The organism is uncultured Massilia sp., from assembly GCF_913773735.1.
Lineage (GTDB): Bacteria > Pseudomonadota > Gammaproteobacteria > Burkholderiales > Burkholderiaceae_D > Telluria.
The window spans coordinates 1-112,547 of the sequence record NZ_CAJYEB010000041.1; the positions used below are offsets into that span (position 1 = coordinate 1).

A 112,547-nucleotide genomic window follows, 5' to 3' on the forward strand; every position below is an offset into this window, starting at 1 on the left:
ACGCGTTCAGGCACCGCAAAACAACCGCGGCATCAGCCCCGTTTCACGACACCCGCATTCAGCGCGATCACGATCCCCGACACCGACAGCACGCCCAGCGCCACCGCGATATTGCTGTGCGCCGCGATCGAGCCGATGAGCGGCGGCGCCAGCAGCAGCCCCGCGTAGCCGAGCGTGGCCACCGCCGCCAGCCCGCCGCCGGCCGACATGCCGGGCACGCGCGCGGCCGCCGAGAAGATCACCGGCACCACGTTCGCCGCGCTCAGGCCGACCAGCGCGAAGCCCAGCGCCGACAGCAGGAAGTGCGTGCTCGCCACCGCCAGCGCCAGCCCGGCGCACATGCCGATGCCGCCGGCCGCCATCATGCGCGCCGCGCCGAAGCGCAGCACCAGGCGGTCGCCGGCGAAGCGGCAGGCCGCCATCGTGACCGAGAACGCCGAATAGCCGAGGGCCGCCGATGCCGGATCGGCGCCGGTGCGCTCGGTCAGCAGCAGCGCGCTCCAGTCGACCAGCGCGCCCTCGATGGCGAAGCACAGCAGCGCCAGCAGGCCGAGGAACAGCGCCGGGCCGCGCGGCACGGCGAAGTGGCTGCCGTGCGCGGACGGCGCCGCCGCCAGGATGTGGCGCGCGCACAGCGCCACCGCCAGCGCGACCAGCACGCCGGCCGCCAGCGCGCCGCGGCCGTCGCCGAAGCCGGCGCCGATCACGATGCCGCCGAGGACCGCGCCGAGCAGCCCGCCCAGGCTGTAGAAGCCGTGGAACGACGACATGGTCGGGATGCCGCGCGCGCTCTCGACCTCGCTGGCATTGGTGTTCATCGACACGTCCAGCAGGCCGTTGCTGGCGCCGAAGGCGAAGGCGGCCACGAACAGCGGGACCACGTCGCCCACGTTCATCAGCAGCGCGCTGGTGACGGCGAACATCCAGCCGCTGGCCAGCACCACGGCGCGCGTGCCCCAGCGCCCCGACAGCCAGCCGGACAGCGGCATCGCGGCGATCGCGCCGCCGGCGATCGTCAGCAGCAGGAAGCCGAGCGTGCCGGTGGCGATGCCGGCGCGCGCCTGCACCAGCGGCACGTGGGCGGCCCACAGGCCGATGCCGGCGCCGTTGAGCAGGAACACCAGCGAGATCGCCCAGCGCGCCGCTTCCACGCGTGCCGGCGCCGGCGCCAGCGCGCCCGGTTCGTGCAGCGCCGTCATGCCCTGCCTCCTTCCGCCAGCACGATGTCGGGCGCGCGCTCGGCGCGGCGCAGGCGCGCCAGCACGTCGGGCGCGGCGTCGGCTTCCAGCACCAGTTGGTCGACCTCGGCCAGCGGCGCGATCAGGAACGGCGCCGGCGCCTCCAGGCGCTCGTTCAGCACGGCCACCACGCGCCGGCTGGCCGCGGCCAGCATCGCGCCCTTGACCTCGGCCTCCTCGGCATCGCTGGCGCCCAGGCCACGGTCGGCCTCGACGCTGCAGGCGCCGACCACGGCCAGGTTGACGCGCAGCTTGCGGATCTCCGCCGCCGTGTGCGCGCCCAGCACCGCGCCGGCATGGCCGGAATACGTCCCGCCCAGCAGCATCACGCGCGTGGCGCGCAGGTGGCCCAGCTCGAGCGCGATGCGCGGGCTGTTGGTGATGACGGCGGCGGCCTGCCCGTCCTCGAGCAGGCGCACGAAGGCGAGGTTGGTGGTGCCGGCGTCGACCAGCACGGTGTCGCCCGGCCGCACGCTGCGCGCCAGCGCCCGCGCCAGCAGGCCCTTGCGGGCGGCGTCGGCATCGGCGCGCTGGCCGAAGCTGGGCTCGGCGCGCGTGCGCCGCATGGCGCCGCCATGGACGCGGCGCAGCAGGCCGGCCGCGTCCAGGTCGCGCAGGTCGCGGCGGATGGTGTCTTCCGACGTCTGGAAACGCTGCGCCAGCTCGGCGGCCAGCACCTTTCCCTGCCGGTCGACCGTCTCCACGATCAATTGCCGGCGCTCTTCGGCGAGTTGCATATGGTGTCCTCCTTGAACCTGCACTCTACCGGTTTACGCACGAACATGCAAATTCACGCAAAAACCGGCAATCCTCGGCAGGCCAGCGGGCAGCGTGGCATCGGCCGTTCGTGGCCGCGCAGCCGCGCTTCGTGGCCGCGATTCCGTCATTGGTGCCGGCGCCGCCGCAGGACCGGTTTTCTGCTGCATACTCGCCGGATGGAAGCCAACGACGACCACGACGCCATCCCGACCCACCGCATGTGGCGCATCTATGCCTGCGGCTGGGCCGCCTACCTGCTGCTGCTGGCCCTGGCCCTGCAGTTCGACGGCCTGCGCAAGGGGCACGTGGATTGGCGCTCGATCGCCCAGATGTTCGCCGTCAGCGGCCCGAACGCGCTGTTCCTCGCCCTGCTGTGGCCGCTGGGCGGCTGGCTCGAGCGGCGCGGCCTGTCGGGGGCCCGCATCTTCCTCGTCCACGGCGCCGGCGCGCTGGCCTATGCGGTGCTGTCCTACCTGGTCATGTGGCTGCTGTTCGGCTTCATCAAGCCGCTCGACTGGTACGTCTGGCCGATCCTGTACGCGATGATGACCTATGGCGTGATCGCCGCCCTGTTCCACATGGTGCGCAACAACGCCGCCCGCAAGCGCCAGGCCGCGGCCATGCAGCAGGCGCAGGCCCTGCTGGTGGCGGCCGAGCTGGACGCCCTGCGCAGCAAGCTCAATCCGCACTTCCTGTTCAATACCCTGCATTCGATCATCGCCCTGACGCGGCGCGACCCGGCGGCGGCCGAGACGGCCCTGTTCCAGTTCTCGGACATGCTGCGCTACGTGCTCGACACCGAAAAGACCGGCAACGACCGCGTGCTGCTGGACGACGAGCTGGGCTTCGTGCGCGACTACCTGGAGCTGGAAAGCCTGCGCCTGGGCGCGCGCCTGCGCGTCGACTGGGAGCTCGACGATGCGGCCGGCGGCCTGACCCTGCCCGCGCTGTCGCTGCAGCCGCTGGTCGAGAACAGCATCAAGCACGCGTTCAATCCGCACAGCCGTCCCGGGCGCCTGCTGATCCGCTCGCGCGTCGACGGCGGCGCCAACGCGCTGACGCTGACCGTGGGCGACGACGGCCCCGGCGCCGACCCGGCCGCCGTGCACGCCTCGCGCGGCCTGGGCATCCGCACCGTCGACCGCCGCCTACGGCTCGCCTACGGTCCGCGCGGCGGCCTGGCGATCGCGACGGCGCCGGGCGCCGGCTTCACCGTCACCATGTCGATCCCCCTGCAACCCGCATGAAGGAACCATCCGCATGACTGTCCGCACCGTGTTCATCGCCGAGGACGAGCCGCTGGCGCGCGACGTGCTGCGCGACGCCGTGTATGCGCATCCCGGCCTGCGCCTGGCCGGCGAGGCCGCCGACGGCGCCAGTGCGCTGGCCCGGATCGAATGCATCCGCCCGCAGATCGTCTTCATGGACATCCAGATGCCCGAGATGACGGGCCTGGAAGTGCTGCGCCGCCTGAGCTTCACGCCGGCCATCGTGTTCACCACGGCCTACGACCAGTACGCCGTCACGGCCTTCGAGCTGAACGCCGTCGACTACCTGCTCAAACCCTTTACCCGCGCGCGCTTCGACGCCGCGGTGGCGCGCCTGCTGGAGGCCCCCGCCCCGTCGCGCGAGGCGCTGGGCGCCGCCCTGGATGCGGCCGCGCACCCGGCGCCGGGACGCATCGAGCGCATCCTGGTGCGCGACCGCGGCCAGATCTTCCCGCTGGCCACGCGCGAGATCGCCTACCTGAAGGCCGACGCCAAGTACACGGCGATCACCGCGCGCGGCCAGACCTTCCTGGTCCGGATCGGGATTTCCGAACTGGAGGCGCAGCTGGACCCGGCGCGCTTCATGCGCATCCACCGCTCGGCGCTGGTCAACCTGGATTTCGTCGAGGCGATGAAGGCGGACGACCAGTCGCAACTGGTGATCCGGATGCGCGACGGCGCCGTATTGACGGCCAGCCGGGAAGCATCGAAGGTGCTGCGGGACATGGCGATCTGACGCATCCGGGGGCTCCGGGCGCACCATCGTCGCCCATCGCCGCCCCCGTTTGTGGCATCCCGGCCACCCCGCGCCGACCATCCCGCCATCCCCGCATAAAATCGATCCGCCGGCCGATATCTGCCGCTATAATCCGGAATTTTTCCAGTCCGAAATTCCATCTTCGCCGCCGGGGGCACGCACGCAATGAACACTATCCTGATCTGGTCCGTCGCACTCTACCTGCTCGGCACGCTCGGCCTGGGCGTCTGGGCCGGCTCCCGGATCAAGAACACCGCCGACTTCGCCGTCGCGGGACGCAGCCTGCCGCTGGTCATGGTCATCACGACCACCTTCGCCACCTGGTTCGGCGCCGAGACCGTGATGGGCATCCCGGCCAAGTTCGTGCAGGGCGGACTGGGCGCGCTGGTCGAGGACCCGTTCGGCGCCGGCACCTGCCTGATCCTGGTCGGCCTGTTCTTCGCCGCCCGCCTGTACAAGCTGAACCTGCTCACCATCGGCGACTACTACCGCGCGCGCTACGGCAAGGGCATCGAAGTGTTCTGCTCGGCGGCGATCATCCTGTCCTACCTGGGCTGGGTCGCGGCGCAGATCACCGCGCTGGGCCTGGTGTTCTCGGTGCTGACCGGCGGCGCGATGTCGGAGACGGCCGGCATGATCGTCGGCACGCTCGCCGTGCTGATCTACGTGGTCGTGGGCGGCTTCCTGGCGGTGGCGATCACCGACTTCATCCAGATGATCGTGCTGGTGGTGGGCCTGTCGGTCATCGCCGTGTTCTCGGCCAAGCTGGCCGGCGGCACCGGCGTCGTGATCGACATGGCGCACCGCGCCGACCTCTGGAAATTCCTGCCGGAAGCGAAGTTCACCGACGTCGCCTTCTTCGTCGGCTCGGCCGTGACCATGATGCTGGGTTCGATCCCGCAGCAGGACGTGTACCAGCGCGTGATGTCGGCCAACAGCGCCCCGACCGCGCGCGCCGGCGCCGTGATCGGCGGCGCCAGCTACATCCTGTTCGCCTTCGTGCCGATGTTCATCGTCGCCTGCGCCGTCATCGTGATGGGCAACGATGCGATGGAAATGGCCAAGAACGACTACCAGCGCGTGCTGCCGACCTTCGTGATGACGCAGATGCCGCTGGTCATGCAGATCCTGTTCTTCGGCGCCCTGCTGTCGGCGATCAAGAGCACCTCGTCGGCCACGCTGCTGGCCCCGGCCACCAGCTTCGTCGAGAACATCCTCAAGAACCTGCGCCCGGAAATGAAGGACCGCCAGCAGCTGCTGGCGATGCGCATCACCATCGTGCTGTTCGCCGCCATGGTGCTGGCCTACGCGATCGCGATGCGCGGCACCTCGATCTACGACATGGTGTCCTCGGCCTACCAGGTCACGCTGGTCGGCGCCTTCGTGCCACTGGTGATGGGCCTGTACTGGCAGCGCGCCACCACCCAGGGCGCGATCCTGTCGATCGGCGCCGGCATCGCCACCTGGGTCCTGTTCTTCCCGCAGATTTCCACGCTCGGCGAGGCGTTCCCGGGCCAGCTGGCGGGATTGATCGCGGCGTTCGCCGGCATGATCGCGGGGTCGCTGGCGCCGCAGGTGCTGAAGAACCGCCACGAGGCGCACAAGACGGCGCTCAGCGTGTAAGCGCCGGGCGCGGCCTGGCTGGTGCGCACGGGGTGCGCACCCTACGTGGGGGTCAGCGCCCGGTGTCGATTCTCGAGGGCTCCGACCCCGGTGCTTGCCGGTGCCCGTAGGGTGGGCACGACAATTACACGTGCAGCAGCAGGTGCTCGCGCTCCCACGGACTGATGACCTGCATGAACTCCTGGTGCTCGAGTTCCTTCACCGCCGAGTACACGTCGATGAAGCGCTCGCCCAGGATGTCGCGCAGGCGGTCCTCGCCGCGCAGCAGGCCCAGGGCTTCGGGCAGGCCCTGCGGGAGCTGCACGCTCATCTTGTAGGCATTGCCTTCCACCATCGGCGTCGGCTCGATCTGTTCCGTCATGCCCAGGTAGCCGCAGGCCAGCGTGACGGCCAGCGCCAGGTAGGGGTTGGCGTCGGCGCCGATCACGCGGTTCTCCACGCGGCGGTCCTGCGAGCCCGACACCGGCACGCGGATGCCGACCGTGCGGTTGTCCACGCCCCACTGCAGGTTGATCGGCGCGGCCGTGTGGCGCACGATGCGGCGGTAGGAATTCACGTAGGGCGCGACGATCGCCATCGCCGACGGCATGTATTTCTGCAGGCCGCCGATGTACCAGCGGAACAGCTCGGACGGCGAACCGTCCTCGTTGCTGAAGATGTTCAGGCCGGTCGCGGCGTCGACCACGCTCTGGTGCACGTGCATGGCGCTGCCCGGCTCGCCGGCCATCGGCTTGGCCATGAAGGTGGCGTACATGTCGTGCTTGAGGGCCGCCTCGCGCAGCGTGCGCTTGAAGTAGAACACCTTGTCGGCCAGGCCCAGCGGCTCGCCGTGCTGGAAGTTGATTTCCATCTGGCCGGCGCCGATCTCATGGATCAGCGTGTCGACGTCCAGGCCCATCATGTCGCAGTAGTCGTAGATGTCCTCGAACAGCGGGTCGAACTCGTTGACGGCGTCGATGCTGTAGACCTGGCGGCTGGTCTCGGAACGGCCGCTGCGGCCGATCGGCGCGGCCAGCGGCAGGTCGGGGTCGATGTTCTTGGCGGTCAGGTAGAACTCGAGTTCGGGCGCCACCAGCGGATTCCAGCCCTTCTGCGTGTACAGCTTGAGCACGCGGCGCAGCACGCTGCGCGGGGCGAAGTCGACCAGGCGGCCGTCGGCGAAATAACAGTCGTGGATCACCTGCGCGGTCGGGTCGACGGCCCACGGCACCATCGTGATCGTGCCCGGGTCGGCCTTCAGGATCATGTCGCGGTCGGTGGTCGAGATCGCGCGGTCGAAGGCGTCGTCGGCTTCCGGCGAATTGCCGGTGACGGTCATGCCCAGCACGATTTCCGGCAGGCGCATGCCGCGCTCTTCGGTGAATTTCACGCGCGGCAGGATCTTGCCGCGCGCCACGCCGGTCAGGTCGGGCACCAGGCATTCGATTTCGGTGACTCGCTTGCCGTTGAGCCACTCGTCCATGTCGTTGTAGGAAAAATTGTCGCGGATAGCCATGTTCTTTTCTCTGTTCGTGAATAGGGGCGGGCATGCGCAGGCGCATGCGCCGCGGGAGTGACGATGGAACAGGGAAGCTAGGGAACCGGGCAGACCGCCCATTTTTCGGTGGCGGTCATGCGCTGTCCCGTTTTCTTTCCTGCTTGGCGGCCTGGTAGGCGCGGCAGGCATTGCCGAACGCACCGAACATCTTCATCGAGTGCGGGTTGTGCACGATGCGCCATTCCGGATGCCATTGCACGGCCAGCGTGAAGCCGGGCGCCTGCCCCACGGTGAAGGCTTCCACCAGTCCATCCTCGGCCGTCGCTTCGACCACCAGGCCGGCCGCCAGTTCGTTGACGCCCTGGCCGTGCAGCGAGTTCACGGGAATCTCGTGCGCGCCCAGGATGCCGTGCAGCGTGCCGCCCTCGACCAGCTTGACCTTGTGCGCGTCGCCGTACTGCTCGTCCATGCCCAGCTCGGGGTTCTCGCGGTGGTCGAACTTGCCCGGCACCGCCTGCACCGCCTGGTGCAGGCTGCCGCCCAGCGCCACGTTCATCTCCTGGAAGCCGCGGCAGATCGCGATGATCGGGATGCCCCGCTCCACCGCCGCGCGGATCAGCGGCAGCGTGGTCTGGTCGCGCGCCGGGTCCTGCGGCAGCGACGGGTCGAGCACGTCTTCCGAGTAATAGCTCGGATGCACGTTCGACGCCGAACCGGTCAGCATGATGCCGTCGCACAGGTCGAGCATCGTCTCGAGGTCGAGCGATGCGCCCAGCGAGGGCAGGATCATCGGCGCGCAGTCGGCGCCGAGCACGATGGCGTCGACATACTTGTGCTGGGCCGCGTGGTACGGATGTTCGCCGAAGTCGCGGGTGCAAGCGGGGACGATAACGATCGGGCGCATGGTCTCTACCTTTGTACAGTGGAACGCACGCGGATCCTCGCGAACCGCCCGGGTCCGCATGCGAGTGGCCGTTGTCCCGGCGGGCGAACGCGTCGCCAACGATGCTTTTCTTCCGGGAATCTGCTGGTAAAAGATTTCTTTTCTCAGAAACCAGTAGCAAAATCATAACGCCAACGCGAAAACGATGCCAACACAAACGGACGGCGCCTTGCCGCCGCCGTTCGGGCATACTAGGCTGGCACCGTTGCGCTGCACAGCAAAAAGACGTTTACACATCAAGATTCGTTTACACACCTGCCGCCGGAGCCGCCATGTACCTCGGACGCAAGCTGCTGTTCCTCTTCCTCGTGCCGGCCGCCGTGGTGGCCGCCGCCGCCGCGCTCGCCGCCCTGCACCAGCCGTCCGTGCCGCTGGCGGGATGGATCGCCGGCGGGGCCTTCTGCTACGCGACCTACGGCGTACTCGACTGGCTGGGCGACCTGCTGTTCCAGCGCGTGGCCCCGGTGCGCCCGCCGGCCGGCCGGCAACGCGCCGGCGCGCGGCGCTGGGCCCGCGGCGCCCTGTGGGGCGGGCTGGCCGCCATCGCGCTCGGCGGCGTGGCGGGCGTGGCATGGCTGGCGGGCCTGGGCACGGTCACGCTGCTGTTCGGCCTGGAAACCTGGTTCGTCGACCTGCGCTCCTGCGCGCCGGTCCGCGACTGCGCATGAGCGCACCCGCCGGGTAATCGTCCGGCCCCCCGCCGGCGCTTCGTGCTATCGTGGGCCGCCACCCGCCCGTGACGAGGAGCCCATGCCGACACTCGACGATCCCTCCCTGCTGCGCCAGCAAGCCTATGTCGACGGCGCCTGGTGCGATGCCCTCGACGGCCGCACCATCGCCGTGACCGATCCCGCCACCGGCGCGACGCTGGGCACCGTGCCGCGCATGGGCGCGCAGGAAACGCGGCGGGCGATCGCGGCGGCCCATGCCGCCTGGCCCGGCTGGCGCGCCCGTACCGCGCGCGAGCGCGCGCTGGTGCTGCGCAAGTGGAACGACCTGATGCTGGAGCACGCCGACGACCTGGCCACCATCATGACCCTCGAGCAAGGCAAGCCGCTGGCGGAATCGAAGGGGGAGATCGCCTATGCCGCCGCGTTCTTCGAATGGTTCGGCGAGCAGGCCAAGCGCATCGAGGGCGACGTGCTGGAAGCGCCGGCGCGCGGCCAGCGCATCGTCGTCACGAAGGAGCCGATCGGCGTGTGCGCCGCCATCACGCCATGGAATTTCCCGGCCGCGATGATCGCCCGCAAGGTCGCCCCGGCCCTGGCCGCCGGCTGCCCCATCGTGCTGAAACCGGCCGGCCTGACGCCGTTTTCCGCGCTGGCGCTCGCCGTGCTGGCCGAGCGCGCCGGCGTGCCGAACGGCGTGTTTTCCGTCGTCACGGGAGAATCCGGCGCGATCGGCGGCGAACTGTGCGCGAATCCGATCGTGCGCAAGCTCAGCTTCACCGGCTCGACCGCCGTCGGACGCCAGCTGATGGCGCAGTGCGCGCCCACGCTCAAGAAGCTGTCGCTGGAACTGGGCGGCAACGCGCCGTTCATCGTGTTCGACGATGCGGACCTCGACGCGGCCGTCGAGGGCGCCATCGCCTCGAAATACCGCAACATGGGCCAGACCTGCGTGTGCGCCAACCGCATCTACGTGCAGGACGGCGTCCATGACGCGTTCGCGCGCAAACTGGTCGACGCCGTGGGCCGACTGAAGGTCGGCAACGGCATGGAGGACGGCGTCGTGCAGGGCCCCTTGATCGACGAACAGGCCGTGCAAAAGGTCGAGCAGCACATCACCGACGCGCTGTCCAAGGGCGCGCGCGTCCTGCTGGGCGGCAAGCGCCACGCGCTCGGCGGCACCTTCTTCGAGCCCACCGTGCTGGCCGACGTCACGCCGGCGATGCGCATCGCGGACGAAGAGACCTTCGGGCCGGTGGCGCCGCTGTTCCGCTTTGCCACCGAGGACGAGGCCGTCGCCCTGGCGAACGCTTCCGAATTCGGGCTGGCCGCTTACTTCTACGCGCGCGACGTCGGACGCGTCTGGCGCGTGGCCGAGCGCATCGAATCGGGCATGGTCGGCGTGAATACCGGCCTCGTCTCCAACGAGGTCGGGCCGTTCGGCGGCGTCAAGCAGTCGGGCATGGGCCGCGAAGGCTCCAAGTACGGCATGGACGACTACCTCGTCATCAAGTACGTCTGCCTGGGCGGTATGTGACGTGCGGTGCCGGCCGTGTACAGCTGTTCAGTTACTTCGAAAACAACTAATTGTTCCGCGTCAACGTTAACATGTTGTAAGTTTTCCACATGGCAATCCTGTGATTGTTCTGTAGGACCCTTCCTACTAGAATTTATTCACGACTTGGCCGCCCCCACCCGGTAACCCAGCCCCGTTACCGGTCCCTTCCCGATCCTCCTGGACGGGTCCAGCCAGTGCTTCGACAACACTAACAACCCGGCCATCCGTGCATACCGGATGCGTATTCCCTATTCCCGGGCAGACGATGGAATGCGCCGCAGCCGGATGCGAGTACGTACTTACTTATCACGACATCACGTCAGGGAACGAACATGAAGTTAACAAACATGAAGATCGGTCAGCGCCTCGCCCTGGGTTTCGGCCTGCTCCTGGTACTGCTCATCCTGGTGTCGGTGACCGCCGTCCAGAGCATGAATTCGCTCAATGCGTTGACCGACAAGGTCGTCAACAACGACAACGTCCAGCTCGAAGCGATGAACGCCATGCGTGACGCCCAGCGCCGCATCGCCATCGGCGTGCGCGACATCATCCTGACCGAGGACGAAGCCGGCATGGCCGAGCTGGCCAAGACCGTCGATATCGCCTGGAGCGACTACATGGCCGCGCGCGACAAGCTGGACAAGCTGGTGTCCGATCCGGAGCGCCGCGAACTGCTGGCCCGGATCACCGAGGCGCGCACCAGGGCGACGCCGCTGATCGCCAAGGCGCAGGAACTGGGCCGCGCCAACCAGCTCGAGGCCAGCGTCGCCTACCTGAAATCGGCGGTCGTGCCCGCCGTCAGGGCGTGGCAGCAGACGATCACCGCGATGATCGTCGCCCAGGCCGAGCGCAACCGGGTCGAGCAGGCGCGCGGCCAGGCCGATTTCGAACGGACGCGCCTCGTGCTGGTAGGCGTGACCGTGCTGGCGCTGCTGGTGGCCGTGGCCGTCGGCTGGTTCATCACCCGTTCGATCGTCCTGCCGATGCGCCGCGCCGTGGCCGTGGCCCGGACCGTCGCCGCCGGCGACCTGAGCAGCCACATCGAGGTCGATTCCACCGACGAGACCGGCGAACTGCTGGGCGCCCTGAAGGAGATGAACGCCGCGCTGCAGCACATCGTCGGCCAGGTGCGCAGCGGCACCGAGACGCTGGTCACGGCGTCCGGCGAGATCGCCAGCGGCAACCTCGACCTGTCGAGCCGCACCGAGCAGCAGGCCAGCGCCCTCGAGGAGACGGCGTCGTCGATGGAGGAACTGACGGCGACCGTCAAGCAGAACGCGGAAAACGCGCGCCAGGCCAACCAGCTGGCGCGTTCGGCGTCCGACGTGGCCACGCGCGGCGGGGTGGTCGTCGCCGACGTGGTGTCGACGATGGGCGCGATCCATGCCTCGGCCAGCAAGATCGTCGACATCATCGGCGTCATCGACGGGATCGCCTTCCAGACGAATATCCTGGCGCTGAACGCGGCGGTCGAGGCCGCCCGCGCCGGCGAACAGGGCCGCGGCTTCGCCGTAGTCGCCTCCGAAGTGCGCAACCTGGCCCAGCGCTCGGCCGCGGCGGCCAAGGAAATCAAGGCGCTGATCGGGGATTCGGTGGACAAGGTCGACGCGGGCAGCAAGCTGGTGCAGCAGGCCGGCGCGACGATGGAAGACATCGTCGGCAGCGTGCGCCGCGTGACCGACATCATGGCCGACATCAGCGCGGCCAGCCACGAGCAGGAAGCCGGTATCGAGCAGATCAACACGGCGATCGGCGAGATGGATGCCGTGACCCAGCAGAATGCGGCGCTGGTCGAGGAAGCGGCGGCGGCCGCGCAGGCGATGCAGGAGCAGTCGGACCAGCTGGAGCAGCTGGTCAGCACGTTCAAGCTGGCGGGCGCCGCGGCGGCACGGCCGGCGGTGCGGCGTGCGGCACAGGCGCGTCTAGCCGCGGCGTGATGGCCGATGGTGCGCACGGGGTGCGCACCCTACGCAGGGGTCGGCGCCCGGTGTTGATGTTCGAGGGCTCTGACCCCGGAGTTTGCCGGAGCCGTTTCCGTTATTCGCCGTCCTTGTACTCGTGATACTTGCGCGCGTCGCCGCGCACCTTGTCGGCCGGGTACTTGGCCCGGTTGAGCACCATCTTTTCCTCCACCGCCGCCAGCAGGTCGACGTCCAGCTTGTCGGCCAGGCGCACCAGGTAGACCAGCACGTCGGCCATCTCGTGGCGCACCGCGCGCAGCTTCGCCTCGCCGAGCTCGTCGGCGCCGCCGTGGCGCAGCCACTGGAAGTGTTCCAGCAGCTCGGCCGCCTCCACCGTCAGGGCGGAGGCGAGGTTCTTCGGCGTGTGGAACTGGTCCCAGTCGCGTTCGTCGACGAAGGCGCGCACGATGGCGCGCAGCCGGTCCAGTTCGCCGCCTGGCGCCATCATTCGCGCTCGCCGCCGTCGAGGTAGCGCTGCAGGATCGTGTCCAGCTTCGGCTGGATCTCGTCGTAGGCGCTGACGGTGATGCCGAGGTCGCGCAGCAGGCCGTCGTGCACGCCGTAGACCCAGCTGTGGATGGTCAGGTCCTGGCCGCGCTCCCAAGCGTCGCGCACGACGGTGGTCTGGGCGATGTTGATGACCTGCTCGGCCACGTTCAGTTCCACCAGGCGGTTGGCGGCGGCGGCGCCGGCCACGTTGCCCAGGTACTTGCCGTGCTTGTCGCGCACGTCGCGCACGTGGCCGAGCCAGTTGTCGGCCAGGCCCACGCGGGTATTGTTCAGCGCCGCGCCCACGCCCGAGCAGCCGTAGTGGCCGCACAGGATGATGTGCTTGACCTTCAGCACGTCGACGGCGAACTGCACCACGGTCAGCGCGTTCAGGTCCGAATGCGAGACGACGTTGGCGATGTTACGGTGCACGAACAGTTCGCCCGGCGCCATGCCCAGCAGTTCGTTGGCCGGCACGCGGCTGTCCGAGCAGCCGATCCACAGGTATTCCGGGGCTTGTTGCGAAGCCAGGTCCTTGAAGAAGCCGGGGTCTTGCTCGACCATCGCGGCGGCCCATTGGCGGTTGCGTTCGAACAGGTCGGCGGCGGTCAGGCCGGTGGGGGTTTTTGCCATGTGAGTTCCTATCGTTGGATGCGATCGACGCGCCGTCGATCCGACATTGCCAGACTGGCCACGCGCCAGTCAAAAAAAACCGCCGAAGGCAGTTGCCGTTCAGCGGTTTCGCGGACTTCTTACTCGAAGAAGTCCTTTACTTTATCCATCCAGCCCTTGCTCTGCGGGCTGTGCTTGGAGCCGCCCTCGACCGTGAGACGGTCGAATTCGCGCAGCAGGTCCTTCTGCTTGTCGGTCAGCTTGACCGGGGTTTCCACCAGCACGTGGCAGAACAGGTCGCCGGCATAGCCCGAGCGCACGCCCTTGATGCCCTTGCCCTTGAGGCGGAAGGTCTTGCCGGTCTGGGTGCCTTCGGGGATGGTGAAGGACACCTTGCCGCCCAGCGTCGGCACCTCGATCTCGCCGCCCAGCGCCGCCTTGGAAAACGAGATCGGCATCTCGCAGTGCAGGTCGTCGCCTTCGCGCTGGAACACCTGGTGCGGCTTGATGTGGATCTCGACGTACAGGTCGCCCGGCGGCCCGCCGTTGGTGCCCGGCTCGCCGTTGCCGGACGAGCGGATGCGCATGCCGTTGTCGATGCCGGCCGGGATCTTCACTTCCAGCGTCTTGTTGCGCTTGATGCGTCCGGCGCCGCCGCAGGCCGCGCACGGTTCCGGGATGATCTTGCCGCTGCCATGGCACTTCGGGCAGGTCTGCTGGATCGAGAAGAAGCCCTGCTGCATGCGCACCTGGCCGTGGCCGTGGCAGGTCGTGCAGGTGACCGGGGAGGTGCCCGGCTTGGCGCCGCTGCCGTGGCAGGTGTCGCACTTGTCCCAGCTGGGCACGCGGATCGTGGTGTCGAAGCCGTTCGCGGCCTGCTCCAGCGTGATCTCCAGGTTGTAGCGCAGGTCGGCGCCGCGGTAGACCTGCGGACCGCCGCCACCGCCGCGGCGTCCGCCGCCGAAGATGTCGCCGAAGATGTCGCCGAACGCATCGCCGAAGCCGCCGGCGCCGAAGCCGCCGCCCATGCCGCTGTTCGGATCGACGCCGGCATGACCGTAACGGTCGTAGGCCTCGCGCTTCTCCGGATTGGTCAGCATCTCGTAGGCTTCCTTGACCTCCTTGAACTTCTCTTCCGCTTCCTTGTTGTCGGGATTGCGGTCAGGATGGTATTTCATCGCCAGCTTGCGATAGGCCTTCTTGATGTCTTCTTCCGAAGCACCTTTCGCGACCCCGAGGATCTCGTAAAAATCACGCTTTGCCATTTGTCGGCACCTTGCTGTCTATCGAAAACGTCGAATCACCTGCTACGCGTTGCGCTGCCGCGCGCGACGGTGCTTCGAGTCCTCTTTTACTGAACGAACTGTCGGGTTCCCAGGACCCCGTGCGGTCGACGCTTGCCGGGAACGCGCAGCACAAAACGTATGAGTATACCGTGGGCAACCCAGGCTTGCGCGGCAACGCCGGAAAATACAACGCGCCGAGGGAAAAGGAGAACCGGGGGTTGATGGTCCTGCAAAAAAACCGAGCCGGCCACCAGGACGGTCGCATCGGCTCGGTTCCGTCACGGGACCGTCGCCGGTCCCGTCATGCCATTACTTGGCGTCCTTGACTTCCTTGAAGTCGGCGTCCACCACGTCGTCTTCCTGCTTGGCCGATTCGGCGCCCGGCTGGGCACCGCCCGCCGCGCCGGCCGCACCGGCGGCACCCTGCTGGGCCTGCATGTCGGCGTACATCTTCTCGCCCAGCTTCTGGGCGGCGGTCGACAGGGCAGCCACCTTGGCGTCGATCTCGGCCTTGTCGCCCGACTTGATCGAACCTTCGAGGTCGGCGATCGCGGCTTCGATCTTTTCCTTCTCGCCCGCGTCCAGCTTGTCGCCGTACTCGGTCAGGGACTTCTTGGTCGAGTGGACCAGCGCGTCGGCCTGGTTGCGCGACTCGGCCAGTTCCTTGACCTTCTTGTCCTCTTCCGCGTTCAGCTCGGCGTCCTTCACCATCTTCTGGATCTCGTCTTCCGACAGGCCCGAGTTCGCCTTGATGGTGATCTTGTTTTCCTTGCCGGTGGCCTTGTCCTTGGCGCCGACGTGCAGGATGCCGTTGGCGTCGATGTCGAAGGTCACTTCGATCTGCGGGGTGCCGCGCGGTGCCGGAGGGATGCCTTCCAGGTTGAACTCGCCCAGGCCCTTGTTACCGGCGGCGATCTCGCGCTCGCCCTGGTAGACCTTGATGGTCACGGCCGGCTGGTTGTCGTCGGCGGTCGAGAACACCTGCGAGAACTTGGTCGGGATCGTGGTGTTCTTCTGGATCATCTTGGTCATCACGCCGCCCAGGGTCTCGATGCCCAGCGACAGCGGGGTCACGTCCAGCAGCAGCAGGTCCTTGCGCTCGCCCGACAGCACGGAGCCCTGGATGGCGGCGCCGACGGCGACGGCTTCGTCCGGGTTGACGTCCTTGCGCGGATCCTTGCCGAAGAACTCCTTGACCTTTTCCTGCACCTTCGGCATGCGGGTCATGCCGCCGACCAGGATGATGTCGTCGATGTCCGAGACCTTGACGCCGGCGTCCTTGATGGCGATGCGGCACGGCTCGATGGTCTTGGTGATCAGTTCCTCGACCAGCGCTTCCAGCTTGGCGCGGGTGATCTTCAGGTTCAGGTGGACCGGCGCGCCGTTCGCCATGGCGATGTACGGCTCGTTGATCTCGGTCTGCTGCGACGACGACAGTTCGATCTTCGCGCGCTCGGCCGAGGCCTTGATGCGCTGCAGGGCGATCGGATCCTTCGACAGGTCCAGGCCGTTGATCTTCTTGAATTCGTCGATGATGTAGTCGATCACGCGCTGGTCGAAGTCTTCGCCGCCCAGGAAGGTATCGCCGTTGGTCGACAGCACTTCGAACTGCTTCTCGCCGTCGACGTCGGCGATCTCGATGATCGACACGTCAAAGGTGCCGCCGCCGAGGTCGTACACGGCGATCTTGCGGTCACCCTTGTCGGTCTTGTCCAGGCCGAATGCCAGCGCGGCCGCGGTCGGCTCGTTGATGATGCGCTTGACGTCCAGGCCCGCGATGCGGCCGGCGTCCTTGGTCGCCTGGCGCTGCGAGTCGTTGAAGTAGGCCGGCACGGTGATGACGGCTTCGGTCACTTCTTCGCCGAGGTAGTCTTCGGCGGTCTTCTTCATCTTGCGCAGCACTTCGGCCGAGATCTGCGGCGGCGCCAGCTTCTTGTCGCGCACGCCGACCCAGGCGTCGCCATTGTCGGCCTTGGTGATCTGGTACGGCATCAGGGAGATGTCCTTCTGGACTTCCTTCTCGTCGAACTTGCGGCCGATCAGGCGCTTGACGGCGAACAGCGTGTTCTTCGGGTTGGTGACGGCCTGGCGCTTGGCCGGCGCGCCGACGAGGATCTCGCCGTCTTCCTGGTAAGCGATGATCGAAGGCGTGGTACGCGCGCCTTCGGCGTTTTCGATGACCTTGGGTTGGCCGTTTTCCATGATGGCCACGCAGCTGTTGGTGGTGCCCAGGTCGATACCGATGATTTTGCCCATAATATATTTTCCTTGTTAGTACTTCAGTGTTCGAGATGTGCCGAATATTGGGAAATACCGCTTGCTTTCAAGAGCTTGAAGAAGCCTCAACGCAACATTATTTCGGTGCCGCGGCGGTCACGATGGCCGGGCGCAGCAGGCGGTCGGCGATCATGTAGCCCTTCTGCAGCACGGCGACGACGGTATTGGCTTCCTGCTCGGACGGCACGACGGCCACGGCCTGGTGCTTGTTCGGGTCCAGCTTCTCGCCGGCCGCCGGCATCACTTCGACCAGGCGGTTCTTCTCGAACGCGGCGGTGAGCTGCTTCAGCGTCATCTCGACACCTTCCTTGATCGACTCGACCGTGGGGGCTTCCACTTTCAGGGCCATCTCCAGGCTGTCGCGCACCGGGACCATCGCCTCGGCGAAGCTTTCGATCGCGAATTTATGGGCCTTGGCGACGTCTTCCTGGGCGCGGCGGCGGACATTGTCGGCCTCGGCCTTGGCGCGCATGAAGGCATCGTGGGTCTCGGCCAGCTTGGCTTCGGTCGCACTCAGCTGTTCTTCGAGGCCGGATTGCGCCGGCGCGGCCGTCTGCTGCTCGGCCGCCGGTGCGGCGTCCAGCTCGGGTTGCTTGGCAACATCTTGGTTGTCTTGGTCTTGCATCGAAAAAACTCCTGGAATCAAGGACTTGGCTGATGGATGGGACGGATGCTTTCGTCGTACAGCCCCCCATATGAGGCGATCTCCTACACTTTCAAGGGGAATTGCAACGTCAACATGTGCCGGATAGTCATCTTTTGTTACAACATTTACCAACCGGCAGTCCCTGTCATCAATTACGCATGTCACTATGTTTCCCATAAGACATGTCATATGGGGGAACAGTCATGAAACTGCATCTGATCAGCGGCGCCGTGGTGCTGTACACCCTGTTGACGCTGGCGGCAATCTGCTTCGCCAGGCTGTCGGCGCCACAAAACGTGCCATTTTAACAGCTGAGATGAAAACGACCCGGGCTTGCCGGGTCGGCGGCCGCAGGGCCGGACAGAATGCGCTTCGCGCAGGGAGGACAAGGATGCCCACCCTGGCGAATCGATGTTCAAGACCGGGGGCCGGCGTCCCTTGAACGAGGACACCGACAACCCGGGTCGGGGCCCTTCGAAAGGCAACACCGGCAACCCGGGTCAGGACCCTTCGAAAGGCAACACCGACAACCCGGGTCAGAGCCCTTCGAAAGGCAACACCGGCAACCCGGGTCAGAGCCCTTCCAAAGGCAACACCGGGCTCTGACCCTGGGCTCCCAGCGTCAGCGCATGCTCTCGCCCCACCTGCGCGTCGCGCTTGCGCGCCGCCAGCTGCGCCGGACTGAGCATGGTCGGCCAGCCGATCAGGTGCTGTTCGGCGATCTCGGCCAGGCCGACGATCCAGTCCTGGCCATCGTTCAGGCACGGAATGTAGTGGTATTCCTGGCCGCCGTTCGCTTCGAAATCGTGGCGCACTTCCATGTTGATTTCTTCCAGCGTCTCCAGGCAGTCGCTGGTGAAGCCCGGGCACATCACGTCGAGCCGGCGCACGCCGTCGCGCGCCAGCTGCTGCACGGTCGGCGCCGTGTAGGGCTGCAGCCATTCCGCCTTGCCGAAGCGCGACTGGAAGGTGACCAGGTACTGGTCCGGCCCCAGGCCCAGGCGCGCGGCCAGCAGGCGCGCCGTCTTGTGGCATTCGCAGTGGTAGGGGTCGCCCAGCTGGAGCGTGCGCTTGGGCACGCCGTGAAAGCTCATCAGGAGCTTGTCGCCGCGGCCGTGCGCGTCCCAGTACGCCTCCACCGACTTCGCCAGCGCCTCGATATAGCCGTCGTGGTCGTGGTAGTTGCGCACCAGGCGCAGTTCCGGGACGTTGCGCACCTGCTTGTAGTGGTCGAAGACGGCGTCCCACACCGACGCCGTGGTCGTGCCCGAATACTGCGGGTAGGCGGGCAGCACGACGATGCGCTCGACGCCGCGCGCCTTCAATTCGTCCAGCACGTCCGGCAGCGCCGGCGCGCCGTAGCGCATCGCCATGACGACCTCGACGTCCTGGTGGCCGCGTTCGGCCAGCGTCCGGCCCAGCATGGCGGCCTGGCGCGCCGTGTAGATCTTCAGCGGCGAGCCCTCGCGCATCCAGATCGACTGGTATTTTTTCGCCGATTCGCCCGAGCGGAACGGCAGGATCGCCAGGTGCAGGATCAGCGCCCAGACGGCGCGCGGGATCTCGACGACGCGCGGGTCGGACAGGAACTGCTTCAGGTAGCGCCGCACCGCGCCGCGGGTGGGGGCGTCGGGCGTGCCGAGGTTGACGAGGACGATGGCGCTGCGGGCGACGGTGCCGTGCTGGTGGGGTGGTTCCGGGCGAAAGGGCATGGGAGCGTAGGGACGTGGAGGTGGCCCCATTATAAGTGGGGCCTATTCTATTGCCGAGTTGATATGATCGATCGGTGCGACGGGGACACGAAAACCGGCGTCAGGACGCCAGCAACTCGCGCGCATGCTTGCGCGTGGTCTCGGTGATCTCGATGCCGCCCAGCATGCGCGCCACTTCCTCGACGCGCGCCTTGTTGTCCAGCACGTCGATGCGCGAGACGGTCTTGCCGGCGGCCGTCGTGCCCTTGGCCACCTGGAAATGCTGGTTGGCCTGGCTCGCCACCTGCGGCAGGTGGGTCACGCACAGCACCTGCCGGTCCTGGCCCAGGCGCCGCAGCAGGCGCCCGACGACCTCGGCCACGCCGCCGCCGATGCCGGTGTCGACCTCGTCGAAGATCAGCGTCGGCACCGTGGTCGCGTGCGCCGTGATGACGGCGATCGCCAGCGAGATGCGCGCCAGCTCGCCGCCCGACGCCACCTTGGCCAGCGGCCGCGCGGCCACGCCGGCATGGCCCGCCACCATGAACTCGACCTGTTCCAGGCCGTAGCTGGCCGGCTCGCACGGGTTCAGCGCGACCTCGAAGCGGCCGCCGCTCATCGACAGTTCCTGCATCGCTTCCGACACCTGCGCCGACAGGCGCTGCGCCGCCGCCGCGCGGGTCGCCGACAGCTTGCGCGCCGCGTCCAGGTAGACGCCCTTCGCCTTCTCTTCCTGGCGCTTCAGGCCCTCGACGTCGGAGGCGTCGGCCAGCTGCTGCAGCTTGGCCTTGAGCGCGGCGTGCTCGTCCGGCAGTTCCTCGGGCGTGACGCGGAACTTGCGCGCCGTGCCGTGGATGGCGTCCAGGCGCGCATCGACCTGGGCCAGGCGCTCCGGGTCCAGCTCGATCCTGTCGACGTAGGTGTTGAGGGCGTACACCGCTTCCTGCAGCTGGATGCGGGCCGGCTCCATGCAGTCGAGCACGGCCTGCAGGCCGGCGTCGACGTCGGCCAGCTTGGCCAGCTTCTGGTTCAGCGAGGACAGTTGCGACAGGATCGGCTGCTCCGCCTCCGACAGCGCGTTCAGCGCTTCCTGCGCGCCTTCGATCAGGCTGGCGGCATGCGACAGGCGGCTGTGCTCGTTGCTGATCTCGGCCCATTCGCCCGGCTTGGCGGCGAGCTTGTCGAGCTCGCCCACCTGCCATTCGAGGCGTTCGCGCTCGAGCAGCACGTTTTTCGCGTTGGTCTCGTATTCCTCGCGCTGGCGCGCCAGCGCCTTCCAGCTCTTGTAGGTGGCGGCGACCGCGCGCACCTGCTCGGCGGCGCCGGGATCGCGCACGGCGACCTGGTTGTCGAGCAGCGCGCGCTGGGCGTCGCCCTTGAGCAGCGACTGGTGCGCGTGCTGGCCGTGGATGTCGACCAGCAGCTCGCCCAGCTCGCGCAGCTGGCCGGCGGTGGCGGCGCTGCCGTTGATGTAGGCCTTGGAACGGCCGGCGTTGTCGATCACGCGGCGCAGCAGCGCCCCGCCGTCGTCGAGCGCGAACGCGTTCTGTTCCAGCCAGGCGCGCGCGGCCGGCGTCGGGGCGAAGTCGGCGCTGATGTCGGTCCGGGATGCGCCTTCGCGCACCATGCTGGCGTCGCCGCGTCCGCCCAGGGCGAGCTGGAGCGCATCGATCAGGATCGACTTGCCGGCGCCGGTCTCGCCGGTGAAGACCGTGAAGCCGTTCGAGAACTCGAGCTCGATCGTGTCGACGATGACGAAGTCGCGGATGGTCAGTGTGCGCAGCATGAAGAAACACATCTCCTGTTGGTGCTTTGAACCGATATGGTTGGTGGCGTCGGGCTACCTGGCTTTGGTGTCGCCGGACGGGTTTTCGTTCCAGTGCAGCTTTTCGCGCAGCGTGTGGTAGTAGCTCCACCCTTCCGGATGCAGGAAGGTGATGGTGTCGGGCGAGCGCGAGATGACGATCTCGTCGCCGTGCTGCAGGCTGGCGAAGGTCTGCATGTCGAAGTTCACGCTGATGTCGCGGCCGTTGACGATCTCGACCACGATCTCGCTGCGGTCCGGCACGACGATCGGCCGGTTCGACAACGCGTGCGGCGCGATCGGCACCAGCACGATGCCGGCCAGCGTGGGATGCAGCAGCGGGCCGCCGGCCGACAGCGCGTACGCCGTGGAGCCGGTGGGCGTGGACACGATCAGGCCGTCCGAGCGCTGGTTGTACATGAACTGGCCGTCCACCGACACCTTGAGTTCGGCCATGCCGGCCCCGGTGCCGCGCGAGACGACCACATCGTTGACCGCGACCGAGCAGTGCATCTCGACGCCGCCGCGCATCACCCGCGCCTCCAGCAGCGTGCGCTCCTCGGCGCGCGCCTTGCCGTTCAGGATCTCGCCCAGCGCCGGCAGCATGCGGTCGATCGGGATGTCGGTCATGAAGCCCAGGCGGCCCTGGTTGATGCCGATGAGGGAGACCTGGTAGCGCGCCAGCTGGCGCGCCACGCCGAGCATGGTGCCGTCGCCGCCCACCACGATGGCGGTGGCGCAGTGCTCGCCGATTTCGGCCATCGTCATCGCGTCGATGCCGGCCACCTGCACGTGGACCGCGGTTTCCTGCTCGAACACGACGCGGTAGCCGGCCGCATGCAGGAAGTCGACGATGGCCTTGACCGGCTCGTCGATGCCGGCCGTATTGTGACGCACGACCAGCGCGATGGTTTGTTGCGGTTGGGACGTGACGGACATGGCTCTCGGCGGCAGGGATCAAGGAGACAGAAGATTAACCGATTCGTCCGGCTTCTGCACTATCGCAACTCGGCAAATACTGTACAAACGCACAGTATAGTTGGGCGCATGCGCTTCCTGCAAGCGCGTCGCGCTCCTGCGGCTTGCGACGCGGCGGCCAGCCTCAATGCTGCACGATCATGTACAGCACGCTCACGATCGCGATACCCATGATCACCATGTACGACGTCATCAATACGGACCAGCGCAGGAAGGTCGCGAAGCGCCCGCCGCCATACACGCGGCGCATCGCCATCGGCAGGTACAGCAGCATCCACAGGAACAGCAGCTTGCCCACGGCCGGGGCGAGTCCGCGCGTCAGCACCATCAGGCCCAGCACCAGGAAGGCGAAGGCGTTCGTGTGCAGCGCGAACAGCAGGTGTTCGCCATAGCGCCGCCCCGAGCCGAGGTACAGCAGCTTGAGCAGCAGGGCGAACAGCGGCATCAGCGCGAACACGGCGTAGGGCGCGTAGCCGAAGAACGCCGTCTTGATGTGCTTGCCGTTGTCGCCCGAAAAATTGTCGATCAGGCCGTCCTCGATGCTTTTCAGGCCCTCGAACTTCGCCAGTTCCTCCTTGTTCTTCTGCGCTTCCAGCTCGGCCTGCAACTCGGCGCGCTCGCGCTTGCGCTCCGCGATTTCCTCGTCGCCGACCTGCACGACCGGCATCCCGCCGACCTTCACGCCGGCGATCTCGTGGGTCTCCCCCATGAACTTGAAGATGGCGAAGAAGATCAGGCTGAAGGTCAGGTAGACGCGCAGCGGCTGCACGTAGCGCACGCGCCGGCCCGCCAGGTATTCGAGCGTCAGGCGGCCCGGGCGGAACAGCAGCAGGCCGAGGGTCTTCCACAGCTTGCCTTCGAGCGCCACGTAGTGGCCGATGAACTCGTGCAGGAACTCGTGGATGCTGGGCGGATGCAGCACGGTCTCCTGCCCGCACTGGTGGCAGAAATTGCCGGAGACGGCGGCGGCGCAATTCGGGCAGTCGCTGGCGGCGTGGTGGTCGAGCGCTTCAGTGTTCACGGCAGTTCCGGGCAATCGTCGGGAAAACACCATGGTAATCATTCCATTGCAAAAAAGCATCATCCAATTGCGCGACCGGCTTCTCCGCGAAGTATTAGGATTTCAACAATATCCAGTCATCGGAGGCTGCCATGCCGCAGGAAGAAAAAGACCGGTTCGTGAACACGGACCGCAAGATCGAAGAACAGAGCTACAAGCGCTCGCCGCACGAGCGCGACGAATCGCCGGACGGCCAGGACCAGCGCCCGCGCGGCGTCATGAAGCAGGCCGCCGAAGACCTCGAGCAGGGCCTCGTCGACACCGAGGCGCGCGGCACGCCGGGCATCAGCCAGGCCGTCAACCCGACACCGAAGGACGGCGCCCAGGCCAACCCGCAACCGGACCGCAACCGCGACATGCGCGACCACGACTCGACCATCCCCGACGGAGGAAAGAACCGATGACCCCACGCGCCACCCTGCTGCCGCTGGCGGCCGCCCTGCTGGGCGCCCTCAGCCTGTCCGCTTCCGCCCAGCAGTATCCGGTCGGCTGGGGGCCGAACCCCGCGCTGCCGGCGCCGCAGAAGTCGCTGATCCCGACCCTCAACGTGGCCGAGGCCAAGCCATGGCCGCAGGGCACGCGCCCGGTGCCGGCGCAAGGCCTGGCGGCCACGCCGTATGGAAGCGGCCTGGACCACCCGCGCTGGCTGTACGTGCTGCCCAACGGCGACGTGCTGGTCGCCGAGAGCAACAAGCCGAAGGACGGGCCGAAGGAAGGCGGCATCCGCGCCAAGGTGCAGGGCATGGCGCAGAAGAAGGCCGGCGCCGGCGTGGAATCGCCCAACCGCATCGTGCTGTTGCGCGGCCTGAAGCAGGACGGCACGGCCGAGAGCAAGACCGTGTTCATGCAGAACCTGAATTCGCCGTTCGGCATGACGCTGGTCGGCAACGACCTGTACATCGCGAATGCCGACGCGCTGTGGAAGTTCCCGTACAAGACCGGCGAGACCAGCATCGCGGCCAAGGGCAGCAAGGTGCTCGACCTGCCGGCCGGCCTGAACCACCACTGGACCAAGAACGTGATCGCGTCGCCGGACGGCAAGAAGCTGTACATCACGGTCGGCTCGAACAGCAACGTGGCCGAGAACGGCATGCCGGCCGAGGAAGGCCGCGCCGCGATCTGGGAATACGACATCGCCAGCAACAAGGCGCGCGTGTTCGCCAGCGGCCTGCGCAACCCGAACGGCCTGGCCTTCCAGCCGCAGAGCAAGCTGCTGTGGACCGCCGTCAACGAGCGCGACGAGATCGGCAACGACCTCGTGCCCGACTACATCACCAGCGTCAAGGACGGCGGCTTCTACGGCTGGCCGTACAGCTACTACGGCCAGCACGTCGACGACCGCGTCAAGCCGCAGCGTCCGGACCTGGTCGCCAAGGCGCTCGTGCCCGACTACGCCGTGGGCGCGCACACGGCCTCGCTGGGCCTGGCCTTTTACGACGGCAACCTGATGCCGCAGTACAAGAACGGCGCCCTGATCGGCCAGCACGGCTCGTGGAACCGCAAGCCGCATTCCGGCTACAAGCTCGTGTTCGTCCCCTTCGCCGACGGCAAGCCGAGCGGCCCGCCCCAGGACGTGCTGGGCGGCTTCCTGAGCAAGGATGAACAGGCCTACGGCCGTCCGGTCGGCGTCGCGGTGGCGAAGGATGGCGCCATCCTGCTGGCGGACGACGTCGGCAACATCGTCTGGCGCATCGCGCCAGCCGGCAAATAACTCACCAAGGAGGATGTCATGACGATCAAGCGCAAGGGCAATGCCGTCTGGAGCGGCGGCCTCAAGGATGGCAAGGGCGCCGTCTCCACGCAGAGCGGCGTGCTGCAGGACACCCAGTACGGCTTCAACACCCGTTTCGAAGACGGTCCGGGCACCAACCCCGAAGAACTGCTGGCGGCGGCGCATGCCGGCTGCTTCACGATGGCCCTGTCGGGCCAGCTGGGCCAGGCCGGCATGACCGCGCAGAAGCTGGAAACCAGCGCCACCGTCTCGCTCGACAAGGTCGAAGGCGGCTTCGCCATCACGGCCGTGCACCTGGAACTGGTCGCCACCATTCCGGGCGCCAGCGAGGAAGCGTTCCAGGAAGCGGCGCGCAAGGCCAAGGAAGGGTGCCCGGTGTCGAAGCTGTTCAATGCGCAGATCACGCTGGACGCGAAGCTGCAGGCGTAACGCCGACGTTCATGGTGCGCACGGGGTGCGCACCGCCCCCGCATTCGCGCCGGCACCTGCAAAAATCCGGACGAGCGCATAGAATCGCGGTTTTCCCCACACACGAACAAGGACAACCATGCGCCTCCTGCACACCATGCTCCGCGTCGGCGACCTGCAGCGCTCCATCGACTTCTACACCAAGGTACTGGGCATGAAGCTGCTGCGCACCAGCGAGAATCCCGAGTACAAGTACAGCCTGGCCTTCGTCGGCTACGGCAACAACCCGGACCACGCCGAGATCGAGCTGACCTACAACTGGGGCGTCGACAAGTACGAGATGGGCACCGCCTACGGCCACATCGCCCTGTCGGCCGAAGACATCTATCAGACCTGCGACCAGGTGCGCGCCGCCGGCGGCAACATCACCCGCGAACCGGGTCCGGTCCTGGGCGGCAGCACCGTGATCGCCTTCATCACCGACCCGGACGGCTACAAGGTCGAGCTGATCCAGCGCGCCGACCATGCCGGCGGCGGCGGACTGGCCAGCTGAGCGGTTCCCGGCAGGGTTCGCACGGCCCTGCTACAATCTTCCGGTCCGTGGTGTAACACGGACACTCAGATACGTCTTCGGGGCGGGGTGGAATTCCCCACCGGCGGTATGGCCATCACGGCCGAGCCCGCGAGCGCTTGCAATGCAAGGTCAGCAGACCTGGTGAGATGCCAGGGCCGACGGTATAGTCCGGATGAAAGAAGATGTGCGTCATCACGCGTCCGCGTGCCGCCACGGCATGCGCGGACGCGCCGCTGCGCTTTGCCCTGATGCGTTTTTCGCTAGCTATCGACCATTGCGAGGAGCGTCTCAATGACCACCACCACCACCATCACCAGCAGCACCAGCTTCGTCCTGCAAAGCGACGACCTGGCGGGCCGCATCGCCGCGGCCCTCGCGGCCACGCGCGCCGGCATCCCCGTCATCCTGCTCGACGACTTCGACCGCGAGAACGAGGCCGACCTGATCGTCTCCGCCGAAAAACTGACGAACGAAACCATGGCCCTGATGATCCGCGAATGCAGCGGCATCGTCTGCCTGTGCCTGTCGGCCGACAAGGTGCGCGCGCTGGACCTGCCGCCGATGGCCGCCGAGAACGGCAGCCGCTACGGCACCCCGTTCACCGTCTCGATCGAGGCGCGCGAGGGCGTCACCACCGGCGTCTCGGCCGCCGACCGCGTGACCACGATCCGCGCCGCCATCGCCGCCGACGCGAAGCCGGCCGACCTGGTGCGCCCGGGCCACGTGTTCCCGCTGCGCGCCAACCCGGCCGGCGTGCTGGGCCGCGCCGGCCACACCGAGGGGTCCGTCGACCTGTCGATCATGGCGGGCCTGCAGCCGGCCGCCGTGCTGTGCGAGCTGATGAACGAGGACGGCACCATGATGCGCGGCGAGGCGATCGAGCGGTTCGCCCGCGAGCGCGGCTTCCCGATCCTGACCATTGCGGAGATGATCGCGTGGCGCAAGCTGGCCGAGCAGAAGGCGGCTTGAAAACAGGATTCATCGTCTTCGCAAGAACGTCAGTCCCGCGCCATAAAAACGTCAGTCCTGCGCCATAAAAACGTCATCCCCGCCTTCGCGGGGATGACGATTTTTAAGTTAACGATTTATTTCGTTACCGCTGCCGTGTTCGCTCACGGCTGCTGCAACAATGCATTCACCGGCTGCAGGTCTTCCTCGCGCAGCGAGCCCGCGGCCGCCTTCAGGCGCAGGCCGGCCAGGATCGTGTTGTAGCGCGCCTTGGCCAGGTCGGTGCGGGTCTGGTACAGCTGGCGCTGGGCGTTCAGCACGTCGATGTTGATGCGCACGCCGACCTGGTAACCCAGCTTGTTCGATTCCAGCGCCGAGTTGCTCGACACTTCCGCCGCTTCCAGCGCCTTCACCTGCGCCATGCCGGTGTTCACGCCCAGGAAGGACTGGCGCGCCGTCAGCGCCGCGTTGCGACGGTTCGCTTCCAAGTCGTTGCGCGCCTTGTCTTCCAGCGCGATCGATTCGCGCACGCGGCTGGTCACGGCGAAGCCCTGGAAGATCGGGATGCTGTACTGGACGCCGACCGAGTTGCCGGTCTGGCGGCCCGAGAAATAGGTCTGGCCGTCGGTGCGCGAGTGGCGCGAGGCGGCGACCAGGTCCAGCGTGGGGTAGTGGCCGGCGCGGTTCTTCGAGATGTCGCGCTTGGCCGACTCCAGCTGCAACTGGGCCACGCTGACCGCGTAGTTCTGGTTCTCGGCCGCCGACACCCACTGGTCGACGTTGGCCGGCTGCGGCGCCGTCAGGGCCACGCCGGTGCGCAGCGTGGCCAGGGCCGCCGGCGCGGTGCCGATGATGGCCTGCAGCGCCGTCTTCTTGTTTTCCAGGTCGTTCACCGCCGCCAGCTCCTGCGACACCACCAGGTCGTAGGCGGCCTGGGCTTCGTGGGTATCGGTGATGGTCTGGGTGCCGACCTCGAAGTTGCGCTTGGCCGAGGCCAGCTGCTCGGTCGTCGCGACCTTCTGGGCGCGCGTCGATTCCAGCGTGTCTTGGGCGGCCAGCACGTCGAAATAGGCTTGTGCCACGCGCACGATCAGGTCCTGCTGGGCCTGGGCGAACTGGGCTTCCGAGATCGCCTGCTGCAGCTTGCTCTGCTGGTAGGTTTCCCAGCGGTCCCAGCGGAACAGCGGCTGCTGCAGCGAGATCGTGTAGCTCTTGGTGGTGGCGCTGCCTTCGTTGCCCTGCACGGTCGAGAACGGATCGTTCGGATCGATGATCTGGCCCTCGTTCCAGGAGGCCTGGTCGTTCTTGACGCGCGTGACCTCGCCGGTGACGCCGACGGTCGGCAGCAACCCCGCACGCCCCTGGGTGATGCGTTCGCGGCCCGCCGCGGCGGAGGCGCGGGCGCTGGCATAGGTGGCGTCGTTCGCCAATGCCTGCTGGTACACCTGGAGCAAATCGGCCGCCTGCGCGTGGAGCGAAAAAGCGCTGGCCAACAGCACGGCGATGAGGGGTTTCTGCATTACTTTCTCCGTCGGAGTTCTAGTTGAGGACACAGGCCGCCGTCAATACTTCGGCATCGAGGGATCGACCTGCACGGCCCAGGCGTGTATCCCGCCTGTCAGGTTGGTGATGTTGCTGAATCCGTTACGTTCGAGGAAAGCCGCGACCTGCATGCTGCGCGCGCCGTGGTGGCACACGCAGACGATCTCGCGCTCGTCATCCAGCTCGCTTACGCGGATCGGAATCAGGTGCATCGGAATCTGGGTGGAGCCGGCGATGTTGCAGGTCTCGAATTCCCAGTTTTCCCGGACGTCGAGCAGCAACGGCTTCGGGCGCGACGGGTCGGCCAGCCGGGCGGCCAACTCGGGGGCGGTGATGTGCTGCATCGTGGTCGTCTCCGCTCAGAACTGGAAGTGCGACGGCACCACGGCGCCGCTCAGGTAAGGCACATTGGTCTCGAACACCTTGACGGTATTCCAGCTGTTCTCGCCGGTGCGGGTGACGATGCACGATTCCATCACCGGCGGCTGGCCGACGATGGCGGCGATGCGGCCGCCCACCTTGACCTGCTTCAGGATGGCGTCCGGCAGCACTTCCAGCGCGCCCGAGACCACGATCACGTCGTACTGCGCGTCGCCCCAGCCCTGGGCGCCATTGCCCTGCTCGACGGTGACGTTGCTCACGCCGGCCTTCGCCAGGTTCTGCCGCGCCTGCGCGGCGGTTTCCGGATTGAGTTCCACGGTCACGACGCGGGCGGCGCGGTGCGCCAGCAGGGCGGCCATGTAGCCCGAGCCGGTGCCGATTTCCAGCACGGTCTCGTGCTTCTTCAGCGCCAGCTCTTCCATGATGCGTGCCTCGATCTTCGGCGCGAACATCGCCGCGCCGCCCGGCAGCGGGATCTCGACGTCGGCGAAGGCCAGGTTCTGGTACGCGGCCGGCACGAACTGTTCGCGCTTGACCACGTGCAGCAGGTCGAGGATGTCCAGGTCCAGCACGTTCCAGGGGCGGATCTGCTGTTCGATCATGTTGAAGCGGGCTTGTTCGATATTCATTTCAAGACTCGGTGGAAAAAGAAGTAATCCGATATTTTATCGTTGAACGGCTTCAGCAAACATATCTTAGCGACACGATTGCCTGGGCCAGCGGAAATTGCGACAGTCTGCAGTTTGGAGGGGATGAACCCCGGAAAACGGCGTGCCGGTCGCAGGAGCAGGAATCACGCGGCGCCCGGCGGGGCGGCGGCGGCGGTGGCGGCGGCGGTGGCGACGGGCGGCAGCAGGCCGTGCAATGCCATGTCGAGGAAGGTGTCGAGGAAGGCCATCGGGTCGAGCTCGGCGCGCGGGCAGGGGCCGACCGAGTGCTTCCAGGTGATCAGCGCCAGCATGGGGGCCACCAGCACCTGGGTCGTCATGGTGACGTCGATCGGACGGAAGTCGCCGCGCGCGATGCCGCGCTCGAGCATCGCCGACATCGTCCTGGTGCCGCGGTTGATGACCTCTTCCTGGTAGAAGCAGGCCAGTTCGGGGAAATTGTCGGCTTCGGCCATGACCAGCTTGATGATGCCGGACACCTTGGTCGCGCCCAGCCGGTTCCACCAGGCGTGGATCAGCTGGCGCAGCAGGTCGGCGCTGTGGCCGTCGAACCCGGCGACCGAGGCTTCGGCATCGCCGATGACGGGAACGATGCTGCCGCGCACGACCGCCTTGAACAGCTCTTCCTTGTTTTCGTAATAAAGATACAAGGTGCCCTTGGAGACGCCGGCGCGGCGCGCGACGTCTTCCAGGCGTGTGGCGGCGTAGCCACGTTCGACGAACAAGTCGATGGCCGCATCCAGCAACTCCTGGGGCCGCGCATCCTTGCGGCGCTCCCAGCGCGGCTTGGTGTCAAAAGAGCATGGCATGCTTCTGTCCATCAACTAAAGCTGAGTCGAAAATATAGACTTGGCGACAAGGGCCGTCAAGGAAGGGCCTGTCACGCATTGTATCCGGGGGTAGTATACTGGCGCGCCTGCCCATTCCTGTGTTGACGTCCGCACCGTTCCCGTGACTCCCTCTTCCGAACCCACCCGTTGCCGGCCCGGCTGCGGCGCCTGCTGCATCGCCCCGTCGATTTCGTCGCCGATTCCCGGCATGCCGAATGGCAAGCCGGCCGGCGTGCGCTGCATCCAGCTCGACGAGCACAACGGCTGCCGCATCTTCGGCGACCCGGCCCGCCCGCGCGTCTGCGGCAGCCTGCCGCCCTCGCGCGAAATGTGCGGCGACACGCGCGGCCATGCGATGGTCTACCTGGCCGACCTGGAGCGCTTGACCGCCTGACAATGTCCTTCAATTGTGTCGTTCGAGCCCTTGCCTCCGGCAAAAACGCCATCAATTGTAATGCGCCAGCTCGACGGCAAAACGCTTCCTCGTGGTAAGCTTGCGGCCCGCGCCGTGCCCTTCCGCAGCGACTTCCCACAACCTTAACAAGATCAATACATGGACATCATCCTCGCCATCAAGGCGATCATCATGGGCCTCGTCGAGGGCTTTACCGAATTCCTGCCGATCTCGTCCACGGGTCACCTGATCCTGGCCGGCAGCCTGCTCGACTTCACCACCGACAAGGCCAAGGTGTTCGACATCGCGATCCAGGCCGGCGCCATCCTGGCCGTCATGTGGGAATACCGGGCGCGCATCGGCGTCGTGCTCAAGGGCATGTTCTCGGAACCGCGCCAGCAGAAATTCGTCGTCAACCTGATCGTCGCCTTCCTGCCGGCGGCCGTGCTCGGCTTCCTGTTCAGCAAGGCGATCAAGGAACACCTGTTCACCCCGGTGCCGGTGGCGACCGCCTTCATCGTCGGCGCGCTGGTGATCCTGTGGGCCGAGCGCCGCCACCGCACGCTGCCGGGCTCGCACCGCATCGAGACCGTCGACGACATGACGCTGCTGGACGCCTTCAAGGTCGGCTGCGCCCAGTGCTTCGCGCTGATCCCGGGCACCAGTCGCTCCGGATCGACCATCATCGGCGGCATGCTGTTCGGCCTGTCGCGCAAGGCGGCCACCGAATTCTCCTTCTTCCTGGCGATCCCCACGCTGCTGGCGGCGACCGTGTATTCCGTCATCAAGGAACGCCACCTGCTGTCGCTGTCCGACCTGCCGCTGTTCGGCCTGGGCGGCCTGGCCGCCTTCGTGTCCGCCTTCCTGTGCGTGCGCTGGCTGCTGCGCTACATCAGCACGCACGACTTCACGATCTTCGCCTGGTACCGTATCGTGTTCGGGGTGATCGTGCTGGTCACCGCCCACTTCGGCCTGGTTGCCTGGGTGGATTAAATCAAGGAATCCAACGACATCATGACGAGCGACATCCCGCAACGCGCGCTGCAGGTATTGGAGACGGTGTTCGGCTATCCCGCGTTCCGCGGGCAGCAGGCCGACATCGTCGAGCACGTGGCGTCCGGCGGCGATGCGCTGGTGCTGATGCCCACCGGCGGCGGCAAGTCGCTGTGCTACCAGATTCCCGCGCTGCTGCGCGACGGCGTCGGCGTGGTGGTGTCCCCGCTCATCGCGCTGATGCAGGACCAGGTCGACGCGCTGGCCGAGGTCGGCGTGCGCGCCGCCTTCCTGAATTCCACGCAGAGCTTCGACGAGACGCTGCGCATCGAGCGCATGGTGCGCACCGGCGAGCTCGACCTCGTCTACGTCGCGCCCGAACGCCTGATGACGCCGCGCTGCCTCGAACTGTTCGAGTCGGCGCACATCTCGCTGTTCGCCATCGACGAGGCGCACTGCGTCTCGCAATGGGGCCACGACTTCCGGCCCGAATACATCCGCCTGTCGATCCTGCACGAGCGCTTCCCGCACGTGCCGCGCATCGCGCTGACGGCCACCGCCGACCAGCTCACGCGCGCCGAGATCGCCCAGCGCCTGCAACTGGAAGACGCGCGCCAGTTCGTGTCCTCGTTCGACCGGCCGAACATCCGCTATTCCATCGTCGAAAAGACCAACGGCCGCAAGCAGTTGCTCGACTTCGTCACCACCGAGCACCCGGGCGACTCCGGCATCGTCTACTGCCTGTCGCGCAAGAAGGTCGAGGAAACGGCCGAATTCCTCAACGAGCACGGCATCCGCGCCCTGGCCTACCACGCCGGCATGGACCACCAGTTGCGCGCGTCGAACCAGTCGCGCTTCCTGCGCGAGGACAACATCGTGATGGTCGCGACCATCGCCTTCGGCATGGGCATCGACAAGCCGGACGTGCGCTTCGTCTGCCACCTCGACCTGCCGAAGTCCCTCGAAGGCTACTACCAGGAGACCGGCCGCGCCGGCCGCGACGGCCTGCCCTCGAACGCCTGGATGGCCTACGGCCTGCAGGACGTGGTGCTGCAGCGCCGGATGATCGACGAGTCCGAGGCAGACGAGAACTTCAAGCGCGTGCTGTCGTCCAAGCTCGACGCCATGCTGGGCCTGTGCGAAACGCTCAGCTGCCGGCGCATGCGCATGCTCGAATACTTCGGCGAGCGCTCCGGTCCCTGCGGCAACTGCGACACCTGCCTGATCCCGCCCACCTCCTTCGACGCCACGGTGCCGGTGCAGAAGCTGCTGTCCGCGATCTACCGCGTCGACCAGCGCTTCGCCGCCGGCCACGTGATCGACGTGCTGCGCGGCGTGTCATCCGAACGCGTCAACCAGTGGCACCACGACAAGCTCACCGTGTTCGGCGTGGGCGCGGAACGCAGCGAGCAGGAATGGCGCGCCATCGTGCGCCAGACCATCGCGCTGGGCCTGCTCACGGTCGACCACGACGCCTTCAGCTCGCTCAAGCTGACCGAGGCGGCGCGCCCGGTGCTCAAGGGCGAGCAGGCGGTGCAGCTGCGCCAGTACCAGAAGCCGGTCAAGCCCAAGCGCACGTCCACGCCGCGCGGCGGCTACGAGGAAATGGAACTGTCCAAGTCCGAACAGGCCATCTTCGAAAAACTGCGCTGGTGGCGCGTCGAGACGGCGCGCACGCACGGCGTGCCGGCCTACGTCGTGTTCCAGGACGCCACGCTGCGCGAGATCGCCAAGGTCAAGCCGACCTCGCTCGACCAGTTGCGCGGCGTGTCGGGCGTGGGCGAGAAGAAGCTCACGTCCTACGGCGACGACATCGTCGGCATCATCAGCGAGATGGTGTAGACGTCCCTGGCGGAGCCATGGTGCGCACGGGGTGCGCACCCTACGCTTCGCCGTCCATCCCCACGCCAGCCGCAGGGTGCGCACCCCGTGCGCACCGAACCGCCCGCGACACCTCAATCGCGGAACAGGTGCGCGAAGCTCCGGCTCACGGTCAGCTTCTCGTCGCAGCCGCGCAGCAGCACCTGCATCCGCTCCGCATCGAGCCGCTCCGCCGCCGCGATCGCCGTCGCGTTGACCACCGTGCCGCGGTGGATCTGCCAGAACCTGTCGCGGTCCAACCCGCTCAGCAGGTCCTTCAGCGGCGTGCGCACCAGCGCCTCGTAGTCGCGCAGCACGACGCGCGTGTACTTGGTGTCGGACTGGAAGAACAGCACCTCGTCGACGTCGATCACGCGGATCTGCCGGCCGACGCTGGCGCGCAGCCAGCGTACCTTGTCCTGGCGCGCCTGCGGCAGCGCCGCCTTCAGGTGGCGCAGCAGGTCGCCCAGGTCGGCCGGGTGCGCGCCGAGCTTGGCGCGGATGCGTTCCACCGCGCGCTGCAGGCGCTCCGGCTGCACCGGCTTGAGCAGGTAGTCGACGGCGCCGGCGTCGAAGGCGTCGACCGCGTACTGGTCGTAGGCCGTCACGAACACCACGTGCGCCAGCTCGCCGATGCGCTCGGCCACCTCCAGGCCGGACAGCCCGGGCATGCGCACGTCGAGGAAGGCCACCTGCGGCTCGTGCTCCAGGAAGCCGTCCCAGGCATCGTTGCCGTTTTCCGCCACCAGCACCACGCGCGCCTCGGGCCAGGCGGCGTCCAGCAGCTCGAGCAGGCGCTCGCGCATCAGCGGTTCGTCTTCGGCGATCAGGACGGTGGTCATGGCTGCGCTTCGGACCGCGCTGCGGACCACACTTCGGGCTGCGCCGCCGGCCAGGGAATGGCGACGTCCGCCACCAGCCCGGGATCGGCGTCGCGCAGCGCCAGCGACGCGGCCTCGCCATAGGCCAGGCGCAGGCGGTGGCGCACGTTGTCCAGGCCCAGGCCGGCGCCGGGCACCGCGCTCATGCCGACGCCGCTATCCTGCACGCGCAGGCGCAGCACGCCCTCCCCGTCCGCCACCGACGCCGCCACGACGATCTCGCCGCCGCGCAGCGCCGGCTCGATGCCGTGCTTGATCGCGTTCTCGGCCAGGGTCAGCAGGATCATGCTGGGGACGCGCACGTCGGCCAGGGCGCGCGGCAGGTCGATGCGAACGCGCAGCCGCTCGCCCAGGCGCGCCTGCATCACCTTCAGGTAGGACGCGACCAGGCCGAATTCCGCCTCCAGCGTCACCTGGTCGCAGCGCATGTCGCCCAGGCTGGCGCGCAGGAAGGCGATCAGGTCGGCGGTCAGCGCGGCGGCGCGCGGCGCGCCGTGCTGGGCCAGCTGCTGGACGGCGCCCAGCGTGTTGAACAGGAAGTGCGGCTCGATCTGGGCGCGCAGCAGGCGCAGCTGCGACTCGGACAGCTCGCGCGCCAGCCGCTCGCGCTCGGCCTCCTGCTGCAACTGCGCCGCCAGCGCCTCGTACTGGCGGTTGCGCAGCAGGGCCACGACCAGCATCGGCAGCGTGCCCAGCAGGCCGGCGCCGAGGCCGATGCCGGCGATGAAGGGGACCTCGTCCAGCAGCGTCGCCACCGGCCTGCCCTTGGCGACATGCAGGACGACGGACGCGAGCAGCGCGCCGCCCAGGGCGCCCACCATGGTCTTGCCCAGCAGCCCCCATTTCATGCGGGCGATCAGGCGGTAGTTGAACCAGACGCCGCAGATGCCCAGCGCCATGCCGAAGCCGATCAGGTTGGCGACCCCGATCGCCGGGAACCAGGGGATGCGCGGCACCGCCAGGTGCAACAGGGCGCCGCACAGGCAGAACAGGACGAACAGCCTGGCGAGGAAGCGCCAGGTCGGCGCGCCGCGGTAGGCCAGCGTGAAATCGCGCAGCTGGCGCCGCTCGATCGGCGACAGCGCGGCCAGCTTCACGCCCATGTAGCGGCGGTAGCCGGCCGGCAGCGTGGCGGCCAGCTCCGGCCGCTCCAGCACGGCAATCATCTCGTCTTCCCACCCCCAGTACCAGTCCGCAATCCTGCGCCACATGATGGCCTCCCGTGATCGTTAATATATAGCAACGATTACAGTGTAGGGAGGCCGCGGGTGGTGGCAAAGCCGGAAGCGACGAGCGACGAAGGCGGCGGGACGAACGACGAGACGGCGTCCGGCGGGGTTATTTTTTCCGGAAGACCAGGTCCCACACCCCGTGGCCCAGCTTCAGTCCGCGGTTCTCGAACTTGGTCAGCGGCCGGTAGGCCGGCTTCTCGGCATAGCCTTCGGCGGTGTTCTGCAGCAGCGGCTCGTTGCCCAGCACCTCGAGCATCTGGACCGCGTAGTCTTCCCAGTCGGTGGCGCAGTGGATGTAGCCGCCCGGCTGCAGCTTGGCGCACAGCAGCTTGACGAAGTCCGGCTGGATCAGGCGGCGCTTGTTGTGGCGCGCCTTGTGCCACGGGTCCGGGAAGAACACGTGCACGCCGGCCAGCGAACCGTCGGCGATCATGTTGTTGAGCACCTCGACGGCGTCGTGCTGGATCGCGCGCAGGTTGGTGATGCCTTCCTCGCCGACCAGCTTGAGCAGGCTGCCCACGCCCGGGGTGTGCACCTCGACGCCGATGAAGTCGGTGTCCGGCATCTCCTTGGCGATGTGGACGGTGGAGCCGCCCATGCCGAAGCCGATTTCCAGCACCAGCGGCGCGACGCGGCCGAACGGGGCGTGGAAGTCGAACGGCTCCTTGCGGTACTCGATCAGGAACTGCGGGCCGAAGGCTTCCAGCGCGCGCGCCTGTCCGGTCGACAGGCGTCCGGCGCGCGTGACGAAACTGCGGATGCGGCGTTCGGTCGGGTCGTAGAGCATCGGACGGCCTTGCTCGTTGGTGGGCGTATCTGCGGACATGGGAAGAAGAATGAGGGGAAAAAACGGCCGTCATTATAACCCGGCGCTACCCCGCGCCGATCTTCGCCATAATGTCGTTCCCGTCCAGGAGATGCCAGATGCAGCAAAAACACCATCCGATCGCCACCGAAGACAACGTCGCCCGCTACCAGCTCGCCTCCTTCCATTTCGGCGCGCCCGGCCAGGGCAGGAAGGCGTATATCCAGGCATCGCTGCATGCCGACGAGGTGCCGGCCATGCTGGTCGCGCACGTGCTGCGGCGCGAACTGGAGCGCCTGGACGCCGCCGGCAAGGTGAAGGGCGAGGTGATCCTGGTGCCGGCGGCGAACCCGATCGGCCTGTCGCAGGTGCTGCACGGCGCCCCGTTCGGCCGCTTCGACCTGGCCAGCGGCATCAACTTCAACCGCTCCTACAAGCACGTGGCGGACGACCTCAAGGTCTCCCTGGCGGGCCTGCTGGGCCCCGACCCGGCGGCCAACGCGGCGCTGGTGCGCGCGCACGCGCGCCGTTCGGTGGCGGCGTGGCTGCCGAAGAACGCGACCGAGGAACTGAAAAAGACCCTGCTCGGCATGGCGATCGACGCCGACGTCATGCTCGACCTGCATTGCGACAACGAGGCCGTGCTGCACCTGTACACCGGCACCCCGCTGGCCGACGACGTGCAGCCGCTGTCGGCGCTGCTGCAGGCGCACGCGGTGCTGCTGGCGACGGCATCGGGCGGCGAGCCGTTCGACGAAGCCTGCAGTCGCGTGTGGTGGGAACTGGCCGCGCACTTCGGCCCGGCCACGCCCATCCCGATGGGCTGCATCGGCGTGACGGTGGAACTGCGCGGCGAGAACGACGTGCGCCACGACCTGGCCGAGCAGGACGCGCACGGCCTGCTGCAATACCTGGGCCGCCTGGGCATCGTCGACGTGGACCTGGCGCCGCTGCCGGCGCCGCGCTGCGCGCCGACCCCGCTGGAAGGCGTGGAACCGCTGCACGCCCCGCAGTCGGGCGTGCTGGTGTTCTCGAAGCACTTGGGCGACCGGGTCGAGGCGGGCGACGTCGTCGCCGAGATCATCAACCCGGTCAGCGGCAGGACGGCCGAGGTGCGGGCCGCGCAGGCGGGCATCCTGTTTGCGAGCACGGCGCACCGGCACCTGCTGAAGGGAATGCACGTCTGCAAGATCGCGGGAAAGGCGGCGTACCGGACCGGGAACCTGCTGACGGCTTGAGGCGCCCGTAAGTCTCCCCGGCGCAGGCCGGGGCCCGATTTCCGGGCGCTGCCGTGATGCGTGCAATTGGATCCCGGCCTGCGCCGGGACGACGTTGGCCGAGGGCGCGGTCGTGCCTACGCCGCCAGCGCCGCATCCAGCAGATATCGCCTGGCCAGCATCGGCGCGATCGCTTCCGCCGCCATCGGCCGCGCGATCAGGTAGCCCTGCACCTCGTTGCAGTGCAGGGCGCGCAGGATCGCCAGCTGCTCGCGCGTCTCGACGCCCTCGGCCACCACTTCCATGCCCAGCGCGTGGGCCATCGAGACGATCGCCTGGAAGAACACCTTGCCCTCCTTCGAACGCCCCAGCTCCGCGGTGAACGAACGGTCGACCTTGAGCACGTCCATCTTCATGCGCTGCAGCTGCGACAGCGAGGAATAGCCGGTGCCGAAATCGTCCACGTGCAGCTTGATGCCCAGCGCGCGGATCGCCGCCAGCTCGGCCAGGATCTCGTCCTGGTCGCCCAGCATCGCCGACTCCGTGATCTCGACCTCGAGCAGGTGCGCCGCCACGTCGTGGCGCGCCAGCGCCTGCGCCAGCTCGCGCTGCACGCCGCCGCGCAGGAACTGCTTGGGCGAGACGTTGATCGAGACCGGCACCGGGTCCATGCCCGCAGCGCGCCAGGCCGCCAGCTGGGCGCAGGCCATGTCGATGACGATGGCGCCGATCGGCACGATCAGGCCGCTCGATTCGGCCAGCGGAATGAATTCGTCGGGGCGCACCATGCCCTGGGTCGGATGCTCCCAGCGCAGCAGCGCCTCCATGCTGAGCAGGCGGCCGCTGCGGGTGTCGACGCGCGGCTGGTAGTGCAGCAGGAACTGGCGGTGCTCGATCGCCTCCAGCAGGCGCTGGCGCATCTGGGCGCGCGTGCGCAGGGTGCTGGACTGGGCCGGGTCGAAGAAGCGGTACTGGCCCTTGCCCTCGTTCTTGCCGGCGTACATGGCGATGTCGCTGTGGCGGATCAGCGTGGCGGCGTCCAGGCCGTCGCGCGGGAAGACCGAGATGCCGACCGAGGCGCCGATCATGTGCTGCTCGTCGGCGATGGCGAACGGCCTGGCGAAGGCGCCGACGATGCGTGCGGCCACCGCCGCCACCTGCTGGTCGCTGTCGAAGGGGCTGAGCAGCACGATGAATTCGTCGCCGCCGAAGCGCGCCACGCGGTCGCCCGGGCGCAGCTGCGCCAGCAGACGCGCGGCCGCGTCCTTCAGCAACTGGTCGCCGACGGCATGGCCGTGCGAATCGTTGACCTGCTTGAATTCGTCCAGGTCGACGAACAGCAGCGCCGCGCCGTGGCCGCTGGCCTGGGCGTGCGACAGCGCCTGCGGCACGAAATGCAGGAACCAGTGGCGGTTCGGCAGGCCGGTCAGGCTGTCCTCGTTGGCCAGGCGCGCCAGCTGGGCTTCGTGTTCCTTGCGCTCGCTGATGTCTTGCAGCGTGACGGCCAGGCCGCCGCCCACGCGCACCAGGCGCCGGTGGCCCCAGCGGATGTTCAGGCGGTTATCGTCGGGCATGCGCCGGTCTTCCTGGTGGAAGCCGACCGCCATCGCATGGCGGTAGTCGGCCACCAGCGCCTCGCCGCCGACGCCGACGTCCAGTTGCGACACCAGGCTGCCGACCAGGCTGGCGCGCGTGGTGCCGTAGAAGAAGGCGCCGCGCTCGTTGCAGTCGACGATGCGGAAGTCGGCCACCCGGCCCTTGCGGTCGCGCACCGGGGCGACCATGTAGAAGCCGTCGTTGCCGCTCTCGGTGGCGGTGCGGTAGGCGCGCTGCACCTCGGCCCGTTCGCGCGCCCGGCCGGCCGCGCGCAGCGACACCATGCTGGCCGCCGCCGCCAGCGCGAGCAGCACCAGGCTGGCGACGACGGTCTGGTTGCGGCTGTCGACCCAGTAGACGCCGGCGCCGGCCAGCGCGGCGTCGTGCGACAGCGCGACCACGGCCACCAGCGGATAGGCGCTGGAACGGCGCCAGCCCAGCACGCGCGCGCGCCCGTCGGCGAAGCCGCCCGAGCCGGCGCCGGCGGCGACGAGCTGCACGCCGCGCGCCACCGGCCAGCGCTCGGCATTGGCCGGCAGCAGCGCGCCGGCGCCGCCCATGCGCAGCGCGCCGCTGGCGTCCTGCTCGACGCGCAGGCCGGCGCCTGTTCCGCCGCCACCGCCGGCCGCCCCGACCAGCGCCAGCAGGCTGCCCGGCCCCAGCGTCGGCGAGCTGACGAAGGACGTGAAATAGGCGGCGTCCACGGCCATCAGCAGCACGCCGTCGAATTCGTCGTCGGCCGTGTCGAGGCGGCGCGTGAACAGGATCGTGCCGCGTGCCTCGTCCAGCTCGCGCGGCGCGGTGCCGATGCGCAGCGCGGTCGAGATATTGTCGCGGTGGTCGGCGAAGAACGGGGCGGCGGCCAGGCTCAGGCCGCGCTCCGGGATGCGGCTGGACGAACGGATCGCGCCGTCGCGCCCGATCACGCTGACGTTGACGAAGGCGGCGTCGGTGAACATGCCGTCGCGCCGCATGTCCTCGATCAGCGCCGGATTGCGCGAATGTTCCCAGCTGTGCTTGAGCTGCATGGTGATCTGGTCCATCTGCGCGACCGAGCGGGTGACGTACTGCTCGTAGGCTTCGGCATACGCGTCGGCTTCCTTGAACGCCTGCTCGCCGGCACGCCGGCGTTCGCCGTCGGCGCGCAGCACGGCGGCGGCCCACAGGGCGATGCAGGCGAGCAGCGCCAGCGCGGGCCACAGCAGCGCCAGGTAGCGGTGGGTGCGCGGGGCGGCGGGCGCGCTGGTCTTGGTCATGCGGATCTCGTCGGCGGGAAGCGGGGGGCGCGACGAGTGTAGGGAATGCGCGTTACCGGATCATGACAGGGCGCGCCCAAGCAGCAGGCGCAGGCCCGCGGCTGGCCCGTGGCCCGCTCGCGCGGACACGCTCAGCGCCGCGCTTGCGCCTGCGCCAGCACCGCATTGACCTCGTTCAGGTCCGCCGGCTTCACCAGGTAGTGGTCGAACCCGGCCTGCTTCGCTTCCTCGCGGTCCTGGTGCTGGCCGTAGCCGGTCAGCGCCACCAGCATGGCGCGCGCGGTCTCGGGCCGGGCGCGCAGGCGCCGCGCCAGTTCGTAGCCGTCGATGTCGGGCAGGCCGATGTCCAGCAGCAGCACGTCCGGGCATTCGCCAAGCGCCCGCTCCAGGGCGCCGCGGCCATCGTACTCGACGCTGACGGCATGGCCCTGGACCTCGAGCAGCGCCGCCAGCATCTGGGCGGCGTCGACGTTGTCGTCCACCACCATCACGCGCAGGGCGGCGTCGGCATCCCGGTCCGCGTCGGCGCCCGCGGCCCGGCCGTCCGCGCCCGGCTGCGCAGGGCGTTCCGGCGGCGGCGCCACGCGCGGCAGGCACAGCGAGAAGGCGCTGCCCTGCCCCATGCCGTCGCTCTCGGCGCGCACGCTGCCGCCATGCAGCGCGACCAGGCTCTTGACCAGCGCCAGCCCGATCCCCAGGCCGCCCTGCGAACGGTCGGGCGTGCGTTCGGCCTGGGTGAACAGGTCGAAGATGTAGGGCAGGACCTCGGGTGCGATGCCCACGCCGTTGTCGCGCACCGTCACGTGCACGCGTTCCGCCTCGACCGTCACGGCGAGCACGATGCTGCCGCCCGGCGCCGTGTACTTGACGGCGTTGTTGAGGATGTTGGACACCACCTGCACCAGCCGGATGCGGTCGCCGTTCACGTGGGCCGGCTGGCCCGACAGCTGCAACGTGAGCGCGTGGCGGCGCGCGTCGGCCAGCGGGCGCACCTGCTCGACGGCGGCGGAGACGATCGCGTTGACGTCCAGTTCCTCCTTCTCGAGCGCCACCAGGCCGCGGGTGACGCGCGAGACGTCCAGCAGGTCGTTCACCAGCGCCGTCATGTGCTCGGCCTGGCGCGCGATGATCTCGCTGGCGCTGGCCACGCTGGCGGCATCGCCGCGGCGCAGCTTGAGCAGTTGCGCCGCCGTGACGATCGGCGCCAGCGGGTTGCGCAGCTCGTGCGCCAGCATGGCCAGGAACTGGTCCTTCTGCAGGTTGGCCGCGCGCAGCTCGTCCTCGACCAGCTTGCGGCCGGTGACGTCGCTGCCCTCCATGAAGATGCCGGTGACGTTGCCGGCGGCGTCGCGGATCGGCTGGTAGACGAAGTCGATGTAGCGCTCTTCCGGCGGCCCCTCGGGCTCGCGCTGCAGGCGCACCGGCAGCGCCGTGCCGACGAACGGCTCGCCGCTGCGGTACACGCGGTCGAGCAGTTCGAGGAAACCCTGGCCGACCACTTCCGGCAGGGCGTCGCGCACGGGCTTGCCGATCACCTGGCGGTGGCCCACCAGCTGCATGTAGGACTGGTTGGTGAGCTCGAACACGTGGTCCGGCCCGCGCAGTACCGCCATGATGCCGGGCGCCTGCGCGAACAGCGCGCGCAGCCGCTCGTTTTCCTCCTCGCGGTATTTCTCGGCCAGCACCTGCTCGGTGACCTCGACGCAGGCGCAGTACATGCCCGCGACGACGCCGTCCTCGTCGCGCACGGGCGAATACGAGAACGTGAACCAGGTCGGCTCGTCGTAGCCGTGGCGGTTCATCACCAGGTACATGCGGTCGGCGTAGCTGGCCTCGCCGAGCATGGCGCGCTCGACCAGCGGGTAGATGTCGTCCCAGATCTCGGCCCAGATGGCCTGGAACGGGCGGCCCAGCGCGGACGGATGCTTGTCGCCCAGGATCTCGCCGTAGGAATCGTTGTAGAGGAAGGCCAGCCGCTCGCCCCAGGCCACGAACATCGGGAACTTGGAGTTGAGCATCAGCCCGACCACGGTGCGCAGCGCCTGCGGCCAGCCATGCGGGTCGCCGAGCGGGGAATCGTTCCAGTCGTGCGCGCGCATCCGCTCGCCCATGGCGCCGCCGCCGTCGAGGAAGGCCGGCGCGCCGGACGTGCCTGCGGCGCCGGGGGCACGGTCGATGCTGCCGGAGTGGTGGAACCGCGGGTCGGGCCGGAAGGCGTCTTGCATGATCGATACTGGCTGAGGCGACAGCACCAGTGTGCCACAAGCGCCGGGGACGGGCCGCACGGGCGCGGACGGCGGCGCCCGGCCTACGCGAAGGGCCGCTTGCCCAGCGCGCCCACGAGGTAGTCGACGAAGCAGGTGATGCGCGAGGCCAGCGCCGTGTTGCGGTAGTAGACCGCGTGGATCGGCTGCAGCGACTCGATGGTCTGGTCCGGGAACAGCCGCACCAGGCGGCCGGCGCTGCAGTCCGCGCGCGTCATGAAGTCGGACAGGCAGGCGATGCCCAGGTCCGCCAGCGCCATCCGGCGCAGCGTCTCGCCGCTGCTCGAGGCGATGGCCGGCTTGATGTGCAGGACGTTGCCGTCGGCGTCGTGCAGCGGCCAGTCGTTCAGGGAATCGGGCTGCGAGAAGCCCAGCAGCACGTGGCGCGCCAGGTCCGCCGGCGCCTGCGGCGTGCCGTGGCGCTCCAGGTAGGCGGGACTGGCCAGCACGCGGATGCGGCTGGTGCCGATCGGCCGCGCATGCAGCGTCGAATCGCGCAGCGCGCCGATGCGCAGCGCCACGTCGGTGCGCTTTTCGATCAGGTCGATGATGCCCTCGTTCGAATGCAGCTCGAGTTCCACTTCCGGATAGCGTTCGCGAAAGCCCGCCAGCAGCGGCACGACCACGTGCAGCATGAAGGGCGTGGCCGCGTCCACGCGCAGGCGCCCGACCGGCCGCAGGCGCCGCGCCGCCATCTGTTCCTCGGCGTCGTCGACGGCGGCCAGGATCGCGCGCGCATGGCGCAGGAAGGCATCGCCCTCTTCCGTCAGCTCGAGCCGGCGCGTGGTCCGGCGCAGCAGCGTGGTCTGCAGTTTTTCCTCCAGGCGCCCGAGGGTGCGGCTGGCGGCCGAGATCGTCAACCCGAGCTGTTCCGCCGCGGCCGTGATCGAGCCGTGGTCCACCACGGCCACGAAGGTCTGCAATTCGTCGAGGGTCGTCTTCATCTTTGATTCCAGGTCAAAAGTATATTGCAGATACACAGCTTAATCGACAAATATAACGGGCGCATACTGTGTCCATGCAAACACATTCGAGGAACCCATCCATGAGCATCCCATCCTTTGGCGTCGGCACCTTCCGCCTGGCCGGCCAGGCCGCCTCCGATTCCGTGCGCACCGCGCTGGAACTGGGCTACCGCGCCGTCGACACCGCGCAGATCTACGGCAACGAGGCCGACGTCGGCGCGGCCCTGGCCGCCAGCGGCGTGGCGCGCGGCGAGCTGTTCGTCACCACCAAGATCTGGACCGAGAACTATGCGAAGGACAAGCTGGTCCCCAGCCTGCGCGCCAGCCTGGACAAGCTGCGCACCAACTACGCCGACCTGGTGCTGATCCACTGGCCGGCGCCGGGCAACGGCGTCGACCTGCCCGAGTACATGGAGGCGCTGGCGCAGGCCAAGGCGCTCGGTCTGACCCGTGCGATCGGCGTCTCGAACTTCAACATCGCGCTGACGCAGCAGGCCATCGACGTCGTCGGCAAGGGAGAAATCGCCACCAACCAGGTCGAGCTGAGCCCCTACCTGCAGAACCGCAAGCTGGCGGCCTGGCTGCAGCAGCAGGACATCGCCGTGACCTCGTACATGACCCTGGCCTATGGCAAGGTACTGCGCGATCCGGTGCTGGCGCGCATCGCCGGAAAACACCAGGCGACCGTCGCCCAGGTGGCGCTGGCCTGGGCCCTGCAATCGGGCTATGCCGTGATCCCGTCGTCCACCAGGCGCGAGAACCTGGCCAGCAACCTGCTGGCGCGCGACCTGCGACTGGACGCCGACGACATGGCGGCCATCGCCGCGCTGGAGCGCAACGGCCGCGAAGTCGACCCGGCCGGCCTGGCGCCGCAATGGGATTGAGGAGGACGCCATGACCGATCCGCTGTTCCAGCCCTGCCAGCTCGGCGACCTCGCCCTCCCCAACCGCATCGTCATGCCGCCGATGACGCGCTCGCGCGCCAGCCAGCCGGGCGACGTGCCCAACGACCTGATGGCCGACTACTATGCGCAGCGCGCCGGCGCCGGCCTGATCGTCAGCGAGGGCACCTGGATCTCCCCGCTCGGCAAGGGCTATGCATGGACGCCCGGCATCCACACCCAGGCGCAGATCCTGGGCTGGCGCAAGGTGACCGACGCCGTGCACGCGGCCGGCGGGACCATCTTCGCCCAGCTCTGGCACGTGGGCCGCCTGAGCCACGCGAGCCTGCTCGGCGGCCAGTCTCCGGTCTCCTCCTCGGCCATCCAGGCCGCCGGCGTCAACGTGTTCGTCGACGACGGCGGCCAGCCGGGCTTCGTCCAGGCCGCGGTGCCGCGCGCGCTGTCGGTGGCGGAAATCGGCGCCATCGTCGACGACTACCGCCAGGCCGCGCGCAATGCGATGGCGGCCGGCTTCGACGGCGTCGAGCTGCACGCGGCCAACGGCTACCTGGTGAACCAGTTCATCGACTCGAACGCCAACGACCGCACCGACGCCTACGGCGGCACGCTGGAAAACCGCCTGCGCTTCCTGGGCGAGGTGGCGCGCGCGCTGGTCGAGGGTACCGGCGACCGGTCGCGCGTGGGCGTCCGCCTGGCACCGCTCACCACGCTCAACGGCTGCGTCGACGCCGATCCGGAGACGACCTACCTGGCCGCGGCCGGGCTGCTGGGCGAGATCGGCGTCGGCTACCTCCACATCGCCGAGGCCGACTGGGACGACGCGCCGCACATGCCGGTCGACTTCAAGCGCCGCCTGCGCGCGGCCTTCCCGGGCCTGATGATCTACGCCGGCAAGTACACGGGGGAACGCGCCCGCGCCGCGCTGGAGGAAGGCTGGGCCGACATGATCGCCTTCGGCCGGCCCTACGTGGCCAATCCGGACCTGGCCGAGCGCCTGCGCACCGGGGCGCCGCTGGCCGTGCACGACCGCGAGACGCTGTTCGGGGGCGGGGCGCGCGGGTTGACGGATTATCCGGCGCTGGACGCGGCGGCCTGAATCGGTACGGCGGGAGAACGGGGGAATGTCGAAAGGAGGGCAACTGGAGCGGGTGAAGGGAATCGAACCCTCGTATGAAGCTTGGGAAGCTGCCGTTCTACCATTGAACTACACCCGCGTTGGCCGCATTCTACGCGCCTTCGTCCCCTTTTGACAATTCGCCCGCGTCGCGCAGCCGTTGGCGGTAGGCCGCCGGCGTCGTGCCGAAGGTGCGCTTGAACAGGGCGATGAAGGTGCTGGGCGTCGAGTAGCCCAGGTCGAGGGCGATGGTCGTGACGGGTACCGACTCGGCCAGCATCTCCAGCGCGCGCAGCAGGCGCGCGCGCTGGCGCCAGGCGGTAAAGGTAAAGCCCGTCTCCTGCACGAAGTGGCGGCTCAGCGAGCGCGCGCTGGTCGCGGCCCAGGCCGCCCATTCCTCCAGGCTGCGCTCGTCCGCCGGCGCGGCCAGGATGGCGCGCGCGATGCGCAACAGGCGCGCGTCGCGCGGCAGCGGCAGGCCGAGCGCGTCGACCGGCAGCGTGCGGATCTCGTCCAGGATGACGGCGGCGATGCGTTCGCCGCGCGCATCGAGTTCGCCCGGCGGCCACGTCGCGGCGCGCAGCACGGCCTCGCGCAGCAGGCCGGACACGCGCAGGCTGCCCGGCGCCGCCGGCAGGTCGGCGCACAGGTCTTCGGCCACGTACACGGCATAGCCCTCGAACGGCCCGTGCGAGCGCGCCCAGTGCAGGCAGTGCGGCGGCACCCAGACCGCGTGCGTCGCGGGCATCACCCAGACGCCCGCGTCCAGGCCCACCGTCAGCAGGCCGCGCGTCGAGCCGAACAGCTGGCCGCGGCGGTGCCGGTGCGGCGCGGCGCCGCGCTCGTCGTCCTGGCTGCCGGCCAGCACGATCACCGGCGGCGCGCTCGACTCGGTCACGAAGGCGGGGTCGATGTCGGGAATGGCCATGGCGTCGAATCGATATAGTTTGGCTCGACTATTGTACAGGCGCCAAACGCCATGGCCGTAGACTGGTCCCTCCCTTCAGGAGACCGCAATGACCGACACTGCCACCCTTCCCGACCTCGACACCCTGTACGATCCGCCCGCCGAACGCATCCAGAAAAGCGTGCTCGACCACCTGGTCGACTTCCATCGCCAGTACCTGGCGGCGGCCACCTTCTTCTGCCTGGCGACGGGCAGCGCGCGCGGCCTCGACGCCTCCCCGCGCGGCGGTCCGCCCGGCTTCGTCCATGTGCTCGACGAGCGCCACGTCGCCTTCGCCGACTGGCCCGGCAACAACCGCATCGAATCGATGCGCAACCTGCAGGACGACGACCGCGTCGGCATGCTGTTCCTGTTTCCCGGGCTGGACATCTTCATGCGCATCAACGGCCGCGGCCGCGTGCGCACGGCGCCGGCGCTGCTGGCCCAGCTGGCCGAGGGCGGCAAGGTGCCCAAGACGGCGATCGTGGTGGCGATCGACGAGGTGCTGTTCCATTGCGGCAAGGCCGTCAACCGCGCCGGCCTGTGGAAACCGGACGCCCTGCTCGACCGCCGCGCGCTGCCGACGCCGGGCCGGATGGTCACCGCGCTGGCGGCGGCCGGCACCCCGGTCGACGCCGCCGAGGTCGCCAAGCTCGACGCCCACTACGACCATGCGGTCAAGCACGACCTGTACGGTTGACGTCCACGTCCGCTACACCCGGGCCGCACGACGCGCCTTGCGCCGCCCCCATGCCTGCGCGCCTGGAATCAGATGCTTTTCGAATAAGCTTGCAACTTCATCGTCGTTGGAGACGCCGCACCGTGGCCGTATAGTGAAGGTCCCCCTCTCATCCACGGAGCCCGGCCGATGGCCGATTTCGACATCCAAGGCATCGTGCGCGACCTGCACGAGGCACGCCGCCAGTGGCGCCAGGCGCACCGGCCGGCCGGCGAGCCGAACGGCATCGAATTTCCCTCGCGCGACGCCGTGGCCGACATCGTCGGCCTGCTGAAAAGCGCGCTGTTCCCGATGCGCCTCGGTCCGCCCGACATGCGCCAGGGCAGCGAAGACTTCCACGTCGCCCATGCGCTCGATTCCGCCCTGCACCGCCTGCTGCGCCAGGTACGCATCGAGCTGCGCTACAGCGCGGCGCTGCAGCAACCCGGCGGCAGCGACGTCGAGGCGCAGGCGCTGGAGGCCGTGCGCGCTTTCGGCGCGGCCCTGCCCGGCATCCGCATGCTGCTCGACAGCGACGTGCTGGCCGCCTACCAGGGCGATCCGGCCGCGCGCAGCGTCGACGAAGTGCTGCTGTGCTACCCGGGCATCCTGGCGATGATCCACCACCGGCTGGCGCACCGCCTGTACGGGCTCGGCCTGCCGCTGCTGGCGCGCATCGTGGCCGAGCAGGCGCATGCGGAAACGGGCATCGACATCCATCCGGGCGCGCGGATCGGCGCCGGCTTCTTCATCGACCACGGCACCGGCGTGGTCATCGGCGAAACGGCCGTCATCGGCCAGCGCGTGCGCCTGTACCAGGCCGTCACGCTGGGCGCCAAGCGCTTCCCCGCGCACGCCGACGGCACGCTGCAGAAGGGCCTGCCGCGCCATCCGGTCGTCGAGGACGACGTCGTCATCTATGCCGGCGCCACGCTGCTGGGACGCATCACCGTCGGCAAGGGCGCCGTCATCGGCGGCAACGTCTGGCTGACCCACGACGTGCCGCCGGGCGGACGCGTGGCGCAGGCGGCGTCGCGCGAGGACGAGTCCGGCAACCAGGCCTGGGGCCGGTCCGGCTGACCGGGCCGCAGCGCCGTGCAGGTGCACGGCGCTCATCGTCCGCTCATCGTCCACTCTGCGCCCGCTCGGCGCCTGGCAGGCCATGCTCCTCGATCGCGGCCAGCACCTCGGGCACGCCGATCGTCTCGATCCAGTCGTCGAATGCCCTGGCCCAGACGATCGTGCTCAGGCTGCGGTCGATCGGCATCCATTCGGGCGTCGTGTGGCGCATGAGCGCGATGACGGGCACGCGCACCGCGTTGGCCAGGTGCATGATCACCGTTTCCACGGTCACGATCAGGTCGCACAGGCCCAGGATCGCGGGAAGCTGGAAAAAATTGTCTTCCGCACTGAACAGGACCGTGCCCGGCAGCGCGGCCGCCGCGTGCAGCTGCCGGGCCCGCGCCAGTTCTTCCGGAACGACGTTGACGATGAAGCGCGTGTCGCGCCACGCCGGCGCCTGCCGCAATGCCGCGATGAGTTCGAGCGCGCGCTCGAACGGCCAGCACCGGTCCCTGCACTTCGAAAAGGTGTTCACGAAGACGATGCGCGCGCCCGTGCCGGAAAAGCCCCATTGCGCCAGCTGCTCGCGGGCACCGCGCGACCAGGTCTCGGGGATGTCCACGGTCGGGAACCTGTCCTGCACCGGGGTCTCGATGCCGAACGCGCGCGCGAACCAGTCCGCGTAGACGTCGCTGATGTGCACCCCGGCATCCTTGTAGGCCGCCGATTTGTACAGGGGGATCGACGCGTCGAGGTGCCGGTAGCCGAGCTGCTTGACGATGTCGTAGCGCCAGGTCGTCACCTTCCTGAGGCCGACGACGGTCGCGTTGCGGCCGATCCGGCGCGCCAGGCCGGCGTAGCGGTGGCTGTCGAGATTGGTGAGCGTCAGCAGGACCGGATAGTCCTGTTCCTTCGCCTCCTGGATCGAGCGCGCGCGCAGCGCCGGCGCATAGGTTTCCTTGTACACCTTGTCGACCCAGGGGCTGGCATCGAGCCAGTCGTACACCGCGTATTTCTTCAGGTGCGGCCACTGCGTGCGGTCTGCCGTGCGGCGCCGCTCGTCGACCCAGACGTGGATCGCCATGTCCGGATACGCGCGCTTGAGCGCCCGGAAGCAGCCCTGCATGTAGGCGAAATCGCCGATGGCGAAATGCGTGATCACCAGGATCCTGCGCGCTCGCGCCAGCACCTCGGCGGGAATCAGCTGGGGCGCACCGGCGGCCTTGAAAATCATGTTCTGGTCGTTCTTGGACACTTGTCTTCTCTGGGATACGTTGCGTCTTCGCTACCGCGTCCGGCGCCGCGCCGACACGCTCGGTGCGACGATAACCGCGTCTCGTGACAGGCGCGCGACAAGCGTGCCCGTCCGGCCTCGCGGCCGCCGTCAGTGGGGACTCTCGACCGCGTACCCTTTCGCCTTCAGGGCCGCCAGGTAGCCTTTCGCATCGACGACGTCGCGCATTTCCAGCACGGCGAAGGTCGAGGCATTGGTCGCCAGCGACTTTTCCGCCGCCTTCAGCCAGGACGCGCGCAAGCGCTCGCGCATCTGCCGGATGCCCGCGACGTCCTTCACGAACGAGCTGTCCAGCACGGCATCCAGGCAGCTGTCCTGGCGCCCGCCATAGTCCACGCCGCGGATCTCGGCGATATTCCCGTTGGCCCAGGCGTTGGCGCGCACCCGCATCGTTTCCAGGTCCACGTCCAGGGTATCGAGCGTGCTGGCCAGGCAGGCGACGTCGTCGACCTGCGACTTCTTGAAGTCCCGGACCATGCGGCGCGGATCGTCGAGCTTCACGTCGTAGCCGGAGTCGCTCAATGTGACCTTGTTCTTGCGGGCGGCGTCCTCGATCTTGCCGAGCACGTCGCCGCCGAAGGACAGGCCGTTTCTCTTCATGCCCGCGAGCAGCAGCTCCTCGGCCGCGAACACGGGGCGATAGTGCTCGATGCCCTCGTCGGCGCCGATGTATTTCGCCTTCAGCGCGGTCCAGTGCGCGTGCACGTCGGGCGGCAGCACGTCGCGCAGCACGGCGCCGTCCGGGTTCTTCTTGATACCGATCAGGTCCGGCAACGCGGTCAGGCCGTCGAAGAAGCCGATATGGGCTTTCGCCACGGGCGGCCTCAGGACTTCCTGCGAGCGCGCCACCAGGCGCTCGATGCGCGCGGCGTCCCACTCCAGCTTGCGCGGCAGCGGCGAATAGGTGCCGAATACCCACATCACGTGGCCGCCCCGGGAGACCTTCCAGACGCCGGGGCCGGGACGGCGCCCCTCCACGACCACGGTGGCCGGCACGGGGTCCGGCGTCGAGGCCGGCATCGTGGCCGCAGCGGCCGGTTCGGAGTCGGGAACCGCTGGCGGCGCGATCTGCGCCAGTACCGGTCCGGACAGCAAGACCGGCCCCAGCAGGCAGGCAAGGCGGCGCGTCATCAGGTAGTGCATCGTCATCACGGCATCATACAGGCATGGCGCGTCACTTCGGACTCTCGACCGCATACCCCTTTTCCTGCAGCACGGCCAGGTAGCTCTTCGGCCCCAGGATCTCGTTCATCGACAGCATCGCGAACGTGACCTTGTTGGCGCCCAGCGCCGTCTCGGCCGCCTTCACCCACGACGCCTGCCGGCGTTCCGGCATGTTCTGCAGCGCCGGATTGGTCTTCGCGAACGAGCCGGTCAGCACCGCGTTGTTGCAGGCATCGTCGCGCTCGGCATAGTCGAGGTTGCGGATCGCGGCGATCTTGCCCTCGGCCCAGGCGTTGGCGCGCGCGCGCATGGCGTCGATGTCGCCCTCGAAGCGTTCCACGGTCTTGGTGAAGCAGGCCACGTCCTCCACCTGCGACTTCTTGAAGTCGCGCAGGGCGCGGCCCGGACTGTCGATCTCGACGCGGACGCCGGTCCAGGTGAGCTTGACGTCATGTTTCTTGGCGATCTTCTCGATCTGCTTGCGCACCTCGCCGGAACGCACCAGGCCGTTGCGCTCCAGGGCCGCGTTCATCAGCTCGTCCGCGGCGAACAGCGGACGGTACTGCTCGACGCCATCGTCGTCGCCCAGGTACTTGCCCTTGAGCGCCGTCCAGCGCCCGTAGACGTCGGCCGGCACCACCTGCTCCAGGCGCGCGCCGTCGGGACTCTTCTTCATGCCGATCATGGCCGGCAGCGCGGCGATCATGCCGAACACGCTACTGGTGCCGACGTTCGTCTGCGGCGCCTGCAGCACTTCCTGCGACTGGGCCACGAGGCGCTCGACGCGGCCGGCATCCCATTCCATCTTGCGCGGCAGCGGCGAGTAGAGGCCGAACACCCACATCACGTGGCCGTCCTTCGACACCTTCCACAGCCCGGGCCCCGGGCGGCGGCCCTCGATGACGATCTGCGCCGGCTCCGGGTCCTGCGGCGCGGCGGCGGCCGGCTGCACGGCGTCGGGTACGGGCGGCGGGGTGCCCTCCTGGGCCCCGGCCAGCGCCGGCTGGATCAGGACCGCGAGGTACAACGCACAGGCGCTTCGTTTGCTCATCGTGCATCCCTTTGTTGTTGTGTTGCAAAATCATAACGACAAAGGTGAGATTAGCCTATTTCGACAACAAATTGTTACTAGTTTGTTATGCATACGCCGCGGCCGCCGCGCGGCGCACGCCGTCATCCGGCGCCGGCGGCGTCGGCGTCGGCGGGCCGGTCGAGCAGCGCATGCGCCAGCTTCAGGCCGTCGACCATGGCCTGGAACGCCGCCCGCTTGGCCTCTTCCCCGGGCACGCGCAGCACATAGGACGGGTGGTAGGTGGTGACGACCCAGCGCCCTTCGTGGCGCAGCGGCTTGCCGAGCGAATCCTTCAGGGTGACGGTGGCCGTGCGCAGCACCGACTTGAGCGCCGTGGCGCCCAGGGCCACGACGACGTCCGGCCGCACGCGCGCCAGCTCCTTGTCGAGCCAGTAGTGGCAGGCCTCGATCTCGCGCTGGGCGGGGGTCTTGTGCAGGCGGCGCTTGCCGCGCGGCTCCCACTTGAAATGCTTGACGGCGTTGGTCACGTAGATCGTGGCGCGGTCCACGCCGGCCTGCTCGCACACGCTGTCGAGCAGCTTGCCGGCCGGGCCGACGAAGGGCAGGCCGGCCAGGTCTTCCTGGTCGCCCGGCTGCTCGCCGACGAACATGATGCGCGCCTGCTTCGGCCCGTCTCCCGGCACGGCCTGGGTGGCGAACTGCCACAGCGCGCAGCGCCGGCATTCGTCCAGCTTCGAGGGTTGCTGGCGTTCGGGCTGGGCGGCCTCGGGCGCGATCGGGATGGTAGTGCCCTTGCGCTGGCCGACGGCGTCGTACTGGCCCACCTTGCGCGCGCCGCGCGCCGCCTCGCTCACCATGTGCGGCACGATCTTCCCTTCCGGGAGGTGCTTCCAGCGGTCCGAGGCGATGTGCTGGCGCATCACCTCCGCGTTCAGGCGCGCCGGGTTGAAGATGCTGCGGTAGTAGGTGAGCCAGAGCGCCTCGCCGCTGTCCTCCAGCTCCTCGGGGCCCTTCACCAGCGGCCCCGCGTCGTGCAGCATGTGGCCGTCCCACAGCACGCTGGCCTCGGGCGTGGCGATCATCCAGGTGACCTTGCCCATGCGGTCGGCGAAATGGCGCGCGACCTGGGGCAGCACGTCGTGGCGCGGCTCGTACCAGGCGACGAAGCGCGGCGGGCCGGCGTCGGCCGGGCGCTCGCGGAACCGGATGTAGGCATGCATGTCGTGCTCCTCGCGGCGGACCGCCTTCACCATCGCATGCAGGCGCGCGCCGTCCTCGTCGGCCGGCGACTGCACGTCGTGCTCGCCCTGCTGCCAGCGCCAGATCACGCGGTACAGGAACGCCCAGCGGTCCGGCATGCGGCAGCAGGCGGCGCTTTGCAGCATCTCCATGAACGCGCGCGGGATGTGCGGCGCCGGCCGCGGGCCCCGCTCGGGCAGCGCCGGACCGGCATGCCCGGGCGTGCCGGCCGGCGCCGCGCCGGAGAACAGGTCGCCGTCTTCCTGCGGCGAACGCCAGGTGACGCGTTCCGGCGCGATCTCCCAGGCCAGCAGTTCGCGCGCGGCGTCGCGCCATTCGGCGAAACCGTCGACCGCCACGGCCTGGCCGGCCAGCGCCTGGCGCACCGCGAGATTGGGTACGCCGCCGGCCGCCATCACGCCGCCTGCAGTTCCGGCCACAGGTTCATCTGCGCGGGCGCGTCGGCCATGCTGCGCCGCAGCAGTTCGGAGGGCGCCGCGCCCTGCGCCGGCTTGTAGTCCGCCGTGACGACGAACGGCGCCAGCTTCTTCATGCTGCAGCGCAGGCGGGACAGGTCTTCCCAGCGCACGCGGCGCAGCCGGCGCAGGTCGACGATGCGCCGGGCGGAGCGCAGGCCGATGCCGGGCACGCGCGCGATCATCGCTTCGTCGGCGCGGTTCAGGTCGAGCGGAAACTGGTCGCGGTTGGCCAGCGCCCAGGCCAGCTTGGGATCGATGTCGAGCGGCAGGTTGCCGGCCGCGGGCATCAGCTCGCCGGCCGTGAAGCCGTAGCCGCGCAGCAGGAAGTCGGCCTGGTACAGGCGGTGCTCGCGCAGCAGCGGCGGCGGCGCCGACGGCACGCTGTCCGGGCTCTGCGGGATCGGGCTGAACGCCGAGTAGTACACGCGCTTGAGCTTGTAGCTGCCGTACAGCGTCTGCGCCGTGTCGAGGATGGTGCGGTCGTCGCTGGCGTCGGCGCCGACGATCATCTGCGTACTCTGGCCGGCCGGCGCGAACGCGGGCGCCTTCGGGTGGTCGTCCCTGTCGTCGAGCCGGGTCCGGATCGCGCCCATCGCCAGCTTGATCGTGTGGACGTTCTTTTCCGGCGCCAGGCGCGTGACGCTGTCCTGGGTCGGCAGCTCGATGTTGACGGACAGGCGGTCGGCGTACTTGCCGGCCAGCTCGATCAGGCGCGGGTCGGCGTCCGGGATGGTCTTGAGGTGGATGTAGCCGCGGAACTTGTGCACTTCGCGCAGCTGGCGCGCGACCTCGACCAGCTGTTCCATCGTGTAGTCGCTCGACTGGATGATGCCGGAACTGAGGAACAGGCCGTCGATGTAGTTGCGCAGGTAGAAATCCTGCGTGAGCTTGACCACCTCGTCGACGGCGAAGCGGGCGCGCGGGACGTTCGAGCTGCGGCGGTTGACGCAGTACTGGCAGTCGTAGATGCAGAAATTGGTGAGCAGGATCTTCAGCAGCGACACGCAGCGCCCGTCCGGCGTGTAGCTGTGGCAGATGCCCATGCCGGTGGTGGCGCCCAGCCCGTCCTTGCCGACGGAATCGCGCCTGGGCGCGCCGCTGCTGGCACAGGAAGCGTCGTACTTGGCGGCGTCGGCCAGGATCTCCAGCTTGTCCTTGAGTTCCATGGGGCGAATCCCGGTGCTGTATGGGCATACAGTATAACCCGCCACGACCGGTGCGCGCCGTGCGCGGACGCACCGTGGCGGGTCAAAACCTGGACAATCCGGCGGCACATCCCTGGCGCCGTCCGGGCACGCAGCGCGGGCTGGTGATATGATCTAAAAGTTGCATTCAAGACATTCGATGAGAACGCCATGTCCGTCCAGTACCGAAACAACGTCCACATCGCGGGAGAAGGACCGATCACCATGGTATTCGCCCATGGCTTCGGGTGCGACCAGACCATGTGGCGCTTCCTCGCGCCGTCGTTCGCCGCGCGCTACCGCACCATCCTGTTCGACCTGGTCGGCAGCGGCCGCTCCGACCTGTCCGCCTACGACCGCGACAAGTACGCCACCCTGCACGGCCATGCCGCCGACCTGCTCGAGATCCTCGACGCCTGCGCCGACGGCCCCGTCGTCTTCGTCGGGCATTCGGTCAGCGCGATGATCGGCCTGCTGGCGACGATCGCCGCGCCCGGGCGCTTCGCCGCCCAGGTCATGGTCGGCCCGTCGCCCTGCTTCATCAACGACGGCGACTACGTCGGCGGCTTCAACCGCGAGGACATCGACGTGCTGCTCGACACCATGGAGTCCAGCTTCGATGCGTGGTCGCAGAAGGTCGCGCCGATGATCATGGGCGCCCCCAACCGTCCGGAACTGAGCAAGGAACTGATCGACAGCTTCTGCCGCAACGACCCGTCGATCGCCAAGCATTTCGGGCGCGTGACCTTCCTGGCCGACCACCGCGCCGACCTGCCCAGGTCGACCGTGCCGGCGCTGATCCTGCAATGCAGCGACGACCTGATCGTCCCGCGCGAGGTCGGCGACTACATGCTGGCGCACCTGCCCAACAGCGTCCTGCGCACGATCGACAACGTCGGCCACTGCCCGCACCTGAGCGCGCCGACGGCGAGTTCGCGCGCGATCGACGATTTCCTGGCGGGGCTGCCGGCCAGGGCCTGAACGCCTGCCTTGAAACATCGTAGGGTGGGCAGCTCCACCCCGTTGTCCGCAACGACGTGGCGTCTGCGCTGCCCACGCGTGACGTTCGCGCTGCATTGGCCCTTCTTCGTTCCCGGCCGCAGGACATGCATGCGTCACGCGTGGGCAGCGCAGGAGGCGCGTAAACGCCAGCCGCGGGGTGGAGCTGTCCACCCTACGCGGCGCCGGCGTAGCCCCTGGCCTGTTCCAGCAGGGCCGGCCCCATGCGCGCGGCGACGCGCTGCAGCCAGGCGCCGGCGGGCGCGATGCCGGCCGCGCCCGCGCGGTACAGCCAGGCGTAGGCCTCGACCGGGTCGGCCTGCGCGCCCTGGCCGGACGCGTACATCACGCCCAGGTTGAACTGGGCGCGCGCATGGCCCTGGCGCGCCGCGCACAGGTACCAGAAATGCGCGGCCTCGTAGTCGCGCTCGGCGCCCAGGCCGCTGTCGTGGCGCAGCCCGAGCGCGAACTGGGCCAGCGCATGGCCCTGGTCGGCCGCCTTGCGGTACCAGTGGGTGGCCTGGCGCGGATCCACGTTCCCGCCGTCGTCGCGGTCCAGCAGCTGGCCCAGCGCGTACTGGGCCGGCGCGTAGTCCTGGTCGGCGGCCTTGCGGTACCAGTACAGCGCCTCGGCCTCGTCGGGCGCGGCGCCGGCCGCGCCGGTGTTGCCGCTCTCGTAGCGCAGCGCCAGGTCGAACTGGGCGCGCAGGTGCCCCTGCTGCGCCGCGCGCCGGTACCAGGCCAGCGCCTCGGCCGCGTCCTGGGGCACGCCGAGGCCGGCGTCGTGCAACTGGGCGAGGTGGTACTGGGCGCCGGCAAAGCCCTGGGCCGCCGCCTGGCGGTACCAGTGCGCGGCCTGCGCATGGTCCTGCGCCACGCCCTGGCCGTGCTCGTAGCGCAGGCCGAGGTTGTCCTGGGCGGCGGCATGGCCCTGCTCGGCGGCGCGCCGGAACCATTGCAGGGCCAGCTCGGGTGCGTTGACCGCGCCGTGCGCGCCGCCATGGCCGCCGTCGTACACGAGGGCCAGGTTGAACTGCGCGCTGGCGTGGCCCTGCTCGGCGGCGCGGCCGTACCACAGGATCGCCTGCCGGGTGTCCTGCGGCAGGTCCTGGCCCTTGTCGTAGCGCAGGCCGAGGTTGAACTGGGCCGGCGCATGGCCCTGCTCGGCCGCCTGGCGGAACCAGCGCACGGCCTGCTCCGGATCGCGCCCGGGTCCCTCGGCAGCGCAGCGCAGGGCCAGGCTGAACTGCGAGCGCGCATACCCCTGCTCGGCGGCGCGGCGGTACCACGACACGGCGCGCGCGACGTCCTGCGGCACGCCCTTGCCGCCCTCGTACATCATGCCGAGGTTGTGCTGGGCACCGGGGTCGCCCTGCTCGGCCGCCAGCGCGAACCAGTGCAGCGCCTGGCCCGTGTCGGCCGGCACGCCCTGGCCCTTGGCGTACAGCCAGCCCAGGTTGTAGCGCGCCTGCGCATAGCCCTGCTCGGCGGCCTGGCGGTACCAGTAGGCGGCCTGCGCCAGGTCCTGCGCCACGCCCTGCCCCTTCTGGTACATCACGCCCAGGTTGTACTGGGCCTGTTCGAGGCCGCTGCTGGCCGCCATGCGGTACCAGGCCACGGCCAGTTCGTCGTTGCGCGCCACGCCCTGGCCATGCACGTACATGAAGCCCAGGCTGTGCTGGGCGCTGGCCACGCCGCGCTCGGCCAGCGCCTTCACCCGCAGGAATTCGGCGCGCAGGGATTCGGCGTCGTGGCGGCCGGCATCCGGGGCGAGGGCGGGCGCGGACATCGTCGCCTCAGGCCTGGAACGCGAACGCGTGGCCGGCGATGGCAGGCAGGCCCTGGGCGCGCAGCACGTCGACGAAGCGGCCCAGCGGCATCGGGCGATGGTACAGGTAGCCCTGCATCGTCAGGCAGCCGTTGGCGCGCAGGTAGCGTGCCTGGACCTCGGTCTCGACGCCTTCCGCGACCAGGTTCAGGCCCAGCCCGCGCGCGATCGAGATGATCGCCAGGATCACCGGGTAGTGCCCGTGCTCGTCGTGGATCTCCTTGACGAAGGACTGGTCGATCTTGATCGTGTGCACCGGGAAGCGGTGCAGGTAGGCCAGCGAGGAATAGCCGGTGCCGAAGTCGTCGATCGCCACCGACACGCCGAGCTGGCCCAGGCGGTTGAGCTGCTCGATCGCGTGCTGCGGGTTGCGGATGCAGACGTTCTCGGTGATCTCGACCTCGATCTGGCTCGGGGCGATCCCGTGGCGCAGCAGCGCCCCGCGCATCTTCTCGAAGAAATCTCCGCGGTCGAGGTACTGGGGCGACAGGTTCAGCGACAGGCGCACGTTGCCGCCGCCGCAGCCCTTCCACTGCAGCATGTCGCGGCACAGGGCGCCGATCATCCAGTCCGAGATCGGGATCATCAGGCCGTTCTCCTCGGCGAACGGCAGGAACTCGCCGGGCGAGACGACCCCGCGGGTCGGGTGGTTCCAGCGCATCAGCGCCTCGACGCCGACGATCCGGCCCTCGGCCGCGTCGACCTGGGGCTGGTAGTACATCTCCAGCTCGCCGTGCTCCAGCGCGCGCCGCAGGCTCTGCTCGAGCGCGATCTTCTGGTGCGACACTTCCTGCATCGACGGGTCGTAGAAGGCGTGGCCGTTCTTGCCCTGCCCCTTGACCTGGTACATGGCGATGTCGGCATGGCGCAGCAGCTCGTCGATCGACTCGCCGTGGCCCGGGTAGACCGCGATGCCGATCGAGGCCGAGATGTGCACCTGGTGGCCGTCCAGGTCGAACGGCTCGTGCAGGCAGGCGAGGAACTTGTCGGCGACGTCGCGCGCGTCGTCGCGATGGCGCAGCTCGGGCAGCACGATGGTGAATTCGTCGCCGCCCTGGCGCGCCAGCGTATCGCCGCGGCGCAGGCACTCCTTCAGGCGCGCCGCCACCTGCTGCAGCAGCTCGTCGCCCTTGACGTGGCCGAGGGTGTCGTTGACCAGCTTGAAGCGGTCCAGGTCGATGAACATCACCGCCAGCTCGGCCTGCTTGCGCTTGGCCTGGATCACGGCCAGGCCGAGGCGGTCCTTGAACAGGATGCGGTTCGGCAGGTCGGTCAGGATGTCGTGGTAGGCCTGGTAGGAGATGACTTCCTCGGCGCGCTTGCGGTCGGTGATGTCGCGCGCCACGCCGTAGGTGCCGAAGAATTCCAGCTTGCGCACGTCCTGGTCGGGCACGTGCATGCCGATCGCGTTCAGCGAGATCGTCATCAGGGTATTGTTGAAGGTGCGCTCGTGGCCCGTCCCGGTGGCGCTATGGCACTTCAGGCGCAGCTCGACGTTGCGCGCGGCGCGCTCGTCGACGCGGCGCTCGTTGAACACGTAGCGCGCGCGCTCCAGGTCTTCCTCGTGCACCACCACGGAATAATGCTGGCCGAGCAGTTCGTCGCGCCGGTAGCCGAGCAGCTGGTAGGCGCGGTCGTTGATGAACGTGAAGCGGCCCTCGTGGTTCAGCGTGTAGATGATGTCCGGCGACGAATCCACCAGGTAGCGGTACATCTTCTCGGAGTTCTCGAGCTGGATCGCGATGCGCCGGTTGGCCTGTTCCAGGCCGCGCTGGCGCAGCGCGTTGGCCACGGTCTTGAGCAGTTCCTCGCGGCTGTAGGGCTTGCGCAGGTAGTCGTAGGCGCCGCGCTTGAGGGCGCCGATGGCCGCTTCGATGCCGACCTCGCCGCTCATCACGATGACGTCGGCGCCGACGCCCTTCTCGTTGATGAAGTCCATGATGGCGTGGCCGCCGATGTCGGGCAGGCGCAGGTCGAGCAGCACCAGGTCGAAGCGCAGCCGCGACAGGTGGGCCAGCGCTTCGGCGCCGGTGGATGCGGTCACGAGCTGGTAGCCGTGGCCGCGCAGCAGTTCGTACAGCGAGGACAGCAGGCGCGGTTCGTCGTCGACCAGCAGGAGCGTGGGCTGGAACGCCGCATCCTGGCCGGCGGCGCCGGGCGTGGCGCTGGCGGAGAATGGATTCATTGTTGCCTTATACGGATCCAAGGGCGCGCGCCGGCAACGCGGCCGGGGCGGCGCCGCCGGCATGGGCCGGCAGCAGGATTTCAAAACTGGTGCCGGACGGACCGCTACGGCAGTCGATGTGGCCGTTCAGCTTCTTGACCAGGCCGTGCACGATCGACAGGCCGAGGCCGTGGTGCGCGCCATCCTTGGCGCTCCTCACGGCCGAGAACAGGTTGGCCAGCACCTCGCGCGACAGCCCGGGGCCGTTGTCGGACACCACCAGCTCCAGGTACAGCCGGCGTTCGCGGTTGACGTGGCCGCGGCTGGCGATCTCGATCCGTCCCCCGCCCCCGCCCAGCGCCTCGACCGCGTTCTTGACCAGGTTGACCAGGATCTGCTTGAGGATGTCCGGATTGCCTTCGACATGGCCGGCGTCCGCCGTCGTGGCCACCAGCTCGACGTTGGCCGGGGCGAAGCCGGTGGTGCGGAACAGGCGCAGCACCTCGTCCACCACCCTGGCCACGTCCGCCGTCGGCACCGCGCCCAGCGCATCCAGGCGCGGCGCCACCTCGGCCAGGCTGCCGACCAGCTGGCCGACGCGGTCGATCTCCTCGTTCAGGATCGACAGCTCGCCGCCCACCGGTTCCTGGCGTTCCAGCTTGCCGTCCAGGATCGCCAGGTAGTTCTTGATGATCGACAGCGGATTGTTCACCTCGTGGACCACGCGGCGCGAGGCTTCGCGGTATTCCTCGGCGACGCCGGCCAGCTGGCGGCGCAGGTGGCCGCGCTCGGACAGCGCGGTCTCCAGCGCGCTCCCCGCCTGGCCGCCGAACGCCTGCAGGAAGCGCTCGCGCTTCTGGCAGGCCGGCAGCTGCCAGGCCTGCAGGCCGCCGACCAGCACGCCCAGGCAGCGCGCCCCGGCCACCAGCGGCACGCAGGCCAGCGCCTCGCAGCCGAGCAGGCGCAGCAACTGCTCTTCCGGCAGGCCGAGCGCACGGCCGCCGGCGCCGTCGCGGCGCACGAAGGCGAGGCGCCGCTCCAATGCCGCCTCGGCCACTGCCCCCGCGGCCCGGCCGGCGGACGCCAGCGGGATCGCGAACTCGCCCAGGCGCTGCAGGTTGACGGTGGGCGCGCCCACCAGCGCCTGGCCGGTCGGGTTTTCCAGCAGCACGGCGGCGTTCTGGAAGTCGAACAAGATGCGCGCCGAGCGCGTCATCGCGTCGAGCAGGCCGCTCTCGCCCTGCTGGCGCGCGAACGCCTGGCCGACCTCGGACACCAGCACCAGGTTGCGCACTTCCTCGGACAGGCGCTGCTGCACCGGATCGACCGGCGCCGCGGCGAGCGGCGCGAGCGCCGGCAGCGCCGGGACGTCGTCGGCGCCGGCCAGGTCGATGCCGAGCTGGATCGCGGTCTGCTCGACCTGGCGCGCGGCCAGGTCGAGCAGCGCCTGCGGCTCGTCCGGCGCCAGGCCGCACAGCGCGCGCGCCTCGTCGACCATGGCGCCATCGTCGGCGTGGCTGGACAGCACGTGGGCCACGCGCACGATGCGCACCAGCGCCGGGGACGCCTCCAGGCGCGCGCTCGGCTCGTGGTGGTACAGCACCGAATCGGCCAGGAAGGAATCGAGCTGCCAGCGCTCGATGAGCCAGGCGCCCGCCTCGGCGTGGGTGATCTGCAGCGTGCGCTGCTCGACGGCGCACAGCGCCTCGTCGTCGCGCGCCTGGAAATTGAGCGCGTATTCCTTCGGGGCCGTGGCCAGCAGCGCCAGGCGCCCGACGTTGTGCAGCAGGCCGGCCAGGTAGGCTTCCTCGGGCTGCGCATAGGCGAGGCGGCGCGCCAGCTCGCGCGCCAGCACGGCCGCGCCCAGCGACTGCTTCCAGAAGCGGCGCAGGTCGGTGGCCCCCGAGTTCGGGAAGCTGTTGAAGGTCTGGAACACGGAATCGCTGATGACCAGCGTCTTGATCATGTCCGTGCCCAGCGCGACCATGGCCTGCTCCAGGCTGGCCTGGCGGCCGTTGCGGTGGTAGGCGGAGCTGTTGGCGACGGTGAGGATCTTGCCGGTCATGCCGGCGTCCTTGGCGACCAGCGCGGCGAGTTCCGGCATCCCGAGGTCGTCGGCCTGCAGGTGGGCCAGCAGCTTGACGAGGATCTGCGGCATGGCCGGCAGACGCGCGATCAAGAGACGGTTGCGGATGTCCTGGTCGGAAGGATGATGGGATTCAAGCACGGCCGCCACTGTTTCTCAGGTTGGAATGGCGGCTGTCCCGGATGGGCGCTGCCACGACGAGTCCTCTTGCGCTCGCTGGAACAGGGCGGTGTTTCGGCCCGTGTTCGAAGCGTAAAAAACTCATCTTAGCATATATACATTTCTAGACGGGAACAATACTTTCTGCGGAAAGTGACACATTTTCGCGTCATGACAGCGGCGCGGCCACCGTGCGCACTCAGAACCGGCGATTTGCGCGTGCCGGACGGAGAGCGCCCGACCGGCACGCGCGACAGGCTCAGTGCAGCGCCTTCAGGCGGCTGTAGCGGCGCGACATGCTCCACAGGGTCAGCGAGGCCAGCGCGAACGCGGCCTGCCCCAGCGCCATGGCCAGCACCGAGTGGTCCAGCGCCGGCACCACCATGCCGGCGACGATGGCGCCCATCAGCGTGGTCGTGAACGACTGGCAGGACGCGACGGTGCCGCGGATGTGCGGGAACAGGTCGAGCGCCAGCAGCGTCGCGCTGGGGTTGATGACCGAACTGCCGAAGTTATAGAAGAACATCGGCAGCACGGTCCACGGCAGCGCCGGCGGCAGGAAGGCGTGGTAGGCGACGCTGAACGTGACGGCGCCCAGCATGAAGCAGTAGCCGATACCGATCTGGCGCGCGTAGTGCATCTTGCCGGCCAGGCGGTTGGCGGCCAGCGCACCCAGGAAGATGCCGGCCACGGCCGGGATGAACAGCCAGGCGAACTGCGACGGTCCCAGGTGCAGGTGCACCGGCAGCAGCACCGGGGACGCGGCGATGAACAGGAACATGCCGCCGAAGTTCAGCGCGACGATGCCCGACTTCATCTGGAACAGGAAGGAGCTGAAGATCGCCCAGTAGCTCTGGGCCAGGAAGCGCGGGTTGAACGGCTGGCGCTTCTCGACCGGCATGGTCTCGGGCAGGTGCTGCCAGCAGACCCACCACAGCGCGCAGCTGAACAGCAGCAGCGCCAGGAAGATCGCGCGCCAGTCCAGCAGCGTGACGATCCAGCCGCCCAGCACCGGCGCCACCGCCGGCGCGATCGAGAAGATCATCGTCACCATCGACAGCAGCCGCGCGGCCGGCGCGTCCGAATACAGGTCGCGGATGATGGCGCGCCCGACCACGACGCCGGCGCCGGCCGAGACGCCCTGCAGGATGCGGAAGATCCACAGGTAGTGCACCGAGTGCGAGGCGGCGCAGCCGAGCGTGCCGACGGCGAACACGATCAGCCCCACCAGCACGACGTTGCGGCGGCCGAAGGCGTCCGCCAGCGCGCCGTGCCACAGCGACATCACGGCGAAGGCCAGCATGTAGGCCGTCAGGGTCTGCTGGACCTCGATCGGGGTCGCGTGCAGCGTCGCCTGGATGCGCGGGAAGGCCGGCAGGTAGGCGTCGACGGAGAACGGCCCCAGCATCGACAGCGCGGCCAGCAGCGAGGCCAGCCCGCCGGCCGACAGCATCGTCACCTTGTGCGGGGTCGGCAGCGGCACCGGGGTGACCGGGTCCTTGGGCAGGTTGGAAGGTTCGGGCGGCAGCATGATGGCTTATTCGCTCCTGGCCTGGTCCGGCTTGGCGGCGTCGCGGCGGTTGAAGCCGGCCACCATGTCGAAGCGGAACAGGCGGCATTCGAGGGCGCCGTTGAAGAACGGGGTCTTGCGCGACTCCTTCAGGCGCAGCATCTTCGGCACGCCCAGGTCGGCCGTGAACAGGAACACGGTCCAGCCGGCGAAGCGCTGCTTCAGGGTGCTGCTCAGCTGCTGGTAGAAGCCGACGGCCATCTCGTCCTGCGGGATGGTGGAGTCGCCGCGCACGCCGATGCGCTCGCCGTACGGAGGGTTCGTCACCAGCAGGCCCGGCGTACCCGTGGGCGCCTGCACCTGCTGCGCCTCGATCTGCTTGAGCGGCACCTCGAACAGGATGCCGGCGGCGCGCAGGTTATGGCGCGTCATGGCGACCATGTCGCCCGAGATGTCGGAGCCGAAGATGGTCGGCTCGGCCGGGAGCGGGTTCGGCTTGACCGCCGTCTTCATGTCCTGCCAGGCCTTCGGTTCGAAGTTGCGGAACTTCTCGAAGGCGAAGCGGCGCCGGGCGCCGGGCGGGATGCCCTGCACCATCTGGGCCGCCTCGATCAGGATCGTGCCCGAGCCGCACATCGGGTCGAACAGCGGGATGCCCGGCTTCCAGCCGGCCACGCGCAGGATGCCGGCGGCCAGGTTCTCGCGCAGCGGCGCGTCGCCCGTCTCCTCGCGCCAGCCGCGCTTGAACAGCGCCTCGCCCGAGGTGTCGAGGTAGATCGTGAAGTTGCGCTGGTCGAGGAAGCCGAGGATGCGCATGTCCGGCTCGCGCGTGTCGACCGAGGGGCGCTTGCCGAACCTGTCGCGGAAGCGGTCGCACACGGCGTCCTTGATCTTCAGCGTGGTGAATTCCAGGCTCGTGAGCGGCGACTTGATGGCGGTGATGTCGACGCGGATGGTGTCGTCCAGCGTGAACCAGTTCTCCCAGGGCTGCTCGAGCACCAGGTCGTAGATGTCGTTCTCGTTGGCGTAGGTGCGGTTGGCCATGCGCATCAGCACGCGCGAGGCGATGCGCGAATGCAGGTTGATGCGGTAGGCGTCGTGCATCGCGCCCGAGCAGTGCACGCCGCCCGGCACCTGGTTGTGCACCTTCAGCGTCGTGCTGCCCGTGGTCTGGGCGATCTCGGCCAGTTCCTCGGCCAGGGCTTGTTCCATGCCGCGCGGGCAGGGGCAGAAATAGGAAGTCATCGGGAGTACCTTTTGTCCGTTGTGATTACTTCGGGGTCAGAGCCCGGTTTACCCGGGTGGGCTCTGACCCCGACTGACTAAATGGGGTCAGGGCCCGGTTTACCCGGGTGGGCTCTGACCCCGACTGACTAAACGGGGTCAGGGCCCGGTTTACCCGGGTGGGCTCTGACCCCGACTGACTAAACGGGGTCAGGGCCCGGTTTATCCGGGCGGGCCCTGACCCCGACTGACTAAAAAACAAAAAGCGGCCGGAAGAGCCGGCCGCATTTTTTTGCGGTGAAACCGCGTAGTGTGAAGCAAACGCCCGACAAAGTCGAGGCGCTCACGCCATCAGAATGGCTTGACTACAACAAGGATCACGATCGCGATCAGCAGCAGCACCGGCGCCTCGTTGAACACGCGGAACCATCTCGAACTGCGGGTATTCGCGCCGCGCTCGAACTTCTTCAGCAGCGAGCCGCAGGCGTGATGGTAGCCGATCACCAGCACCACCAGCGCCAGCTTCGCGTGCAGCCAGCCGCCCTTCATCCCCAGCAGCATCAGCCACAGTCCCAGCAGCAGCGCCGGCACCGCCAGCATCGTCGTGAAGCGGTACAGGCGCCGCCCCATCCCCAGCAGGCGCTCGCGCGCCGCCGGATGGGTTTCCTCGGCCAGGTTGACGAAGATGCGCGGCAGGTAGAACAGGCCGGCGAACCAGGAGGCGACGAAGACGATGTGGAAGGCTTTGATCCAGAGGTACATGGGGGTCCTTGTGAGCGAAAACGGCAACGTACGTCGCCCCCGCGCAGGCGGGGGCCCAATGTTGCCGGCGTCTCGACGATGCAAGCAGAACTTGGCCCCCCGCCTGCGCGGGGGCGACGGTTTCGGAGCAAACGGTATTGTATACGCGCCTGTCCCTACAGGCGCACCTCGCCATGCCCGAACACGACGTACTTGAGGGACGTGAGCCCTTCCAGCCCCACCGGCCCGCGCGCATGCAGCTTGTCGTTGGAGATGCCGATCTCCGCGCCCAGGCCGTACTCGAAGCCGTCGGCGAAGCGCGTCGAGGCGTTCACCATCACCGAGGCCGAATCCACTTCGCGCAGGAAGCGCATGGCGTGGGTGTAGTCCTCGGTGACGATGGCGTCGGTGTGCTTCGACGAGTAGGTGTTGATGTGGTCGATCGCCTCGTCCACGCCGGCGACGACCTTCACGGCCAGGATCGGCGCCAGGTATTCGGTGCGCCAGTCTTCCTCGGTGGCGGCGGCCAGGCGCGGGTAGTCCTGCAGGATGGCGCCGGCTTCCGGGTCGGCGCGCAGCTCGACGTCCTTGTCGGCGTACAGCACGGCCAGGCGCGGCAGCACGGCCGGGGCGATCTCGCGCGCGACCAGCAGCGTCTCCATCGTGTTGCAGGTGCCGTAGCGGTGGGTCTTGGCGTTCAGGGCGATCGGCAGCGCCTTCTCGATGTCGGCCTGCGCGTCGATGTAGACGTGGCAGATGCCGTCCAGGTGCTTGATCATCGGCACCGTGGCTTCCGCCATCAGGCGCGCGATCAGGCCCTTGCCGCCGCGCGGCACGATCACGTCCACGTAGTCCGGCATCGTGACCAGGGCGCCGACGGCGGCGCGGTCGGTGGTGTCGACCACCTGCACGCCGTGGTCGGGCAGGCCGGCGCCGCGCAATCCCTCGGCCACCAGCAGCGCCAGCGCGCGGTTGCAGTGGATCGCCTCCGAGCCGCCGCGCAGGATGGCGGCGTTGCCGCTCTTGATGCACAGGCCGGCCGCGTCGACGGTCACGTTGGGACGGGCTTCGTAGATGATGCCGATGACGCCCAGCGGCACGCGCATCTGGCCGACCTGGATGCCGCTCGGGCGGAATTTCATGCCGGAGAGCTCGCCGATCGGGTCCGGCAGCGCGACGATCTGGCGCAGGCCCTCGACCATCGTGGCGATCGCCTTGTCCGACAGGGCCAGGCGATCCAGCAGCGCCGGCGCCAGGCCGCTCGCGCGGGCGGCGTCCAGGTCCTGCTGGTTGGCGGCGCGCAGCAGGGCGCTGTCGCGCTCGATCGCCGCGGCGATCAGGAGCAGCGCCTTGTTGCGGGTGACGCCGTCGGCGCGCGCCATGGCGCGCGAGGCGATGCGGGCCTGCCGGCCCATCGTCTGCATGGTAGTGGTGATGTCCATCGTGCTTCGTCCAGTATGTTCAATGTGGCCGGCAATGCCGGTGTCCTGTGAACGGGATCGCCGTGCACGTATCGATCGTTGTCGGCATCCGGTTCGTGGCCGGGTATGCCGGTTGCGGTTGGACGCGTGGACGGCACAGCCGTCCACGCGTCCAACCAGCGTCAAACCATCCGCACCGTATTCAGGACGCCACGCGCAGCGCCAGCTGCAGCATCGCATCCCACGCATCCCCCGCGAACTGCCTGGCGCGCAGGCCCTTGACCATGCGGTCGACCTGCGCCGCTTCCTGCAGCGCGGCTTCCAGCGTCGGCAAGGCGATCCGGCGCAGCGCCGGTTCCATCATGCGCTCGCGCGGCCCCCAGATGCGGTATTCCTTGAGCAGCGCGCCCAGCGGCCGGCCCTGGGCCATCCCCGCCTTGAGCTTGAGCAGCGTGCGGATCTCTTCCGACACCGCCCACAGCACCAGCGGCAGCGCCTCCCCTTCCCCCTTCAGGCCTTCCAGCATGCGCACCAGGCGCGCCGGGTCGCCGGCCAGCATCGCCTCGGACAGCTTGAACACGTCGTAGCGCGCCACGTTCAGCACGGCGTCGTGCACCTGCTCGTAGGCCAGCTTGCCCGGTTCGTACAGCAGGCCCAGTTTCTGGATTTCCTGGTGCGCGGCCAGCAAATTCCCTTCGACGCGATCCGCGATGAAGTCCAGGCTCTGGCGATCGGCGCTCTGCTGCTGGGCGGCCAGGCGCATGCCGATCCAGCCCGGCAGCTGCGCCCGTTCCACGCTGGGGATCTCGACGTAGACGGCGGCCTGCTGCAGCGCGCCCACCCAGGCCGCCTTGGCCGTCTGCCAGTCCAGCTTGGGCAGCGTGATCAGGGTCAGGTTGTCGGGGTTCAGGTCCTTCGCGTAGTGCTGCAGCGCGGCGCTGCCGTCCTTGCCCGGCTTGCCGCCGGGGATGCGCAGCTCGATCAGCTTCTTGTCGCCGAACAGCGACATGGCCTGGTTCGCGGCCAGCAGCTCGCCCCACTTGAAGCTGCGCTCGACCGTGAGCACGTCGCGCTCGGAATAGCCCTGCGCGCGCGCCCTGGCGCGGATCTTGTCCGCCGCTTCCAGCGCCAGCAGGTGCTCGTCGCTGGTGATCACGTACAGGGGCGCGAGCCCCTTGGCGAGGTGCCCGTCGAGCGCCTCAGGCCGCAACTGCATGGCGTTCCTTCCCTTTCGGCTGTTTCAACCCGCGTTCTTCATCGCGGCCAGGCGGCGGATGATCTGCTGCACCAGGTCGGCCTGCATGTCGCGGTACAGCAGCGCTTCCTCGGATTCCTTGGCCAGCACCTGGGTCTCGTCGAACGCCATGTTCCGGCGCAGCGAGATCTCGGTCGGCGCCACCAGCACGGCGCCCTTGGCGTCGCGCACGGTGTACGACACGGTGTAGGACAGCAGGTATTCGCGCACGCGGCCCAGGCTGTTCAGCGACAGGATCGACTTGTTGCGCACTTCGCCCAGCAGCACGAACTGGGCTTGCGCGCCGTCCGCCGTGTCGGTGACGACGACCTGGCCGCCGGCGCGCAGGTTGCGCTTGAGTTCGACGCCCAGCGCCGACGTGTCCGGCAGGCCCAGGTAGATGCTCTGGAACGGCATCGTGTAGCTGCCGTTCGCGCCGCGCAGCTGGAAGCCGCAGCCCGCGGCCGTGCCTGCGATCAGCAGGGCCGCGGCCGCGCGCAGCGCCGCCCGTTTGGTGATGAGGGCGCGCATCGCTTACACCACGATGTTGACGAGCTTGCCGGGGACGACGATGACCTTCTTCGGCGTGCCTTCGACGAACTTCTGCACCGCTTCCGAGGCCAGCGCGGCCGCTTCGATGGCCGCCTTGTCGGCGTCCTTCGCGACCTTGACCGCACCGCGCAGCTTGCCGTTCACCTGGATCATCAGCTCGATCTCCGCCTGTTCCAGCGCCGCCGGGTCGACTTCCGGCCAGCGCACGTCGAGGATGTCGCCGTACACCTTCGCGTAGCCGAGTTCCTGCCACAGCGCGTGGGTGATGTGCGGCGCCACCGGGTTCAGCATGCGCAGGAAGATCGACAGGCCTTCGGCGATCACGGCGTCGCCCGCGGCGCCCTCGGCCAGCTTGCTCGATTCCAGCGTGTTGAGCATCTTCATGCACGCCGAGACCACGGTGTTGTACTGGATGCGCTTGAAGTCGTAGTCGGCCTGCTGCAGCACCTTGTGCACTTCGCGGCGCAGGGTCTTGTGCGCGTCTTCCAGGGTGCCTTGCTGCTGGCCGGCCAGCGCGGCGGCGATGCGCTCGCGCTGCGCATGGGCGAAGGCCCAGACGCGGCGCAGGAAGCGGCTCGCGCCTTCCACGCCCGATTCCGACCATTCCAGCGTCTGTTCCGGCGGCGCCGCGAACATGGTGAACAGGCGCGCGGTGTCGGCGCCGTACTGCTCGATCTGGGCCTGCGGGTCGATGCCGTTGTTCTTCGACTTCGACATCTTCTCGGTGCCGCCGATCACGACCGGCGCGCCGTCGGCCTTCAGCGCCGCGGCCTGCGGACGGCCGCGGTCGTCGAAGACGAGGTCGACGTCGGCCGGGTTGTACCAGGTCTTCTTGCCGGATGCGTCTTCGCGATAATAGGTCTCGTTCAGCACCATGCCCTGCGTGAGCAAGTTGACGAACGGTTCGTCGAACTTGACCAGGCCGAAGTCGCGCATCACCTTGGTCCAGAAGCGCGCGTACAGCAGGTGCAGCACGGCGTGCTCGATGCCGCCGATGTACTGGTCCATCGGCATCCAGTAGTCGTTGCGCGCCGGGTCGACCATGGCGTCGTCCGAACCCGGCGACGTATAGCGCATGTAGTACCAGGACGAGTCGATGAACGTGTCCATCGTGTCGGTCTCGCGGCGCGCCGGCGCGCCGCAGCACGGGCAGTCCACCTTCAGGAAGGCTTCGTGCTTCTTGAGCGGATTGCCGCTGCCGTCCGGGACGCAGTCTTCCGGCAGCACGACCGGCAGGTCCTTCTCGGGGACCGGCACGGTGCCGCACGTCTCGCAGTGGATCATCGGGATCGGCGTGCCCCAGTAGCGCTGGCGCGAGATGCCCCAGTCGCGCAGGCGGAACGTGACCTTCTTGTCGCCCAGGCCCTTCTCGGCCAGGTCGCCGGCCACGGCGTTCACGGCCGCGTTGTAGTCCAGGCCGTCGTACTTGCCCGAATCGACCAGCACGCCGCGCGTCTTGTCGCCGTACCACTCCTGCCAGCCGTCCAGCGAGAAGGTCTCGCCTTCCACGGCCACCACCTGCTTGATCGGCAGGTCGTATTTTTTCGCGAACGCGAAGTCGCGCTCGTCGTGCGCCGGCACGCCCATCACGGCGCCGTCGCCGTAGGTCATCAGGACGTAGTTGCCGACCCAGACCGGCACGGCCTCGCCCGTGATCGGGTGCATGACGGTCAAGCCCGTGGGCATGCCCTTCTTTTCCATCGTGGCCATGTCGGCCTCGATGACGGAACCCTGCTTGCACTCGGCGATGAAGGCCTGCAGGTCCGGATTGTCCCTGGCGGCCAGCTGGGCCAGCGGGTGCTCGGCGGCGACGGCGCAGAAGGTCACGCCCATGATCGTGTCGGCGCGGGTGGTGAACACGTACAGCTTGCCGTCGCCCACCAGCTCGCCCTGCTCGTCCATGATCACGTGCGGGAAGGCGAAGCGCACGCCGGTCGACTTGCCGATCCAGTTGGCCTGCATGATGCGCACGCGCTCCGGCCAGCCCGGCAGCTTGCTCTCGACGTGCTCCAGCAGCTCGTCGGCGTAGTCGGTGATGCGCACGTAGTACATCGGGATCTCGCGCTTTTCCACCACCGCGCCCGAGCGCCAGCCACGGCCGTCGATGACCTGCTCGTTGGCCAGCACGGTCTGGTCGACCGGGTCCCAGTTCACGGTGCCGGTCTTCTGGTAGATGATGCCCTTCTCGAGCATCTTGAGGAACATCCACTGGTTCCACTTGTAGTAGTCCGGCTTGCAGGCGGTCATCTCGCGCGACCAGTCGATCGCCAGGCCCATCGACTCCATCTGGCCGCGCATGTGGGCGATGTTCGAATAGGTCCACTCCGCGGGCGGCACGTTGTTGGCCATCGCCGCGTTCTCCGCCGGCATGCCGAAGGCGTCCCAGCCCATCGGCATCAAGACGTTGTAGCCGTTCATCCGCAGGTAGCGATACATCACGTCGTTGATCGTATAGTTGCGCACGTGACCCATGTGCAGCTTGCCCGACGGGTAGGGCAGCATCGAGCAGGCGTAATACTTTCCTTTCGGGAAACGCGGGTCGTTCTCGACGGCCTTGTAGGCGTCGATCGACTTCCAGTAGGCCTGGGCGGCCTGTTCGACTTCGGCTGGACTATATTTATCTTGCATGATGTTCTGCGGGTGAGAAGGAGGTGAGCAGAACATTATACCGGCTGATGCGTCAACCGGCGTTGGTGGACTGTAGGGTGGACGGCTTCGCCGTCCACGCGTTCGAACGATGCATGCGTCATGTGCGGCCATGCGCGCGCCGGCCGAATGGGTGGACGACAGCGCCGTCCACCCTGCCTGCAGACGATGCTTATTTCAGCTCGAGTTCCAGCGCCGGCTTCTCGCCATAGTCCTCGTAGCGCTCGTTGATGCCGATGATGCAGAACGCCATCTCCTCGAGCACGTCCGGCGCGCGTTCGCGCAGGGCGTCGGAATGCGTGACGACGATGTGCAGCACCTCGTCTTCCTTGAGGCGCACGCTGCTCATGCCGTCCTCGTCGCGCAGGTAACTGAGGCAGTCGACCCAGGAATCCATGGTGTGCGGATACGAGTCCGGGAAGCCGAAGGCGCGCGCGCTCTCGGCGTGGAAGCTTTCGGCGTCGACGATCGCGGCGCCGTTCAGTTCGACGGTGGCCATGGAAATCTCCTTCATTGACGGTGTGCTTGCGGCAGCAATGAAAACGCCCGCCCCGGGGCCAGTATGCCAGCACGGCGCCGGCACGGCCGTCCAGTTCGGCGGGCGGTGCGCCGGGGAAAGACTCAGCCGTTCAGGCCCAGCACGTCCTGCATGTCGTACAGGCCGGTGGGCTTGTCGGCCAGGAAGCGCGCGGCGCGCAGCGCGCCCTGGGCGTAGCTGACGCGGCTGCTGGACTTGTGGCTGATCTCGATGCGCTCGCCGGTGCCGGCGAACAGCACGGTGTGGTCGCCCACGATGTCGCCGCCGCGCACGGTGGCGAAGCCGATCGTCGACGGGTCGCGCTCGCCGGTCACGCCTTCGCGGCCATAGACGGCGCATGCCTTCAGGTCGCGGCCCAGCGCATCGGCGATCACCTCGCCCATCTTCAGCGCGGTGCCGGACGGGGCGTCGACCTTGTGGCGGTGGTGGGCCTCGATGATCTCGATGTCATAGCCTTCAGAGAAATTCTTTGCGGCCATTTCGAGCAGCTTCAGCGTGACGTTCACGCCGATGCTCATGTTCGGGGCGAACACGACCGCCGTCTTCTGCGCCGCGGCGGCGATGGCGGCCTTGCCGGCCTCGTCGAAGCCGGTGGTGCCGACGATCACCTTGATACCGTGCATGGCGCAGTAGTCCAGGTGGCGCAGCGTGCCTTCCGGGCGGGTGAAGTCGATCAGGTAGTCGGCGCCGGCCAGGCCCTTGTCGAGGTCGGACTGGATCACGATGCCCGTCAGCTGGCCCGAGAAGGCGCCGGCGTCGGAGGCGATGAACGGCGACCCTTCGCGGTCGAGCGCGCCCGCCAGCGTGGCGTCCGGTGCCGCGGCGATGGCGTCGATCAGCATGCGGCCCATGCGGCCGCTGGCGCCGGCGACGGCGATCTTCAACTGCGCCATGCTCACTCCCCCTTGGCGGCCGACGATTCGCGGCGGCGCTTGAGTTCGTCGAGCGATTCGGCCTCGGTCTTCTGTTCGTACTTCGAGATGCCGATCAGGCGGTTGATGTAGTCGCGCTCGCTCGGCAGGTTGCCGCCGTCGATGCGCGCGACCTGGTTGTCCTTGAAGTAGACGGTGACGCGGCTGGTGGTCAGCTCGCCGTTGCCGCGCGCCAGGTAGAACGGGTAGTCCCAGCGGTCGGCATGGAAGGCGTCCGCCAGCAGCGGCGAGCCGAGGATGAACTTGACCTGGTCGCGGGTCTGGCCGACCTTGAGCTGGTCGAGCATTTCCTGCGACACGAAGTTGCCCTGCTGGATGTCCGGGCGGTAGGGCGAGAACACCCACAGGAATTTCTGCAGCTTGGTGACGGTGGTGGTTTGCGCGCCCGAATTCGCGATGGCCGCGGACTTGCCGGCATCCAGCGCGACCGCGGCCGGCGCGGTATCCACCGGCGCCGCCGGCTTGGTCTGGTTACGCCAGGATGCGCAGCCGGAGAGCGCCAGCGTCGTGCAGGCGAGACCGGCCACGAGCGCGGCCCGGGCGTGGGAACGATGGAGAACGGCTGTCTTGGTGCGCATGAAGTGACCTTAATACTGACCTTAAAAACGGTGGGAACCGCATCTTGCCTGCCGCACGTCCCGGGCGCGGCAGTGTTACACTGCTGTATGCCCTTACAGTATTTTTCTTGACAAAAAAACTGCGTGCGGCGGCGTTTTTCGCGGCTTCCGACTACGCGGGAGCACCGAAAACGCTATATCATAAAGCACTCCGCCCATCTACGAGTAACAAAACATGAGCAATAACCCAACCGACCTGAAGGCCAGCGGCCTCAAAGCGACCCTGCCGCGCCTGAAGATCCTGGAGATTTTCCAGAACAGTCCGGTACGGCACCTGACGGCGGAAGACGTCTACAAGACCCTGCTGAGCGAGAACATGGACGTGGGCCTGGCCACCGTGTACCGCGTGCTGACCCAGTTCGAGCAGGCCGGCTTGCTGAACCGCAACCACTTCGAGACCGGCAAGGCCATCTACGAACTGAACGCCGGTTCGCACCACGACCACCTGGTGTGCCTCGACTGCGGCCACGTCGAGGAGTTCTACGACGAGGAAATCGAGGTCCGCCAGCAAAAGATCGCCGCCGAGCGCGGCTTCAGGATCACCGAACACGCGCTGGCCATCTACGGCAACTGCGTCAAGCAGGACTGCCCGCGCCGGAACCACTGACCTGCGCGGCGTCCGCCACGCGACATGCCGCCCGCCGCGCCGGGCGGTTTTTTTTGGGCGCCGCGCGCGGCGCCGGCACCGTGATCAGGACTGGCTGAGCGCGCTGGACAGCAGCTTGGCCGTGATGTCGACGATGGGAATCACGCGCTCGTAGGCCATGCGGGTCGGCCCGATCACGCCCAGCGTGCCGACGATCTTGCCGTTGACCTCGTAGGGCGCGGTGACGACGCTCATCTCGTCCAGCGGCACGAGCTTGGATTCGCCGCCGATGAAGATCTGCACGCCGCCGGCCTTGCTGGAGACGTCGAGCAACTGCATCAGCCCCGTCTTCTGCTCGAACATCTCGAACATCTGGCGCAGCGAACTCATGTTGGACGACAGGTCGGCCACCGACAGCAGGTTGCGTTCGCCGGCGATCACCATGCCGTCGGTCTCGGCCAGCGCCTCGCTGCCGGCCTCGACGGCCGCCTGCATCAGCCGGCCCATGTCGTCGCGCAACTGGCGCAGTTCGCCGGTCAGGCGCGCACGCACCTCGTCGAACGACAGGCCGGCGAAATGCTGGTTCAGGTAATTGGCCGATTGCGTGAGCTGGGACGGCGAATAGTCGACGTCGGTCGGCAGCAGGCGGTTCTGGACGTCGCCGCGCGGGTCGACGATGACGAGCAGGATGCGTTTTTCGGACAGGCGCAGGAATTCGATCTGCTGGAACGCCGACTCGCGCCGCGGGCTCTGCACGACGCCGGCGAACTGCGACAGCGAGGACAGCATCTGGGCCGCGTTGGCGATGACCTTCTGCGGCTGGTGCGCGGGCAGGCGCATGCCGGCTTCGACGGCGTTCTCGTCGATCTGCCGCACGGTGAGCAGCGTGTCGACGAACAGGCGGTAGCCGCGCGGCGTCGGGATCCGGCCCGCCGACGTGTGCGGACTGGCGACGTAGCCCATTTCCTCGAGGTCGGCCATGATGTTGCGGATCGTGGCCGGCGAGAGATCGAGGCCGGAAATCTTCGACAGCGCGCGCGAACCGACCGGCTGGCCGTCGGCGATGTAGCGCTCGACGAGGGCCTTCAGCAGGGTTTGTGCACGGTGATCGAGTTGCATACGCTAGTGAGTGGGCGGCGGCCGCCTCGTTGATGTCGTCCGGTTGCCATTATGCCGCTTTCGCGGGCGGGGGTGTGCGGTCATCCGTGCACGTGCGCATGTTCGCGTTCGAGCCAGTCCAGCAATTCGCCGACGTCGCGCACGATCGCATCCGGCACCACCTCGTGCTCCAGGTGCCTGGTGGAACCGGTGCGGTTCATCCAGACGGCGCGCAGGCCGGCGCGCTGGGCGCCCTGCACGTCGAGCAGGACGTCGTCGCCGACGTAGACCGCGTCCGCCGGGTCGACGCCCAGCGCGCGGCAGGCGGCCAGGAAGATCGCCGCATCCGGCTTGGCCACGCCCAGCTGGTGCGCCGCCACCGAGACCTTGAAATGGTGCGACAGGCCGATCGTGCGCAGGTCGGCGTTGCCGTTCGAGACCGAGCCGACCAGCACCAGGTCCTGCAGGCGCTGCAGGCCCGGCAGCACGTCCGCGTAGGGTTCCACGGTATTGCGCGCGGCGAAGTACGTGTCCATCGCCGCGTCGATCTTGGCCGCGTCCTCGCCGGCTTCGGCGAAGGCGGCCTGCAGGCCGGCGCGGCGCAGCTTGCCCATGTCGAGGCCCAGCTCGGGCCGTTGCGCCAGCAGGTCCAGACGCGCCTGGCGCAGGCTCTCGATGGTGTGGCGCGCGGCCACGCGCGGCGCGTGCTCGCGCAGCCAGGCATGGATGGTTTCCTCGGCGCGCAGGATCGTGGGAGCGATCGGCCACAGGGTGTCGTCGAGGTCGAACAGGATGGCCTTGGGCCAGGCGCGGCGGGTGCTGGTCATGCTTGGGGACGGGGTGGGGAGCGCCCAAGCATAGCGAGGGCGGCACCGAAAATCAATGGCATACCGCCCGCGCAGCCGGCGCAAGCGTTGCGCGGAACCCATCGTTACACCGTGATACAAAGGCAAAAGGACTGGGCGCTTGCCAAATGCACTAAAATGATGGGCATTTTTCTTTCCGCGGAGCCGGCGCCGCACATGCGCGCCACACGCCCGTCCAATTGGAGATCCTGATGAAGAGTTCGATCCTGCGTGCCGGTGTTGTCACGCTGGCATGCGCGCTGGGCCTGTCCGCTTGCGGCGGCGGCGACGGCGACCTGTACCTGTACGGCTCGGTGAGCGGCGTCACGAAGGACGGCCTGGTCCTGAAAAACGGCGGCAACACGGTCGCCGTCACCGCGCCCTACACCTCGTTCCAGTTCGAGCAGCGCGTCTCGACCGACGACGCCTTCGACATCACGTACTCGGCACTGCCGTCGAACGTCAAGACCTGCGTCGTCAACAACGGCAAGGCGCGCGCCAACTATTACACGATCGCCCAGATCACCGTGGTCTGCGAGATCAAGAAGCACGAGTTCTCGGTCGCCGTGCGCGGCCTGACCGGCACCGGCCTCGTCATCGTCAACGGCAGCGACCGCCGCGACGTCGCGCCTGGCGCGACCAGCGTGGCCATGACCCCGGTCTACGAAGACGGTCCCTACGGCGTCACCGTGCTGACCCAGCCGGCCGGCCAGGTCTGCTCGGTCACGGGCGGCACCAACGGCAAGGGCGCCGGCACCATGGGTGCGACCGACCTGGTCGACAACGTCGTCGTCACCTGCGTTTGATTCGAATGGAGAAATACATGAAGTTTTCCCTCGCAGGCAAGGCGCTGGCCCTGGCGGCGACCGTCACGCTGGCGTCGTGCGGCGCCGGCGGCAAGGCGACCTTCCCGATCAACGTGACCGTCCTCAACGTGCTCTACCCGGGCCTGGTGCTCACCACCAACGGCATGGAGCAGACGGTCGCCCCGCCGGCCAAGAACGCCGACGGCAGCATCCCGAACGTCACCTTCGTCTTCCCGAACCAGATCGAGTACGGCCAGACCTACGACGTGATCCCGAAGGGCGCGACCGCGACCGCGCTGGGCGCGATGCCGGCGCACCAGAGCTGCGGCGCGGTCCAGTTCCCGAAGAACGGCACCGCCGGCCAGCTGTCCAAGATCGACATCTACTATAGCTGCACCATCAACGCCTACGCGCTGAGCGGCACCATCAAGGGCCTGACGACCACCGGCCTGGTGCTGGCCAACGGCAGCAACAGCACCTATACGGCGTCGCCGGTGGTGGATGCCAACAACAAGCCGACCGGCGCCGACCTCGCCTTCGCGCTGAGCGCCGTTCCTTACGCCAACACCTACGGCGTCACCGTGCTGACCCAGCCTACCGGCCAGACCTGCACCGTGGCCGGCGGCGCCAACGGCACCGGCGCCGGCACGATGGACGATGCCGCCGAAAAGGCGAACGGCGTCACCAACCTGGTGGTCACCTGCAAGTGACGTGACACGGAGAGAATGGAACGGAAGAGAAATAAATAAAATGCATATCATGTATTCCAAACAAAAATTGGACTGATATGCTGTAACGCAGCATAATGCTTCCTGTCTCCTCCAACTCTCCTCAAAAAGAATTGGATTTAAGCCCGCCCAACAGCGGGCTTTTTTTTGTCCGTTTTTTGCGCGTCTTGGCCGGGATGGCGCATCGCCTGGCCGGGTGTCGGACGGGACGCGCGCCTGCGCCACCGTCGAATCGTCGAATCCTTGCCGCTCCCGCGGCCTGCCGCCCCTGTGCACCGGGACGACGTTTGCTGCCTTGCGCGCCTGCGTCCTGCGCGGCGCCGCGATCGATCTGCTGCTTATCTGCCTGTCTGCTGTCTGCTGCCTGCTGCCTGCTGCCGTTACCGCGTGTCGCGTGTTGCTGATTGCCGCTCGTTACCGGGCATCGCCCAGGCGCTTGGCGCTGACCTTCACGACGGCGACCTGCTGGCCCTCGATCGATACCTGGGCATCGTAGCGCACCTGCTGCAGTGCGCCGGCGGCGTTGGCGTAGCTGGTGCCGACGACGAGGACGGCGGCGGCGAGGAAGAGGGCTTCCATGTTCTTCAGGACGTTCATGCTGTTCTCCTTGCGTGGTGGGGATTGGCGGGTGTCGATCACAGTGCGGCTTTGCCGGCGTCGCTCAGGCGCTTGGCGCTGACTTTCACGACGGCGACCTGCTGGTTCTCGACCGAGACCTGGGCGTCGTAGCGGACCTGTTTCAGCGCGCCGGCGGCGTTGGCGTAGCTGGTGCCGACGACGAGGACGGCGGCGGCCAGGAAGATCGCTTCCATGTGTTTGAGGACGTTCATGATGTTCTCCTTCGGGGTTCGTTGCGGTTCATCGGGAAGCCGGATCGGCTTTGCATGGTGTTACTGTAGGCCGGCGCCTGTCTCCCTTCCAGCGGACTGCGACGAACTGCAAAAAACGCGGGATGGAAGCGCAAAAAACCGGATTGTGCGTTGCGCAAGAGCTCGCCGACACATGCGTGCGCTCAACAGCGGCCTGGACCGTGCTGGCGATACTCGCCGGGGACGGAACGAGGAGGCCGGGATGATGCGCAGGGACGTGCTGGAACTGGATGCGGGAGCGGAAGCGGGAGCAGGAGCGGGGGCGACGCCACAGGTGCGCGCGGGGCGCGCCGGCGGCGCGCAGGCGGGGACGGTGGCGGGGTGGAACGACGTGGCGCTGGAGGCGGTGCGCATCCTGCGCCCGCAGGCCCGCACGGCCGCGCAGGCGCTCGCCGCCCTGCATACGGGCATGTACAACGCCTGGGCGGCCTACGAACGCGATGCGCGCCAGAGCACGCCCGGGGTGGCGGTACGGCTGCCGCGCGCCGAGCGCAACGGCGCCGGCAAGGCCGCCGCGATGTCGCACGCGGCCTGGACCATGCTGGCCGCGCTGTTCCCGGCGCAGCGCCCGGTGCTGGACATGCACATGGCCAGCCTCGGGCTCGATCCGGCGGCGCCGGCCTGCCAGCTCAGTCCGGCAGGCATCGGCCGCGCCCAGGCCGCCGCCATGCTGGATGCATGGCACGCCGGCATGGGGCCGTTCGCGCCGGCGGTGCTGGCCATCGGACGCCGGACCGCGCCGGACCGGACCGCCTGCATGGCGGCGCCCCTGCACTGCTGGGCATGGGCGCGCGGGCTGGCCGCGCGCGAGGGCGGTGGCGACGACCGGGACGTGCTGCTGTATTTCGCGCTGGGCAATGCGCTGGCGGATGCGGCGCTGGCCGCGCAGGCCGCGGCCGTGGACGCGGCGCGCGCCTGCGACGCCGCGGCGGCCGAGGTGCTGCGCCGCTTCGGCGGCGGCGCCGGGCGACGGATTGCGCCGTGCGCGCTGGGAAAACGGGTGGGCGCGCTGGTGTTCGAGCGGGCCCGCCGCCATTGGACGTAGGGGGGCAGCGCTACCGCTGCGTCCGCAACCACGCTACGTGTGCGCTGCCCACCCTGCTACACGGCCGGCTTGAGGATGTTCGCCAGCGCCACGTACTGTTCCAGCCCCACCGCTTCCGGGCGCGCGCCCGGATCGATGCCGGCCTCGACCAGTTGCTGTTCCGTGAACATGCCGGCCACGCAATTGCGGATCACCTTGCGCCGCTGCGAGAACGCCTTGGCGACCACGGCTTCCAGCGTGGCGGCGTCGGCCGGCAGCTGGCGCCGCGTCGGCACCATGCGCACGATCGCGGAATCGACCTGCGGCGGCGGATCGAAGGCCGTCGGCGGCACCACGAACAGCATCGCCATGTCGTAGCGCCATTGCAGCATCACGGACAGGCGGCTGTAGGCCTTGGTGCCCGGCTCGGCCACCATGCGTTCCACCACTTCCTTCTGCAGCATGAAGTGCTGGTCCTCGACCAGGTGGGCGAAGTCCGCCAGGTGGAACAGCAGCGGGCTGGAGATGTTGTACGGCAGGTTGCCGACCACGCGCAGCCGTTTTCCTTCCGGGACCGGGATGCCGCCGAAGTCGAACTTCAGCGCGTCGCCCGAATGGACGGTGAGGCGCTCGCGCGGATACGCCTTTTCCAGGCGCGTCACCAGGTCGCGGTCGAGCTCGACGACGTGCATGTGGTCGAGTTCCTTGAGCAGCAGCGAGGTCATCGCGGCCAGGCCGGGGCCGATCTCGACCATGGTATCGCCGCGGCGCGGGCCGATCGCATCGATGATGTTGTGGAGGACGTGGTCGTCGGTCAGGAAGTTCTGGCCGAAGCGCTTGCGGGCTACGTGTTTCATGGTTGTTCTTGAAGGTTGGGATGCCCGCGCGCGGGCTCAGGCGCGGCGCGCCGCGACCATGGCGGCGGCGACGCGGATCGCCTCTTCCATGCTGCCGCAGTCGGCCAGGCCGAGGCCCTGCGCGGCCAGGTCGAGCGCGGTGCCGTGGTCGACCGAGGTGCGGATCAGCGGCAGGCCGAGGGTGATGTTGACGCCGCGGCCGAAGGTGGCGTGCTTGAGCACGGGCAGGCCCTGGTCGTGGTACATGGCCAGCACGGCGTCGGCGTCGCGCAGGTATTTTTGCTGGAACAGGGTGTCGGCCGGATACGGGCCGCGCGCATCGATGCCGCGCGCCTGCGCCTCCTGCAGCGCCGGCGCGATGACGTCGATCTCCTCGCGGCCGAGATAGCCGTTCTCGCCGGCATGCGGGTTCAGGCCCGTCACCAGGATGCGCGGCGCGGCGATGCCGAACTTGTCGCGCAGGTCGGCGTGCAGGATGTCCAGCACGCGCGCCAGGCCGGCGCGGGTGATGGCGCCCGGCACGTCCTTGAGCGGCAGGTGCGTGGTGGCCAGCGCCACGCGCAGGTAGGGTTCGTCCTCGCCGGGCGAACCGGCCAGCATCATGACGACCTGCGGCGTGCCGGTCTTTTCGGCCAGGTATTCGGTATGGCCGGAAAAGGCGACGCCGGCGTCGTTGATGGTGCTTTTCTGCAGCGGCGCGGTGACGATGGCGTCGAACCAGCCCGCCTGCACGCCCTCGACGGCCAGGTCGAGCGTGGCCAGCACGGCGCGGCCGTTGGCCGCATCCAGCTTGCCCGGCTCGACGAAGGCGTCGACCGGCACGTCGACGACGGGAATCGTGTCCGGGCCGAAGTGCGGCAAGCCGCTGTGGCGCAGCGCCAGCGTCGAGAGCGCGGACAGCCGGATGGCCGGATCGATCAGGCTGGCCGTGAGCGACAGGAAGGCGGCGTCGCCGACCAGCACGCAGCGGGCCTCGCCGCGCAACGCCCAGGCCGCGCGGATCGAGATTTCCGGGCCGATGCCGGCCGGCTCGCCGACCGTGACGGCCAGGTTGGGGCGCGCGCCCTGCACGGCCATGACCTTACTGCTCCTCGCGGAACTCGACGTAGGCACGGTCGCGCACCTGGCGCGACCAGTCTTCCAGCGCTTCCTGGCGCTTGCGGTCGGTCAGGACCTGGCGCGCCATCGCGCGTTCCTTCTCCTTCGAGACGTCTTCGCTCTTGCGCTCGATCACCTGGATCAGGTGGAAGCCGAACGGGGTCTGGATCACGTCCGATACCTCGCCCACCTTCAGCGCATTCATCGGGTTCTCGAATTCCGGCAGCGCGTCGCCCGGGGCCAGCCAGCCCAGGTCGCCGCCCTTGGAAGCCGAACCGTCCTGCGAGTTCTGGCGCGCCGCATCCTCGAAGCTGATCTGCTTGGCGTCGATCTTCGCCTTCAGGTCGGCCAGCTTCTTCTTGGCCTCGTCCGCCGTCATGGTCGGGGTGACCTTCAGCAGGATGTGGCGGGCGTGGGTCTGCTGGATGACCGCCTGGTCCGCCTGCTGCTGGGCTTCCTGCTTGCGCTCGGCCGACAGCTTGAGGATCAGGAAGCCGAAGTTGGTGCGCAGGACCGGCGTGACCTGGCCCGGCTTGAGCTTGCGCAGTTCGGTGGCGATCAGCTGCGGCAGGCGGTCCGGGTCGCGCCAGCCGATCACGCCGCCCTTGAGGGCGTCCGGCGAATCGGAATAGGTGGCGGCCATCTTGGCGAAGTCGGCGCCGGTGCGCAGCTGGCGCGCCACCTCGTCGGCGCGGGCCTTGCGCGCGGCGATCTGCTCGGGCGAGGCGTTTTCCGGGGTACGCACGACGATCTGCGAGATGTCCATCTCGACGCGTTCCGCGGCGGCGGCCTTCTCGGCGGCCTGGTAGGTGTCGATCTCGGCTTCCGAGACCTGGATCTTGCTGTCGACCTCGTGGTCGATCAGGCGCTGCATCATGATCTCGTTGCGGATCTGCTCGCGGAACTGCGGGAAGGTCATGCCCTCCTTCTCCATCGCGTTGCGCATGTCCTGCACGCTCATCTTCTGGTTCTCGGCGATGCGGCCGATCGCCCGATCGAGCTCGGTGTCGCTGACGCGCACGCCCATTTCCTTGGCCAGCTGCAGCTGGGCGCGCTCGGTGATCATGGCTTCGACGACCTGGCGGCGCAGGTCGTCCGGGGCCGGCAACTGGGCCTGCTGCGCCTGCAGGCGGTGGGTGATCTCATTCACGCGGTTGTCGACTTCGCGCTTGGTGATGACTTCGTCGTTGACGACGACATAGACCGAATCGATGACCTTGGCGCTGCTCGCCGCCGGCGGCAGGAAGCCGCCGTTCGCCTTGGCGGCCGGTGCGGCCGGTGCCGCAGCCGGCGCGGCGGCGGCGGGAGCCTGCGCCTGCGGCTGGGCCGCAGCCTGGGCCAGGACGTTGCCGGTCGCGAGGGCGCACAGCAGCGCCGCGGCCAGCTTGGTGTGGGTGGTACGCATAATCAGGAAAGCACTCATTTCAGGGTTGTTTTGTCCATGGCCCGGCCGCTTCAGGGGCGGCCGACGTTCGTGTTCAGCCGGGTATAGCCCGGGATGCTCTTGTTGAAGGTTTCCAGCGGGTTGCCGAAGCCCAGGCGCGACAGGCCGTTGAGCTCGAGCTGGAAGAAGATCGGCGTCGACACCGTCTGCGCGGCCGTCACGAAGCGCTGCGCGCCCATCCGGAACACCCAGCAATCGGCCTTGTACTCGAGCCCGACGAGGCTCTCGAGCAGCTTGCGGTCGCGCACCGAGTAGCTGACCCGCGAGACGCCGTACCAGCGCTGCGACAACGGCCACTGGGCGGAAACGTCCGCGTTGCGGAATCCGTTGACGATGCCGAAGGTATCGCGCTGGAAGCGGTACTCCAGGTTCAGCACCTTCATCGGCGCCGGCTGGTACTGCACGCCGACGTTGGTGCTGTACAGGCTGCGCGCCTGCGCGTCGTATTGTACGCCGCTGTCGAAGCTCCAGGACTCGGAAATGCGGCCCGAGGCCGCCAGCAGCGCGTCGGAACGCTTCTGGTTGCGCTGCTCGAACGTGTTCAGGCGCACTTCGGGATCGGTGAAGTAGTAGCGGCTGCCGACCGCCAGGCGCAGGCGCTCGACGCCGTTGGTCTCGATGAAGCGCGAGACGATGGCGGCGGTGAGCTGGTTCGCGTCCGACACCTTGTCGGCGCCGACGAAGCGGTTTTCCGTGAACAGCTGGGCGTAGTTGAAACCGGCCACGCCCGTGTCGAAGTTCGGCACCGCATCCTGGTTGCGGTACGGCGTGCGCACGTAGAACAGCCGCGGCTCCAGCGTCTGGGTGGCTTCCTTGCCGAAGAACCTGGCGTCGCGCTCGAAGATCATGCCGGAGTCCAGCGAGACGGTCGGCAGCGTGCGCGTGATCTGGCGGTCGCCCAGCGGGTTGCTGTCCAGGTCGTAGCGCGTGGCGTGCATGATCGCCTTGGGCGTGAAGAACCAGCCCGGGCGCACGATCGGATAGCTGACCTGGCCGACGACGTTGGCGCGGTTGCCCTGCACCACGCCTTCGTCCGGATGCGAGAAGCGCACGGCCTCGGCGTCCAGCGTCCAGTCGAAGCCGCCCAGCACGTCGTAGCGGCCGGCATGGAAGTTAATCTGCGGCAGGCGGTCGTACGGACGCGGCACCGTCAGCGCCGGATTGGTGGCGGCGCCCGGGTCCTGCAGCACCTGGTAGCTCTGCACGCGCGCGTTCAGGCTCCAGTACTGGCCGGCGTAGTCGGTGCGCAGCTCGCGCAGCAGCTGGCGCACGGCCGATGCCGACACGGTGCGCGAGAAGTCGGACGGGTATTCGTCGTCGGACGCGGCGTGCGCGTTCCAGCCGTACGACCAGTTCGGCGTGATCGCCTGGGTGTGCACGGTGTCGATCCACCAGCGGTCGCGGTGCGCCACGCGGTCGTTGGCCAGCACCTCGACGTGGGTCTCGCCGCTGTACAGCAGCCCGTTGCCGGTGTCGCCGATGTAGCGCCCGGTGGCGCCCAGCTGCAGGCCGCGGTCGAACATGTAGCGCGGGTACAGCGTCAGGTCGCGGTTCGGCGCGATGTTGACGTAGTACGGCACCATGACCTCGGCCGAGCCCTTGGAGCCCGCGCCGATGGTCGGCGGCAGCCAGCCCGAGCGGCGCGCGCCGGACAGCGAGAACGACAGCGCCGGCGTGCCGAGGATCGGCACGTCCTTGAAATAGATCAGCGTCTTGCCGGCGGTGCCGACGTCGCGGCCCTGGTCCAGGCGCAGGTTGCTCGACTTCAGGTACCAGTCGGGATTCGGGCCTTCGCAGGTGCTGTAGGTGCCGTCCTCGACCAGCGCCTGGTCCTCGCCCAGGAAATCGATGCGCCGCGCGGTGCCTTGCGCGTTGTTCAACGCCAGGTGGTAGGACGGGTGCAGCACCCAGCCCTTGCCGGTTTCCAGGTTCAGCTGCAGGGCATCGCCCTTGTAGCGGTCGCCGAAGCGCCACATATTGATGTTGCCCTCGGCCGTGACCTCGTCCTCGACGCGCCGGTAGCAGGCCGTGTCGGCCGTGATGCCGGTCGCGCCGCGCGTGATCTCGACGTCGCGGAACAGGTTCAGTTCGCGGTCGGGACGGCCGGTCAGCTCCTCGGCGCGCATGGTGACCGGCAGCTCCTGCTCGTCGGCGCGCGCATTGGCCGGGACGGCCGGCGTGCCTGTGGCGGGCACGGCCGCCTGCGGCAAGGTCTGCGCGTACAGCGGCGCCGACGCCACGGCGACGAGGGCGGACAAGGCGGCGGTCCGCCGCGATGGGAATGGTAGGGCCGTAATCCAGCTCATGGAAGATCGCGTTGCACCATAGAGGGCGATTTTTTGGATTGAATCCCTTATTATATGGGAATATTTTCGCCAACCGGATTCCTCAGGACGCTTCATGTCTTCTCTGTCTCAACACTCTCCCGCCGCCGCCGACAAGGACGCCCGGCTGGCCCAGCTGACCGCATGGCTGGGCACGCTGGACCTGGTCGACGCCGGGAGCCTGCGCCCTGCCTCGTCCGACGCCAGCTTCCGCCGCTACTTCCGCCTCGATGTTGTGCCGGCGCTACGCGACAAGCTCGGCGCCACCCTGATCGCCATGGACGCGCCGCCCGAGCGCGAGAACGTCCCCGCCTTCATCCACGTCGACGGCCTGCTGTTCGACGCCGGCGTGACCGTGCCGGCGATCGTCGCGCGCGACGTCGACAACGGCTTCCTGCTGTTGTCCGACCTCGGCACCACCACCTACCTGCAGCGCCTGGACGCCGACAACGCCAACTTCATGTACTCGGATGCCGTCGACGCCCTGATCAAGTTCCAGCTCACCAGCCAGGCCGGCGTGCTGCCGGAGTTCGACCGCGCCTTCGTGCTGCGCGAACTGAACCTGTTCCCGGAATGGTTCGTCGAGCGCCACCTGGGCGTGACGCTGACCGAGGCGCAGCGCGCCCAGCTGAACAAGGTGTTCGACGCCATCGCCGCCAACGTGCTGGCCCAGCAGCAGGTGTTCATGCACCGCGATTTCCACTCCCGCAACCTGATGTTCCTCGACCGCGGCAACCCGGGCGTGCTGGACTTCCAGGATGCCGTGTACGGCCCCGTCGCCTACGACCTGGCCTCGCTGCTGCGCGACGCCTACGTCCAGTGGGACGAGGAATTCGTGCTCGACTGGGTGGTGCGCTACTGGCAGAGCGCCAAGCAGGTCGGCCTGCCGGTGAACCCGGACATCGACGCGTTCTACCGCGACTTCGAGTACGTGGCCCTGCAGCGCCACCTGAAAATCCTGGGCATCTTCTGCCGCCTGAACTACCGCGACGGCAAGCCGCACTACCTGGGCGACCTGCCGACCGTGATCGACTACGTGCGCAAGACCGCCAACCGCTACACCGAACTGAAGCCGCTGGCCCGCCTGCTCGACACCTTCGAGGACAAGGCGCCCCAGGTGGGCTACACCTTCTGAAGATCCGGGACAACGCACCATGAAAGCCATGATCTTCGCCGCCGGCCGCGGCGAGCGGATGCGTCCGCTGACCGACAGCTGCCCCAAGCCCCTGCTGAAGGTGCGCGGCCGCCCCCTGATCACCTGGCACGTGATCAACCTGGTCCGCGCCGGCATCAGGGACATCGTCATCAACCATTCCCACCTCGGCCACATGATCGAGGAGGAGCTGGGCGACGGCAGCCGGTACGGCGCGCGCATCGCCTACTCGCACGAGCCGGTGCCGCTGGAAACGGCGGGCGGCATCGCCAACGCGCTGCACCTGCTGGGCGACGCCCCCTTCCTGGCCGTGTCGGGCGACATCTACGCGCCCTACTTCGACTTCGGGCAGACCCTGGACGCGCTGAAGGACACCGACGCCGTCGGCCGGCCGATCCCGCTCGAAAAGCGCGACATCGCCTGGCTGTACCTGACGCCGAACCCGTGGCACAACCCCGGGGGCGACTTCGGCATGACCATGTACACGCTGACCAACGACGGCGACCCGAAGTGGAATTTCGCGGGCATCGGCGTGTACCGTCCCGAAATGTTCGACGGCATCCGTGCGGGCGAGTTCCTCAAATTCGGCCCGCTGATGCGCAAGTTCATCGAGCAGGGCCGCGTCGGCGGCGAGATCTACGACGGCCAGTGGGTCAACGTGGGTACCGTGCAGCAGCTCGAGGAACTCAACGCCCCCTTCGCGTCGGCCACGGCGGCCGCGAAGAAAGCGTGATGGACACGACGGCCGCACGCGACACGCGCGCCTGCGCCGCGCGCCGCGCGCGCCTGGCAGCGCAGATGCCGCCGGGCGCCGTGGCGGTGCTGCCGACGGCGCCGCCGGCCATCCGCAACGGCGACAGCGAGTACCCGTACCGCCACGACAGCTATTTCTACTACCTTACCGGCTTCACCGAACCGGAGAGCGTGCTGGTGCTGGTCGCCGCCCACGGCGAACGGCCGGCGCGGTCCATCCTGTTCTGCCGCGAAAAGCATCCCGAGCGCGAGATCTGGGACGGCTTCCGCTACGGCCCGCAGGCGGCGCGCGCCGCGTTCGGCGTCGACGAGGCCTTCGCCATCGACGCCATCGACACCGAGCTGACGCGCATCCTGGCCGACGCGCCCGCGCTGTACTACGCGCTGGCCGCCAACGCCGCGCTGGACGCGCGCGTCAAGGGCTGGATGGACGCGGTGCGCGCGCTGGCCCGCGGCGGCACGACGGCGCCGGCAAGCTTCCACGACCTGCTGCCGCTGCTGGACGAGATGCGCCTGCTGAAGGACGACGGCGAGCAGGCGACCATGGCGCGCGCCGGCCGGATCTCGGCGCAGGCGCATGCGCGCGCGATGGGCGCGGCCCGCCCCGGCGTGTTCGAATACGCGCTGGAAGCGGAGCTGCTGTACGAATTCCGCAGGAACGGCGCCCAGTTCCCGGCCTATACCCCGATCGTGGCCTCCGGTCCGAATGCCTGCGTGCTGCACTACAACGCCAACGACCGGCAGGTGCGCGACGGCGAGCTGGTGCTGATCGACGCCGGCTGCGAGCTGGACGGCTACGCGGCCGACATCACCCGCACCTTCCCCGTCAATGGCCGCTTCGACGCCGCCCAGCGCACGCTGTACGAGCTGGTGCTGGCGGCGCAGCGGGCCGCGTTCGCGGCGATCGCGCCAGGCCGGCCGTATGCCGGCTTCCACGAGGCGGCGCTGCGCGTGCTGGTGCAGGGCATGCTCGACCTGGGCCTGGTCGACAGGTCGAAGGTCGGCAACGTCGACGACGCCATCGCCGCGCGCGCCCACCTGCCGTTCTACATGCACGGCACCGGCCACTGGCTGGGGATGGACGTGCACGACGTCGGCGCCTACCGCGACGTGACGCAGCCGGGCAAGCCGTCGCGCCTACTGCAGCCGGGCATGGCGCTGACGGTGGAGCCGGGCATCTACGTGCGCCCGGCCGACGGCGTGCCGGAAGCGTTCTGGAACATCGGCATCCGCATCGAGGACGACGTGATCGTCACCGAGGACGGGCCGCGCATCCTCACCGGGGATGCGCCGAGGGAAGTGGCCGAGATCGAGGCACTGGTCGGAAAGGGCATGCATGGCTGAGATGGAAACGATGCGGGTGGACGTGGCGATCTGCGGCGCCGGCCCGGTGGGCATGGCGCTGGCGGTCCTGCTGGCGCGGCGCGGCGTGGACGGCGCGCGCATCGCGCTGGTCGACGCGAAGGCGCTCGGCCAGGCGATCGCGGACCCGCGCTCGATCGCGCTGTCCTGGGGCAGCCGCATGCTGCTCGAGGAAGCGCTGTCCTGGCCGCTGCCGGCCACCGCGATCCACGAGATCCACGTCTCGCGCCGCGGCCACCTGGGCCGCAGCCTGATGGACCGCGGCGAGCACGGCGTCGAGGCGCTGGGCTACGTGGCGCGCTACGGCGACGTCGTCGACGCGCTGGCGCGCGCCTGCGAGCGCATGGGCGTGCAGGTGCTGCGCCCGGTGCGCGTGGCATCGCTCGACGAACACGCCGACCACGTGCTGCTGCACCTGGACGACGGCCGCCTGCTGCGCGCCGGCGTGGCCGTGCAGGCCGAGGGCGGGGTGTTCGACGAACAGGCCGGGCGGGCGCGCCGGCGCGACTACGGCCAGACCGGCGTGATCGCGCGCGTCAGCGCCGACCGCCCGGTCGCGCACCGCGCCTTCGAACGCTTCACCGACGAGGGCCCGCTGGCCCTGCTGCCGCAGGACGGCGCCGACGGCCACCAGTACGCGCTGGTCTGGTGCGTGCAGCCGGAGCGCGCCCAGCGCCTGCTCGCGCTGGGCGACGACGATTTCCTGCGCGCGCTGGGCGACGCCTTCGGCGAACGCCTGGGCGCCTTCACCCGGGTGTCGGAACGCGTGGCCTTCCCGCTCGGCCTGAACGCCGCCGCGGCCTTCACGGCGCGCACGGTCGCCATCGGCAACGCGGCGCAGACGCTGCACCCGGTGGCCGGCCAGGGACTGAACCTGGGCTTGCGCGACGCGGCGGTGCTGGCGCGCCTGCTGGCCCGCGCCACCGACCACGACGCCGTACCGGACGCCATCGCGCGCTTCGCCGCCGAGCGCGGCCGCGACCGCGACACCGTGATCCGCGTCACCGACACGATGGCGCGCGTGTTCGCCGACAAGGGGCCGCTGCAGCCGCTGTTCGGGCTGGCGCTGGCGGCGTTCGATACCGTCCGGCCGGCGCGCATGCTGCTGGCCGAACTGATGATGTTCGGGCGGCGGTGACGCCGCAACACCGGGGTCGGAGCCCCTTGAAAAGCAACACCGGGCTCTGACCCCTGCCCTGCCATCGCGTCACTCGACCGTCTTGACCATCGACTCGATCACTTTCTTGGCGTCGCCGAACACCATCATCGTGTTCGGCTGGTAGAACAGGTCGTTGTCCAGCCCCGCGTAGCCCGATGCCATCGAGCGCTTGTTGACGATGATGCTGCGCGCCTTGTACGCCTCCAGGATCGGCATCCCGGCGATGGGCGACTTCGGATCCTTGGCCGCCGGGTTCACCACGTCGTTCGCGCCCAGCACCAGCACCACGTCGGTCTGGCCGAACTCGCCGTTGATGTCCTCCATCTCGACGACCTGGTCGTACGGCACCTCGGCCTCCGCCAGCAGCACGTTCATGTGGCCCGGCATGCGCCCGGCCACCGGGTGGATCGCGTAGCGCACCTGCACGCCGTGCGCCGTCAGCTTGTCGACCAGTTCCTTGACCGTGTGCTGGGCGCGCGCCACCGCCAGGCCGTAGCCGGGCACGATGATCACGCTTTCGGCGTTCTGCAGGATGAAGGCGGCGTCCTCGGGCGAGCCGGATTTCACCGGGCGCTGCTCCCTGGCGCCGCCGGCGTCGGCGCCGGACGCCTCGCCGCCGAAGCCGCCCAGGATCACGTTGAAGAAGGAGCGGTTCATCGCCTTGCACATGATGTACGAGAGGATCGCGCCCGACGAGCCCACCAGCGAGCCGGCGATGATCAGCATCGAGTTGTTCAGCGAGAAGCCGATGCCGGCGGCCGCCCAGCCCGAGTACGAGTTCAGCATCGACACCACCACCGGCATGTCGGCGCCGCCGATCGGGATGATGATCAGGACGCCCAGCACGAAGGCCAGCACGGCCATCACGATGAACGGCGTCCAGGCGGGCGCCGCGCCGCCGGAAAAGCAGAACACCAGGCCCAGCACGACGATCGCGATCGCCACCGCCAGGTTGATCAGGTGCTGGCCCGGGTAGCGCACCGGCGCGCCCTGGAACAGGCGGAACTTGTACTTGCCGGCCAGCTTGCCGAAGGCGATCACGGAACCGGAGAACGTGACCGCGCCCACGAACGTGCCGATGAACAGTTCGAGGCGGTTGCCGAAGGGGAGCGGCTCGCCGCGCGCGGCGATGCTGAAGGCCCACGGCTCGGACACGGCGGCCACCGCGATGCAGACCGCGGCCAGGCCGATCAGCGAGTGCATCGCGGCCACCAGTTCCGGCATCTTGGTCATCTCGACGCGGCGCGCCGCCACGGCGCCGATGGCGCCGCCGACCACCACGCCCAGCAGCACCAGGCCGAAGCCCATGCCGCCCGTGCGCAACTGTTCCTGCAGCTTGAACATCAGCGCGATGGTGGTCAGCACGGCGATCGCCATGCCGGCCATGCCGAAGGCGTTGCCGGTGCGCGCCGACGCCGGCGACGACAACCCCTTGAGGGCCTGGATGAAGCAGACCGACGCCACCAGGTACAGCAGCGTCACGAGGTTCATGCTGACGAAGCTCATGCGACCTCCTTCGCCTTGGCGGCGGCGACGTCCCCGTCCGTGGCGGCCGGCCTGGCGGCGCGCGGCTCCTTCTTCCTGAACATCTCGAGCATGCGCTGGGTGACGAGGAAGCCGCCGAACACGTTGACGGCGGCCAGCGCCACCGCCACGGTGCCGGCCACCTGCCCGGTCAGGCCCTCGGTCAGGCCGGCCGCCAGCATGGCGCCGACGATGATGATGGCCGAGACGGCATTGGTCACCGCCATCAGCGGCGTGTGCAGCGCCGGCGTGACGTTCCACACCACGTGGTAGCCGACGTAGATCGCCAGCACGAAGATGATCAGGTTGATGATGGTATGACTGATTTCCATGGCTGTCTCCTTGTCGTCCTGCTCAGGGTTTGCGCAGCACTTCGCCGCCGCTCGCGACCAGCACGGCGCGCACGATCTCGTCCTCGCGGTCGATCGCCAGCTTGCCGTCCTTGTCGATCACCAGCTTGAGGAAGTCGAGCACGTTGCGCGCGTACAGGGCGGACGCGTCGGCCGCCACCAGCGCCGCCAGGTTCGGCTCGCCGATGATGGTCACGCCGTGCTTGACCACCGTCCTGCCGTATTCCGTCAGCGGGCAGTTGCCGCCCTGGGCGATGGCCATGTCGACGATGACGGCGCCCGGCTTCATCGCGCGCACCGTGTCCTCGCCGATCAGCACCGGCGCCTTGCGGCCCGGGATCAGGGCGGTGGTGACGACGATGTCGGCCAGTTTCGCGCGCTCGTGCACCAGCCCGGCCTGGCGCCGCATCCAGTCGGCCGGCATCGGACGCGCATAGCCGCCGCTGCCCTGCGCGATCTCGCGTTCCTCGTCGGTCAGGAAGGGCACGTCGATGAACTTGGCGCCCAGCGACTCGACCTGTTCCTTGACCGGCGGACGCACGTCGGACGCCTCGATCACGGCGCCCAGGCGCTTGGCCGTGGCGATCGCCTGCAGGCCGGCCACGCCCACGCCCATGATCAGCACGCGCGCGGCCTTGACGGTGCCGGCCGCCGTCATCAGCATCGGCATGAAGCGCTGGTAGGCGTTGGCGGCCAGCAGGATGGCCTTGTAGCCGGCGATGTTGGCCTGCGAGGACAGCACGTCCATCGACTGCGCGCGCGTGATGCGCGGCGCCGCCTCCAGCGCGAAGGCGTCCAGGCCGTGGCGTGCCAGCACGCCCAGGCCGTCGGCGTCGAACGGATCGAGCATGCCCACCAGCGCGGCGCCGGAGCGCATCAGCGCGAGTTCGTCGGGCGACGGCGCGCGCACCTTCAGCACCAGGTCGGCGCCCAGCGCCTCGGCCGCGCTGCCGATGCGCGCGCCGGCGGCGGCGTAGGCGTCGTCGGTCACGGAGGCGTGCAGGCCGGCGCCCGACTGCACGACGATCTCGTGCGCCCCGGCCAGTTTCTTGACGGTTTCGGGAGTGGCTGCGACGCGCGTTTCTCCGGGCCTGGATTCAGCCGGCACACCAATTCTCATGATGCCTCCGTGTAATTAATAAACTGTCTAGAATCTAGCACGTAACCATTGTGCCGATGGCGCATGCGCCCGGCCTTACCCGGCGCGGGTGACATCAGTGGTTTTTCGTAAACAGATCGCCGAGATTGCATTCACGTTGCTGTATACCTGCCCATAGTGTTTGCTTTGTTGCTATATATCAACATTCATTCGAATCGGAAGTGTTGCGCCGCAGCGTGAGCATGAGCAACCCTTGTTCCATCAGGGTAGAATGTCGGCTCACAACAAGGACGCGCATGACCCATACCTTCAGACCGTCAGTCACCGTCGCCGCGATCATCGAACGCGATGGCCGTTTCCTGCTGATCGAAGAGGAAACCAGCGACGGCATCCGCCTGAACCAGCCGGCCGGCCACCTCGACCCCTACGAATCGCTCGAGCAGGCGGTGATCCGCGAAGCGCTGGAAGAAACGGCGCACGAATTCATCCCGGAAGCCCTGGTGGGCATGTACATCTCGCGCTACCACTCGAAGTCGCGCGGCACCGACGTGACCTACCTGCGCTTCACGTTCTGCGGCAAGGCCGGCCGCGAATACGACCGGCCCCTCGACGAAGGCATCCTGCGCACGATGTGGATGACGCGCGACGAACTGGCGGCCTGCCAGGAACGCCACCGCAGCCCGATGGTATTGCGCTGCGTGGACGACTACCTGGCCGGCAAGCGCACGTCCCTGGACCTGCTGTACACCGACCATTCCGTCTTCCTCGAGGACGACGGACTCTCCATCAAACCGGACGTAACGTAAAACATGAGCAAGAAAAAAGTCGTGATCGGGATGTCGGGCGGCGTCGACTCCTCGGTCGCGGCCTGGATGCTGAAGGAACAGGGCTACGACGTCGTCGGCCTGTTCATGAAGAACTGGGAAGACGACGACGATTCCGAATACTGCTCCACGCGCCAGGACTGGATCGACGCGGCCAGCGTGGCCGACGTCGTCGGCGTGGACATCGAGGCGGTCAACTTCGCCGCCGAATACAAGGACCGCGTGTTCGCGGAATTCCTGCGCGAATACCAGGCCGGCCGCACGCCCAACCCGGACGTGCTGTGCAACGCCGAGATCAAGTTCAAGGCCTTCCTGGACCACGCGATGAAGCTGGGCGCGGACCTGATCGCGACCGGCCACTACGCGCGCGTGCGCCACAACGGCGCGACCGACCGGTTCGAGCTGCTGAAGGCCTTCGACGCCACCAAGGACCAGAGCTACTTCCTGCACCGCCTGAACCAGGCGCAGTTGTCGAAGGCGCTGTTCCCGCTGGGCGAGATCCCGAAGACCGAGGTGCGCAAGATCGCCGAGAAGCTGCAGCTGCCGAACGCCCAGAAAAAGGATTCGACCGGCATCTGCTTCATCGGCGAGCGCCCGTTCCGCGAGTTCCTGGGCCGCTACCTGCAGCACAAGCCGGGGCCGATCAAGCTCGACGACGGCCGCACGGTCGGCGAGCACGTCGGCCTGTCGTTCTACACGCTGGGCCAGAGGAAGGGCATCGGCATCGGCGGCCTGAAGTCGCACAAGAACGCGGACGGCACCAGCGCGCCGTGGTTCGTGGCGCGCAAGGACATCGCCAGCAACACCCTGTACATCGTGCAGGGCCACGACCATCCGTGGCTGCTGTCGGGCGAACTGGGCGCCGGCCAGGCCAGCTGGGTCGCCGGCGCCGCCCCCGCGCCGCGCGCCCTGTCGGCCAAGACCCGCTACCGCCAGGCCGACGTGGCCTGCACCGTCGCGCCCGACGGACCGGATCGGTTCGCGCTGCGCTTCGACGCCCCGCAATGGGCCGTCACGCCCGGCCAGTCGGCCGTGCTGTACGACGGCGACGTCTGCCTGGGCGGCGGCATCATCGACCGGGCCTCGGCCGCCTGATCGTCGTGGCCCCCGCGCCGCGGGGGCCATCGCATTTCCTTCCCGACTGTTGCATCGCCATGCAAAATCGATGAATTTTGCGCCGTGATTAGCATTTCTCCATCGTATCGGCCGGCGAAATATCGTACTCTTCGGTTATATTTCCACACGGAAAAATTAATTGCAAATTTACAAGCGCACCATTCCGCGTGCAATAAAGGAAAATCATGGCTGAAGACATCGAAAACACGGCGAACGAGGTCCTGTCGTTCCGCCTCGGCGGCGAGGAGTATGCGATCAGCATCCTCAAGGTCCAGGAGATCCGCGGCTACGACAACGTCACCCGCATCGCCAATGCGCCCGACTACCTGAAGGGCGTCGTCAACCTGCGCGGCATCATCGTGCCGATCGTCGACATGCGCATCAAGTTCCGGGTCGGCACGCCGACCTACGATGCGTTCACCGTGGTCATCGTCCTGAACATCAACGGCCACACGATCGGCATGGTGGTCGACAGCGTCTCCGACGTCGTCACCCTGACCCCGGACCAGATCAAGGCGGCCCCGGACATGGGCGCCAGCGTGTCGACCGAGTTCCTGCGCGGCCTGGGCACCGTCGGCGAGCGCATGCTGATCCTGCTCGACATCGACAGGCTGCTCGGCTCCGAAGAAATGGGCCTGCTGGCCGCGGCCCGCTCGGCCGCCTGAGCGCCGGCAGTCCTCCCGTCTCCCGGCCGCGGCATGCCGCCGCGGCCTCCCGTATCCCCTTCCACACCATCGATATGAAACTGGGAAACCTGAAACTACGCACGCGCCTCGTGCTCGGCTTCGGCGTCATCTGCGCCATGCTGGTCGCCGCCCTCGTCCTCGGCATGAGCATGCTCGGCCACCTCAACCGCAGCACCAAGGAGATCGTGCAGACCCGCCTGCCGAAGATCGAGTCCGCGACCATGTTCCTCGACCAGGTCAACAACATCTCCATCGCGCAGCGCAACCTGATCCTGAACGAGGACCCGGCCGACCGCAAGGTCCAGCTGGGCAACGTCATGAAGAGCCGCGCCGCGATCGAGCAACTGCTGCAGCACGGCGGCGACGATCCCGAACTCGCCGTCATGCGCGGCCTGAACGAGCGCTTCCTGAAGGTCCAGCAGGAACTGCTGGCACGCATCGACAGGAACGACCTCGAGGGCGCCAAGGCCTACCTGCTCACCGACTTCCGTCCGCTGCTGCTCGATCTCAAGAAGGCGATGAACGCGCAGATCAAGACGCACCGCGACCTGATCCAGCACGCCAGCAACGATGCCGAGGCGACCTACGGGCGCGCGATGACCCTGATGTCCGCGCTGGGCCTGGCGATCCTCGCCGCGGCCACCCTGGTGGCATGGCGCCTGTCGCTGTCGATCACGCGTCCGCTGGGGCAGGCGCTCGACGTGGCGAACACGGTGGCCGCCGGCGACCTCACCAGCCGCATCGACGCGGACGGCCGCGACGAGGTCGGCCAGCTGCTGCAGGCCCTCGCGCGCATGAACGAGAACCTGGCGCAGACCGTGCGCGCGGTGCGCGGCGGCACCCGCACCATCGCCACCGCATCGAGCGAGGTGGCGGCGGGCAGCCTGGACCTGTCGAGCCGCACCGAACAGCAGGCCAGCGCGCTGGAAGAAACCGCGTCGTCGATGGAAGAGCTGACCTCGACCGTGAAGCAGAACGCCGACAATGCGCGCCAGGCGAACACGCTGGCCGCGACCGCCTCCAGCGTGGCCGCGCGCGGCGGCGCCGTGATCGAGCAGGTGGTGGGCACGATGACCGAGATCGACGCCGCGTCCGGCAAGATCGCCGACATCATCGGCGTCATCGACGGCATCGCGTTCCAGACCAATATCCTGGCACTGAACGCCGCGGTCGAGGCGGCGCGCGCCGGCGAGCAGGGCCGCGGCTTCGCGGTCGTGGCCAGCGAGGTGCGCAACCTGGCGCAGCGCTCGGCGGCGGCGGCCAAGGAAATCAAGACCCTCATCGAGGATTCCGGCGCCAAGGTCGCGAACGGCAGCCGCCTGGTGGCGCAGGCCGGCGACACGATGCGCGAGATCGTCGACAGCGTCGGCCGCGTGACCGGCATCATGGCCGAGATCTCGGCCGCCAGCCAGGAGCAGACCAGCGGCATCGAGCAGATCAACGCCGCCATCGTCCAGATGGACCAGGCGACGCAGCAGAACGCGGCGCTGGTCGAACAGACCTCGGCGGCCTCGGCGGCGATGCGGGAACAGGCCGACAAGCTGGAGCAGGCGGTGGGGACGTTCCGGCTCGACGATGCGGGAACCGGCGGCCACGGCGTGCGCAGCGGCCAGGGCGCGCGCAGCGACCAGGGCATGCGCAGCGACCAGGGCGTCCAGAGCGTCCGGAGGGGTCAGAGCCCGGTGTTGGGTCTGAAGGGGCTCTGACCCCGAAGTTGCCGGCCGTAGCCTGCTGCGCGGCCACAAACCGGGGTCAGAGCCCTTGGAAAAGCAAAACCGGGCTCTGACCCCGGCTCTGACCCCGAAGTTGCCAGCCGTAGCCTGCTGCGCGGTCGCAAACCGGGGTCGGAGCCCTTGGAAAAGCAGAACCGGGCTCTGACCCCTGCCCTGCCCTGCGCAACCGTCAGGCCGGCGCGACGATCTCCGGCTCGCGCCGGACGAGCCAGTCGGCGAAGGCCTCGGGCGCCAGCGGCCGGGCGTACAGGTAGCCCTGCGCCTCGTCGCAGTCGGCGTTCCTGAGTACGCCGAGCACGTCGGCCGTCTCGACGCCTTCGGCCACCACGCGGTGGCCGAGGTCGTGCGATAGCTTGATCATCGTCGCGACCAGCGCGCGCTTGCGCTCGTCCTGCTCGATGTCGCGCACGAAGGAACGATCGATCTTGACCACCTGGGCGGGCAGGCTCTGCAGGTAAGCCAGGCTGCTGTAGCCGGTGCCGAAGTCGTCGATCGCCAGGCGCACGCCGGCCGCGTCCAGCGCCCGCAGCGTGGCCAGCGCCAGGCGCGGGTTGAGCATCAGCGCGCTCTCGGTGATCTCCAGCGCCAGGCTGGACGGCGGCAGGCCGTGGCGCTGCAGGCCGTCGACGATGCGCACGCAGAAATCCGGCTCGAGCAGGTTGGCCGCCGACACGTTCACCGACAGCTCCAGCGCGATCCCGCCGGCGCGCCACTGCGCCAGCTGGTGCATGGCGGCTTCCAGCACCCAGTTGGTGGTCGCGCGCATCAGCGCCGTGCGTTCGATGACGGGGATGAATTCGGCCGGCGCCACCTCGCCCGCCTGCGGATGGGTCCAGCGCAGCAGCGCCTCGGCGCCGATGCAGGCGCCGCTGGCGAGATCGACCTTCGGCTGGAACACCAGGCGCAGCGGCCCCTTGCGGCCGGCCGCGGCGCCATCGAGCGCGGCCCCGAACTCGTTGACCAGCCAGAAGGTGCGCCGGTACACGGCATCCCGCTCGGGCGAGAACATCGAGACGCCGCAATCCTGGTCGTGGGCCTGCTGGACCGCCGAATGCAGGTCGCGCAGCAGCTCGGCATCGGTGACGGCGCCGACGCGAAACGGCGCCACGCCGATGCGCGCCGTGGTCACGAAGCGCGACGTCGCCGCGGCCGCGCGCCGGCGCAGCCAGTTCTCCAGTTCGACGCGCAGCTCGACGGCGTCGGTGCCCGGCGGAGCCACGAAGGCGAATTCGGTCGGCGCCAGGTGGTACAGCGTGCCGGCATGGCGCAGGCCGGCCTCCAGCATGCGCACGCCCTGGACGACGATCTCGTCGAGGTAGCCGGCGCCCATCGCGCGCTCGGCGCTGCCGAACTGCTCCGGGCTGGCCAGGCTGACCAGCACCGCCAGCCGCCCCTCGCCGCGCGGGCGGTGCGTCCCCAGTCCGCGCACGTCGTCGATGAACTGGGTGCGGTTGGGCAGGCCGCTGACGGCGTCCACGCGGCCCACCGCGTGGCGCAGCTCGACCTGCGCCATCGCCAGCGCCGCCAGGTCGCGCAGGGCCGCGGCCTCGCCTTCGGTGATGGCGCGCGGCGCGCGCCCGAGCACGCACATCGCGCCCAGGCAGTGGCCGTCGCGCGTCAGCAGCGGCGCGCCCGCATAGAAACGCATGCCCAGCGCGGCCAGCGGGCTGGCGCGGTAGGCGGCATCGTCCAGCAGGTCGGGAACGACCAGCAGGCGCGCCTCCTCGGCCACCCGGGCGCACGGCGCCTGCAGGCGCGGGATCGCGTCGACGCCGATGCCGACACGCGACTTGAACCACTGGCGCTGGCTGTCGGTCAGCGAGATCGCGGCGACCGGCACCTTGAACAGCTCGGCCGCCATGCGCGTGATGCGGTCGAACGCGTCGTCCGGCGGCGTATCCAGCAGGTTCGACCTGCGCAGTGCGTCGAGGCGCATGTCTTCCCCATGCATGCGGGATCTGAGTCGTGCCATGTGGTAATGTCGATCTTTATTTGACGGAATTGATGAATCGAATGGAGTTTGACGATATAATTTCCACGAGTCAACAAAATACTTTCAATACGCATTCTGTTTTTATTTAATTATGAACACTAAGTGCCTATTTGCAACAGTGATAATCATGATGGTTGCCATCAAATCCATCAATTTTGTTGATGTGCAAATGACATACCAGTAAAATCAATCGACCGTTCTTTTCCTATCGCCATGTCCTTACCTGCTCCCGTCGACACCCAAGACCCCGTGTTGACCACCGCTGCCGCCGCGCGCCTGCTGGGCGTTGCCGTGAGTACCGCCCAGCTCTGGCTGGAAAGCGGTGCCCTGCCGTCCTGGAAGACCCCGGGCGGTCATCGCCGCGTGCGCCTGAGCGCCGTCATGCAATTGCTGGAAGAAAAAGCGCGGCGCGCCGGATCGGCCACGCCGGCCGCCGGATCGCAGCCCGACCGCACCGATCCCGACTTCCTGCCGGCGCCGGCGCGCAACTACCCGATCCCGGCCAACGAAGGGGCGCGCCTGGCGGCGCTGCAGGCCAGCGGGCTGGTCGACAGCGCCCCGGAATCCGTGTTCGACCGCCTGACCTGGCTGGCGGCGCAGGTGACCGGCTGCCCGATCGCCCTGATCACGCTGCTGACCGCGCGGCGCCAGTGGTACAAGTCGCGCGTGGGCGTGGACATCGCGGAGACGCCGCGCGAACTGGCGTTCTGCAACCATGCGATCCTGCAGCCGGGGCCGTTCATCGTGGAAGACGCCACGCGCGACGCGCGCTTCGCCGACAACCCCTATGTCACCGGCGAGCCGCACGTGCGTTTCTACGGCGGGATCCCGCTGGTGGACGCGGGCGGCCATGCGTTCGGCACCCTGTGCGTGGTCGACCGCGAACCGCGCCGCCTGCGCGAGCGCGAGCTGCGGGCACTGAAGGAGCTGGGGGCGATCGCGAACGAGGAATTGCGGCGCCGGACCGGCTGACGCGGCCGCGCGCCGGCGCTCAGGCGCCGCGGTGCTTCTTGACGATGGCCATCACGGTGTTGCGGATGGTCTTCAGCACCGCGTCGGCCTTGAAGGGCTTGACGATGAAGCCGTGCACGCCGCGGCCCATCGCGGACTGGATGGCGGCGGCGTCGAGCGTGCCGGACACCATGAAGATCAGCGTTTTCGGCAACTCGGCGCGCAGCCGTTCGACGATCTCGCTGCCGTCCTCGACCTGTTCGCGCGCGATGCAGGCGATGTGCGGGTGGTACTTGATGGCCAGCGCATAGGCGTTCGCGCCGGTGTGGGCCTGGCCGGCCACCTCGTAGCCGCCGTCGGTCAGCACGGTGTTGAGCAGGCCGCGCGAGATCGCGTTGGAATCGACAATGATCGCCTTGAGCACGATGTTTCCTTTCAGGCCTCGTAGGCCAGCATGTTCCAGGTCACGCCCAGCCGCACGTCGGTCTTGAGCCGGACCAGCTTGCGCGAGATTTCCAGGATCTCGCGTTCGGCGCGCAGGCGCTCGCCCAGCGGCGTCTTGAGGATGCCGGCGCCGGCGATCACGGCGTCCAGGTCGCCGTAGGCATTGAGCAGGCGCGCCGCCGTCTTCATGCCGATCTTCGACACGCCCGGCACGCCGTCGGTCGGGTCGCCCATCAGCGCCAGCAGGTCGTGCAGGCGCTCGGGCGCCACGCCGAACTTGTTGCGCACCCAGGCGTCGTCGTGCCACTCGCCCTTGAAATGATCCCACACCAGCGCGCCGTGCGCGATCAGGCCGTGCAGGTCCTTGTCGGTGGTCGCCACCACGGCCGCGCCGCGGTGCTCCTGCAGCCAGCGCATCACGCCGGTGCCGATCACGTCGTCGGCCTCGACCTCCGGCAGCATCAGCACGTGCAGGCCGACCGCGCGCAGGCGCGCGTGGAATTCCGGCAGCGCCTCGCGCAGCACGGCCGGCATCGGCGCGCGGCCCTCGCGGTAGCGCGGATACAGCGCGTGGCGCCAGTTCGGGCCGCCGAAGTCGAAGGCGGCCAGCACGTGGGTCGGCGCGTGCGCCTCGAGCAGGTGGCGAAACGACGAGAACGCGTGGCGCAGCGCGATGCTGGCCTTGAGGTCGGAGTCCGGCTCCGGACTGGCCTCGTACACCCGCCGCACGATGTTCAGGCCATCGATGGCCAGCAGCTTCGCCATGCTCGCGTCGTCCCGCCTGTCCTGCTTACTGGACGAAGTCGTACTTGCCGCCGCGCTCGAGCGCCCTGCGGTAGGCCGGGCGCGCGTGGATGCGCTCGAGGAAGGCGACCAGGTGCGGATACTGGCCGTCCAGCCCGCCGCGCGCGGCGGCCGCTTCCAGCGGGAAGCTCATCTGGATGTCGGCCGCGGAAAACGCGTCGCCGGCGAACCAGTCGCGCTGGCCCAGTTCGCCTTCCAGGAAGGCCAGGTGCTGGCGGATCTGCGGCAGCACGAACGTGTCCTTGACCTTGGCGGCGATGGCGCGCGCGATCGGGCGCACGAAGAACGGCCCCGGACTACTTTCGACGCGGTCGAACACGAGCTTGAGCAGCAGCGGCGGCATCGCCGATCCTTCGGCATAGTGCAGGAAATAGGTGTAGTGCAGCCGCTCCGGGGTGCCGGCGGCCGGCACCAGCGCGCCGCCCTGGCGCCCGGTCAGGTACTCGACGATCGCCCCCGATTCCGCCACGACCGTGGCGCCGTCCTGGAGCACCGGCGACTTGCCGAGCGGGTGCACGGCGCGCAGCGCGGGCGGCGCCAGCATCGTCTTCGGATCGCGCTGGTACTTCTTGATCTCGTATTCCAGGCCGAGTTCCTCCAGCAACCACAGGATGCGCTGGGACCGGGAATTGTTCAGGTGATGGACGACGATCATGCTCATTCGGGACGTGATGGATGGCGCTAGCTTAGCATCCTTACGGGGAAGCAAGAAGCCGGAGTTAAATTTGGCAAATATTGATGCAGCGCAACAATATCTTGATATACTGTTAGTTGCTTGTTCCATATCATATGTTTCTTATTGTCAAGAACTAAAGTTCTCGCTTTACTCTCTCCCTTTCCCCCCATGACTTTCCTCTCCCGCCTGAGCATTGCCAGGAAGCTGGCGCTGCTGACCTTCGTCACCGGCCTGGGCATCCTGCTCGTCGCCACCGCCTTCCTGTGGTCGGAACGCCGCCTCATCCTCGAAGAACGCAGCCGCGCCGTGCGCCAGGCCGTCGAGGTGGCCGTCGGCATCGTCGCACGCTACCAGCAGCAGGCCGCCAGCGGCGCCCTGCCGGAAGCCGAGGCCAAGCGCGCCGCGCTGGAAGCGCTGCGTCCGCTGCGCTACGACGGCGCCGAATACTTCTGGGTCAACGACATGGCGCCGCGCATGCTGATGCATCCGGTGTCGCCCAAGCTCGAAGGCCAGGAACTCGGCGCCATCGCCGACCCGCAGGGCCTGCACCTGTTCCGGGCCTTCGTCGACACGGTCAACGCCAGCGGCGGCGGTTTCGTCGACTACCTGTGGCCCAAGCCGGGCAGCGCGCAGCCGGTGCCCAAGTCGGCCTACGTGCAGGGCATCCCGGGCTGGCACTGGATCGTCGGCTCGGGCGTCTACATGGATGCGGTGGACGCGGTGTTCTGGCCGCGCGTGGGCCTGTTCGCGGGCGCGGCCGCGCTGCTGGCCGGCGCGCTGATGCTGTGCGGGACGGCGGTGTCGCGCAGCATCCGCACGCCGCTGGAACGGGCCGTCGCGCTGGCGCACACGGTGGCCGCCGGCGACCTCAGCACGGACATCGAGGTGCGCGGCAACGACGAGACGGCGCGCCTGCTGGCGGCGCTGCGCGAGATGAACGCCAGCCTGTCCGGCATCGTCGGCGCGGTCGACACGGGCATCCGCACCATCGCCAGCGCCGCGACCCAGATCGCCAGCGGCAACCAGGACCTGTCCGGCCGTACCGAGCAGCAGGCCGGGGCGCTGGAGGAAACCGCCGCCACGATGGAGGAGCTGACCGGCGCCGTCCAGCAGAACGCGGCCAATGCGCGCCACGCCAGCAGCCTGGCCAGCGGCGCCAGCACCGTGGCGCGGCGCGGCGGCGAGGTGGTCGGCCAGGTGGTCGAGACCATGGACGCGATCGACGCCTCGGCGCGCCGCATCGCCGACATCACCGGCGTCATCGACGGCATCGCCTTCCAGACCAATATCCTGGCGCTGAACGCGGCCGTGGAAGCGGCGCGCGCCGGCGAACAGGGCCGCGGCTTCGCCGTCGTCGCCGGCGAGGTGCGCTCGCTGGCCCAGCGCGCCGCCGCCGCCGCGAAGGAAATCAAGGGGCTGACCGAGGACTCGGTGCGCCAGGTGGGCGACGGCGCCAGGCTGGTGCGCCAGGCCGGCGACACGATGCGCGAGATCGTCGACAGCATCGACCGCGTGAATACGCTGGTCGGCGAGATCGCCGGGGCCAGCGCCCAGCAGCAGGAAGGGATCCAGCAGGTGAACGGCGCGATCGCCGGCATGGACGGCGCGACCCAGCGGAACGCCGCCCTGGTCGAGGAAGCCGCCGCCGCCGCGGGCGCGCTGAACGACCAGGCGCGCCACCTGGCGCAGGTGTTCCGCGTGTTCAAGGTGGCGTAGGGTGGACGGCTATGCCGTCCACGCGTTCAACCGGCGCCGATCGCGTGCGCGGCAAACCAGCCGGTGCGTATCGCCGCGTGGGCGGCGGAGCCGCCCACCCTACGGTATCATCCCTCAATGCAACTTTCGACAAGCTTGCACATTCAACCCGTACCTTAGTGGAGACCCGATGTCGCGCCCGATCCTGCCGTCCCTGACCATCCTCGCTTCCCTGGTCGCCGCCCTGCCCGGCGGCGCCCAGGCCCAGACATCGCCGATGGCGCCCGACATCCCGTCCTCGAAGTTCGCCACCAACGTTCCCGACGCCGACTACGTCAAGCAGGAAGTCATGATCCCGATGCGCGACGGCGTCAAGCTGTACACCGTCATCGTGGTCCCGAAGGCCGTCATGGCCGGCAAGGCGCCGATCATGCTGACCCGTACCCCGTACAACGCCGCCGGCCGCGCCGGCCGCATGAAGAGCCCGCACATCGCCTCGATGCTGCCCGACGGCGACGACGCCTTCATCGAGAACGGCTACATCCGCGTGTTCCAGGACGTGCGCGGCAAGTACGGCTCGGAGGGCGACTACGTGATGACGCGCCCGGTGCGCGGCCCGCTCAACGACACCCGGGTCGACCACAGTACCGACGCCTGGGACACCATCGACTGGCTGGTGAAGAACCTCCCGCAGTCGAACGGCAGGGTCGGCATGGTCGGCTCCTCGTACGAGGGCTTCACCGTGCTGATGGCGCTGGCCGAGCCGCACCCGGCGCTGAAGGCGGCCGTGCCGATGAGCCCGATGGTCGACGGCTGGCGCGGCGACGACTGGTTCCACAACGGCGCCTTCCGCAATCCCAACCTGTCCTACATCGCCGGCCAGAACGCGGCGCGCGGCAAGGGCGAGCAGATCGTCACCGGCACCTACGACGACTACGACGCCTTCCTGCGCGCCGGCTCGACCGGCGACTTCGCGCACGTCTACGGCGTCGACCAGCTGAACTTCACCAAAAAGCTGTTCGAGCACCCGGCCTACGACAGCTTCTGGCAGGAACAGGCGCTGGACCGCATCCTGGCCAAGAAGCCGCTGAAGGTGCCGACCATGACCGTGGTGGGCCGCTGGGACCAGGAAGACATCTACGGCGCCTACGCGACCTATGCCGCCGTCGAGCCGCAGGACAAGGACAACAAGATGAATTCGCTGGTGGTGGGTCCGTGGCGCCACAGCGGCGTGAACTACGAGGGTTCGACGCTGGGTGCGCTGAAGTTCACCGGCGACACCGCCCAGCAGTTCCGGCGCGACGTCATGCTGCCCTTCTTCAACCAGTACCTGAAGGACGGCGCCCCGGCCTTCGACACGCCGCCGGTATGGTCCTACCAGACCGGCGTCAACCGCTGGCGCCGCCTCGACCGGTGGCCGCTGGCGCCGGCCGCGAAGCCGCTGTACCTGAAGCCGGGCTTCGGGCTGGCGTTCGAGAAGACCGAGGGCAAGGTCGACAAGAACGCGGCGTTCGACGAATACGTGTCCGACCCGGCCAAGCCGGTGCCGTTCGTGCCGCGTCCGGTGCGCATGGGCGACGGCAACGTCTGGAAGCCGTGGCTGGTGACCGACCAGCGCTCCTACTCGGACCGCACCGACGTCGTCACCTACGTGAGCAGCCCCCTGAAGGCGCCGCTGCAGCTGGCCGGCCAGCCGATGGTCAACCTGTTCGCCTCGACCTCGGGCACGGACAGCGACTGGGTGGTCAAGCTGATCGACGTGTACCCGGACGAGGTCGCGGCCCAGCCGGAACTGGGCGGCTACCAGCTGCCGATCGCGATGGACATCTTCCGCGGCCGCTACCGCCAGGCGCTGGACAAGCCGCTGGCGATCCCGCCGAACAAGGCCGAGCGCTACCGCTTCGCGCTGCCGAACGTCGACCACGTGTTCCTGCCGGGCCACCGCATCATGGTGCAGGTGCAGTCGAGCTGGTTCCCGCTGTACGACCGCAATCCGCAGACGTACGTAGAGAACATCTTCCACGCCAAGCCGGGCGACTACCGCAAGGCGACCCAGCGCATCTACCATGCGCCGGGGCTGGAGAGCGCGATCGAGTTGCCGGTGGTAGAGGGGGCAGAGCCCGGTGTCGGGGTCAAGGGGCTCTGACCCCGGTGTTCAGCCGCGACGCCGCGCCCGAGCGGTGTGGCTCGCGGATCAGCGCCGCACGTGCAGCTGGATGACCTTGCGCCCCTTGCCGTCCTGCGGCGGCATCGCCGGCGCGCAGGTGCCGCAAGTGTCGCAGCCGCTGCCGCAGCCGGCATCCGCGCCGCCCAGCCAGGCGGCGACGCGGCCCTTGCCGCTGCCGCGCGAGACCACGTGGACGAGGCGCTGGCGCCACGTCCGGGGCAGGTACTTGCGTCCCGCCGCCAGCAGCGCGGCGGCGACGACGACGACGACGATCAGGTATTGCGCCAGCATCTCAGCCTCCCAGGGAAAGCGCCACGCGGTAGGTGATGAAGGAAGCCGCGTAGGCCAGTGCGAACATGTAGCCGGCCATCAGCAGCGCGTAGCGGGTGCGGCCGGTCTCGCGGCGCACCACCGACAGCGTCGACAGGCACTGCGGCGCGAACACGTACCAGGCCAGCAGCGACAGCGCGGTGGCCAGGCTCCACGACGAGGCGATGATCGGGGTCAGCGCGGTGGCGACGTCGTCGCCGGCGGACGACAGCGCGTACACGGTGCCCAGCGCGCCGACGGCCACTTCGCGCGCCGCCATGCCCGGCACCAGCGCGATGCAGATCTGCCAGCCGAAGCCGATCGGCGCGAAGATGACTTCCAGCGCGCGGCCCAGCATGCCGGCCACGCTGTAGTAGATCGGCGGGTGCGTCGCGCCTTCCGGGGCGCCCGGGAAGCTCGACAGGAACCAGACCAGGATCATCAGGGTCAGGATGGTGGTGCCGACGCGCGTCAGGAAGATGCGCGCGCGTTCCCACAGGCCCAGCGCCAGGTTGTGCAGGTGCGGCCAGTGGTAGGCCGGCAGTTCCAGCATCAGCGGCTGCTGGCCCTTGGCGCCCATGCTGCGCTTGAAGAACCAGGCCACCGCCATGGCGCTGACGATGCCGGCCACGTACAGCAGGAACAGCACCAGGCCCTGCAGGTTGACGCCCCAGCCGACCTCGCGGTCCGGGATGAAGGCGGCGATCACCAGCGCGTACACCGGCAGGCGCGCCGAGCACGTCATCAGCGGCGCGATCATGATCGTGACCAGGCGGTCGCGCGGGTTCTGGATCGTGCGCGCCGCCATCACGCCGGGGATCGCGCAGGCGAACGAGGACAGCAGCGGGATGAACGCGCGCCCGGACAGGCCCACGCCGCCCATCATGCGGTCGAGCAGGAAGGCCGCGCGCGGCAGGTAGCCGCAGTCTTCCAGGATCAGGATGAAGAAGAACAGGATCAGGATCTGCGGCAGGAACACCAGCACGCTGCCGACGCCGCCGAAGATGCCGTCCACGATCAGGCTGTGCAACGGTCCCTCGTCCATGCCGGCGCTGACCCAGACGCCGAGCGCGCCGACGCCGTCCTTGATGGCGTCCATGATCGGCGCGGCCCAGCTGAACACGGCCTGGAAGATCAGGAACATCAGCGCGGCCAGGATGACCGGGCCGGCGACCGGGTGCAGCACGACCTGGTCGATCTGCTCGCTCAGGTTGCCGGTGTCCTTGTCGAAGCTGACGGTGGCGTCGATGATGCGGCGCACCTCGCGCTGGGTTTCCTCGACCGGGACGGCGTCGATGGCGGCCAGCCCCAGCGGCCGCGCGCCGCTGGCGAGCGGCAGCGCCTCGAGGGCGGCCAGCAGGCCCTTCTCGCCGCCGGCCTGGACCGCGACGGTCTCGACCACGGGCATGCCCAGTTCCTGCGCCAGGCGCGCGGTGTCGATCTCGATGCCGCGCTTTTTGGCGACGTCGACCATGTTCAGCGCCAGCACCATCGGCAGGCCGAGGCGCTTGATCTCGAGGACCAGGCGCAGGTTCAGGCGCAGGTTGGTGGCGTTGACGACGCACACCACGGCATCCGGCGGCTGTTCGCCGGCGCGCAGGCCAGCCACCACGTCGCGCGTGATCGCTTCGTCGGGGGTGTGCGCGGTCAGGCTGTAGGCGCCCGGCAGGTCGAGCACGCGCAGGGCGCGCCCGCCCGGGAGGGTGAAGCTGCCTTCCTTGCGTTCGATGGTGACGCCGGCGTAGTTCGCGACCTTCTGGCGCGCGCCGGTAAGACGGTTGAACAGCGCGGTCTTGCCGCAGTTCGGATTCCCCAGCAGGGCGATGAGCGGGGTCTTCGCGGCCGCCTGGACCTGCTGTTCTACTGCTCCCATTGCATGTTTCCGTTCATTCCGGCTGGATCGAGATCAGCGCGGCTTCGAAGCGGCGCAGGGCGAAGGTCGACTGGCCGACCTTGACGGCGATCGGCCCGCCCGTCAGGCCACGCTTGAGCATGCGGATGCGCTCCCCCGGGACGAAGCCGAGCTCCATCAGGCGGCGCGACACGTCGATGCCGCCGTCGCGCTCCGCCGTGGCGTTGGGCTGGAGCGTGATCACGGTGCCGGTCTGGCCGGCCTTGAGCGCGTCGAGCGTGGTGAGGGTGGGTGCAAGAGTCATGGTGTCGCTTCCGTAAAGAGGTGTAGCGCTGCGGTCACAGATGTGTGCATCATAAACCTAAATGCGAATTATTTCTATTTGCGGTTTGTCTACTTCCCGTAAAGCACGTCAAATATCCTGCGCACGGCTGACGAAAACGCTTGCGTTAGCGCCACGACTTCTGGAGAATACGAAGATGAATGAGAATGATTCGCATTATAGGCAAAGCAACATTGCCTGGTGCGCATCCCACACTATCCGGAATCGCCCCATGATCGTCTGCGTTTGCAACAACATCTCCGACCGCGAAATCCGCCAGGCGGTCGACCTCGGCCTCACCTCGATGGCCGACCTCCACAAACAACTCGGTGTCGGCACCTGCTGCGGCAAATGCGTCAGCTATGCGCGCGAAGTCATGCACGAACACCTGGACGGCAGGACCGCCGTCACCGAACTGCGCCGCACCCCGGCCGCCGGCGTGACGGCCTGATCCGCAAGCGGGCGGCCGTCCGGCCGCGCGCCCGCCGATTGCTGCGCACAATCCTCGCATGCGCCCGTCCGTATCGGTCCGGGTCTTGGTAGTATGTGGATTCCGACGCATCCAGGTCAGTCCCATGCCCGTGATCCCGTTCCGCTCGCCGCGAGCGCCCTTCAAGGTCGAACCGCCCCCCACCCCGTCGCGGCGCGCCGTCGCCGTCGAGCGGCTGCGCCGGATGCACGTCTGGATCGGCCTGTGGGGCGCCGTGCTGGGCCTGCTGCTCGGCGGCACCGCCATCCTCCTCAACCACCAGGCTTCCCTGCAGCCCGCCAGCGCCGTCCCCGCGGTCGTCCAGGTCGCGCTGCCCCAGCCGGCGCCGGCCACCCCGCGCGCCCTGGCCGACTGGCTCGGCGCCACGCTCGGGCTCGGGCAGGCGCCCGCGCGGGTGACGGCCGAGGCCGCGCGGCCGGTCGCCTGGGACGGGCGCACGCTGGCGCAGCCGGCGCGCTGGCGCGCCACCTTCGCGGCGCCGTCCGGCGCCATCCAGGCCGAATACTGGGTCGGCAACCAGTACGTCACCGTGCGGCGCGGCGGCAACGACCTGTTCGCCGCCCTGTCCAACCTGCACAAGGCCACCGGCATGGATGCCGCCTGGGTGCTGCTGGTCGACATGCTGGCCGGCTCGATCATGTTGCTGTCCCTGTCCGGCATGGCGTTGTGGGCGCTCACCAGCCGCCTGCGCACGGTCGGCATCGCGATCGGCGCGGCGTCGGTGCTGGTGGCGCTGGGCGCGCTGGCGCTGGCCGCGCTGTAGCGCAGCCCGGGCGGGACCGTAAAGGATGGCGACGCCGGCCGCCGGGATATCCGGCGGGACCATCGTTTGCTATGATGCCGAGGTTAATCAACACAGAGATAAAGGCATTCCATGAAGGGCGATCCGAACATCATCCGTCTGCTGAACGCACAGCTGACCAACGAACTCACCGCGATCAACCAGTATTTCCTGCATGCGCGCATGTACAAGCACTGGGGCTTCGAGCGCCTGGGCAAGAAGGAATACGAGGAATCGATCGGCGAGATGAAGCATGCCGACAAGCTGATCGACCGCATCCTGATGCTGGACGGCCTGCCGAACCTGCAGGCGCTGCACAAGCTGCTGATCGGCGAATCGGCGCAGGAAATGCTGGAATGCGACCTGAAGCTGGAGCGTGCGGCGCAGGCCACCGTCAAGGAAGGCATCGCCGCCGCCGAAGTCGCGCACGACTACGTGTCGCGCGACCTGTTCCTGATGATCCTGGAAGACACCGAGGAACACATCGAGTGGCTGGAGACGCAGCTGGACCTGATCGTCAAGGTCGGCATCCAGAACTACCTGCAAAGCCAGATCGGCGAATAAGCACCTGCCGCGCCAGGCCGCTTTCGTAGGGTGCGCACCCCGTGCGCACCAGGCGCGCACCAGGCACGCGTGTCGTGCCTGGCATCAACGCCAGCGCGCCACCCACTTGTCGTAGAAGTTCATGTCGCGCGGCACCGCGCCCGGTACCGCGCAGATCGCCCCGGCGAACTCGTTCGCCCGCGCCAGCGTCAGCTCGAGCGGCCAGCCGCGCTCCCGTCCCAGCATGACGATCGCCGAGAAGGCGTCGCCCGCGCCCGCCGTGTCGATCACGAACGGCGGCGCCGGATTGTCGCGGTTGGCCACCAGGCTGCCGTCGGCACCGAAGTACACCGAGCCGCGGTGCCCCAGCGTGACGATCAGCGCGTCCAGCGCAAACCGGTCCACCAGCGCGCGGCAGGCCGCGTGCACTTCCTCGGCCGCGAGCGGCGGGGCGTCCGGTCCGATCTGGAAATACCACTGGAACAGCGCCTGCAGTTCCGCCTCGTTGACCTTGGCGACATCGGCCGCCGTCAGCGCGCGCGTGACCAGCGGCTCGTCCGCCTGGCCGGGACGCAGGTTCAGGTCGAGGAAGCGCTGCGCCGACGTGGCGCCGAGCACGGCGGCCAGCGCCAGGCGCGAGCATTCCTCGCGCTGGGCCAGCGTGCCGAAGTACACGACGGGCGCGTCGGCGACGTGCGCCGCGGCCACGCTGGCGGCGGCCCGCTCGGGATCGATGAAGTCGTAGGCCTGGCGCGGCAGCAGCGTGAAGCGCTGGCCGGCCTGGGTGCGCTCGACCAGCATGCGCCCGGTTTCCTCCAGGGCGTCGACCTGCACGCCGATCTCCGGCATCACGAAGCGCTCGAATTCGGCGCGCACGGCCAGGCCGTTGCGGTCGTCGCCGATGCGCGTGATCACGAGGGGCGGCGCCAGGAAGGCGGCCAGGTGGCGCGCCACGTTGAACGGGGCGCCGCCGACGACCTGCTCGGCCGGGAATTCCTCGACCAGCGCCTCGCCGAAGACGATGCTGCTCATGGTGCGCTCGCTCCGCTCACGCGACGGTGGGCACCGTGTCCTTGAAGGACTGGCGTTCGGACAGCTTGTCGAACAGGCGCGCCAGGTTCGGATAGTCGCCGCGCCAGTCGATGTCGGGGAAGCGGAACGCCAGCCAGCCCAGCACGCAGCCGACCGCGACGTCGGCCAGCGTGTAGTGGATGCCCATGCAGAACGGCTGCTCGCCCAGGTTCTCGGCCATGACCTTCAGGCCCGCGTGCACCTTGCTCATCTGGCGCTCGCTCCATGCCTGGCTGCGTTCGCCGTCCTTGCGCCAGGTGCGCTCCAGATAGGCCAGCACCGCCGCGTCGCCGACGCCGTCGGCCAGCGCTTCCCAGACCTTGACGTTGGCGCGGTCGCGGCTGTTGGCCGGCAGCAGCTTGCACACCGGCGTGAGCGTGTCGAGGTATTCGGCGATCACGCGCGAGTCGTACATCGCGCTGCCGTCCTCCATCACGAGGCAGGGCACCTTGCCGAGCGGATTGGACGCGGCAATCCGCGTTTCCGCCGCCCAGACGTTTTCCAGCTCGAACACATAGTCGAGCTTCTTTTCTGCCAGGACGACGCGCGCCTTGCGCACATAAGGGCTGGTGACGGAACCGATGAGTTTCATACATGCTCAGTTTAGGGGGACGACGGACAGTATAACATCGGGGCATGGGCGCCAGAGACCGGGCGGCGGCCCTGCAACGCCTTCGCCGAAGGGACTTGACAAGGCGGCCGGTGGTAGAATCCAGGCTTTTGCACACACCGCTCCCGCCATGACTTCCTCCACCTCCTCCTCGACCCTGTCGGCCCTGTCCCCGCTGGACGGCCGCTATGCCGCCAAGACCGACAAGCTGCGCCCGATCCTGTCGGAAGCCGGCTTCATGCACCACCGCGTGAAGGTGGAAATCGCCTGGCTGCAGGCGCTGGCGCAGGCCGGCTTCGCCGAACTGAAGCCCTTCTCGCCCGAGGCGTCGGCGCTGCTGGACAAGCTGGCCGCCGGCTTCTCGGAAAGCGACGCCGCCCGCATCAAGGAAATCGAGGCCGTCACCAACCACGACGTCAAGGCCGTCGAGTACTGGCTGAAGGAACAGGTGAAGGACGTGCCGGAACTGGTCGCGGCCAGCGAATTCATCCACTTCGCCTGCACCTCCGAAGACATCAACAACACCTCGCACGGCATGATGCTGAAAGCCGCCCGCGACGGCGTGCTGCTGCCGTCGCTGCAGGCCATCGTCGCCAGGCTGACCGAGATCGCCCACGTCAACGCCGACCTGCCGATGCTGTCGCGCACCCACGGCCAGACCGCCAGCCCGACCACCCTGGGCAAGGAATTCGCCAACGTCGTGGCACGCCTGCAGCGCGCCATCAAGCGCATCGCCGACGTCGAGATCCTCGGCAAGATGAACGGCGCCGTGGGCAACTACAACGCGCACCTGGCCGCCTACCCCGGCTTCGACTGGCCGGCGTTCTCGCAGGACGTGATCGAGCAGCGCCTGGGCCTGGTGTTCAACCCGTACACCATCCAGATCGAGCCGCACGACTACATGGCCGAACTGTTCGACGCCATCGCTCGCACCAACACCATCCTGCTCGACCTGAACCGCGACATCTGGACCT

At 68.4% G+C, this 112,547-nt stretch carries 101 protein-coding genes, 1 tRNA gene and 1 riboswitch (1 of these 103 running past the window's edge); of the genes, 39 read left to right on the forward strand and 63 right to left on the reverse strand.

Going from position 1 to position 112,547, the window contains the following annotated elements; all coding sequences use genetic code 11:
• Positions 1–32: 32 nt before the first annotated feature.
• Together QZ749_RS20865 and QZ749_RS20870 are read right to left on the reverse strand one after the other, a co-directional pair.
• Complete coding sequence (locus QZ749_RS20865) at positions 33–1,199, reverse strand: MFS transporter (protein WP_296950826.1); 1,167 nt, start codon at positions 1,197–1,199, stop codon at positions 33–35.
• The gene (locus QZ749_RS20870) at positions 1,196–1,975 is read right to left on the reverse strand and encodes a DeoR/GlpR family DNA-binding transcription regulator (protein WP_296950829.1); all 780 of its coding nucleotides are present in this window, start codon (positions 1,973–1,975) and stop codon (positions 1,196–1,198) included. The genes QZ749_RS20865 and QZ749_RS20870 overlap by 4 nt, the downstream gene beginning before the upstream one ends.
• 198 nt (positions 1,976–2,173) lie before the next feature.
• On the opposite strand from QZ749_RS20870, the gene QZ749_RS20875 reads away from it, so the two are divergent.
• The 3 genes from QZ749_RS20875 to QZ749_RS20885 all read left to right on the forward strand — a co-directional run bounded on the left by QZ749_RS20875 (position 2,174) and on the right by QZ749_RS20885 (position 5,645).
• Positions 2,174–3,244: a sensor histidine kinase gene (locus tag QZ749_RS20875; RefSeq protein WP_296950832.1), complete on the forward strand. Its 1,071-nt coding sequence runs from the start codon at positions 2,174–2,176 to the stop codon at positions 3,242–3,244.
• Between the two features lie 13 nt (positions 3,245–3,257).
• Positions 3,258–4,001, forward strand: coding sequence for a LytTR family DNA-binding domain-containing protein (locus QZ749_RS20880; RefSeq protein WP_296950837.1), 744 nt, complete (start codon positions 3,258–3,260; stop codon positions 3,999–4,001).
• Between the two features lie 186 nt (positions 4,002–4,187).
• Entirely contained in the window at positions 4,188–5,645 is a 1,458-nt protein-coding gene (locus QZ749_RS20885) for a sodium:solute symporter family protein (protein ID WP_296950839.1), read from the forward strand.
• Positions 5,646–5,769: 124 nt separating this feature from the next.
• On the opposite strand, the gene QZ749_RS20890 is transcribed toward QZ749_RS20885, so the two are convergent.
• Positions 5,770–7,140 carry a glutamine synthetase family protein gene (locus QZ749_RS20890; protein ID WP_296950842.1) on the reverse strand — a complete coding sequence of 457 codons (1,371 nt, stop codon included), beginning with the start codon at positions 7,138–7,140 and terminating at the stop codon, positions 5,770–5,772.
• A gap of 115 nt (positions 7,141–7,255) precedes the next feature.
• Complete coding sequence (locus QZ749_RS20895) at positions 7,256–8,026, reverse strand: gamma-glutamyl-gamma-aminobutyrate hydrolase family protein (protein WP_296950845.1); 771 nt, start codon at positions 8,024–8,026, stop codon at positions 7,256–7,258.
• 311 nt (positions 8,027–8,337) lie between these two features.
• Between QZ749_RS20895 and QZ749_RS20900 the strand changes: the two genes are divergently transcribed.
• From QZ749_RS20900 to QZ749_RS20910, 3 genes are all read left to right on the forward strand, one after another.
• Positions 8,338–8,733, forward strand: coding sequence for a hypothetical protein (locus tag QZ749_RS20900; RefSeq protein ID WP_296950849.1), 396 nt, complete (start codon positions 8,338–8,340; stop codon positions 8,731–8,733).
• A gap of 82 nt (positions 8,734–8,815) precedes the next feature.
• Positions 8,816–10,270, forward strand: coding sequence for an NAD-dependent succinate-semialdehyde dehydrogenase (locus tag QZ749_RS20905; RefSeq protein WP_296950852.1), 1,455 nt, complete (start codon positions 8,816–8,818; stop codon positions 10,268–10,270).
• A 368-nt stretch (positions 10,271–10,638) separates the two neighbouring features.
• Positions 10,639–12,228: a methyl-accepting chemotaxis protein gene (locus tag QZ749_RS20910; RefSeq protein WP_296950855.1), complete on the forward strand. Its 1,590-nt coding sequence runs from the start codon at positions 10,639–10,641 to the stop codon at positions 12,226–12,228.
• 100 nt (positions 12,229–12,328) lie between these two features.
• Here QZ749_RS20910 and QZ749_RS20915 read toward each other — a convergent pair whose 3' ends face one another.
• The 9 genes from QZ749_RS20915 to QZ749_RS20955 all read right to left on the reverse strand — a co-directional run bounded on the left by QZ749_RS20915 (position 12,329) and on the right by QZ749_RS20955 (position 23,056).
• Positions 12,329–12,700 carry a nucleotide pyrophosphohydrolase gene (locus tag QZ749_RS20915; protein ID WP_296950860.1) on the reverse strand — a complete coding sequence of 124 codons (372 nt, stop codon included), beginning with the start codon at positions 12,698–12,700 and terminating at the stop codon, positions 12,329–12,331.
• Entirely contained in the window at positions 12,697–13,374 is a 678-nt protein-coding gene (can, locus tag QZ749_RS20920) for a carbonate dehydratase (RefSeq protein WP_296950863.1), read from the reverse strand. Before can ends, QZ749_RS20915 begins: the two co-directional genes overlap by 4 nt.
• Before the next feature lie 119 nt (positions 13,375–13,493).
• Entirely contained in the window at positions 13,494–14,618 is a 1,125-nt protein-coding gene (gene dnaJ / locus QZ749_RS20925; protein ID WP_296950866.1) for a molecular chaperone DnaJ, read from the reverse strand.
• A gap of 330 nt (positions 14,619–14,948) precedes the next feature.
• On the reverse strand, positions 14,949–16,895 hold the full coding sequence (gene dnaK, locus QZ749_RS20930; RefSeq protein WP_296950869.1) for a molecular chaperone DnaK: 1,947 nt from the start codon (positions 16,893–16,895) through the stop codon (positions 14,949–14,951).
• Positions 16,896–16,992: 97 nt separating this feature from the next.
• Positions 16,993–17,541 carry a nucleotide exchange factor GrpE gene (gene grpE / locus QZ749_RS20935; RefSeq protein ID WP_296950873.1) on the reverse strand — a complete coding sequence of 183 codons (549 nt, stop codon included), beginning with the start codon at positions 17,539–17,541 and terminating at the stop codon, positions 16,993–16,995.
• Positions 17,542–18,134: 593 nt separating this feature from the next.
• Entirely contained in the window at positions 18,135–19,274 is a 1,140-nt protein-coding gene (gene hemH / locus QZ749_RS20940) for a ferrochelatase (RefSeq protein ID WP_296950876.1), read from the reverse strand.
• Positions 19,275–19,374: 100 nt separating this feature from the next.
• A complete protein-coding gene (gene recN, locus QZ749_RS20945) occupies positions 19,375–21,039 on the reverse strand; it encodes a DNA repair protein RecN (protein ID WP_296950881.1) in 1,665 nt (554 codons plus the stop codon).
• Between the two features lie 54 nt (positions 21,040–21,093).
• Positions 21,094–21,996, reverse strand: coding sequence for an NAD kinase (locus QZ749_RS20950; protein WP_296950884.1), 903 nt, complete (start codon positions 21,994–21,996; stop codon positions 21,094–21,096).
• Positions 21,997–22,159: 163 nt separating this feature from the next.
• The gene (locus tag QZ749_RS20955) at positions 22,160–23,056 is read right to left on the reverse strand and encodes a DUF3667 domain-containing protein (RefSeq protein ID WP_296950885.1); all 897 of its coding nucleotides are present in this window, start codon (positions 23,054–23,056) and stop codon (positions 22,160–22,162) included.
• A gap of 131 nt (positions 23,057–23,187) precedes the next feature.
• On the opposite strand from QZ749_RS20955, the gene QZ749_RS20960 reads away from it, so the two are divergent.
• The 5 genes from QZ749_RS20960 (at position 23,188) to ribB (ending at position 26,778) form a co-directional block, all read left to right on the forward strand.
• Entirely contained in the window at positions 23,188–23,499 is a 312-nt protein-coding gene (locus QZ749_RS20960) for a hypothetical protein (RefSeq protein ID WP_296950888.1), read from the forward strand.
• Positions 23,496–24,806 (forward strand): sorbosone dehydrogenase family protein, encoded by a 1,311-nt coding sequence (locus QZ749_RS20965; protein WP_296950891.1) that lies wholly within the window; start codon positions 23,496–23,498, stop codon positions 24,804–24,806. The genes QZ749_RS20960 and QZ749_RS20965 overlap by 4 nt, the downstream gene beginning before the upstream one ends.
• A gap of 18 nt (positions 24,807–24,824) precedes the next feature.
• The gene (locus QZ749_RS20970) at positions 24,825–25,256 is read left to right on the forward strand and encodes an OsmC family protein (RefSeq protein WP_296950894.1); all 432 of its coding nucleotides are present in this window, start codon (positions 24,825–24,827) and stop codon (positions 25,254–25,256) included.
• Between the two features lie 118 nt (positions 25,257–25,374).
• Positions 25,375–25,788: a lactoylglutathione lyase gene (gene gloA / locus QZ749_RS20975; RefSeq protein WP_296950897.1), complete on the forward strand. Its 414-nt coding sequence runs from the start codon at positions 25,375–25,377 to the stop codon at positions 25,786–25,788.
• Positions 25,789–25,857: 69 nt separating this feature from the next.
• Positions 25,858–25,997: riboswitch (FMN riboswitch) on the forward strand.
• A 103-nt stretch (positions 25,998–26,100) separates the two neighbouring features.
• On the forward strand, positions 26,101–26,778 hold the full coding sequence (gene ribB / locus QZ749_RS20980) for a 3,4-dihydroxy-2-butanone-4-phosphate synthase (protein WP_296950901.1): 678 nt from the start codon (positions 26,101–26,103) through the stop codon (positions 26,776–26,778).
• A gap of 143 nt (positions 26,779–26,921) precedes the next feature.
• On the opposite strand, the gene QZ749_RS20985 is transcribed toward ribB, so the two are convergent.
• From QZ749_RS20985 to QZ749_RS21000, 4 genes are all read right to left on the reverse strand, one after another.
• On the reverse strand, positions 26,922–28,277 hold the full coding sequence (locus QZ749_RS20985) for a TolC family outer membrane protein (protein ID WP_296950904.1): 1,356 nt from the start codon (positions 28,275–28,277) through the stop codon (positions 26,922–26,924).
• Positions 28,278–28,319: 42 nt separating this feature from the next.
• On the reverse strand, positions 28,320–28,643 hold the full coding sequence (locus QZ749_RS20990) for a rhodanese-like domain-containing protein (RefSeq protein ID WP_296950907.1): 324 nt from the start codon (positions 28,641–28,643) through the stop codon (positions 28,320–28,322).
• A 15-nt stretch (positions 28,644–28,658) separates the two neighbouring features.
• Positions 28,659–29,309, reverse strand: a complete 651-nt coding sequence (locus QZ749_RS20995) for a protein-L-isoaspartate O-methyltransferase (protein ID WP_296950910.1) — start codon at positions 29,307–29,309, stop codon at positions 28,659–28,661.
• Between the two features lie 164 nt (positions 29,310–29,473).
• Positions 29,474–30,157, reverse strand: a complete 684-nt coding sequence (locus tag QZ749_RS21000; protein WP_296950914.1) for a TetR/AcrR family transcriptional regulator — start codon at positions 30,155–30,157, stop codon at positions 29,474–29,476.
• Positions 30,158–30,299: 142 nt separating this feature from the next.
• Here QZ749_RS21000 and QZ749_RS21005 point away from each other — a divergent pair, with 142 nt between their 5' ends.
• The 3 genes from QZ749_RS21005 (at position 30,300) to recQ (ending at position 33,407) form a co-directional block, all read left to right on the forward strand.
• Positions 30,300–30,572: a YkgJ family cysteine cluster protein gene (locus QZ749_RS21005; protein ID WP_296950919.1), complete on the forward strand. Its 273-nt coding sequence runs from the start codon at positions 30,300–30,302 to the stop codon at positions 30,570–30,572.
• Positions 30,573–30,731: 159 nt separating this feature from the next.
• Complete coding sequence (locus tag QZ749_RS21010) at positions 30,732–31,565, forward strand: undecaprenyl-diphosphate phosphatase (protein ID WP_296950921.1); 834 nt, start codon at positions 30,732–30,734, stop codon at positions 31,563–31,565.
• A gap of 21 nt (positions 31,566–31,586) precedes the next feature.
• Positions 31,587–33,407 carry a DNA helicase RecQ gene (recQ, locus tag QZ749_RS21015; RefSeq protein ID WP_296950923.1) on the forward strand — a complete coding sequence of 607 codons (1,821 nt, stop codon included), beginning with the start codon at positions 31,587–31,589 and terminating at the stop codon, positions 33,405–33,407.
• Between the two features lie 113 nt (positions 33,408–33,520).
• Here the strand turns inward: recQ and QZ749_RS21020 are convergent, their stop codons facing one another.
• The 3 genes from QZ749_RS21020 to trmB all read right to left on the reverse strand — a co-directional run bounded on the left by QZ749_RS21020 (position 33,521) and on the right by trmB (position 36,325).
• A complete protein-coding gene (locus tag QZ749_RS21020; RefSeq protein WP_296950926.1) occupies positions 33,521–34,267 on the reverse strand; it encodes a LytTR family DNA-binding domain-containing protein in 747 nt (248 codons plus the stop codon).
• A complete protein-coding gene (locus tag QZ749_RS21025) occupies positions 34,264–35,517 on the reverse strand; it encodes a sensor histidine kinase (RefSeq protein WP_296950929.1) in 1,254 nt (417 codons plus the stop codon). Before QZ749_RS21025 ends, QZ749_RS21020 begins: the two co-directional genes overlap by 4 nt.
• A gap of 127 nt (positions 35,518–35,644) precedes the next feature.
• Entirely contained in the window at positions 35,645–36,325 is a 681-nt protein-coding gene (gene trmB, locus QZ749_RS21030) for a tRNA (guanosine(46)-N7)-methyltransferase TrmB (RefSeq protein WP_296951374.1), read from the reverse strand.
• Positions 36,326–36,462: 137 nt separating this feature from the next.
• Here trmB and QZ749_RS21035 point away from each other — a divergent pair, with 137 nt between their 5' ends.
• Positions 36,463–37,581: a succinylglutamate desuccinylase/aspartoacylase family protein gene (locus QZ749_RS21035; RefSeq protein ID WP_296950932.1), complete on the forward strand. Its 1,119-nt coding sequence runs from the start codon at positions 36,463–36,465 to the stop codon at positions 37,579–37,581.
• Between the two features lie 116 nt (positions 37,582–37,697).
• On the opposite strand, the gene QZ749_RS21040 is transcribed toward QZ749_RS21035, so the two are convergent.
• The 3 genes from QZ749_RS21040 to QZ749_RS21050 all read right to left on the reverse strand — a co-directional run bounded on the left by QZ749_RS21040 (position 37,698) and on the right by QZ749_RS21050 (position 43,620).
• Positions 37,698–40,412, reverse strand: coding sequence for an EAL domain-containing protein (locus tag QZ749_RS21040; protein ID WP_296950935.1), 2,715 nt, complete (start codon positions 40,410–40,412; stop codon positions 37,698–37,700).
• Positions 40,413–40,543: 131 nt separating this feature from the next.
• Positions 40,544–42,637 carry an ATP-binding protein gene (locus QZ749_RS21045; protein ID WP_296950938.1) on the reverse strand — a complete coding sequence of 698 codons (2,094 nt, stop codon included), beginning with the start codon at positions 42,635–42,637 and terminating at the stop codon, positions 40,544–40,546.
• A gap of 83 nt (positions 42,638–42,720) precedes the next feature.
• Positions 42,721–43,620: a LysR family transcriptional regulator gene (locus tag QZ749_RS21050; protein WP_296950941.1), complete on the reverse strand. Its 900-nt coding sequence runs from the start codon at positions 43,618–43,620 to the stop codon at positions 42,721–42,723.
• 101 nt (positions 43,621–43,721) lie between these two features.
• Here QZ749_RS21050 and dkgB point away from each other — a divergent pair, with 101 nt between their 5' ends.
• Both dkgB and QZ749_RS21060 read left to right on the forward strand, forming a co-directional pair.
• The gene (dkgB, locus tag QZ749_RS21055) at positions 43,722–44,525 is read left to right on the forward strand and encodes a 2,5-didehydrogluconate reductase DkgB (RefSeq protein ID WP_296950945.1); all 804 of its coding nucleotides are present in this window, start codon (positions 43,722–43,724) and stop codon (positions 44,523–44,525) included.
• Between the two features lie 10 nt (positions 44,526–44,535).
• Complete coding sequence (locus QZ749_RS21060; RefSeq protein WP_296950950.1) at positions 44,536–45,639, forward strand: alkene reductase; 1,104 nt, start codon at positions 44,536–44,538, stop codon at positions 45,637–45,639.
• Between the two features lie 44 nt (positions 45,640–45,683).
• Here QZ749_RS21060 and QZ749_RS21065 read toward each other — a convergent pair.
• A tRNA-Gly gene (locus QZ749_RS21065) sits at positions 45,684–45,757 on the reverse strand.
• Positions 45,758–45,769: 12 nt separating this feature from the next.
• On the reverse strand, positions 45,770–46,585 hold the full coding sequence (locus tag QZ749_RS21070; RefSeq protein ID WP_296950957.1) for a helix-turn-helix domain-containing protein: 816 nt from the start codon (positions 46,583–46,585) through the stop codon (positions 45,770–45,772).
• A gap of 88 nt (positions 46,586–46,673) precedes the next feature.
• On the opposite strand from QZ749_RS21070, the gene QZ749_RS21075 reads away from it, so the two are divergent.
• Positions 46,674–47,303 (forward strand): MSMEG_1061 family FMN-dependent PPOX-type flavoprotein, encoded by a 630-nt coding sequence (locus QZ749_RS21075; RefSeq protein WP_296950960.1) that lies wholly within the window; start codon positions 46,674–46,676, stop codon positions 47,301–47,303.
• Between the two features lie 168 nt (positions 47,304–47,471).
• A complete protein-coding gene (gene epsC, locus QZ749_RS21080; RefSeq protein WP_296950963.1) occupies positions 47,472–48,401 on the forward strand; it encodes a serine O-acetyltransferase EpsC in 930 nt (309 codons plus the stop codon).
• A 43-nt stretch (positions 48,402–48,444) separates the two neighbouring features.
• Here the strand turns inward: epsC and QZ749_RS21085 are convergent, their stop codons facing one another.
• The 5 genes from QZ749_RS21085 to QZ749_RS21105 form a co-directional block, all read right to left on the reverse strand.
• Entirely contained in the window at positions 48,445–49,638 is a 1,194-nt protein-coding gene (locus QZ749_RS21085; RefSeq protein ID WP_296950966.1) for a glycosyltransferase family 9 protein, read from the reverse strand.
• Positions 49,639–49,767: 129 nt separating this feature from the next.
• Positions 49,768–50,826: a TraB/GumN family protein gene (locus QZ749_RS21090; RefSeq protein ID WP_296950970.1), complete on the reverse strand. Its 1,059-nt coding sequence runs from the start codon at positions 50,824–50,826 to the stop codon at positions 49,768–49,770.
• Positions 50,827–50,851: 25 nt separating this feature from the next.
• Entirely contained in the window at positions 50,852–51,892 is a 1,041-nt protein-coding gene (locus QZ749_RS21095) for a TraB/GumN family protein (RefSeq protein WP_296950973.1), read from the reverse strand.
• Positions 51,893–52,014: 122 nt separating this feature from the next.
• Positions 52,015–53,529 (reverse strand): UdgX family uracil-DNA binding protein, encoded by a 1,515-nt coding sequence (locus QZ749_RS21100; RefSeq protein ID WP_296951377.1) that lies wholly within the window; start codon positions 53,527–53,529, stop codon positions 52,015–52,017.
• A complete protein-coding gene (locus tag QZ749_RS21105; RefSeq protein ID WP_296950975.1) occupies positions 53,529–54,758 on the reverse strand; it encodes a putative DNA modification/repair radical SAM protein in 1,230 nt (409 codons plus the stop codon). The genes QZ749_RS21100 and QZ749_RS21105 overlap by 1 nt, the downstream gene beginning before the upstream one ends.
• Before the next feature lie 189 nt (positions 54,759–54,947).
• Between QZ749_RS21105 and QZ749_RS21110 the strand changes: the two genes are divergently transcribed.
• Complete coding sequence (locus tag QZ749_RS21110; RefSeq protein WP_296950977.1) at positions 54,948–55,757, forward strand: alpha/beta fold hydrolase; 810 nt, start codon at positions 54,948–54,950, stop codon at positions 55,755–55,757.
• A gap of 193 nt (positions 55,758–55,950) precedes the next feature.
• Here QZ749_RS21110 and QZ749_RS21115 read toward each other — a convergent pair whose 3' ends face one another.
• The 13 genes from QZ749_RS21115 to QZ749_RS21175 all read right to left on the reverse strand — a co-directional run bounded on the left by QZ749_RS21115 (position 55,951) and on the right by QZ749_RS21175 (position 73,388).
• The gene (locus QZ749_RS21115; protein ID WP_296950980.1) at positions 55,951–57,564 is read right to left on the reverse strand and encodes an SEL1-like repeat protein; all 1,614 of its coding nucleotides are present in this window, start codon (positions 57,562–57,564) and stop codon (positions 55,951–55,953) included.
• 7 nt (positions 57,565–57,571) lie between these two features.
• On the reverse strand, positions 57,572–59,788 hold the full coding sequence (locus QZ749_RS21120) for a bifunctional diguanylate cyclase/phosphodiesterase (RefSeq protein WP_296950982.1): 2,217 nt from the start codon (positions 59,786–59,788) through the stop codon (positions 57,572–57,574).
• Positions 59,789–59,795: 7 nt separating this feature from the next.
• Positions 59,796–61,925, reverse strand: a complete 2,130-nt coding sequence (locus QZ749_RS21125; RefSeq protein ID WP_296951380.1) for an HDOD domain-containing protein — start codon at positions 61,923–61,925, stop codon at positions 59,796–59,798.
• 346 nt (positions 61,926–62,271) lie between these two features.
• Positions 62,272–63,543: a multidrug effflux MFS transporter gene (locus tag QZ749_RS21130; protein WP_296950984.1), complete on the reverse strand. Its 1,272-nt coding sequence runs from the start codon at positions 63,541–63,543 to the stop codon at positions 62,272–62,274.
• 6 nt (positions 63,544–63,549) lie between these two features.
• Positions 63,550–64,767 (reverse strand): class I SAM-dependent RNA methyltransferase, encoded by a 1,218-nt coding sequence (locus QZ749_RS21135; protein ID WP_373896845.1) that lies wholly within the window; start codon positions 64,765–64,767, stop codon positions 63,550–63,552.
• 330 nt (positions 64,768–65,097) lie between these two features.
• Positions 65,098–65,508, reverse strand: a complete 411-nt coding sequence (locus QZ749_RS21140; protein WP_296950987.1) for a CopD family protein — start codon at positions 65,506–65,508, stop codon at positions 65,098–65,100.
• A 155-nt stretch (positions 65,509–65,663) separates the two neighbouring features.
• Positions 65,664–66,929 carry a glutamate-5-semialdehyde dehydrogenase gene (locus QZ749_RS21145; protein WP_296950990.1) on the reverse strand — a complete coding sequence of 422 codons (1,266 nt, stop codon included), beginning with the start codon at positions 66,927–66,929 and terminating at the stop codon, positions 65,664–65,666.
• A 181-nt stretch (positions 66,930–67,110) separates the two neighbouring features.
• Complete coding sequence (gene holA / locus QZ749_RS21150; protein WP_296950993.1) at positions 67,111–68,124, reverse strand: DNA polymerase III subunit delta; 1,014 nt, start codon at positions 68,122–68,124, stop codon at positions 67,111–67,113.
• Positions 68,125–68,148: 24 nt separating this feature from the next.
• Positions 68,149–68,673 (reverse strand): LPS assembly lipoprotein LptE, encoded by a 525-nt coding sequence (lptE, locus tag QZ749_RS21155; RefSeq protein WP_296950995.1) that lies wholly within the window; start codon positions 68,671–68,673, stop codon positions 68,149–68,151.
• 3 nt (positions 68,674–68,676) lie between these two features.
• Positions 68,677–71,322, reverse strand: coding sequence for a leucine--tRNA ligase (gene leuS / locus QZ749_RS21160; protein ID WP_296950998.1), 2,646 nt, complete (start codon positions 71,320–71,322; stop codon positions 68,677–68,679).
• 190 nt (positions 71,323–71,512) lie between these two features.
• A complete protein-coding gene (locus QZ749_RS21165; RefSeq protein ID WP_296951001.1) occupies positions 71,513–71,839 on the reverse strand; it encodes a barstar family protein in 327 nt (108 codons plus the stop codon).
• Between the two features lie 122 nt (positions 71,840–71,961).
• Positions 71,962–72,771, reverse strand: a complete 810-nt coding sequence (gene dapB / locus QZ749_RS21170; RefSeq protein ID WP_296951003.1) for a 4-hydroxy-tetrahydrodipicolinate reductase — start codon at positions 72,769–72,771, stop codon at positions 71,962–71,964.
• 2 nt (positions 72,772–72,773) lie between these two features.
• Positions 72,774–73,388: an outer membrane protein assembly factor BamE gene (locus QZ749_RS21175; RefSeq protein ID WP_296951004.1), complete on the reverse strand. Its 615-nt coding sequence runs from the start codon at positions 73,386–73,388 to the stop codon at positions 72,774–72,776.
• Positions 73,389–73,602: 214 nt separating this feature from the next.
• Here QZ749_RS21175 and fur point away from each other — a divergent pair, with 214 nt between their 5' ends.
• Entirely contained in the window at positions 73,603–74,034 is a 432-nt protein-coding gene (gene fur / locus QZ749_RS21180; protein ID WP_296951007.1) for a ferric iron uptake transcriptional regulator, read from the forward strand.
• Between the two features lie 84 nt (positions 74,035–74,118).
• Here fur and hrcA read toward each other — a convergent pair whose 3' ends face one another.
• Both hrcA and QZ749_RS21190 read right to left on the reverse strand, forming a co-directional pair.
• Entirely contained in the window at positions 74,119–75,132 is a 1,014-nt protein-coding gene (gene hrcA / locus QZ749_RS21185) for a heat-inducible transcriptional repressor HrcA (RefSeq protein ID WP_296951009.1), read from the reverse strand.
• An 80-nt stretch (positions 75,133–75,212) separates the two neighbouring features.
• On the reverse strand, positions 75,213–75,938 hold the full coding sequence (locus QZ749_RS21190; RefSeq protein ID WP_296951011.1) for an HAD family hydrolase: 726 nt from the start codon (positions 75,936–75,938) through the stop codon (positions 75,213–75,215).
• A gap of 230 nt (positions 75,939–76,168) precedes the next feature.
• Between QZ749_RS21190 and QZ749_RS21195 the strand changes: the two genes are divergently transcribed.
• Together QZ749_RS21195 and QZ749_RS21200 are read left to right on the forward strand one after the other, a co-directional pair.
• Positions 76,169–76,762, forward strand: a complete 594-nt coding sequence (locus tag QZ749_RS21195) for a hypothetical protein (protein ID WP_296951013.1) — start codon at positions 76,169–76,171, stop codon at positions 76,760–76,762.
• 17 nt (positions 76,763–76,779) lie between these two features.
• Complete coding sequence (locus tag QZ749_RS21200) at positions 76,780–77,472, forward strand: hypothetical protein (RefSeq protein ID WP_296951016.1); 693 nt, start codon at positions 76,780–76,782, stop codon at positions 77,470–77,472.
• A 432-nt stretch (positions 77,473–77,904) separates the two neighbouring features.
• Here QZ749_RS21200 and QZ749_RS21205 read toward each other — a convergent pair whose 3' ends face one another.
• Both QZ749_RS21205 and QZ749_RS21210 read right to left on the reverse strand, forming a co-directional pair.
• Positions 77,905–78,087 carry a hypothetical protein gene (locus QZ749_RS21205; RefSeq protein WP_296951017.1) on the reverse strand — a complete coding sequence of 61 codons (183 nt, stop codon included), beginning with the start codon at positions 78,085–78,087 and terminating at the stop codon, positions 77,905–77,907.
• Positions 78,088–78,125: 38 nt separating this feature from the next.
• Positions 78,126–78,320, reverse strand: coding sequence for a hypothetical protein (locus tag QZ749_RS21210; protein WP_296951020.1), 195 nt, complete (start codon positions 78,318–78,320; stop codon positions 78,126–78,128).
• Between the two features lie 241 nt (positions 78,321–78,561).
• Here QZ749_RS21210 and QZ749_RS21215 point away from each other — a divergent pair, with 241 nt between their 5' ends.
• Complete coding sequence (locus tag QZ749_RS21215) at positions 78,562–79,404, forward strand: DUF6851 domain-containing protein (RefSeq protein WP_296951022.1); 843 nt, start codon at positions 78,562–78,564, stop codon at positions 79,402–79,404.
• A 56-nt stretch (positions 79,405–79,460) separates the two neighbouring features.
• Here the strand turns inward: QZ749_RS21215 and rsmA are convergent, their stop codons facing one another.
• From rsmA to QZ749_RS21235, 4 genes are read right to left on the reverse strand one after another with little or no spacing between them, the layout of a single operon-like run.
• Positions 79,461–80,240 (reverse strand): 16S rRNA (adenine(1518)-N(6)/adenine(1519)-N(6))-dimethyltransferase RsmA, encoded by a 780-nt coding sequence (gene rsmA, locus QZ749_RS21220; RefSeq protein ID WP_296951024.1) that lies wholly within the window; start codon positions 80,238–80,240, stop codon positions 79,461–79,463.
• A 36-nt stretch (positions 80,241–80,276) separates the two neighbouring features.
• Positions 80,277–81,317 carry a 4-hydroxythreonine-4-phosphate dehydrogenase PdxA gene (gene pdxA / locus QZ749_RS21225; protein WP_296951026.1) on the reverse strand — a complete coding sequence of 347 codons (1,041 nt, stop codon included), beginning with the start codon at positions 81,315–81,317 and terminating at the stop codon, positions 80,277–80,279.
• Between the two features lie 4 nt (positions 81,318–81,321).
• Positions 81,322–82,743: a peptidylprolyl isomerase gene (locus QZ749_RS21230; RefSeq protein ID WP_296951028.1), complete on the reverse strand. Its 1,422-nt coding sequence runs from the start codon at positions 82,741–82,743 to the stop codon at positions 81,322–81,324.
• Between the two features lie 50 nt (positions 82,744–82,793).
• Positions 82,794–85,088 (reverse strand): LPS-assembly protein LptD, encoded by a 2,295-nt coding sequence (locus tag QZ749_RS21235; protein ID WP_296951031.1) that lies wholly within the window; start codon positions 85,086–85,088, stop codon positions 82,794–82,796.
• 94 nt (positions 85,089–85,182) lie between these two features.
• On the opposite strand from QZ749_RS21235, the gene QZ749_RS21240 reads away from it, so the two are divergent.
• From QZ749_RS21240 to QZ749_RS21255, 4 genes are read left to right on the forward strand one after another with little or no spacing between them, the layout of a single operon-like run.
• Positions 85,183–86,241 (forward strand): aminoglycoside phosphotransferase family protein, encoded by a 1,059-nt coding sequence (locus tag QZ749_RS21240; protein WP_296951034.1) that lies wholly within the window; start codon positions 85,183–85,185, stop codon positions 86,239–86,241.
• Positions 86,242–86,260: 19 nt separating this feature from the next.
• A complete protein-coding gene (murU, locus tag QZ749_RS21245; RefSeq protein WP_296951036.1) occupies positions 86,261–86,992 on the forward strand; it encodes an N-acetylmuramate alpha-1-phosphate uridylyltransferase MurU in 732 nt (243 codons plus the stop codon).
• Positions 86,992–88,356, forward strand: coding sequence for a Xaa-Pro aminopeptidase (gene pepP, locus QZ749_RS21250; RefSeq protein WP_296951039.1), 1,365 nt, complete (start codon positions 86,992–86,994; stop codon positions 88,354–88,356). Before murU ends, pepP begins: the two co-directional genes overlap by 1 nt.
• Position 88,357: 1 nt before the next feature.
• The gene (locus QZ749_RS21255) at positions 88,358–89,512 is read left to right on the forward strand and encodes an FAD-dependent monooxygenase (RefSeq protein WP_296951387.1); all 1,155 of its coding nucleotides are present in this window, start codon (positions 88,358–88,360) and stop codon (positions 89,510–89,512) included.
• A 69-nt stretch (positions 89,513–89,581) separates the two neighbouring features.
• Here the strand turns inward: QZ749_RS21255 and QZ749_RS21260 are convergent, their stop codons facing one another.
• The 3 genes from QZ749_RS21260 to QZ749_RS21270 are packed head-to-tail and all read right to left on the reverse strand — an operon-like array spanning position 89,582 to position 92,527.
• Complete coding sequence (locus QZ749_RS21260) at positions 89,582–91,039, reverse strand: NAD(P)(+) transhydrogenase (Re/Si-specific) subunit beta (RefSeq protein WP_296951042.1); 1,458 nt, start codon at positions 91,037–91,039, stop codon at positions 89,582–89,584.
• Positions 91,036–91,389 (reverse strand): NAD(P) transhydrogenase subunit alpha, encoded by a 354-nt coding sequence (locus QZ749_RS21265; protein ID WP_296951046.1) that lies wholly within the window; start codon positions 91,387–91,389, stop codon positions 91,036–91,038. Before QZ749_RS21265 ends, QZ749_RS21260 begins: the two co-directional genes overlap by 4 nt.
• A gap of 22 nt (positions 91,390–91,411) precedes the next feature.
• On the reverse strand, positions 91,412–92,527 hold the full coding sequence (locus tag QZ749_RS21270; RefSeq protein WP_296951051.1) for a Re/Si-specific NAD(P)(+) transhydrogenase subunit alpha: 1,116 nt from the start codon (positions 92,525–92,527) through the stop codon (positions 91,412–91,414).
• Positions 92,528–92,802: 275 nt separating this feature from the next.
• On the opposite strand from QZ749_RS21270, the gene QZ749_RS21275 reads away from it, so the two are divergent.
• From QZ749_RS21275 to QZ749_RS21290, 4 genes are all read left to right on the forward strand, one after another.
• Positions 92,803–93,312 carry an NUDIX hydrolase gene (locus tag QZ749_RS21275; protein WP_296951054.1) on the forward strand — a complete coding sequence of 170 codons (510 nt, stop codon included), beginning with the start codon at positions 92,803–92,805 and terminating at the stop codon, positions 93,310–93,312.
• A gap of 3 nt (positions 93,313–93,315) precedes the next feature.
• Positions 93,316–94,425, forward strand: coding sequence for a tRNA 2-thiouridine(34) synthase MnmA (mnmA, locus tag QZ749_RS21280; RefSeq protein ID WP_296951057.1), 1,110 nt, complete (start codon positions 93,316–93,318; stop codon positions 94,423–94,425).
• 206 nt (positions 94,426–94,631) lie between these two features.
• On the forward strand, positions 94,632–95,111 hold the full coding sequence (locus QZ749_RS21285) for a chemotaxis protein CheW (RefSeq protein WP_296951060.1): 480 nt from the start codon (positions 94,632–94,634) through the stop codon (positions 95,109–95,111).
• Between the two features lie 74 nt (positions 95,112–95,185).
• Positions 95,186–96,838: a methyl-accepting chemotaxis protein gene (locus QZ749_RS21290; protein ID WP_296951063.1), complete on the forward strand. Its 1,653-nt coding sequence runs from the start codon at positions 95,186–95,188 to the stop codon at positions 96,836–96,838.
• A 196-nt stretch (positions 96,839–97,034) separates the two neighbouring features.
• On the opposite strand, the gene QZ749_RS21295 is transcribed toward QZ749_RS21290, so the two are convergent.
• Positions 97,035–98,801 (reverse strand): bifunctional diguanylate cyclase/phosphodiesterase, encoded by a 1,767-nt coding sequence (locus tag QZ749_RS21295; protein WP_296951068.1) that lies wholly within the window; start codon positions 98,799–98,801, stop codon positions 97,035–97,037.
• Between the two features lie 306 nt (positions 98,802–99,107).
• Here QZ749_RS21295 and QZ749_RS21300 point away from each other — a divergent pair, with 306 nt between their 5' ends.
• A complete protein-coding gene (locus QZ749_RS21300; RefSeq protein WP_296951070.1) occupies positions 99,108–99,830 on the forward strand; it encodes a GAF domain-containing protein in 723 nt (240 codons plus the stop codon).
• A gap of 19 nt (positions 99,831–99,849) precedes the next feature.
• Here the strand turns inward: QZ749_RS21300 and QZ749_RS21305 are convergent, their stop codons facing one another.
• From QZ749_RS21305 to QZ749_RS21315, 3 genes are read right to left on the reverse strand one after another with little or no spacing between them, the layout of a single operon-like run.
• Positions 99,850–100,233: an ANTAR domain-containing response regulator gene (locus QZ749_RS21305; protein WP_296951073.1), complete on the reverse strand. Its 384-nt coding sequence runs from the start codon at positions 100,231–100,233 to the stop codon at positions 99,850–99,852.
• An 11-nt stretch (positions 100,234–100,244) separates the two neighbouring features.
• Complete coding sequence (locus QZ749_RS21310; protein WP_296951077.1) at positions 100,245–101,018, reverse strand: 5'-3' exonuclease H3TH domain-containing protein; 774 nt, start codon at positions 101,016–101,018, stop codon at positions 100,245–100,247.
• A gap of 25 nt (positions 101,019–101,043) precedes the next feature.
• Positions 101,044–101,712 (reverse strand): glutathione S-transferase, encoded by a 669-nt coding sequence (locus QZ749_RS21315; protein ID WP_296951078.1) that lies wholly within the window; start codon positions 101,710–101,712, stop codon positions 101,044–101,046.
• A 189-nt stretch (positions 101,713–101,901) separates the two neighbouring features.
• Between QZ749_RS21315 and QZ749_RS21320 the strand changes: the two genes are divergently transcribed.
• Positions 101,902–103,449 (forward strand): methyl-accepting chemotaxis protein, encoded by a 1,548-nt coding sequence (locus tag QZ749_RS21320; RefSeq protein WP_296951082.1) that lies wholly within the window; start codon positions 101,902–101,904, stop codon positions 103,447–103,449.
• 169 nt (positions 103,450–103,618) lie between these two features.
• Complete coding sequence (locus QZ749_RS21325) at positions 103,619–105,574, forward strand: CocE/NonD family hydrolase (protein ID WP_296951085.1); 1,956 nt, start codon at positions 103,619–103,621, stop codon at positions 105,572–105,574.
• Positions 105,575–105,622: 48 nt separating this feature from the next.
• On the opposite strand, the gene QZ749_RS21330 is transcribed toward QZ749_RS21325, so the two are convergent.
• The 3 genes from QZ749_RS21330 to QZ749_RS21340 are packed head-to-tail and all read right to left on the reverse strand — an operon-like array spanning position 105,623 to position 108,060.
• Entirely contained in the window at positions 105,623–105,886 is a 264-nt protein-coding gene (locus QZ749_RS21330) for a DUF6587 family protein (protein WP_296951087.1), read from the reverse strand.
• 1 nt (position 105,887) lies between these two features.
• Positions 105,888–107,777: a ferrous iron transporter B gene (locus QZ749_RS21335; RefSeq protein ID WP_296951090.1), complete on the reverse strand. Its 1,890-nt coding sequence runs from the start codon at positions 107,775–107,777 to the stop codon at positions 105,888–105,890.
• A 13-nt stretch (positions 107,778–107,790) separates the two neighbouring features.
• Positions 107,791–108,060 carry a FeoA family protein gene (locus QZ749_RS21340; RefSeq protein WP_296951092.1) on the reverse strand — a complete coding sequence of 90 codons (270 nt, stop codon included), beginning with the start codon at positions 108,058–108,060 and terminating at the stop codon, positions 107,791–107,793.
• Between the two features lie 250 nt (positions 108,061–108,310).
• Here QZ749_RS21340 and QZ749_RS21345 point away from each other — a divergent pair, with 250 nt between their 5' ends.
• The 3 genes from QZ749_RS21345 (at position 108,311) to bfr (ending at position 109,913) form a co-directional block, all read left to right on the forward strand.
• Positions 108,311–108,529: a bacterioferritin-associated ferredoxin gene (locus QZ749_RS21345; protein WP_296951096.1), complete on the forward strand. Its 219-nt coding sequence runs from the start codon at positions 108,311–108,313 to the stop codon at positions 108,527–108,529.
• Between the two features lie 124 nt (positions 108,530–108,653).
• Entirely contained in the window at positions 108,654–109,331 is a 678-nt protein-coding gene (locus tag QZ749_RS21350) for a PepSY-associated TM helix domain-containing protein (RefSeq protein WP_296951099.1), read from the forward strand.
• A 111-nt stretch (positions 109,332–109,442) separates the two neighbouring features.
• Positions 109,443–109,913: a bacterioferritin gene (bfr, locus tag QZ749_RS21355; RefSeq protein ID WP_296951102.1), complete on the forward strand. Its 471-nt coding sequence runs from the start codon at positions 109,443–109,445 to the stop codon at positions 109,911–109,913.
• 84 nt (positions 109,914–109,997) lie between these two features.
• Here bfr and QZ749_RS21360 read toward each other — a convergent pair whose 3' ends face one another.
• Complete coding sequence (locus QZ749_RS21360) at positions 109,998–110,924, reverse strand: PfkB family carbohydrate kinase (protein WP_296951105.1); 927 nt, start codon at positions 110,922–110,924, stop codon at positions 109,998–110,000.
• Positions 110,925–110,940: 16 nt separating this feature from the next.
• On the reverse strand, positions 110,941–111,555 hold the full coding sequence (locus tag QZ749_RS21365; RefSeq protein WP_296951106.1) for a glutathione S-transferase family protein: 615 nt from the start codon (positions 111,553–111,555) through the stop codon (positions 110,941–110,943).
• Positions 111,556–111,703: 148 nt separating this feature from the next.
• Here QZ749_RS21365 and purB point away from each other — a divergent pair, with 148 nt between their 5' ends.
• On the forward strand, positions 111,704–112,547 hold the 5' portion of the coding sequence (gene purB / locus QZ749_RS21370) for an adenylosuccinate lyase (RefSeq protein ID WP_296951109.1). It continues 536 nt past the right edge of the window; the window shows 844 of its 1,380 coding nt (coding positions 1–844); the start codon lies at positions 111,704–111,706; its stop codon lies beyond the right edge, outside the window.

Bases quoted from the DNA above. Each gene is read 5' to 3' on its own strand.
- QZ749_RS21020 (WP_296950926.1), bottom strand. From the start codon at position 34,267: ATGACCACCGTCCTGATCGCCGAAGACGAACCGCTGATGCGCGAGCGC.
- QZ749_RS21365 (WP_296951106.1), bottom strand. From the start codon at position 111,555: ATGAAACTCATCGGTTCCGTCACCAGCCCTTATGTGCGCAAGGCGCGC.
- leuS (WP_296950998.1), bottom strand. From the start codon at position 71,322: ATGCAAGATAAATATAGTCCAGCCGAAGTCGAACAGGCCGCCCAGGCC.
- QZ749_RS20880 (WP_296950837.1), top strand. From the start codon at position 3,258: ATGACTGTCCGCACCGTGTTCATCGCCGAGGACGAGCCGCTGGCGCGC.
- QZ749_RS20875 (WP_296950832.1), top strand. From the start codon at position 2,174: ATGGAAGCCAACGACGACCACGACGCCATCCCGACCCACCGCATGTGG.
- QZ749_RS21100 (WP_296951377.1), bottom strand. From the start codon at position 53,529: ATGGCGGCCGGCGGCGTACCCAATCTCGCGGTGCGCCAGGCGCTGGCC.
- QZ749_RS21165 (WP_296951001.1), bottom strand. From the start codon at position 71,839: ATGGCCACCGTCGAACTGAACGGCGCCGCGATCGTCGACGCCGAAAGC.
- QZ749_RS21345 (WP_296951096.1), top strand. From the start codon at position 108,311: ATGATCGTCTGCGTTTGCAACAACATCTCCGACCGCGAAATCCGCCAG.
- QZ749_RS21295 (WP_296951068.1), bottom strand. From the start codon at position 98,801: ATGCGCCTCGACGCACTGCGCAGGTCGAACCTGCTGGATACGCCGCCG.
- QZ749_RS21190 (WP_296951011.1), bottom strand. From the start codon at position 75,938: ATGACCAGCACCCGCCGCGCCTGGCCCAAGGCCATCCTGTTCGACCTC.
- QZ749_RS21125 (WP_296951380.1), bottom strand. From the start codon at position 61,925: ATGCCGCAGATCCTCGTCAAGCTGCTGGCCCACCTGCAGGCCGACGAC.
- QZ749_RS21255 (WP_296951387.1), top strand. From the start codon at position 88,358: ATGGAAACGATGCGGGTGGACGTGGCGATCTGCGGCGCCGGCCCGGTG.
- QZ749_RS21315 (WP_296951078.1), bottom strand. From the start codon at position 101,712: ATGATCGTCGTCCATCACCTGAACAATTCCCGGTCCCAGCGCATCCTG.
- QZ749_RS21310 (WP_296951077.1), bottom strand. From the start codon at position 101,018: ATGGCGAAGCTGCTGGCCATCGATGGCCTGAACATCGTGCGGCGGGTG.
- QZ749_RS21230 (WP_296951028.1), bottom strand. From the start codon at position 82,743: ATGCGTACCACCCACACCAAGCTGGCCGCGGCGCTGCTGTGCGCCCTC.
- holA (WP_296950993.1), bottom strand. From the start codon at position 68,124: ATGCAGTTGCGGCCTGAGGCGCTCGACGGGCACCTCGCCAAGGGGCTC.
- QZ749_RS20910 (WP_296950855.1), top strand. From the start codon at position 10,639: ATGAAGATCGGTCAGCGCCTCGCCCTGGGTTTCGGCCTGCTCCTGGTA.
- QZ749_RS21115 (WP_296950980.1), bottom strand. From the start codon at position 57,564: ATGTCCGCGCCCGCCCTCGCCCCGGATGCCGGCCGCCACGACGCCGAA.
- QZ749_RS20970 (WP_296950894.1), top strand. From the start codon at position 24,825: ATGACGATCAAGCGCAAGGGCAATGCCGTCTGGAGCGGCGGCCTCAAG.
- QZ749_RS21050 (WP_296950941.1), bottom strand. From the start codon at position 43,620: ATGAAGACGACCCTCGACGAATTGCAGACCTTCGTGGCCGTGGTGGAC.
- QZ749_RS20905 (WP_296950852.1), top strand. From the start codon at position 8,816: ATGCCGACACTCGACGATCCCTCCCTGCTGCGCCAGCAAGCCTATGTC.
- QZ749_RS21130 (WP_296950984.1), bottom strand. From the start codon at position 63,543: ATGCTGCCGCCCGAACCTTCCAACCTGCCCAAGGACCCGGTCACCCCG.
- QZ749_RS21175 (WP_296951004.1), bottom strand. From the start codon at position 73,388: ATGCGCACCAAGACAGCCGTTCTCCATCGTTCCCACGCCCGGGCCGCG.
- QZ749_RS21360 (WP_296951105.1), bottom strand. From the start codon at position 110,924: ATGAGCAGCATCGTCTTCGGCGAGGCGCTGGTCGAGGAATTCCCGGCC.
- gloA (WP_296950897.1), top strand. From the start codon at position 25,375: ATGCGCCTCCTGCACACCATGCTCCGCGTCGGCGACCTGCAGCGCTCC.
- QZ749_RS21035 (WP_296950932.1), top strand. From the start codon at position 36,463: ATGCAGCAAAAACACCATCCGATCGCCACCGAAGACAACGTCGCCCGC.
- recN (WP_296950881.1), bottom strand. From the start codon at position 21,039: ATGCTGCGCACACTGACCATCCGCGACTTCGTCATCGTCGACACGATC.
- QZ749_RS20990 (WP_296950907.1), bottom strand. From the start codon at position 28,643: ATGCAGCACATCACCGCCCCCGAGTTGGCCGCCCGGCTGGCCGACCCG.
- QZ749_RS20985 (WP_296950904.1), bottom strand. From the start codon at position 28,277: ATGCAGAAACCCCTCATCGCCGTGCTGTTGGCCAGCGCTTTTTCGCTC.
- dapB (WP_296951003.1), bottom strand. From the start codon at position 72,771: ATGGCGCAGTTGAAGATCGCCGTCGCCGGCGCCAGCGGCCGCATGGGC.
- QZ749_RS21320 (WP_296951082.1), top strand. From the start codon at position 101,902: ATGACTTTCCTCTCCCGCCTGAGCATTGCCAGGAAGCTGGCGCTGCTG.
- QZ749_RS20890 (WP_296950842.1), bottom strand. From the start codon at position 7,140: ATGGCTATCCGCGACAATTTTTCCTACAACGACATGGACGAGTGGCTC.
- recQ (WP_296950923.1), top strand. From the start codon at position 31,587: ATGACGAGCGACATCCCGCAACGCGCGCTGCAGGTATTGGAGACGGTG.
- epsC (WP_296950963.1), top strand. From the start codon at position 47,472: ATGGCCGATTTCGACATCCAAGGCATCGTGCGCGACCTGCACGAGGCA.
- QZ749_RS21215 (WP_296951022.1), top strand. From the start codon at position 78,562: ATGATGCGCAGGGACGTGCTGGAACTGGATGCGGGAGCGGAAGCGGGA.
- QZ749_RS20885 (WP_296950839.1), top strand. From the start codon at position 4,188: ATGAACACTATCCTGATCTGGTCCGTCGCACTCTACCTGCTCGGCACG.
- QZ749_RS21105 (WP_296950975.1), bottom strand. From the start codon at position 54,758: ATGGAACTCAAGGACAAGCTGGAGATCCTGGCCGACGCCGCCAAGTAC.
- QZ749_RS21075 (WP_296950960.1), top strand. From the start codon at position 46,674: ATGACCGACACTGCCACCCTTCCCGACCTCGACACCCTGTACGATCCG.
- QZ749_RS21060 (WP_296950950.1), top strand. From the start codon at position 44,536: ATGACCGATCCGCTGTTCCAGCCCTGCCAGCTCGGCGACCTCGCCCTC.
- pdxA (WP_296951026.1), bottom strand. From the start codon at position 81,317: ATGGCCGTGCAGGGCGCGCGCCCCAACCTGGCCGTCACGGTCGGCGAG.
- QZ749_RS21120 (WP_296950982.1), bottom strand. From the start codon at position 59,788: ATGAATCCATTCTCCGCCAGCGCCACGCCCGGCGCCGCCGGCCAGGAT.
- QZ749_RS21335 (WP_296951090.1), bottom strand. From the start codon at position 107,777: ATGGGAGCAGTAGAACAGCAGGTCCAGGCGGCCGCGAAGACCCCGCTC.
- QZ749_RS21010 (WP_296950921.1), top strand. From the start codon at position 30,732: ATGGACATCATCCTCGCCATCAAGGCGATCATCATGGGCCTCGTCGAG.
- QZ749_RS20995 (WP_296950910.1), bottom strand. From the start codon at position 29,309: ATGAATATCGAACAAGCCCGCTTCAACATGATCGAACAGCAGATCCGC.
- QZ749_RS21290 (WP_296951063.1), top strand. From the start codon at position 95,186: ATGAAACTGGGAAACCTGAAACTACGCACGCGCCTCGTGCTCGGCTTC.
- dkgB (WP_296950945.1), top strand. From the start codon at position 43,722: ATGAGCATCCCATCCTTTGGCGTCGGCACCTTCCGCCTGGCCGGCCAG.
- QZ749_RS21140 (WP_296950987.1), bottom strand. From the start codon at position 65,508: ATGTACCTCTGGATCAAAGCCTTCCACATCGTCTTCGTCGCCTCCTGG.
- QZ749_RS21325 (WP_296951085.1), top strand. From the start codon at position 103,619: ATGTCGCGCCCGATCCTGCCGTCCCTGACCATCCTCGCTTCCCTGGTC.
- lptE (WP_296950995.1), bottom strand. From the start codon at position 68,673: ATGCGCGCCCTCATCACCAAACGGGCGGCGCTGCGCGCGGCCGCGGCC.
- QZ749_RS21070 (WP_296950957.1), bottom strand. From the start codon at position 46,585: ATGGCCATTCCCGACATCGACCCCGCCTTCGTGACCGAGTCGAGCGCG.
- can (WP_296950863.1), bottom strand. From the start codon at position 13,374: ATGGCAAAAACCCCCACCGGCCTGACCGCCGCCGACCTGTTCGAACGC.
- rsmA (WP_296951024.1), bottom strand. From the start codon at position 80,240: ATGAAACACGTAGCCCGCAAGCGCTTCGGCCAGAACTTCCTGACCGAC.
- QZ749_RS20965 (WP_296950891.1), top strand. From the start codon at position 23,496: ATGACCCCACGCGCCACCCTGCTGCCGCTGGCGGCCGCCCTGCTGGGC.
- QZ749_RS20895 (WP_296950845.1), bottom strand. From the start codon at position 8,026: ATGCGCCCGATCGTTATCGTCCCCGCTTGCACCCGCGACTTCGGCGAA.
- dnaJ (WP_296950866.1), bottom strand. From the start codon at position 14,618: ATGGCAAAGCGTGATTTTTACGAGATCCTCGGGGTCGCGAAAGGTGCT.
- QZ749_RS21270 (WP_296951051.1), bottom strand. From the start codon at position 92,527: ATGAGAATTGGTGTGCCGGCTGAATCCAGGCCCGGAGAAACGCGCGTC.
- QZ749_RS21350 (WP_296951099.1), top strand. From the start codon at position 108,654: ATGCCCGTGATCCCGTTCCGCTCGCCGCGAGCGCCCTTCAAGGTCGAA.
- QZ749_RS21000 (WP_296950914.1), bottom strand. From the start codon at position 30,157: ATGCCATGCTCTTTTGACACCAAGCCGCGCTGGGAGCGCCGCAAGGAT.
- QZ749_RS21240 (WP_296951034.1), top strand. From the start codon at position 85,183: ATGTCTTCTCTGTCTCAACACTCTCCCGCCGCCGCCGACAAGGACGCC.
- QZ749_RS20960 (WP_296950888.1), top strand. From the start codon at position 23,188: ATGCCGCAGGAAGAAAAAGACCGGTTCGTGAACACGGACCGCAAGATC.
- QZ749_RS21340 (WP_296951092.1), bottom strand. From the start codon at position 108,060: ATGACTCTTGCACCCACCCTCACCACGCTCGACGCGCTCAAGGCCGGC.
- bfr (WP_296951102.1), top strand. From the start codon at position 109,443: ATGAAGGGCGATCCGAACATCATCCGTCTGCTGAACGCACAGCTGACC.
- QZ749_RS21090 (WP_296950970.1), bottom strand. From the start codon at position 50,826: ATGACGATGCACTACCTGATGACGCGCCGCCTTGCCTGCCTGCTGGGG.
- QZ749_RS21205 (WP_296951017.1), bottom strand. From the start codon at position 78,087: ATGAACGTCCTGAAGAACATGGAAGCCCTCTTCCTCGCCGCCGCCGTC.
- QZ749_RS20950 (WP_296950884.1), bottom strand. From the start codon at position 21,996: ATGTCCGTCACGTCCCAACCGCAACAAACCATCGCGCTGGTCGTGCGT.
- ribB (WP_296950901.1), top strand. From the start codon at position 26,101: ATGACCACCACCACCACCATCACCAGCAGCACCAGCTTCGTCCTGCAA.
- QZ749_RS21045 (WP_296950938.1), bottom strand. From the start codon at position 42,637: ATGCAAGACGCCTTCCGGCCCGACCCGCGGTTCCACCACTCCGGCAGC.
- QZ749_RS21195 (WP_296951013.1), top strand. From the start codon at position 76,169: ATGAAGAGTTCGATCCTGCGTGCCGGTGTTGTCACGCTGGCATGCGCG.
- QZ749_RS21025 (WP_296950929.1), bottom strand. From the start codon at position 35,517: ATGTGGCGCAGGATTGCGGACTGGTACTGGGGGTGGGAAGACGAGATG.
- QZ749_RS20865 (WP_296950826.1), bottom strand. From the start codon at position 1,199: ATGACGGCGCTGCACGAACCGGGCGCGCTGGCGCCGGCGCCGGCACGC.
- hemH (WP_296950876.1), bottom strand. From the start codon at position 19,274: ATGCCCTTTCGCCCGGAACCACCCCACCAGCACGGCACCGTCGCCCGC.
- pepP (WP_296951039.1), top strand. From the start codon at position 86,992: ATGGACACGACGGCCGCACGCGACACGCGCGCCTGCGCCGCGCGCCGC.
- QZ749_RS20870 (WP_296950829.1), bottom strand. From the start codon at position 1,975: ATGCAACTCGCCGAAGAGCGCCGGCAATTGATCGTGGAGACGGTCGAC.
- QZ749_RS21145 (WP_296950990.1), bottom strand. From the start codon at position 66,929: ATGGACATCACCACTACCATGCAGACGATGGGCCGGCAGGCCCGCATC.
- QZ749_RS21285 (WP_296951060.1), top strand. From the start codon at position 94,632: ATGGCTGAAGACATCGAAAACACGGCGAACGAGGTCCTGTCGTTCCGC.
- QZ749_RS21040 (WP_296950935.1), bottom strand. From the start codon at position 40,412: ATGACCAAGACCAGCGCGCCCGCCGCCCCGCGCACCCACCGCTACCTG.
- dnaK (WP_296950869.1), bottom strand. From the start codon at position 16,895: ATGGGCAAAATCATCGGTATCGACCTGGGCACCACCAACAGCTGCGTG.
- QZ749_RS21110 (WP_296950977.1), top strand. From the start codon at position 54,948: ATGTCCGTCCAGTACCGAAACAACGTCCACATCGCGGGAGAAGGACCG.
- QZ749_RS20915 (WP_296950860.1), bottom strand. From the start codon at position 12,700: ATGATGGCGCCAGGCGGCGAACTGGACCGGCTGCGCGCCATCGTGCGC.
- QZ749_RS21210 (WP_296951020.1), bottom strand. From the start codon at position 78,320: ATGAACGTCCTCAAACACATGGAAGCGATCTTCCTGGCCGCCGCCGTC.
- QZ749_RS21095 (WP_296950973.1), bottom strand. From the start codon at position 51,892: ATGAGCAAACGAAGCGCCTGTGCGTTGTACCTCGCGGTCCTGATCCAG.
- QZ749_RS21265 (WP_296951046.1), bottom strand. From the start codon at position 91,389: ATGGAAATCAGTCATACCATCATCAACCTGATCATCTTCGTGCTGGCG.
- QZ749_RS21275 (WP_296951054.1), top strand. From the start codon at position 92,803: ATGACCCATACCTTCAGACCGTCAGTCACCGTCGCCGCGATCATCGAA.
- QZ749_RS21200 (WP_296951016.1), top strand. From the start codon at position 76,780: ATGAAGTTTTCCCTCGCAGGCAAGGCGCTGGCCCTGGCGGCGACCGTC.
- hrcA (WP_296951009.1), bottom strand. From the start codon at position 75,132: ATGCAACTCGATCACCGTGCACAAACCCTGCTGAAGGCCCTCGTCGAG.
- trmB (WP_296951374.1), bottom strand. From the start codon at position 36,325: ATGCTCTACGACCCGACCGAACGCCGCATCCGCAGTTTCGTCACGCGC.
- QZ749_RS21330 (WP_296951087.1), bottom strand. From the start codon at position 105,886: ATGCTGGCGCAATACCTGATCGTCGTCGTCGTCGTCGCCGCCGCGCTG.
- mnmA (WP_296951057.1), top strand. From the start codon at position 93,316: ATGAGCAAGAAAAAAGTCGTGATCGGGATGTCGGGCGGCGTCGACTCC.
- QZ749_RS21235 (WP_296951031.1), bottom strand. From the start codon at position 85,088: ATGAGCTGGATTACGGCCCTACCATTCCCATCGCGGCGGACCGCCGCC.
- fur (WP_296951007.1), top strand. From the start codon at position 73,603: ATGAGCAATAACCCAACCGACCTGAAGGCCAGCGGCCTCAAAGCGACC.
- QZ749_RS21260 (WP_296951042.1), bottom strand. From the start codon at position 91,039: ATGAGCTTCGTCAGCATGAACCTCGTGACGCTGCTGTACCTGGTGGCG.
- murU (WP_296951036.1), top strand. From the start codon at position 86,261: ATGAAAGCCATGATCTTCGCCGCCGGCCGCGGCGAGCGGATGCGTCCG.
- QZ749_RS21135 (WP_373896845.1), bottom strand. From the start codon at position 64,767: ATGACTTCCTATTTCTGCCCCTGCCCGCGCGGCATGGAACAAGCCCTG.
- grpE (WP_296950873.1), bottom strand. From the start codon at position 17,541: ATGCAAGACCAAGACAACCAAGATGTTGCCAAGCAACCCGAGCTGGAC.
- QZ749_RS20900 (WP_296950849.1), top strand. From the start codon at position 8,338: ATGTACCTCGGACGCAAGCTGCTGTTCCTCTTCCTCGTGCCGGCCGCC.